97 protein-coding genes and 3 pseudogenes are annotated in these 115004 nt (G+C 62.2%); 51 read left to right on the forward strand and 49 right to left on the reverse strand.

All coding sequences use genetic code 11. From position 1 onward, the window contains the following. Window positions 1-124 precede the first annotated feature (124 nt). The 4 genes and pseudogenes from ureC to ACRESH_RS04145 all read right to left on the reverse strand — a co-directional run. Window positions 125-1396, reverse strand: a pseudogene (gene ureC / locus ACRESH_RS04130) (urease subunit alpha); the annotation flags it as partial. Beyond that, complete coding sequence (locus ACRESH_RS04135; protein ID WP_431740756.1) at window positions 1393-1710, reverse strand: urease subunit beta; 318 nt, start codon at window positions 1708-1710, stop codon at window positions 1393-1395. The pseudogene ureC and the gene ACRESH_RS04135, both read right to left, overlap by 4 nt. Window positions 1711-1719: 9 nt before the next feature. Then, window positions 1720-2022, reverse strand: a complete 303-nt coding sequence (locus ACRESH_RS04140) for an urease subunit gamma (protein WP_431740757.1) — start codon at window positions 2020-2022, stop codon at window positions 1720-1722. A 9-nt stretch (window positions 2023-2031) separates the two neighbouring features. Continuing rightward, window positions 2032-2865, reverse strand: a complete 834-nt coding sequence (locus tag ACRESH_RS04145) for an urease accessory protein UreD (RefSeq protein ID WP_431740758.1) — start codon at window positions 2863-2865, stop codon at window positions 2032-2034. A 210-nt stretch (window positions 2866-3075) separates the two neighbouring features. Here ACRESH_RS04145 and ACRESH_RS04150 point away from each other — a divergent pair, with 210 nt between their 5' ends. Both ACRESH_RS04150 and ACRESH_RS04155 read left to right on the forward strand, forming a co-directional pair. Next, window positions 3076-4005: a quinone oxidoreductase family protein gene (locus tag ACRESH_RS04150; RefSeq protein WP_431740759.1), complete on the forward strand. Its 930-nt coding sequence runs from the start codon at window positions 3076-3078 to the stop codon at window positions 4003-4005. Window positions 4006-4033: 28 nt separating this feature from the next. Then, window positions 4034-5032, forward strand: a complete 999-nt coding sequence (locus tag ACRESH_RS04155; protein WP_431740760.1) for a LysR family transcriptional regulator — start codon at window positions 4034-4036, stop codon at window positions 5030-5032. Here the strand turns inward: ACRESH_RS04155 and nfuA are convergent. Together nfuA and ACRESH_RS04165 are read right to left on the reverse strand one after the other, a co-directional pair. Then, window positions 5029-5613: a Fe-S biogenesis protein NfuA gene (nfuA, locus tag ACRESH_RS04160; RefSeq protein ID WP_431740761.1), complete on the reverse strand. Its 585-nt coding sequence runs from the start codon at window positions 5611-5613 to the stop codon at window positions 5029-5031. The two genes, ACRESH_RS04155 and nfuA, sit on opposite strands and share 4 nt — an antisense overlap. A gap of 105 nt (window positions 5614-5718) precedes the next feature. Further along, window positions 5719-8019: a fatty acid cis/trans isomerase gene (locus ACRESH_RS04165; RefSeq protein ID WP_431740762.1), complete on the reverse strand. Its 2301-nt coding sequence runs from the start codon at window positions 8017-8019 to the stop codon at window positions 5719-5721. Between the two features lie 156 nt (window positions 8020-8175). Between ACRESH_RS04165 and metH the strand changes: the two genes are divergently transcribed. Continuing rightward, a complete protein-coding gene (gene metH / locus ACRESH_RS04170; protein WP_431740763.1) occupies window positions 8176-11883 on the forward strand; it encodes a methionine synthase in 3708 nt (1235 codons plus the stop codon). Between the two features lie 110 nt (window positions 11884-11993). After that, window positions 11994-12212 carry a DUF2970 domain-containing protein gene (locus ACRESH_RS04175; RefSeq protein ID WP_431740764.1) on the forward strand — a complete coding sequence of 73 codons (219 nt, stop codon included), beginning with the start codon at window positions 11994-11996 and terminating at the stop codon, window positions 12210-12212. Window positions 12213-12474: 262 nt separating this feature from the next. On the opposite strand, the gene ACRESH_RS04180 is transcribed toward ACRESH_RS04175, so the two are convergent. After that, the gene (locus tag ACRESH_RS04180; protein ID WP_431740765.1) at window positions 12475-13557 is read right to left on the reverse strand and encodes an ABC transporter substrate-binding protein; all 1083 of its coding nucleotides are present in this window, start codon (window positions 13555-13557) and stop codon (window positions 12475-12477) included. A 217-nt stretch (window positions 13558-13774) separates the two neighbouring features. Here ACRESH_RS04180 and ACRESH_RS04185 point away from each other — a divergent pair, with 217 nt between their 5' ends. Together ACRESH_RS04185 and ACRESH_RS04190 are read left to right on the forward strand one after the other, a co-directional pair. Beyond that, window positions 13775-15427, forward strand: coding sequence for a nitrite/sulfite reductase (locus ACRESH_RS04185; protein WP_431740766.1), 1653 nt, complete (start codon window positions 13775-13777; stop codon window positions 15425-15427). Beyond that, window positions 15411-15905: a DUF934 domain-containing protein gene (locus ACRESH_RS04190; RefSeq protein WP_431740767.1), complete on the forward strand. Its 495-nt coding sequence runs from the start codon at window positions 15411-15413 to the stop codon at window positions 15903-15905. Before ACRESH_RS04185 ends, ACRESH_RS04190 begins: the two co-directional genes overlap by 17 nt. 64 nt (window positions 15906-15969) lie before the next feature. Here the strand turns inward: ACRESH_RS04190 and sohB are convergent, their stop codons facing one another. Then, window positions 15970-16989, reverse strand: a complete 1020-nt coding sequence (sohB, locus tag ACRESH_RS04195; RefSeq protein WP_431740768.1) for a protease SohB — start codon at window positions 16987-16989, stop codon at window positions 15970-15972. A gap of 197 nt (window positions 16990-17186) precedes the next feature. Between sohB and ACRESH_RS04200 the strand changes: the two genes are divergently transcribed. The 4 genes from ACRESH_RS04200 (at window position 17187) to ACRESH_RS04215 (ending at window position 20326) form a co-directional block, all read left to right on the forward strand. Beyond that, window positions 17187-17897 carry a histidine phosphatase family protein gene (locus ACRESH_RS04200; RefSeq protein WP_431740769.1) on the forward strand — a complete coding sequence of 237 codons (711 nt, stop codon included), beginning with the start codon at window positions 17187-17189 and terminating at the stop codon, window positions 17895-17897. A 57-nt stretch (window positions 17898-17954) separates the two neighbouring features. Continuing rightward, window positions 17955-18272, forward strand: coding sequence for an SCP2 sterol-binding domain-containing protein (locus tag ACRESH_RS04205; protein WP_400172988.1), 318 nt, complete (start codon window positions 17955-17957; stop codon window positions 18270-18272). A gap of 196 nt (window positions 18273-18468) precedes the next feature. Continuing rightward, on the forward strand, window positions 18469-19536 hold the full coding sequence (locus ACRESH_RS04210) for a phosphotransferase family protein (RefSeq protein WP_431740770.1): 1068 nt from the start codon (window positions 18469-18471) through the stop codon (window positions 19534-19536). Between the two features lie 22 nt (window positions 19537-19558). Continuing rightward, window positions 19559-20326: an SDR family oxidoreductase gene (locus ACRESH_RS04215; protein ID WP_431740771.1), complete on the forward strand. Its 768-nt coding sequence runs from the start codon at window positions 19559-19561 to the stop codon at window positions 20324-20326. Window positions 20327-20413: 87 nt separating this feature from the next. On the opposite strand, the gene ACRESH_RS04220 is transcribed toward ACRESH_RS04215, so the two are convergent. The 4 genes and pseudogenes from ACRESH_RS04220 to ACRESH_RS04235 all read right to left on the reverse strand — a co-directional run bounded on the left by ACRESH_RS04220 (window position 20414) and on the right by ACRESH_RS04235 (window position 23881). Next, window positions 20414-21169 (reverse strand): SDR family oxidoreductase, encoded by a 756-nt coding sequence (locus ACRESH_RS04220; RefSeq protein WP_431740772.1) that lies wholly within the window; start codon window positions 21167-21169, stop codon window positions 20414-20416. Window positions 21170-21360: 191 nt separating this feature from the next. After that, complete coding sequence (locus tag ACRESH_RS04225) at window positions 21361-21912, reverse strand: SDR family NAD(P)-dependent oxidoreductase (protein WP_431740773.1); 552 nt, start codon at window positions 21910-21912, stop codon at window positions 21361-21363. A 102-nt stretch (window positions 21913-22014) separates the two neighbouring features. Continuing rightward, window positions 22015-22882 (reverse strand): annotated as a pseudogene (gene yghX, locus ACRESH_RS04230) (YghX family hydrolase). Between the two features lie 48 nt (window positions 22883-22930). Further along, window positions 22931-23881 carry a LysR family transcriptional regulator gene (locus ACRESH_RS04235; protein WP_431740774.1) on the reverse strand — a complete coding sequence of 317 codons (951 nt, stop codon included), beginning with the start codon at window positions 23879-23881 and terminating at the stop codon, window positions 22931-22933. Between the two features lie 127 nt (window positions 23882-24008). Between ACRESH_RS04235 and ACRESH_RS04240 the strand changes: the two genes are divergently transcribed. Both ACRESH_RS04240 and ACRESH_RS04245 read left to right on the forward strand, forming a co-directional pair. Further along, a complete protein-coding gene (locus ACRESH_RS04240) occupies window positions 24009-24749 on the forward strand; it encodes an SDR family NAD(P)-dependent oxidoreductase (RefSeq protein WP_431740775.1) in 741 nt (246 codons plus the stop codon). Between the two features lie 20 nt (window positions 24750-24769). After that, the gene (locus ACRESH_RS04245; RefSeq protein ID WP_431740776.1) at window positions 24770-24985 is read left to right on the forward strand and encodes a tautomerase family protein; all 216 of its coding nucleotides are present in this window, start codon (window positions 24770-24772) and stop codon (window positions 24983-24985) included. Between the two features lie 129 nt (window positions 24986-25114). Here the strand turns inward: ACRESH_RS04245 and ACRESH_RS04250 are convergent, their stop codons facing one another. The 9 genes from ACRESH_RS04250 to ACRESH_RS04290 all read right to left on the reverse strand — a co-directional run bounded on the left by ACRESH_RS04250 (window position 25115) and on the right by ACRESH_RS04290 (window position 41789). Beyond that, a complete protein-coding gene (locus ACRESH_RS04250; RefSeq protein ID WP_431740777.1) occupies window positions 25115-26590 on the reverse strand; it encodes a TolC family protein in 1476 nt (491 codons plus the stop codon). 50 nt (window positions 26591-26640) lie between these two features. Then, window positions 26641-34752, reverse strand: a complete 8112-nt coding sequence (locus ACRESH_RS04255) for a DUF4347 domain-containing protein (protein ID WP_431740778.1) — start codon at window positions 34750-34752, stop codon at window positions 26641-26643. A 96-nt stretch (window positions 34753-34848) separates the two neighbouring features. Further along, window positions 34849-35403 (reverse strand): phage tail protein, encoded by a 555-nt coding sequence (locus ACRESH_RS04260; protein ID WP_431740779.1) that lies wholly within the window; start codon window positions 35401-35403, stop codon window positions 34849-34851. Between the two features lie 56 nt (window positions 35404-35459). Continuing rightward, the gene (locus ACRESH_RS04265; protein ID WP_431740780.1) at window positions 35460-35783 is read right to left on the reverse strand and encodes a DUF6916 family protein; all 324 of its coding nucleotides are present in this window, start codon (window positions 35781-35783) and stop codon (window positions 35460-35462) included. Further along, a complete protein-coding gene (locus ACRESH_RS04270) occupies window positions 35780-36286 on the reverse strand; it encodes a GNAT family N-acetyltransferase (RefSeq protein ID WP_431740781.1) in 507 nt (168 codons plus the stop codon). Before ACRESH_RS04270 ends, ACRESH_RS04265 begins: the two co-directional genes overlap by 4 nt. A gap of 119 nt (window positions 36287-36405) precedes the next feature. Further along, window positions 36406-38505, reverse strand: a complete 2100-nt coding sequence (locus ACRESH_RS04275) for an HlyD family efflux transporter periplasmic adaptor subunit (RefSeq protein WP_431740782.1) — start codon at window positions 38503-38505, stop codon at window positions 36406-36408. Next, window positions 38502-39821, reverse strand: a complete 1320-nt coding sequence (locus ACRESH_RS04280; RefSeq protein WP_431740783.1) for an efflux RND transporter periplasmic adaptor subunit — start codon at window positions 39819-39821, stop codon at window positions 38502-38504. Before ACRESH_RS04280 ends, ACRESH_RS04275 begins: the two co-directional genes overlap by 4 nt. After that, complete coding sequence (locus tag ACRESH_RS04285) at window positions 39818-40579, reverse strand: efflux RND transporter periplasmic adaptor subunit (RefSeq protein ID WP_431740784.1); 762 nt, start codon at window positions 40577-40579, stop codon at window positions 39818-39820. The genes ACRESH_RS04280 and ACRESH_RS04285 overlap by 4 nt, the downstream gene beginning before the upstream one ends. A 226-nt stretch (window positions 40580-40805) precedes the next feature. Further along, window positions 40806-41789 carry a LysR family transcriptional regulator gene (locus ACRESH_RS04290; RefSeq protein ID WP_431740785.1) on the reverse strand — a complete coding sequence of 328 codons (984 nt, stop codon included), beginning with the start codon at window positions 41787-41789 and terminating at the stop codon, window positions 40806-40808. Between the two features lie 111 nt (window positions 41790-41900). Here ACRESH_RS04290 and ACRESH_RS04295 point away from each other — a divergent pair, with 111 nt between their 5' ends. From ACRESH_RS04295 to ACRESH_RS04305, 3 genes are all read left to right on the forward strand, one after another. Then, the gene (locus ACRESH_RS04295) at window positions 41901-43283 is read left to right on the forward strand and encodes an MFS transporter (RefSeq protein ID WP_431740786.1); all 1383 of its coding nucleotides are present in this window, start codon (window positions 41901-41903) and stop codon (window positions 43281-43283) included. A 202-nt stretch (window positions 43284-43485) separates the two neighbouring features. Further along, on the forward strand, window positions 43486-43773 hold the full coding sequence (locus tag ACRESH_RS04300) for a hypothetical protein (protein WP_431740787.1): 288 nt from the start codon (window positions 43486-43488) through the stop codon (window positions 43771-43773). Between the two features lie 183 nt (window positions 43774-43956). Next, window positions 43957-44571, forward strand: a complete 615-nt coding sequence (locus ACRESH_RS04305) for a Yip1 family protein (protein ID WP_431740788.1) — start codon at window positions 43957-43959, stop codon at window positions 44569-44571. A gap of 18 nt (window positions 44572-44589) precedes the next feature. Here ACRESH_RS04305 and ACRESH_RS04310 read toward each other — a convergent pair whose 3' ends face one another. The 5 genes from ACRESH_RS04310 to ACRESH_RS04330 form a co-directional block, all read right to left on the reverse strand. Further along, complete coding sequence (locus ACRESH_RS04310) at window positions 44590-44862, reverse strand: DUF1652 domain-containing protein (RefSeq protein WP_431740789.1); 273 nt, start codon at window positions 44860-44862, stop codon at window positions 44590-44592. A gap of 159 nt (window positions 44863-45021) precedes the next feature. Continuing rightward, window positions 45022-45939 carry a DNA-3-methyladenine glycosylase family protein gene (locus ACRESH_RS04315; RefSeq protein ID WP_431740790.1) on the reverse strand — a complete coding sequence of 306 codons (918 nt, stop codon included), beginning with the start codon at window positions 45937-45939 and terminating at the stop codon, window positions 45022-45024. A 118-nt stretch (window positions 45940-46057) separates the two neighbouring features. Then, on the reverse strand, window positions 46058-46684 hold the full coding sequence (gene ycaC, locus ACRESH_RS04320) for an isochorismate family cysteine hydrolase YcaC (protein ID WP_431740791.1): 627 nt from the start codon (window positions 46682-46684) through the stop codon (window positions 46058-46060). Window positions 46685-46738: 54 nt separating this feature from the next. Beyond that, complete coding sequence (locus ACRESH_RS04325) at window positions 46739-47425, reverse strand: hydrolase (RefSeq protein WP_431740792.1); 687 nt, start codon at window positions 47423-47425, stop codon at window positions 46739-46741. A gap of 86 nt (window positions 47426-47511) precedes the next feature. Then, window positions 47512-48402: a pirin family protein gene (locus ACRESH_RS04330; RefSeq protein ID WP_431740793.1), complete on the reverse strand. Its 891-nt coding sequence runs from the start codon at window positions 48400-48402 to the stop codon at window positions 47512-47514. 96 nt (window positions 48403-48498) lie between these two features. On the opposite strand from ACRESH_RS04330, the gene ACRESH_RS04335 reads away from it, so the two are divergent. After that, the gene (locus ACRESH_RS04335) at window positions 48499-49407 is read left to right on the forward strand and encodes a LysR family transcriptional regulator (RefSeq protein ID WP_431740877.1); all 909 of its coding nucleotides are present in this window, start codon (window positions 48499-48501) and stop codon (window positions 49405-49407) included. Between the two features lie 16 nt (window positions 49408-49423). Here the strand turns inward: ACRESH_RS04335 and ACRESH_RS04340 are convergent, their stop codons facing one another. The 4 genes from ACRESH_RS04340 to ACRESH_RS04355 all read right to left on the reverse strand — a co-directional run bounded on the left by ACRESH_RS04340 (window position 49424) and on the right by ACRESH_RS04355 (window position 52385). Beyond that, window positions 49424-50293, reverse strand: coding sequence for an alpha/beta fold hydrolase (locus tag ACRESH_RS04340; protein WP_431740794.1), 870 nt, complete (start codon window positions 50291-50293; stop codon window positions 49424-49426). A gap of 11 nt (window positions 50294-50304) precedes the next feature. Next, window positions 50305-50934, reverse strand: a complete 630-nt coding sequence (locus tag ACRESH_RS04345; protein ID WP_431740795.1) for a LysE family translocator — start codon at window positions 50932-50934, stop codon at window positions 50305-50307. 99 nt (window positions 50935-51033) lie between these two features. Then, window positions 51034-51624, reverse strand: a complete 591-nt coding sequence (locus ACRESH_RS04350) for a 2-hydroxychromene-2-carboxylate isomerase (protein ID WP_431740796.1) — start codon at window positions 51622-51624, stop codon at window positions 51034-51036. A gap of 29 nt (window positions 51625-51653) precedes the next feature. Continuing rightward, the gene (locus tag ACRESH_RS04355; protein WP_431740797.1) at window positions 51654-52385 is read right to left on the reverse strand and encodes an SDR family oxidoreductase; all 732 of its coding nucleotides are present in this window, start codon (window positions 52383-52385) and stop codon (window positions 51654-51656) included. A 91-nt stretch (window positions 52386-52476) separates the two neighbouring features. Here ACRESH_RS04355 and ACRESH_RS04360 point away from each other — a divergent pair, with 91 nt between their 5' ends. The 18 genes from ACRESH_RS04360 to ACRESH_RS04445 all read left to right on the forward strand — a co-directional run bounded on the left by ACRESH_RS04360 (window position 52477) and on the right by ACRESH_RS04445 (window position 70095). After that, window positions 52477-53031, forward strand: coding sequence for a TetR/AcrR family transcriptional regulator (locus ACRESH_RS04360; RefSeq protein WP_431740798.1), 555 nt, complete (start codon window positions 52477-52479; stop codon window positions 53029-53031). Next, window positions 53018-53614, forward strand: a complete 597-nt coding sequence (locus ACRESH_RS04365; RefSeq protein WP_431740799.1) for a DUF4157 domain-containing protein — start codon at window positions 53018-53020, stop codon at window positions 53612-53614. Before ACRESH_RS04360 ends, ACRESH_RS04365 begins: the two co-directional genes overlap by 14 nt. A 95-nt stretch (window positions 53615-53709) precedes the next feature. Beyond that, window positions 53710-54756 carry a class I SAM-dependent methyltransferase gene (locus ACRESH_RS04370; RefSeq protein ID WP_431740800.1) on the forward strand — a complete coding sequence of 349 codons (1047 nt, stop codon included), beginning with the start codon at window positions 53710-53712 and terminating at the stop codon, window positions 54754-54756. A gap of 131 nt (window positions 54757-54887) precedes the next feature. Continuing rightward, window positions 54888-55559: a GntR family transcriptional regulator gene (locus tag ACRESH_RS04375; RefSeq protein ID WP_431740801.1), complete on the forward strand. Its 672-nt coding sequence runs from the start codon at window positions 54888-54890 to the stop codon at window positions 55557-55559. Between the two features lie 115 nt (window positions 55560-55674). Then, window positions 55675-56607 (forward strand): 4-hydroxyproline epimerase, encoded by a 933-nt coding sequence (locus ACRESH_RS04380; RefSeq protein ID WP_431740802.1) that lies wholly within the window; start codon window positions 55675-55677, stop codon window positions 56605-56607. After that, complete coding sequence (locus ACRESH_RS04385) at window positions 56604-57719, forward strand: NAD(P)/FAD-dependent oxidoreductase (RefSeq protein ID WP_431740803.1); 1116 nt, start codon at window positions 56604-56606, stop codon at window positions 57717-57719. Before ACRESH_RS04380 ends, ACRESH_RS04385 begins: the two co-directional genes overlap by 4 nt. Further along, on the forward strand, window positions 57712-57948 hold the full coding sequence (locus tag ACRESH_RS04390; RefSeq protein WP_431740804.1) for a (2Fe-2S)-binding protein: 237 nt from the start codon (window positions 57712-57714) through the stop codon (window positions 57946-57948). The genes ACRESH_RS04385 and ACRESH_RS04390 overlap by 8 nt, the downstream gene beginning before the upstream one ends. Continuing rightward, window positions 57945-59201: an FAD-dependent oxidoreductase gene (locus ACRESH_RS04395; RefSeq protein WP_431740805.1), complete on the forward strand. Its 1257-nt coding sequence runs from the start codon at window positions 57945-57947 to the stop codon at window positions 59199-59201. The genes ACRESH_RS04390 and ACRESH_RS04395 overlap by 4 nt, the downstream gene beginning before the upstream one ends. Window positions 59202-59257: 56 nt before the next feature. Then, window positions 59258-60007, forward strand: a complete 750-nt coding sequence (locus ACRESH_RS04400; protein ID WP_431740806.1) for a helix-turn-helix domain-containing protein — start codon at window positions 59258-59260, stop codon at window positions 60005-60007. A 242-nt stretch (window positions 60008-60249) separates the two neighbouring features. Then, window positions 60250-61068, forward strand: a complete 819-nt coding sequence (locus ACRESH_RS04405; RefSeq protein WP_431740807.1) for a transporter substrate-binding domain-containing protein — start codon at window positions 60250-60252, stop codon at window positions 61066-61068. Window positions 61069-61078: 10 nt separating this feature from the next. Then, entirely contained in the window at window positions 61079-62860 is a 1782-nt protein-coding gene (locus tag ACRESH_RS04410; RefSeq protein ID WP_431740808.1) for an aconitase X, read from the forward strand. Next, entirely contained in the window at window positions 62853-63518 is a 666-nt protein-coding gene (locus ACRESH_RS04415) for an amino acid ABC transporter permease (protein ID WP_431740809.1), read from the forward strand. Before ACRESH_RS04410 ends, ACRESH_RS04415 begins: the two co-directional genes overlap by 8 nt. Before the next feature lie 10 nt (window positions 63519-63528). After that, on the forward strand, window positions 63529-64179 hold the full coding sequence (locus ACRESH_RS04420) for an amino acid ABC transporter permease (RefSeq protein WP_431740810.1): 651 nt from the start codon (window positions 63529-63531) through the stop codon (window positions 64177-64179). After that, window positions 64172-64894: an amino acid ABC transporter ATP-binding protein gene (locus tag ACRESH_RS04425; RefSeq protein ID WP_431740811.1), complete on the forward strand. Its 723-nt coding sequence runs from the start codon at window positions 64172-64174 to the stop codon at window positions 64892-64894. Before ACRESH_RS04420 ends, ACRESH_RS04425 begins: the two co-directional genes overlap by 8 nt. A 73-nt stretch (window positions 64895-64967) precedes the next feature. Next, window positions 64968-65996: a trans-3-hydroxy-L-proline dehydratase gene (locus ACRESH_RS04430; protein ID WP_431740812.1), complete on the forward strand. Its 1029-nt coding sequence runs from the start codon at window positions 64968-64970 to the stop codon at window positions 65994-65996. Window positions 65997-66119: 123 nt separating this feature from the next. Next, a complete protein-coding gene (locus ACRESH_RS04435) occupies window positions 66120-67037 on the forward strand; it encodes a dihydrodipicolinate synthase family protein (RefSeq protein ID WP_431740813.1) in 918 nt (305 codons plus the stop codon). A 69-nt stretch (window positions 67038-67106) separates the two neighbouring features. Continuing rightward, the gene (gene abaF, locus ACRESH_RS04440) at window positions 67107-68489 is read left to right on the forward strand and encodes a fosfomycin efflux MFS transporter AbaF (protein WP_431740814.1); all 1383 of its coding nucleotides are present in this window, start codon (window positions 67107-67109) and stop codon (window positions 68487-68489) included. Window positions 68490-68514: 25 nt separating this feature from the next. Further along, a complete protein-coding gene (locus ACRESH_RS04445) occupies window positions 68515-70095 on the forward strand; it encodes an aldehyde dehydrogenase (NADP(+)) (RefSeq protein WP_431740815.1) in 1581 nt (526 codons plus the stop codon). Between the two features lie 38 nt (window positions 70096-70133). On the opposite strand, the gene ACRESH_RS04450 is transcribed toward ACRESH_RS04445, so the two are convergent. Beyond that, window positions 70134-71141: an Ldh family oxidoreductase gene (locus ACRESH_RS04450; RefSeq protein WP_431740816.1), complete on the reverse strand. Its 1008-nt coding sequence runs from the start codon at window positions 71139-71141 to the stop codon at window positions 70134-70136. A 200-nt stretch (window positions 71142-71341) separates the two neighbouring features. Between ACRESH_RS04450 and ACRESH_RS04455 the strand changes: the two genes are divergently transcribed. Together ACRESH_RS04455 and ACRESH_RS04460 are read left to right on the forward strand one after the other, a co-directional pair. Then, window positions 71342-72316 (forward strand): threonine/serine dehydratase, encoded by a 975-nt coding sequence (locus tag ACRESH_RS04455; protein WP_431740817.1) that lies wholly within the window; start codon window positions 71342-71344, stop codon window positions 72314-72316. Further along, a complete protein-coding gene (locus tag ACRESH_RS04460; protein WP_431740818.1) occupies window positions 72313-73263 on the forward strand; it encodes an ornithine cyclodeaminase family protein in 951 nt (316 codons plus the stop codon). The genes ACRESH_RS04455 and ACRESH_RS04460 overlap by 4 nt, the downstream gene beginning before the upstream one ends. On the opposite strand, the gene ACRESH_RS04465 is transcribed toward ACRESH_RS04460, so the two are convergent. After that, window positions 73251-73895, reverse strand: coding sequence for a helix-turn-helix transcriptional regulator (locus tag ACRESH_RS04465; protein ID WP_431740819.1), 645 nt, complete (start codon window positions 73893-73895; stop codon window positions 73251-73253). The genes ACRESH_RS04460 and ACRESH_RS04465 overlap by 13 nt on opposite strands. A gap of 71 nt (window positions 73896-73966) precedes the next feature. Further along, the gene (locus ACRESH_RS04470; protein WP_431740820.1) at window positions 73967-74155 is read right to left on the reverse strand and encodes a hypothetical protein; all 189 of its coding nucleotides are present in this window, start codon (window positions 74153-74155) and stop codon (window positions 73967-73969) included. Window positions 74156-74283: 128 nt separating this feature from the next. On the opposite strand from ACRESH_RS04470, the gene ACRESH_RS04475 reads away from it, so the two are divergent. Then, entirely contained in the window at window positions 74284-75150 is an 867-nt protein-coding gene (locus tag ACRESH_RS04475) for a LysR family transcriptional regulator (RefSeq protein ID WP_431740878.1), read from the forward strand. Here ACRESH_RS04475 and ACRESH_RS04480 read toward each other — a convergent pair. Next, a complete protein-coding gene (locus ACRESH_RS04480) occupies window positions 75124-76281 on the reverse strand; it encodes an HPP family protein (protein WP_431740821.1) in 1158 nt (385 codons plus the stop codon). The two genes, ACRESH_RS04475 and ACRESH_RS04480, sit on opposite strands and share 27 nt — an antisense overlap. Window positions 76282-76578: 297 nt before the next feature. Between ACRESH_RS04480 and ACRESH_RS04485 the strand changes: the two genes are divergently transcribed. Beyond that, window positions 76579-77523, forward strand: a complete 945-nt coding sequence (locus ACRESH_RS04485) for a chromate resistance protein ChrB domain-containing protein (RefSeq protein WP_431740822.1) — start codon at window positions 76579-76581, stop codon at window positions 77521-77523. Then, window positions 77516-78883, forward strand: a complete 1368-nt coding sequence (gene chrA, locus ACRESH_RS04490; RefSeq protein WP_431740823.1) for a chromate efflux transporter — start codon at window positions 77516-77518, stop codon at window positions 78881-78883. Before ACRESH_RS04485 ends, chrA begins: the two co-directional genes overlap by 8 nt. 15 nt (window positions 78884-78898) lie before the next feature. On the opposite strand, the gene ACRESH_RS04495 is transcribed toward chrA, so the two are convergent. Next, on the reverse strand, window positions 78899-79348 hold the full coding sequence (locus tag ACRESH_RS04495; RefSeq protein ID WP_431740824.1) for a winged helix-turn-helix transcriptional regulator: 450 nt from the start codon (window positions 79346-79348) through the stop codon (window positions 78899-78901). Window positions 79349-79500: 152 nt separating this feature from the next. Between ACRESH_RS04495 and ACRESH_RS04500 the strand changes: the two genes are divergently transcribed. Next, window positions 79501-80775 carry an MFS transporter gene (locus ACRESH_RS04500; protein ID WP_431740825.1) on the forward strand — a complete coding sequence of 425 codons (1275 nt, stop codon included), beginning with the start codon at window positions 79501-79503 and terminating at the stop codon, window positions 80773-80775. A gap of 77 nt (window positions 80776-80852) precedes the next feature. Next, window positions 80853-81398 carry an AAA family ATPase gene (locus ACRESH_RS04505; RefSeq protein ID WP_431740826.1) on the forward strand — a complete coding sequence of 182 codons (546 nt, stop codon included), beginning with the start codon at window positions 80853-80855 and terminating at the stop codon, window positions 81396-81398. Here the strand turns inward: ACRESH_RS04505 and bcsC are convergent. The 11 genes from bcsC to ACRESH_RS04560 all read right to left on the reverse strand — a co-directional run bounded on the left by bcsC (window position 81390) and on the right by ACRESH_RS04560 (window position 100017). Next, window positions 81390-84947, reverse strand: coding sequence for a cellulose synthase complex outer membrane protein BcsC (gene bcsC, locus ACRESH_RS04510; RefSeq protein ID WP_431740827.1), 3558 nt, complete (start codon window positions 84945-84947; stop codon window positions 81390-81392). The two genes, ACRESH_RS04505 and bcsC, sit on opposite strands and share 9 nt — an antisense overlap. Then, window positions 84935-86035 (reverse strand): cellulose synthase complex periplasmic endoglucanase BcsZ, encoded by a 1101-nt coding sequence (gene bcsZ / locus ACRESH_RS04515; protein ID WP_431740828.1) that lies wholly within the window; start codon window positions 86033-86035, stop codon window positions 84935-84937. The genes bcsC and bcsZ overlap by 13 nt, the downstream gene beginning before the upstream one ends. Further along, a complete protein-coding gene (bcsB, locus tag ACRESH_RS04520; protein WP_431740829.1) occupies window positions 86032-88338 on the reverse strand; it encodes a cellulose biosynthesis cyclic di-GMP-binding regulatory protein BcsB in 2307 nt (768 codons plus the stop codon). Before bcsB ends, bcsZ begins: the two co-directional genes overlap by 4 nt. Beyond that, window positions 88335-90932, reverse strand: coding sequence for a UDP-forming cellulose synthase catalytic subunit (gene bcsA / locus ACRESH_RS04525; protein ID WP_431740830.1), 2598 nt, complete (start codon window positions 90930-90932; stop codon window positions 88335-88337). Before bcsA ends, bcsB begins: the two co-directional genes overlap by 4 nt. Further along, the gene (gene bcsQ / locus ACRESH_RS04530) at window positions 90929-91663 is read right to left on the reverse strand and encodes a cellulose biosynthesis protein BcsQ (protein WP_431740831.1); all 735 of its coding nucleotides are present in this window, start codon (window positions 91661-91663) and stop codon (window positions 90929-90931) included. The genes bcsA and bcsQ overlap by 4 nt, the downstream gene beginning before the upstream one ends. Further along, entirely contained in the window at window positions 91660-91872 is a 213-nt protein-coding gene (gene bcsR / locus ACRESH_RS04535; protein ID WP_431740832.1) for a cellulose biosynthesis protein BcsR, read from the reverse strand. The genes bcsQ and bcsR overlap by 4 nt, the downstream gene beginning before the upstream one ends. A 17-nt stretch (window positions 91873-91889) precedes the next feature. Continuing rightward, window positions 91890-93488 carry a cellulose biosynthesis protein BcsG gene (bcsG, locus tag ACRESH_RS04540; protein ID WP_431740833.1) on the reverse strand — a complete coding sequence of 533 codons (1599 nt, stop codon included), beginning with the start codon at window positions 93486-93488 and terminating at the stop codon, window positions 91890-91892. Next, a complete protein-coding gene (locus tag ACRESH_RS04545) occupies window positions 93481-93669 on the reverse strand; it encodes a cellulose biosynthesis protein BcsF (RefSeq protein ID WP_431740834.1) in 189 nt (62 codons plus the stop codon). The genes bcsG and ACRESH_RS04545 overlap by 8 nt, the downstream gene beginning before the upstream one ends. Continuing rightward, window positions 93666-95240 (reverse strand): cellulose biosynthesis protein BcsE, encoded by a 1575-nt coding sequence (gene bcsE, locus ACRESH_RS04550; protein WP_431740835.1) that lies wholly within the window; start codon window positions 95238-95240, stop codon window positions 93666-93668. The genes ACRESH_RS04545 and bcsE overlap by 4 nt, the downstream gene beginning before the upstream one ends. Before the next feature lie 197 nt (window positions 95241-95437). Beyond that, on the reverse strand, window positions 95438-98161 hold the full coding sequence (locus ACRESH_RS04555) for a cation-transporting P-type ATPase (protein WP_431740836.1): 2724 nt from the start codon (window positions 98159-98161) through the stop codon (window positions 95438-95440). A 329-nt stretch (window positions 98162-98490) separates the two neighbouring features. Continuing rightward, window positions 98491-100017, reverse strand: a complete 1527-nt coding sequence (locus ACRESH_RS04560) for an MFS transporter (protein ID WP_431740879.1) — start codon at window positions 100015-100017, stop codon at window positions 98491-98493. A 191-nt stretch (window positions 100018-100208) separates the two neighbouring features. On the opposite strand from ACRESH_RS04560, the gene ACRESH_RS04565 reads away from it, so the two are divergent. Both ACRESH_RS04565 and ACRESH_RS04570 read left to right on the forward strand, forming a co-directional pair. Further along, the gene (locus ACRESH_RS04565) at window positions 100209-101069 is read left to right on the forward strand and encodes a LysR family transcriptional regulator (protein WP_431740837.1); all 861 of its coding nucleotides are present in this window, start codon (window positions 100209-100211) and stop codon (window positions 101067-101069) included. Between the two features lie 75 nt (window positions 101070-101144). Then, window positions 101145-101483: pseudogene (locus ACRESH_RS04570) on the forward strand (helix-turn-helix domain-containing protein); the annotation flags it as partial. Window positions 101484-101707: 224 nt separating this feature from the next. On the opposite strand, the gene ACRESH_RS04575 reads toward ACRESH_RS04570, so the two are convergent. Beyond that, window positions 101708-102637 (reverse strand): malate dehydrogenase, encoded by a 930-nt coding sequence (locus tag ACRESH_RS04575; protein WP_431740838.1) that lies wholly within the window; start codon window positions 102635-102637, stop codon window positions 101708-101710. Between the two features lie 419 nt (window positions 102638-103056). Between ACRESH_RS04575 and ACRESH_RS04580 the strand changes: the two genes are divergently transcribed. The 6 genes from ACRESH_RS04580 to ACRESH_RS04605 all read left to right on the forward strand — a co-directional run bounded on the left by ACRESH_RS04580 (window position 103057) and on the right by ACRESH_RS04605 (window position 111421). Then, window positions 103057-103728, forward strand: coding sequence for a class I SAM-dependent methyltransferase (locus ACRESH_RS04580; RefSeq protein ID WP_431740839.1), 672 nt, complete (start codon window positions 103057-103059; stop codon window positions 103726-103728). A gap of 194 nt (window positions 103729-103922) precedes the next feature. Continuing rightward, window positions 103923-104222, forward strand: coding sequence for a hypothetical protein (locus tag ACRESH_RS04585; RefSeq protein ID WP_431740840.1), 300 nt, complete (start codon window positions 103923-103925; stop codon window positions 104220-104222). A gap of 134 nt (window positions 104223-104356) precedes the next feature. Then, entirely contained in the window at window positions 104357-105598 is a 1242-nt protein-coding gene (mexE, locus tag ACRESH_RS04590; protein WP_431740841.1) for a multidrug efflux RND transporter periplasmic adaptor subunit MexE, read from the forward strand. 12 nt (window positions 105599-105610) lie between these two features. Further along, window positions 105611-108790: an efflux RND transporter permease subunit gene (locus ACRESH_RS04595; protein WP_431740842.1), complete on the forward strand. Its 3180-nt coding sequence runs from the start codon at window positions 105611-105613 to the stop codon at window positions 108788-108790. Then, window positions 108787-110211 (forward strand): efflux transporter outer membrane subunit, encoded by a 1425-nt coding sequence (locus tag ACRESH_RS04600; RefSeq protein WP_431740843.1) that lies wholly within the window; start codon window positions 108787-108789, stop codon window positions 110209-110211. The genes ACRESH_RS04595 and ACRESH_RS04600 overlap by 4 nt, the downstream gene beginning before the upstream one ends. Before the next feature lie 160 nt (window positions 110212-110371). Further along, window positions 110372-111421, forward strand: coding sequence for a tetratricopeptide repeat protein (locus tag ACRESH_RS04605; RefSeq protein ID WP_431740844.1), 1050 nt, complete (start codon window positions 110372-110374; stop codon window positions 111419-111421). Window positions 111422-111480: 59 nt separating this feature from the next. Here the strand turns inward: ACRESH_RS04605 and ACRESH_RS04610 are convergent, their stop codons facing one another. After that, window positions 111481-111918, reverse strand: coding sequence for a nucleoside deaminase (locus ACRESH_RS04610; RefSeq protein ID WP_431740880.1), 438 nt, complete (start codon window positions 111916-111918; stop codon window positions 111481-111483). A 174-nt stretch (window positions 111919-112092) separates the two neighbouring features. On the opposite strand from ACRESH_RS04610, the gene ACRESH_RS04615 reads away from it, so the two are divergent. Continuing rightward, window positions 112093-112788, forward strand: a complete 696-nt coding sequence (locus tag ACRESH_RS04615) for a type 1 glutamine amidotransferase domain-containing protein (protein ID WP_431740845.1) — start codon at window positions 112093-112095, stop codon at window positions 112786-112788. 291 nt (window positions 112789-113079) lie between these two features. After that, window positions 113080-113715 carry a CSS-motif domain-containing protein gene (locus ACRESH_RS04620; protein ID WP_431740881.1) on the forward strand — a complete coding sequence of 212 codons (636 nt, stop codon included), beginning with the start codon at window positions 113080-113082 and terminating at the stop codon, window positions 113713-113715. 63 nt (window positions 113716-113778) lie between these two features. Here the strand turns inward: ACRESH_RS04620 and hppD are convergent, their stop codons facing one another. Beyond that, the gene (hppD, locus tag ACRESH_RS04625; RefSeq protein WP_431740846.1) at window positions 113779-114855 is read right to left on the reverse strand and encodes a 4-hydroxyphenylpyruvate dioxygenase; all 1077 of its coding nucleotides are present in this window, start codon (window positions 114853-114855) and stop codon (window positions 113779-113781) included. Window positions 114856-115004 lie beyond the last annotated feature (149 nt).

The raw sequence follows: 115004 nt of genomic DNA on the forward strand, positions 1-115004 counted from the left end.
ACGCCTCGCAGCCGCCAGGCAGCCTGAAAAGCGTGGAGAACCAATCGGATTTTCGATGAGCATCGTTTTTTGAAGTGCTGACCGCTCGATAGCCGGAGAGTATTCGGCTATTTCAGACCATCCCTAGCGAACCCACTTCATGGGCGATGCCATGGGTCAGCGCGGGGTTAATGGTGTATTTGGCGATGTAGCGTTTGACCCGGAAGTTGTCGCTATAGCTGCTGTCCGGTGCCAGCGGTCCGCGACGGCGCTTCATCTGGTCGGCGACCTGCCAGGTGCGCAACACCACTTCACCAACCCGGCCCATGGCCTGGGAGTCGGAAGAGGTCATGGAGAATGCGCCGATGTCATGCAGGATATCTTCGGCGGCAATGGTCTCACGACGAATGCGCGATTCGGCAAAGGCCACGTCCTCGGCAATACTCGGGTCCAGGTGATGGCAGACCATGAGCATGTCCAGGTGTTCGTCAACGGTGTTGATCGTGTAGGGCAAGGTTGGGTTGGTCGACGACGGCAGTACATTGGCAAAAGCTGCCGCGCGGATGATATCCGGGGCATGGCCACCGCCCGCCCCTTCGGTATGAAAGGTATGGATGGTGCGGTCACCGATAGCGGCCAGGGTGTCTTCGACACAGCCGGACTCGTTGAGGGTGTCGGTGTGAATGGCCACCTGCACATCCAGTTCGTCGGCCACGGTCAGGCAGCAGTCAATCGCCGCAGGGGTCGAGCCCCAGTCCTCATGCAGCTTCAAGCCCACCGCGCCGGCGTGGATCTGCTCGCGCAGGGCTTCAGGTTGCGAGGCGTTACCCTTGCCCAGCAGGCCGATATTGATCGGCAGCTCGTCGGCAGCCTGGAGCATCCGCGCCAGGTACCAGGGCCCGGAGGTGCAGGTGGTAGCGTTGGTGCCGGTGGCCGGTCCCGTGCCACCACCGATAAAGGTGGTGATGCCCGAGGTCAGCGCCTCCTCCACCTGCTGGGGGCAGATGAAGTGGATGTGCGAGTCGATGCCACCAGCGGTAACGATCTTGCCTTCGGCGGCAATGACTTCGGTGCCTGCGCCGATAGGCAGGGTTACGCCAGGCTGCACATCAGGATTGCCGGCCTTGCCAACGCCAAAGATGCGCCCGTTCTTGACGCCGATGTCAGCCTTGACGATGCCCCAGTGATCGATGATCAGGGCATTGGTCAGCACCAGGTCCATGGCCTCGGCGGCGAGCATCTGGCCCTGGCCCATGCCGTCGCGGATCACCTTGCCGCCACCGAACTTGACCTCTTCGCCGTAGATCGTGAAGTCCTTCTCCACCTCGACCCACAGTTCGGTATCGGCCAGGCGCACGCGATCGCCGACGGTGGGGCCGAACATATCGGCGTAGGCCCGACGGGAAATCCGGCTCATCCGCGTGCCTCCAGCTTGCCCATCACCCGTCCTTGAAAACCGTAGACTTCGCGCTTGCCGGCGTACGGCACCAAGGTCACCGTGCGCGCCTGCCCCGGTTCGAAGCGCACGGCAGTGCCAGCGGCGATGTCCAGGCGCAAGCCACGGGTGGCTTCACGTTCGAACACCAGGGCGTTGTTGACCTCGTAAAAGTGATAATGCGAGCCGACCTGCACGGGCCGGTCGCCATGGTTGGCCACGGTGACAGCAAGGCGCTCGCAGCCGACATTGAGTTCGATGTCGCCCAGGGCGACTTGTACTTCTCCGGGAATCATCCTGCGCTCCTAGACAATCGGGTCATGCACGGTCACCAGTTTGGTGCCGTCGGGGAACGTCGCTTCCACCTGCACGTCGGGAATCATTTCGCTCACGCCTTCCATCACCTGATCGCGGTTGAGCACGTCACGGCCCAGGTTCATCAACTCGGCGACGGTGCGTCCGTCACGGGCACCCTCCATCACCGTGGCACTGATCAAGGCCACCGCTTCCGGATAGTTCAGTTTCAGGCCACGGGCCAGCCGGCGTTCGGCAAGCAGCGCAGCGGTGAACAGCAGTAGTTTGTCTTTCTCTCGCGGGGTCAGCTCCATAGCGTTCTCTCAAGTGGCCCAGATACGCGGCGGGCATGGCGCCAGGCCGACCACGGCCGGTCGCAGGGCATGCCATAGCCGCTGCAGGGTGGATTGCAGGCGTTGGTTGTCGTGATCCAGCAGGCGCACCACCAGCAGTTGGCCGAGCAGGGTCGCTGCGGCGGGTACGCTCAAGTCTTCGATCAGTGCACGGGTCTGGTCGAGCAAGGCGTCGTTGGCCGGATAGGCGCAGAAGGTTGCCTGCAACGGGTAGCCGCCGAGCTTCTGCAACTGGCCGCCATCGATGCGCAGGCGTTCGTGCAGGCCGGGATCGTCAGGCACATTGATCTGCAGGCGACTGTCCAGGGCACCATGGCTGAACGTCTCGTCCATCACCGGTCGGCCCAGGCACAGGGTTTCCCAGGCCAGCAGGCGTGCGCCCGGCGCCAGGCTAAAGCGGTTTTCCAGACATACACGGGCACCGGGGAAACAGATGCTGCCTTGGGGCAGCCACTCCAGCACGCTGTCGGGCGACAAGTGAAAGTGCTGGGTAAGAGTCGAGGTGGCGCCACCGCTACGGTAAAACTTGGTGGCGCCGGGCATGGTCAGCAGCGCATGGCTACCCACGTCCAGGTGCACATCGAGCACCAGTTTGTCGCCACCGACCACACCACCGGGCGGGTGCAGCACATAGACATGGCACGGAGCACCTTCCGGGTAGAACGGCCGCTGCACCAAAAGAGGACCGAAATGCCGCCGCGCACCAATACAGGTCTTCGTCCCGCGGCGGACAAAGCGCAGCATCAGCTCGGCACTCCAGCCGGTATCGCGGGCAGCGCGGTCGAGTGGTTGAGCAAGCGTCATGCCGTTGATCCCTGTAAACATGCAGTTCAAGGGGGTAAAGCACATAGCGGGCCAACCAGTACTGCTGCACTGCATGCAGCACTTATCTGCTTTTTCAGGTAATTGTTGATCACGCAATCAGTAAATATCCTCGCAGCCACCTACAACTGATCCAAGGTACTGAACATGGTCATGCACGTGCGCCTAGAGCAAACAGGCAATTCGCAAGTAATGCAGCTCGCCAACGCCAATCCGCAAGCCCCCGGTCCCGGCGAAGTCTGGCTGGAACAAGCGGCCATCGGCGTCAATCCATTGGACGTCAATCAACGCAAGGGCGATGTGCCGATTACACTGCCTTCAGGATTGGGACTGGAGGGCGCCGGTACCGTGATGGCAATCGGCCCAGGGGTGACCACCGTGCAAGTCGGTGACCGCGTGGGCTATGCCACAGGCCCTCTGGGTAGCTACGCCAGCGCCCGCCTGTTTCCAGCCGAACGCCTGGTCAAGCTGCCTGACAGGGTCTCGTTCGAGGACGCTGCCGCCGTGCTGTTCAAAGGCATTACCGCCCAGTACCTGCTCAAGAGCACCTATCCGGTCGGCCCTGGCTCACGGCTGTTGATCTACGGTGCAGGCGGCGCGCTCGGCCAGTTGCTGGTGCCTTGGGCCAAGCACTTGGGCGCGTTTGTGATCGGCGTGGTATCAAAGCCGCAAAGCGTGGCCAGGGCCAGGGACGCAGGCTGTGACGAGGTGCTGGTGTTTGACGCCGAAACACTGGCCGCACAGGTGCTGGACATTACCCAGGGGCACAAGGTCGATGTGGTCTACGATTCGGTCGGGCGCGTGTCGCTGCAGGCCTCGCTCGACAGCCTGCGACCACGCGGCTTGCTGGTGTCTTATGGCATGACCTCAGGCGCACCCGAGCCGCTGGCCATGAGCACCCTCAATGTCAAGGGCTCGCTGTTTGTCACCCGCCCTTCGCTGGCCGCGCACACAGCCACCGCGCAGGAGTACCAGCAACGCGCGCAGGACGTGCTGGCAGCGCTGACGGCAGGTATCATCCAGCCGCGGATCTGGCAACGCTATGCCCTGGCCGACGTGGCCACTGCCCACGACGACTTGCAGCAAGGGCGTTCCCAGGGCGCGATCATCCTCACCCCCTGAGCGAACCTGAGCGAGGCGCAGCACCGACATGGACCCGTTCGACAGTCGCCAGGCCGATGAGCTGGCCACCCTCCTGGCCCTCTTCGCCCATGGCTCTTTTGCCGCAGCCGGGCGGCAGTTGCAACGCCACCCTTCGGTGCTGTCCAAACGCCTGGGCGCCATGGAGCAACGCCTGGGCATCCGCCTGGTCGAACGCACCACCCGTCAGTTGCGCTTCACCGACGAAGGTCTGCGCCTGGTAGAGCGCTTGCAGCATGCCGCCAGCTTGATCAGCGATGCCGAACGTGAAGCGGCCCAGGGCGCTATCGAGGTCCGCGGCCGCTTGCGCCTGGCATTACCTTCGTCGATGGGCAGGCTCTGGCTCAGCCCGATGCTGGCCGAGTTTGCCCTGGCCTTCCCTCAGGTAACGGTGGAGACCGAATATTCAGAGCGTTTTGTCGACCTGGTAGCAGAAGGCTTCGACGCGGCAATCCGCATTGGCGAACTGAGTGACAGCCGTCTGGTGGCGCGCAAGCTCTGCGATCATCAGCGTATTCTCTGCGCTTCACCCGCTTACCTGGAACGGCACGGACAGCCGCAATCACCGGCCGAACTGGGTACGCACAATTGCCTGGGGTTTACCGGGTTGCGTTCCTATCCGCAATGGCATCTGTATCGCGAGGGTGAGCTACAGACGGTAAAGGTGCAGGGTTCGATGCAGAGCAACGATAACGAAGCGCTGCTTGGCGTTGCCCGGGCGGGCGTAGGCATCATCGCTGGCGGCGACTGGATGATGAAGAAGGACCTGGACTGCGGCAATCTGCAGCGGGTATTGCCAGAGTGGCAACTGGACAGTGATGCGGGCGTGTACCTTGTTCGCCCTGGTGCTCGCTTCAATACGGCGGCAACTACTGCGTTCAAGCAATGGATCGAGCGACAGTTCGCCAACGGTGCACCCTGGCGCTCAAACGAATCGCGGGGAAAGCCCGCTCCTGTAGGAGCGGGCTTGCCCCGCGATGAGGCCAGACCAAACGACAAAAGCCCTTAGTAGTAGGCGTTCTCTTTCTGGCTATGGTCGGTCACATCCCGCACGCCCTTGAGCTCGGGAATACGCTCGAGCAAGGTCCGCTCGATGCCTTCCTTCAAGGTCACATCAGCCTGGCCGCAGCCCTGGCAACCACCCCCGAACTGCAGCACGGCAATACCGTCTTCGACCACTTCGATTAGGCTGACCTGACCACCGTGGCTGGCCAGCCCCGGGTTGATCTCGGTTTGCAGGTAGTAGTTGATGCGCTCGTTGATCGGGCTGTCTTCGTTGACCATCGGCACCTTGGCGTTCGGCGCCTTGATGGTCAGCTGCCCCCCCATGCGGTCAGTGGCGTAGTCGACCACCGCATCCTCGAGAAACGGTACGCTGACCGCGTCAAGGTAGGCGGTGAAGGTTTTCAGACCCACAGCCTCGTCTTCCGGCTTTTCTTCGCCCGGCTTGCAGTAGGCAATGCACGTTTCAGCGTAAGTAGTGCCCGGCTGGGTGATAAAGATGCGAATGCCAATACCCGGGGTGTTCTGCTTTGACAGCAGATCGGCCAGGTAATCATGCGCGGCGTCGGTAATAGTTATGGCGCTCATGGAAGTTCCTCACAGACTTGCCGGCAGTTTACGCCAACCTGGCCGCCGAACAAAGTCCTAGTAATTCTGTCGGGAAAGGTCAGACGACCTTCCCGGCGGTCTGGTTCAGAGGTTTTCGTAGCGGTTCATGTCCAGCACACCCGCTTCCACTGCATCGTTTTCCTTGATGTAGCTGTTGAGGTCGTGGAAGTACTGCCAGAACTGCGGGTGGCTGCGACGCACACCCCAACGCATGACCACGCGCTCGAACCTGGCCGTGTCGTCGCGGGCCGCTTCCAGGTCCTCGACGAACTCCGGCACGTCGCTGGCCGGGATGTTGAAGATGAAGTTCGGATAACTGCTCAGCACGCCAGGGACCAGGGTCAAGGTGTCCAGGCCCGGCTGGTAGCGATAGGCCTCGCCGAGCATGAATGCCACGTTACTGTGGGCGCGGTTGCGCAGCAGGCTGTAGACCTGACGCTGACCGCCCTGCCCCTCGATACGCAACATGGTCGCCTCGGACAGCTGGCTGATGACCTTCAGCCCTGCAGCGGGACGCGACACCAGACGGCTCAGGGCCTGCTCGACGTCACGGAACTCCTCGTTCATATCCGGGCGCGAGCAATAAGCGCCCAGGCAACGGTTGATCGGATCAGGCGCGGCATTGAGGCTGCCGGTGCGCTGGATCAGCTTGAGGCCGAAGTCGCGCTTGGGATCCAGCGCATCGAGCTTGAGCGCGCTCGGGGTATCGGTGTCGATTTCCTCATAGTCCATCCACATCTTCACCTTGCCACTGTTCTGATACCAGTCGCTGAGGATCGCCCCCCGCGCATCAGCCGGCATCAGGCGCAGGAAATTGACCTCGGCGCCGTTACGGATCAGGTCGAAGTACAGGCGCGTCTGCGCCTGGTGCGAGACGTTGCCGTAGACATCGAAGTTGACCGCCAACTGGTAGTAGGTGCGCTCGAACAACGGGTAATCGAACAACCACAGGGTCTTCGGTACGTCGCCGATCAGGCCTTTGGTCACCGAGGCGCTGTCGAAGTGGCGGAAGATGGTCAATAGTGCATTGTCGTTGCCGGCCCAGAGGGTCGACCAACTCGGCGGCGGGGCATCTGCATAGGCATCACGGCGCAGTTTTTCATACTCGTTGCGCTTGTCACGGTAGGCATGCCATAGGCTCAGGATGCTGCCCACGTCGTCGATCTGCCCAGGCATGGCCAGCAATGGCGTGGCCTGGCCGCGGTACTCGGCATCGGTCAAGTAACGGTCGTGGGCCGGTTCCTGGAACAGCGTCCAGAAGTCGTCGCGGATCACGTCAGTGGCGATCTGGCCACGGCACACCGGGCCGCGAATGAAGGTGCGGACAAAGTACTCGGCGTTGTCCAGCATGAACTGGTAACGGGCCACGGCCGGGATCGCTTCGAAGGTTTCGAAGGGATTGGCGCGGTGGCGTGGGCCGTAGCCTGGCAGCGCCTTGGCATGCCAGTCGCCGCTGTAGAACAGCTGCTTGACGCGCTTGAGCTTTTGCGGGCCCATCGGGTAGGTGATGTGGGTTTTATGCACGATCACGCCCTGCACCGGCATCAGCCGGTAATAGAAGTCGGTGCCCGGTGGGTCGTTGGGCCGACGCGTCGCGATCAGGTTGATGGGCTGGCCACTGGGCGTACGCGAGCGCACCCATTGGAAGAAGTGACCCTGCTCGCCGCCGACAAAATAGATGTGGGCCAGGAACAGGTGCTCGTACAGCCAACGCGCCACCAGCGCTTCGGTCGAGCCCGGGCGGTTGAACAGCGCTTCCCAGTCAGCAATCTGCGTGGCCTCCGTGGCACTTGGCTGGATCGGATGGTGTTCCACCGGCGCACCGGCGGCGAGCCAGCGTTGCAGGGTCTGGTACTCGGCATCGCTGAGGCCGGTGACCGCCAGCGGCATGCCCTCCCTGGGGTGCGCGCCAGCGTAAGCGTCGAACTCGCCAGGCAACGGGCACAGGTTATTGCGGTTCAGGCCCAGAACAATCTCTTCGGGCAACTTGGCATTGGGCGTCAGTCGGTTCTTGTGGCCCAGTTCGAGCATCCGCGCCATCAACGCGGCCTGACTGCCCTGGTTGTCGAGTACGGAATAAAAACCCTTGCTCTGCCAGGCGGCGGTGCCATTGGCGTCATAGAACAACCGCGTCGGCGCCACCGCCGTGCTGCGTTCGCCCTGGTACACCGGCACCTTGGAGGCCCCCCGCGAAGCGCCCTCGGCACTGCCCAGGTTGAGCTGGCAGGCCGCGTCGTTGCAGGCGTGACAAGCCACGCACTTCTCGGTGAAGATCGGTTGGATGTCCCGGGTATACGAAATAGCCGGGCTCGATTGAGGGGCTTGCCCCAACGCCATGCTGCTGATGAACAGAGCGAAAGCGCCGGCAAGTAAACGATGCACCATGTGCCGAATGTCCTGGGTATTGAAAGCTTCACGATTCTACCGGTGCTGGCGGTGCGCCAACATGAATGAAATTCATGTAAATGCTCGACACGTCTAAAAACCGCGCAGCTTTGTTATTATTCCGCAACTTTTGTTTTCGCCCGACCAGGTAGTCCTATGTCTGACCGCAGCGCTCGTTTCCAAGCACTTCAGCAAGCACTCAAAGAGCGCATCCTGATTCTCGATGGCGGCATGGGTACTATGATCCAAAGCTACCGCCTCGAGGAACACGACTATCGTGGAACGCGCTTCGCCGATTGGCCAAGCGATGTCAAAGGCAACAACGACCTGCTGCTGCTCTCGCGCCCGGATGTCATCGCGGCCATCGAGAAGGCTTACCTGGACGCGGGTGCCGATATTCTTGAAACCAACACCTTCAACGCCACGCAGATTTCCCAGGCCGACTACGGCATGGAGTCGCTGGCCTACGAGCTGAACCTTGAAGGCGCACGCATCGCTCGCCAGGTGGCCGATGCCAAAACCCTGGAAACCCCGGAAAAGCCGCGTTTCGTCGCTGGCGTGCTCGGCCCGACCAGCCGCACCTGCTCCATTTCTCCGGACGTCAACGACCCCGGCTACCGCAACGTCACTTTTGATTTGTTGGTAGAAAACTACATCGAGGCTACCCGCGGCCTGATCGCAGGCGGCGCCGACCTGATCCTGATCGAGACCATCTTCGACACCCTCAACGCCAAGGCCGCGATCTTTGCCGTGCAACAGGTGTTCGACGAAGACGGCCTGGAATTGCCGATCATGATCTCCGGGACCATCACCGACGCCTCCGGCCGTACCCTGTCGGGACAGACCACCGAAGCCTTCTGGAACTCGGTGCGCCACGCCAATCCGATTTCGGTGGGCCTGAACTGCGCACTCGGTGCCAAGGACCTGCGCCCGTACCTGGAAGAACTCTCGACCAAAGCCGGCACCCACGTTTCCGCGCACCCCAACGCCGGTCTGCCGAACGCCTTCGGTGAATACGACGAAACCCCGGCGGAAATGGCCGAAGTGGTCGAAGAGTTCGCCGCCAGTGGTTTCCTCAACATCATTGGTGGGTGCTGCGGCACCACCCCGGGGCACATCCAGGCGATTGCCGAAGCGGTCGCCAAGTACCCGCCGCGGGTCATTCCGGACATCCCCAAGGCCTGTCGCCTGTCGGGCCTGGAGCCGTTCACCATCGATCGCAACTCGCTGTTCGTCAACGTCGGCGAGCGCACCAACATCACCGGCTCCGCCAAGTTCGCCCGGCTGATCCGCGAAGAGAACTACACCGAAGCCCTGGAAGTTGCCCTGCAGCAGGTCGAGGCCGGCGCCCAGGTGATCGACATCAACATGGACGAAGGGATGCTCGATTCCCAGGCGGCCATGGTCAAGTTCCTCAACCTGATCGCCGGTGAGCCAGACATTTCCCGCGTACCAATCATGATCGACTCCTCCAAGTGGGAAGTGATCGAAGCGGGCCTCAAGTGCATCCAGGGCAAGGGCATCGTCAACTCGATCTCGATGAAAGAAGGCGTCGAGGCCTTCAAGCATCACGCCAAGCTGTGCAAGCGCTACGGCGCCGCCGTGGTGGTGATGGCTTTCGACGAGGTCGGCCAGGCCGATACCGCCGCGCGCAAGCGCGAGATCTGCCAGCGCAGCTACGACATCCTGGTCAATGAAGTAGGCTTCCCGGCGGAAGACATCATCTTCGACCCGAACATCTTCGCCGTGGCCACCGGTATCGAAGAGCACAACAACTACGCCGTCGACTTCATCGAAGCCTGCGCCTACATTCGCGATCACCTGCCCTACGCGCTGAGCTCGGGCGGGGTATCCAACGTGTCGTTCTCGTTCCGCGGCAACAACCCGGTGCGCGAGGCGATTCACTCGGTGTTCCTCTACCACGCGATCCAGAATGGCCTGACCATGGGTATCGTCAACGCCGGCCAGTTGGAGATCTACGACGAGATTCCACCCGCCCTGCGCGAGAAGGTCGAGGACGTAGTGCTCAACCGCACCCCGGAAGGCACCGATGCCCTGCTGGCGATTGCTGACGACTACAAGGGCGGCGGCGCGGTCAAGGAAGTCGAGAACGAAGAGTGGCGTTCACTGCCGGTCGGCAAGCGCCTGGAACACGCGCTGGTCAAGGGCATCACCGCCTTTATCGTTGAAGACACCGAGGAGTGCCGCCAGCAATGCGCGCGCCCCATCGAGGTCATCGAAGGCCCGCTGATGAGCGGCATGAACGTGGTCGGTGACCTGTTCGGCGCCGGCAAGATGTTCCTGCCCCAGGTGGTCAAATCCGCGCGGGTGATGAAGCAGGCGGTGGCGCACCTGATTCCCTTCATCGAACTGGAAAAAGGCGACAAGCCCCAAGCCAAGGGCAAGATCCTCATGGCCACGGTCAAAGGCGACGTGCACGACATCGGCAAGAACATCGTCGGTGTGGTGCTCGGTTGCAACGGTTACGACATCGTCGACCTGGGCGTGATGGTCCCGGCCGAGAAGATCCTGCAGACCGCCCGCGAGCAAAAGTGCGACATCATTGGCCTGTCCGGCCTGATCACCCCGTCCCTGGACGAGATGGTCCATGTCGCCCGCGAGATGCAGCGCCAGGACTTCCACCTGCCGCTGATGATCGGTGGCGCGACCACCTCCAAGGCGCACACGGCGGTGAAGATCGAGCCCAAGTACAGCAATGACGCGGTGGTCTACGTCACCGACGCCTCGCGCGCAGTGGGTGTTGCCACGCAGTTGCTGTCCAAGGAACTCAAGCCAGGGTTTGTCGAGAAGACCCGCCTGGATTACATCGAAGTACGCGAGCGCACCGCTAACCGCAGTGCCCGCACCGAGCGTCTGAGCTACGCGCAGTCGATTGCGGCCAAGCCGAAATATGACTGGGCCGGTTACCAGCCTGCAGTACCGACCTTCACCGGGATCAAGGTACTGGAAAACATCGACCTCAAGGTGCTGGCCGAGTACATCGACTGGACGCCGTTCTTCATCTCCTGGGACCTGGCCGGCAAGTACCCGCGCATCCTCACCGACGAAGTGGTCGGCGAAGCCGCCACCGCGCTGTTCAAGGATGCCCAGGAAATGCTCGCCAAGCTGATCGACGAGAAACTGATCAGCGCCCGTGCGGTGTTCGGCTTCTGGCCGGCCAACCAGGTCAACCATGACGACATCGAAGTCTATGGCACCGACGGCCAGCCACTGGCCAAGCTTCACCACCTGCGCCAGCAGACCATCAAGCCGGACAACAAGCCGAACTTCTCCCTGGCCGACTTCGTCGCGCCAAAGGAAACCGGCATCACCGACTATGTGGGCGGCTTCATCACCACCGCTGGCATTGGCGCCGAGGAAGTGGCCAAGGCTTACCAGGACAAGGGCGACGACTACAACTCGATCATGGTCAAGGCCCTGGCCGACCGTCTGGCCGAAGCCTGCGCCGAATGGCTGCACGAGCAGGTGCGTAAAGACTATTGGGGTTACGCCAAGGACGAGCACCTGGACAACGAGGCATTGATCAAGGAGCAGTACTCCGGTATCCGCCCTGCCCCGGGTTACCCGGCCTGCCCGGACCACACCGAGAAGGAAACCCTGTTCCGCCTGCTCGACGGTACTGCCATCGGCGAAACCGGCCCCAGCGGCGTGTTCCTCACCGAACATTTCGCCATGTTCCCGGCAGCGGCGGTCAGCGGCTGGTACTTCGCGCATCCGCAGGCGCAGTACTTTGCCGTGGGCAAGGTCGACAAGGATCAGGTGCAGAGCTACACCGAGCGCAAGGGCCAGGAATTGAGCGTGAGTGAGCGTTGGTTGGCGCCTAACCTTGGCTATGACAGCTAAAGCTACAAGCGGCAAGCTACAAGACGGCGCATGTCTCTCTTGTAGCTTGAAGCTTATAGCTTACAGCTACCGTCTATACTGAGGGCGATGCCTATTCCAAGGAGCCCCTCATGGATGACCCAGCCCAAGGCAAACCCCCGACCTTCTGGCAGATGCTGCAAAGCATTCTGGCGGCGGCGTTCGGCGTGCAAAGCGGCAAGAACCGCACCCGCGACTTCACCTACGGCAAGGCCAGCCATTTCATCGCGCTGGGCAGCGTCTTCACCTTGATTTTCATTCTGCTACTGGTAGGGCTGGTGCAACTGGCCATGCACCTCACCGCCCGCTGAAATGCAGTCCGCCCGCAGATGTCCATTCTGCGGGCGGTTCATGATTACCCATCGCGTGATATTACTGGTGGCTGACCCAATACACCGCGGTCACAACAACCAGGACAATCAGACAGAGTATCGCCCAAGCATCGACACTGCTGTCAGGCTTACCCGCTTTGGTTGAATTTCCCATTGCATCGCCTCTTATTAGTGGTTATGGGAATGCATGTCACCCGTAGCAGTTAAGTCCAGCAATGCCCTTTGCTCAAGCAGGGGTTTTCTAATAATCGACCGGCGCCCCCAGGAACGGATAGCGGTACGCAGCCGAATGCCCCTGGGCACTGAAGCGATTGAAATCCAGACCGTAGTCGGCCTGCTCCTGCAGGTTCAGCCAACGCTGCGCCCGCAGAGGGTCGATCAACTGCAACACCGGTACTTGATGCTCGCGGCGGCCATCGCGGTAAATTGGCAGATTCAGCACATCATCATGCAGTAATACCATGGCCCAGCCACCGAGGGAAAAGTGCCCGCCCATCAATACGCTCAGGCGCCCGTCGAGCCGTGCCTGCAAAGCCGTCGGCGAACTGTTGACGGCACTGAAAAGCACATCCTTGCCCGGCGTGCGCCCGACTTCGACAAAGGCCTGCATGGCGCCAAAGGCCATCTCGTCATTGGCCGACCACACCAGCTCGATGTTCGGGTAGCGCTGTAACAGCTGCTGCGCCTGCTCGTAGGCCCGCTCCTTGCCCCAACCGCCATACACCACCTGGCGCAGGCGCACCTCAGGGTGCTCGGCCAGGGCCCGGCGCATACCCTGTTCGCGTAACTGCGAGGCGGGGGTGGTCTTAGTGCCGGAAAACGCCAGCAACTCCAGCGGTCGGGTCAGGCCTGGCTGGGCGCGCAGGGCAATGAGTTCCTTGAGCATCTGGTAACCGGCCTGCTCGTCGTTACTCACCAGAGTGCCGAGCAAGGGTGGATACTTGTCGGGGTGGTTGTCGATCAGCTCGGCCTGGTTGGGCGTCAGGCCGTTGTTGACCAGGAACAGCTTGACCCCGCTGTCGCGGGACAGGCGGATGATCTCCGGGGCGATGTACTGTTCGTTGACCAGCACCAGGTAATCCGGCCGCTGCGTGCCTTCGAGCACCTCGCGCGCCTGGGTCAGCGCTAGCTCCGGCCGACGCTCGCTGTACTCGATGCGCAACTGCATGCCCAGGTCGCTGGCGGCGGCTTGCATGAAGCGTGAATAACTGACCCAGAAAGTCTCGTTGGAATAGCCCGGATTGAGAAACACCACTGAAGCCGCCTGCGCGCCGGCCACCAGTAGCAGGCTCAGGCAAAGGCTTTGGCACAAGGCCTTGAGCATGCGGATTCGCTCCTGCTATTCAAACCGTCAATTATAAACACCGCAGAGGGACAAACGGCCAAATGCCATTCAGTCTCACTTAGTCCAAATGGTTCTTTTCATATGCAAAAACATCACTTTTGCGCATAAACGCAAACTGCTATCTTTCCTCTGCTCCGCTTGGGAGTGCGCGGCCGTGCGCGCGATTAGCTGCAAGCAGCTTGAGAACAGGACCCCTATGTACGTATACGACGAGTACGATCAGCGGATCATCGAGGACCGCGTCAAGCAGTTCCGTGATCAGACCCGCCGCTACCTGGCCGGTGAGCTGAGCGAAGAAGAGTTCCGCCCCCTGCGCCTGCAAAATGGCCTCTATATTCAACGTTTTGCCCCGATGTTGCGCGTCGCTGTGCCTTATGGCCAGCTGACTTCGCGCCAGACACGGATGCTGGCGAAGATCGCGCGCGACTACGACAAGGGCTATGCCCACATCAGCACCCGGCAGAACGTGCAATACAACTGGCCAGCCCTGGAAGATATCCCGGATATCCTGGCGGAATTGGCCACCGTGCAAATGCACGCGATTCAGACCAGCGGCAACTGCCTGCGCAACGTCACCACCGACCAGTTTGCCGGTGTCGCCGCTGATGAAGTGATTGACCCGCGCCCATGGTGTGAGATCGTTCGCCAATGGACCACCTTCCACCCTGAGTTCGCTTACCTGCCGCGCAAGTTCAAAATTGCCATCAACGGTTCGAGCAGCGACCGTGCCGCCATTGAAGTACACGATATCGGCCTGGAGCCGGTGTACAACGCCGCCGGCGAGCTGGGTTTCCGCGTCCTGGTCGGTGGCGGCCTGGGCCGTACCCCGGTGGTCGGCGCCTTTATCAACGAGTTCCTGCCCTGGCAGGATCTGCTCAGTTACCTGGACGCGATCCTGCGGGTGTACAACCGCTACGGCCGTCGCGACAACAAGTACAAGGCGCGGATCAAGATCCTGGTCAAAGCGCTCACCCCCGAAGTCTTCGCCGAGAAAGTCGAGGCCGAAATGCTCCACCTGCGTGGTGGCAGCAGCACGCTGACCGACGCCGAAGTGCACCGCGTAGCCAAGCACTTCGTCGACCCGGACTACAAGGCGCTGGAGAACCTCGACTTTAGCGAACTCGAGCAACAGCACCCAGGCTTCGCCCGCTGGCGCACCCGCAACGTACTGGCGCACAAGAAGCCCGGTTACGTTGCCGTGACCCTGTCGCTCAAGCCTACCGGTGTCGCCCCTGGCGACCTGACCGACAAACAGCTCGATGCCGTCGCCGATCTCGCTGAGCGCTACAGCTTCGGCCAGTTGCGTACCTCCCACGAACAGAACATCATCCTCGCCGATGTCGAGCAGGGCCAACTGCACGCCCTGTGGCTGGAGCTGCGTGAAAACGGTTTCGCCACCCCGAACATCGGCCTGCTGACTGACATCATCTGCTGCCCCGGCGGCGATTTCTGCTCCCTGGCCAATGCCAAGTCGATCCCGATTGCCGAATCCATCCAGCGCCGTTTCGACGACCTGGACTACCTGTTCGATATCGGCGAACTGGACCTGAACATCTCCGGCTGCATGAACGCCTGTGGTCACCACCACGTCGGCCACATCGGCATTCTCGGGGTGGACAAGAAAGGCGAAGAGTTCTATCAGGTCTCCCTCGGTGGCAGCGCCAGCCGCGACGCCAGCCTGGGCAAGATCCTTGGCCCGTCCTTCGCCCAGGACGACATGCCGGATGTGATTGAGAAGCTGATCGACGTCTACGTTGAACAACGTACCGACGACGAGCGTTTCATCGACACCTACCAGCGTATTGGCATCGACCCTTTCAAGGAACGCGTCTATGCAGCGAATCATTAAGTACAACGAAATCGTCGACGAAACCTGGCACCTGCTGCCCAAGGACGTCACCTGGGATGAGCTGACCAACTGCGACGACTACATCGTGCCGCTGCAGCTGTGGCGCGATCACGCCCACGCCCTCAAAGCCCGCGATGGCGGCCTGGGTGTGTGGCTGGATGCCGACGAAGAAGCCGAAGAAATCGGTGACGACGTCGCCAGCTTCCAGGTCATCGCCCTGAACTTCCCGGCCTTCACTGACGGGCGCAACTACTCCAATGCGCGCCTGCTGCGTGATCGCTACAAGTTCACTGGCGAGCTGCGGGCCATTGGCGACGTGCTGCGCGACCAGCTGTTCTACATGAAGCGCTGTGGTTTCGACGCCTTCGCCCTGCGTGCCGACAAGGACCCGGTTGCAGCACTGGAAAGCCTCAAGGACTTCTCGGTCACCTACCAGGCTGCAACCGACGAACCGCAACCGTTGTTCCGTCGCCGCTGATTACAGCCTTATCGCGGGGCAAGCCAGCTTCCCTTGTGGGAGCGGATTTGCCCCGCGATCTATGTCAATGCCTCCACTGCCCCAGCTTGCTCCATAGCCCCAGCAAGGTCTTTTCGATCGTAGTACTGGCGGCCAGCCCTACCCGCTCCTGCAAGCTCTTACGTTCTGCATAGTGCAAGTGATACAGGTTCGATTCACGCGCCCGGTCACACAGGTACTCGTCACTGGTCTTGAGTTCGTCGACCAGATGCTTGTTCAACGCGGCGACACCCAACCACACCTCACCGGTGGCGACATCGTCGATATGCAGCTGCGGGCGATACCGCGAGACGAAGTCCTTGAACAACTGGTGGGTGACGTCGAGGTCTTCCTGGAACTTCTCCCGGCCCTTCTCGGTGTTTTCGCCGAATATGGTCACGGTTCGTTTGTACTCACCCGCGGTGAACACTTCGAAATCGACGTCATGCTTTTTCAGCAGGCGGTTGACGTTCGGCAACTGCGCCACCACGCCTATCGAGCCGAGGATGGCAAAAGGGGCACTGACGATCTTGTTGCCGATGCAGGCCATCATGTAGCCGCCGCTGGCAGCGACCTTGTCAATGCACACGGTCAGCGGAATGCCGGCCTGACGGATACGTGCCAGCTGCGATGACGCCAGCCCGTAGCTGTGGACCATGCCACCGCCGCTTTCCAGGCGCAGCACCACTTCGTCACGCGGCGTGGCCAGGCTCAGCACCGCGGTGATCTCGTGACGCAGGCTCTCGGTAGCCGAAGCCCTGATGTCGCCGTCAAAATCGAGTACGAAGACCCGAGGCTTGTCGTCAGGCGTTTTCTTTTGCTGCTTTTGTGCCTTGGCCTGCTGCTTGCGCAGGGCCTTGAGCTGGGCTTTGTCCAGCAGGCTGCTTTCCAGACGCTCGCGCAAGTCCTTGTAGAACTCGTTGAGCTTGTCGACCTGCAACTGCCCGCCAGCTTTACGCCGACCTTTGCCACGCAACCCCGCAATCGCCGAGAGGACAACCAGAATCGCGATCACCAGGGTCGCGGTCTTGGCGAGAAAGCTTGCGTACTCTGCAAGAAACTCCACAGTAACTCCTTAACATGCCGGCGCCCGAACGGCGCGAACCGATAGTCAAGCATACCGACGCGGCCTTGCCCCTGCCAGCGTAGGAAATGTCCAGCAATGCAGTTCAAACGCTCTTTTCAAACGCTTGTATGTTTTTTCGTTGACAGCCTGCCGGAGGCGACCTAACCTCGGCTTCATTCTTACCGCAGGCGCACGACGTGGGCAGCATCTACCTGATTCGACATGGCCAGGCCTCATTTGGTGCAGACGACTACGACGTCCTCTCGCCTGTGGGCATCCGCCAGAGCGAAGCGCTCGGCGAACACCTGGCCCAGCTGGGCATACGCCTGGATCGCTGCCTGGCCGGTGACCTGCGCCGCCAGCAAGACACCGCGCGCCTGGCCCTGATGGCCATGTACAACGCCGGTGGCCAGGTGCCGTCGCTGGAAACCGATGTTGCCTTCAACGAATTCGATGCCGATGCGGTTATCCGTGGCCTGTTGCCCGGTTTGTTGCCAGACGAGCCTGAAGCCCTGCACATCCTGCGCAACGGTGCGCAGAATCGCAGCGAGTTCCAGCGCCTGTTCGCCCTGCTGGTTCAACGCTGGCACGGCGGCGAACATGTCTGCGAAGGCTGTGAGTCCTGGCAAGGTTTTGTCCAGCGCGTCGAGGATGGCCTGCAGCGCGTCCTGCAACAGGCAGCCAGCGGCGACAACATTGCGATTTTTACCTCAGGTGGCACCATCTCCGCCCTGCTCCACCTGGTTACCCGTATCACTGCCAGCCAGGCTTTCGAGCTGAACTGGCAGATCATCAACACCTCGCTCAGCCAACTGAAGTTTCGTGGCCGCGAGGTGACCCTGGCTTCCTTCAACAGCCAAGCCCATGTGCAGCTGCTGAAGGTGCCGGAGCTCATCACTTATCGTTGAGTCCCGGCCCGTGGCGGCCTTCACCGGTCGCCGTAATCACTTAATAAGGAACACACCATGAGCGAAGTAGCAAAAGCCGTCGAAGCGATGAAAGCCAAGTTCAACCCTGCCGCTGCTGCCGGTCTGGACCTGGTCTTCGGTTTCAACATCACTGACGAAGACAAGCACTACGCCCTGATCGTCAAGGATGGCACCTGCGAAATCCAGGAAGGCGAAAACGCTGACGCCAACTGCACCCTGGTGCTGGACAGCGAAACCCTCAAAGGTATCGTCAGCGGCGAAACCGATGGCATGCAGGCCTTCATGGGCGGCAAGCTGCGCGTCGAGGGCGACATGATGCTGTCGATGAAGTTGAGCGAGCTGTTCCCGGCCTGAGCCCTGCGCTGATGCCACGCAAAACCGAAGCCTTGAACGGCTTCGGTTTTTTTTCGCCTGGAGTTTTTGCTCCCGCTATCAGGGGCGTTGATCGACCAGCAACACGCTGGCCTATAAGGCTGCGCCAGACTTGTCCGGGTGTGGCGCGAGAATTAGATTAGCCAATAATCTCTGGCTTCAATCATAAGGGAAAAGTATGACGCTCACCGACCAGTCCACCCAGGTCCGCCCCGGCGAAGAACTCGATGCCGCTGTCATCGACCCTTACCTGAAGGCACACATTGCCGGCCTTACTGGCATACCTCAGATCAGCCAGTTCCCCGGCGGCGCCTCCAACCTGACCTACCTGGTGCAGTACCCGGAGCGCGAGTTCGTCCTGCGCCGCCCGCCATTCGGGCACAAAGCCAAATCGGCGCACGACATGGGCCGTGAGTTCCGCATTCTCAATCAGCTCAACAGCGGCTTCCCCTACTGCCCCAAGGCCTACGTGCATTGCACCGACGAGGCGCTGATTGGCGGGGAGTTCTATGTCATGGACCGGGTCAAGGGCATCATCCTGCGCTCGGAGCTGCCACCGGCGCTGGGCCTGGATGCCGAACGCACCGAGGCGCTGTGCAAGAGCTTCATTGAGCGCATGGTCGAACTGCACCAGGTCGACTACAACGCCTGTGGCCTGGGCGACCTGGGCAAGCCTGAAGGTTACGTACAACGCCAGATCGAAGGCTGGAGCAGCCGCTATGAAAAGGCCTTGACCGCGGATGCCCCGCGATGGGAAAAGGTCATCGCCTGGCTGCGCGAGAAGATGCCGGCCGATCACCCCAAGCCTGCCATCGTGCACAACGACTACCGCTTCGACAACGTCATCCTCGATGCTGAAAACCCCATGCGCATCATTGGTGTGCTTGACTGGGAGATGACCACTATCGGCGATCCGCTGATGGACCTGGGCAACACCCTGGCCTACTGGATCGAAGCCAGTGACCCGGCGCCGGTGCAACTGATGCGGCGTCAGCCGAGCAATGCCCCGGGCATGCTCAGCCGCCAGCAGTTTGTCGACTACTATGCCCAGCGCGCCGGGATCAAGATCGACAACTACGACTTCTACTACACCTATGGTCTGTTCCGTCTGGCCGGGATCGTCCAGCAGATCTACTACCGCTTCTTCCACGGCCAGACCCAGGACAAGCGCTTCGCCCAGTTCATCCACATGAACACGCTGCTGGAGCACATGAGCCTGCAGGTCATCGCCAAGTCCAGCCTCTGACGCCTACAACAAGGAAAAGACCATGTCCAAAACCCAACTGTTCGACCTCGACGGCAAGATCGCATTTGTTTCCGGTGCCAGCCGCGGCATCGGCGAAGCCATTGCCCACCTGCTGGCCCAGCAAGGCGCCCATGTGATCGTCTCGAGCCGCAAACTCGACGGTTGCCAGCAAGTCGCCGACGCCATCGTCGCCGCTGGCGGCAAAGCCACGGCGATTGCCTGCCATATCGGCGAAATGGAGCAGATCGGTGCAGTGTTCGCCGCCATCCGCGAACAGTTCGGCCGCCTGGATATCCTGGTCAACAACGCCGCGACCAACCCGCAATTCTGCAATGTGCTGGACACCGACCTTGGGGCCTTCCAGAAAACCGTCGATGTGAACATCCGCGGCTACTTCTTCATGTCGGTCGAGGCCGGCAAGCTGATGCGTGAGAACGGCGGCGGCAGCATCATCAACGTGGCCTCAATCAACGGTGTATCACCAGGGATCTTCCAGGGCATCTACTCGGTGACCAAGGCGGCGGTGATCAACATGACCAAGGTCTTCGCCAAGGAATGCGCGCCCTTCGGCATTCGCTGCAATGCCCTGCTGCCGGGCCTGACCGACACCAAATTTGCCTCGGCGCTGGTCAAGAACGACGCCATTCTCAACACTGCGCTGCAGCAGATCCCACTCAAGCGCGTCGCCGATCCGAAAGAGATGGCCGGTGCAGTGCTGTACCTGGCCAGTGACGCATCGAGCTACACCACCGGCGTGGCGCTGAATGTGGATGGCGGTTTCCTGTCCTGATCGCTGGACGGCATCAAGGATGCAAGCTTGCGCCGGCGTGTTGGCATCCTTGAGCAGAAACACGACAACCTTCGCCGATTTGCTGTGTCAGCGTTGCACAGGTGTGTTTTCCAACCACGTCTGGTAGCGGATGGTACCAACCCGGGCATCGGCATCGGGGGTCAGCGAGCAGTCATTGATCAGTGCGCCAAAGTAGGTGGCTTGAGGGTCGGCGATTACTTCACGGGAGTCCTGGTGGTGCTGCAGATAGCTGCGCACGAACTCCACCAACGGCTTGCGTTCGGGACCGGCGACTTCGATGGTGCGGTTGGCCGGGGCCTGCTCGACAAGATCGGCCAGCGCCTGGGCGACATCGGCCGAGGCCACCGGTTGCAACGCGGCGGTGCTCAGGCACACACGGTTGCCGTCGGCGCCGGAGTAAGCAATGGCACCGATGAACTCGAAAAACTGCGTGGCCCGCAAGATGGTATAGGGCACACCCGATTGTTTGATCAGGCCCTCCTGGGCCATCTTGGCGCGAAAGTACCCGCTTTCCTGCATGCGCTCGGTGCCCACCACCGAGAGCGCGATGTGATGCCTCACGCCGCTGGCTTTTTCGGCGGCAAACAGGTTGCGTCCGCAGGTTTCGAAGAACGACAACACAGCAGCGTCTTCAAATGACGGCGAGCTGGCCACATCAACGACCACACCAGCACCCTCCAGCGCCTGCTCCAGGCCTTCACCGGTCAAGGCATTGACGCCGGTTTGCCGCGACGCGGCCAGCACCTTGTGCCCCTTCGCTCGTAAGGTCGCGCACAGCTGCGTACCAATCAGGCCAGTACCACCGATCACGACGATTTTCATGGTGGAGTCTCCCGGAAATGGGGGGCGGCGAGCGGGCCCAACGCCACGGGATGACTGCTTTAGGTGGTTAGGGCCTGCTCGATGGTTGTATTGCAACCATTCATGATAGCCCTTCGTGCACTGGGGAGCGCCGGTGCAGATCAGTGGTTACCGGGGTTGCGACCGCGATGAAGCCAATGCAGATGTCCCGGTCAGAAACGCCCATCCAGTATCGCAGGCAACGTCAGCTCTCTGACAAAACTGGCCGACGACAGGGCATCGGCAATACCGCGCAAGGCGAACTTGGAAGCGCCGAAGGTGACCTCCGGACGCCCGCTCTGGGTAAGGCCCGAAGTCGACCCGGTGAGGATGATGCGCGGTCGGGCACTTTGCAGCAGGGTCGGCAGCAGGCGCTTGATCAGCAGAAGGGTCGCGGTGATGTTACAGCTGACAATGGCTTCGATCTGCCCATCGCCATCCTCGAGAAAGTCGTACGAAGGGGCGAAGGCACGTTCTTCCCAGATTCCCAGGTTATAGATCAACGTGTCCAGCCCCTGCTTGGCCACAGCCTGCTCCAGTTGCTGGGCGGCTTGCCGGGGATGCATCAGATCGGCGGCAACCCATTCAACCTGCACACCGGGTTGAGCGGCGAGTCCTTCAGGCCTGCTGCGCGACACCCCGACCAGGGTATCGCCAGCCTCCCCCAATCCCTCGATCAAGGCCTTGCCCAACCCTTTGCTGGCACCTACCACCATGGTTCTCATCGCCTGTCTCCTGACGTGGCTTACTGTTTGAAGCGCACATGCCAGCAGATCGATGAGGGCTTGGCAAAAGATCGACTGTATCCGGATGTGTACCCGTCCGCGCTATGTCAGGTAACGTCGGAACCAGGCCAGGGTCCGCTCCCAGGCAAGGTTCGCCGCCGCTTCGTCGTACCGCGGGGTGGAGTCGTTGTGGAAGCCGTGATTGGCCCCGGGGTAGAAATAGGCCTCAAAGTTCTTGCCTGCCGCCTTCAACGCCTGCTCATAGGCTGGCCAACCCTCGTTGATGCGGGTGTCCAGCTCGCCGTAATGCAACAGCAAGGGCGCCTTGATCTTCGGTACATCCTTGGCATCGGTCTGACGCCCATAAAAAGGCACCGCAGCGCCCAATTCCGGATACGCCACCGCCGCCGTAGCAAAAGCCGGTGATACCGACCTTGCCGGTGCTGGCGTCGTTGCCCATCAACCACTCGATAGCGGCGAAGAAATCGTTCATGAGCTTTTCCGGGTCTACCGTGGCCTGCAGCTCGCGCCCCTTGTCGTCGTTGCCGGGGTAGCCGCCCACCGAGCTCAGGCCGTCGGGCGCCAGGGCAATGAATCCGGCCTTGGCCAGGCGCCGTGCGACGTCTTCGATGTAGGGATTCAAGCCGCGGTTCTCATGTACCACCACAACCCCAGGCACCTTGCCCTGGCGCTTGGCCGGGCGCACCAGGTAGCCGCGGACCTGGCCATGACCTTTGGGCGAAGGGTAATTGACATACTCGGCGAGAATATCCGGATCGGTAAACGCCACTTGCTCGGCCAGCGCGTAATTTGGACTCAAGCAGGCCAACAAGGCACTGGCCGTCATCCCGGCCAGGGTGAAGGCCGCCGCCCGGTCAAGGAACTCGCGACGGTTGATCCGGCCATGGGCGTAGTAGTCGTAGAGTTCGAGCAGTTCAGGGGCGAAGTCTTTGGCGGTGAGACGTTCCATAGGCGCATGCTCTTGAGAATGAGTCAGGGGCAAGGAGGGTCTGGTTCATTAAAGCAGGCTTGCCGGTCCATGGCTGGGGCCTGTGATGAGCATGTCGTCGGTATGCAGTAGAAAATCAATCATTGCCCTGACCCTCGACGGTACATACCGGGCATAGGGGTAGATGAGCATGAACGGCCGGGAAGTGCCGCCAAAGTCACCAAGCACCTCCACCAATTGCCCACTGTCGAGCTCCTGCTGCACGGTGAAGCGATAGGCTTGCATCAGCCCGGCACCGCTTTTCACCAGGGTGACCGTTGCCAGGAAGTCCTCCAGGCAGGTGTAGCTGCCTGAGGTCTGCACTTCTATCGGGTTGCCTTCGAGGCGAAAAGACCAGGTACTGGCGCGTCCGCTGCTAGGTAGCTCGAACTGGATGCACTCGTGGTCGCGCAGCTCCCGTGGTGATCCAGGCGTCCCTGCACGCCGCAAATAGTCAGGTGTTGCCACCACCACCAGCTCGGCATCCTCCAGGCGGCGGGCGATCAGGTTCGAGTCGGCAGGTTCGCGCCCGCGGATCGCCAGGTCATAGCCTTCTTCGGCAAAGTCGATGTTGCGGTTGCTGACATGTACGTCGAGACGCACCTGCGGATAGCGCTGGCGAAACAGCGGCAGTCGCGGCAACAAGCGGTAGTGGGCGTAAGGCGTGGGCATACTGATGCGCAGTAAACCGGACGGCACCACCTGCGAGCCGGTGGCCTCGCGCTCGGCATCGACCAGTTGCGTCAGCGCCTGGCGGCATTGCTCGTAGTAACGACGCCCACCTTCGGTAAGGCGCATCTGGCGGGTGGTGCGCACGAACAAACGCACGCCCAGCCGTTCTTCCAGACGCGCTACCGAGCGGCTCACCGCCGCCGGAGTGATCCCGGCCTGGGTTGCAGCGCCGGTGAAACTGCTGGTTTCAGCCGCCAGGCAGAACAGCTCGATACTGCCCAGTTGAAGATCATCGAAAATCCGGGTCATGACACGCCAATTGATTACATGGAGTATCTATTCAAGTTCCATACACACCATTTTTCAAGAGCTGATTGCCAATTAAAGTCTGCTGCACCTGTCGGATCCTTCGTCCGGCCCACTGGAGACGTTAATCATGCCTACCACCAAGACCATCATCGTAACCGGCGCTTCGAGCGGCCTGGGTTTTGCCATCGCCAAAGCCTACCTTGAACGCGGCGACAACGTAGTGGGCAATGCCCGGACCCTGGCACGCCTGCAGGAAGCTGCGGCCAAGCTGGGCAATCCGGCAAACTTCCTCCTGGTGGAAGGCGACATCGCCCAGCCAGAAACCGCCCACAAGCTGTTCGCCCAGGCCATTGAAGCCTTTGGCAAGGTCGACGTCCTGGTCAACAATGCCGGTATTTTTATCGCCAAGCCTGTGACCGACTACACGCCTGCCGACATCGAGGCCATCGTCGACACCAACCTCAAGGGTTTCGTCTATCCGGCCCAGGCCGCCGCGCAGCATATGGCACACAATGGCGCCGGGCATATCATCGCCATCACCGCCTCCATCGCCCTGCAACCGAACAGCAAGGTGCCAGCGCTGCTGCCGGTGCTGATCAAGGGTGGTTTGAACCAGGCGGTACGTGCCCTGGCGCTGGAACTGGCGCCTGCACAGGTACAGGTCAATGCCGTGGCCCCGGGGATCATCGACACCCCACTGCATGGCGATGACCCGCAGGTCCGCGCTGCGCTCAAGGCCCTGGCCCCGACCGGACAGACCGGTACACCCCAGGATGTGGTCGACGCCGTGCTTTACCTGAGCGACTCAGGTTTCGTCACCGGGACCGTCATTGCCGTGGATGGTGGTGCGGCCACCGGCGTCTGGTAATCAATTGGAGGAAAGCAGTCATGCCTTATGTTCATATCCAGGTGACCCAGGAAGGCGTCAGCGCCGAGCAAAAGCGCGAGCTGATCGAGGGGGCTACCGAGCTGTTGTTTCGAGTACTGAACAAACCACCGGCCTCGACCTTCGTGGTGATCGAGGAAGTGCCTACCGACAATTGGGGCGTGGGTGGCGAGACGGTGACGGCACTACGCAAGCGTGAGCGGCAGACATCGGGGTGACGAGGCAACCCGTTGCACCGCTCAAGCGTTAGCCGCCGGCGATTTCACTTCGCATCCCCCCTCACCTGAAAGCACCGCAGGAGCAGCCGGTTCCAGAGAACCGGCCTTGCGATGAGGCTCGCTCGGACTTCAGCGGTTCCAGCTTGATTCACTGTTTTGTAGCGCTAGCGCAATGGTCTCGAGTTTGTCGTCCGCCAGGGTATCTGGCAGCAGATCGGTCCCTGAGCTGACAAACAGCTGCGCGTAGGCGTTGCGCAACTCGGCATAGGACAGATCACGCTTGAGCTGGGTCTGCAGGTTGTTCAGCTCCCCCTGGATCAACTCCAGCTCACCGATGTTCTGCGTCTGGTAACGGTTGCGCAACTGCTCGGCGATCTGCCCGTCCAACGTCGCCAGCTCTTCGCTGGTACGGAACTGCCGGGTCGCCTCGTTGAAGTTGGCATTGGCCACGTACAACTGCGCCAGCACCGCCATGGACATCGCCTGGCGCCGCGCCGCCGCCACGTCCTCACCGGCCTTGGCGACCTTGATCGCCGTCGGTGCCGACAGCACGTTGAACAGGTTCCAGGTCACCTTGACGCCGTAGTCCGCCCAGCTCTGGTTGACCAGGAAGGAGTTGCTATCGTAATGCCCGCCTGCGGAGAATTCCAGGCCCGGCAGCAGGCGCAGCATCGCCTTGCGGGTTTCCGCTGCGCTGATCCGTGCCTGATAGTCCTGCTCGCGCAGTTCCGGCCGGCTGGCCAGGGCTTGCTGTTCAAGCTGGGTGAAATCGGCCTTGAACTGCGGCACCGCATAGCCCTCGTCCGGCGCCAGGCTGAAGTCGGTGTTCAAAGGCAGGTTGATCAGCGCCGCCAGTTCGGTCTTGGCCAGGGACAAGGCCCGACGCTGCTCTTCCAGCTGGCGGGTAGCCTCGATCAGCGCACGCTGGTAGCTGAGCACCTGCACCGGATCGCCCAGGCGCTGCGCGCTCATATGCTGGCTGTTGTCCCGCGCCTCGGCAATGCGCCCCATGAGGCTGTCGATCTGGGCCAGCAGGCGCTGCGCCGCCACCGCGCGCCAGTAGGCCGAACGCACATCCTGGGTGATGGTATGAATGACCTTGCGCCGACGTTCCTGAAGGATCAGGCGCTGGTCGGCCTGCTGTTTGGCGCTGACATAGCTGACACCAAAATCGAGGACGTTCCAGACCATGGTCAGATCGGCCACTTCACGGTCGCGGTCCTGGGAAGTCGATGGTTCCAGGGACTGGGTGCCGGTCTCGACGCTCTGGCTGCTGGAGGCGCTGACGTTGTTACGCCCGGCATAGCCCGCTTCCAGCGCCATGCGCGGCAGCATGTCGAAACTCGCCAGGTCGACCTGGCGCTTGGCCAGGGCTTCCTCCCTGACTTTCAGACGCGCTTCAAGGTTGTACTTCACCGCCCGGGCCATGGCCTGGTGCAGGGTCAGCGGAGCGCTGAGTGGTTCCTGATCCTTGAACATGCTGACAAGATCGCTGCGCGCGCGCTCTTCGCTGACACCCCGGTCGATGGGTTGGCTGGTCACCGCACAACCGCTGATGGCCAATGCCAGCAAGCTGGCAGCGAACAGTTTCTGGCTTTGCTTCATCCTTGGGCCGCCCCCTGGTACGGCTCGATCTAAAAGTGATTGCTGGCGTTTCAGGTCCGGTTGCCGATCTCTATCGGCTGCGCCAGGGCCATGGCCAATTCGCGTACTGGACGCTGTTCGGCGTCCTTGATGTCCTGTAGTTGCTGCCCAAGTGATGCGGCACCGAATGTCGCACGTATCCCCTGGGCCGGGTCTGTGCTATGCCATTGTTTGCCGTCGAAGACATCCAACGCCAACAGATCCTGTGGTTGTGCCCTGGAGAACAGGCTGGCAAAGGTGCTGCTGCCAAATACCGCGTTCTCTCCCCCGGCAAACCCGGAAGCGCCTTGCCCCTGCCCAAGGTTGCCGCGATCACTGCTGGTAAAGACCTGGGCAATGAAACTCGGTGCACTGACACCGTTTTCGATGAAGACTTCGCCCAGTGGTCGCAGACCGCCGCCCGGCGTGCGCACCTCGAACAACGAGCCAGGCAGCAACGGCGATATAGATGTGTCCACGGGTGTGGTCGGCGCCTGGGGCTGCGGGAGCTGCGGCGACAAGCTAGCGGCGGCGACAGGCGGACTGGTGCGATATTCCAGATCACCGACATCCTGCGAACGCAGGCTATAGGCCAGACTCTCCAGTGAACTCGCCAACGCGTTGCCGGCCATGTCCTGGACGCCACTGCCCTGGGCATTGAGCCTTACGCCCAACGCGCCCTGGCCACTGACATTGGTGACACTGATGCGGTAGGTCCGTGCATCGAGTTGTTCCACCGACAGCAGAGTACCGCTAGCGGTACCGCTGGCCAGGATGCTGAAATCGTTCAGGCCCACCCCCCTGACCGCTTCGTCGAACGTCAACGTGAAGCTCAGGTTTTTTTCCGACGTCGGCGAAGCACCGTCAAGGACGAAGGTGCTGCCCCGGGGTGCCTGGGCATCGATCAGCACGGATGCCGTGCTGACGACGTTGTTGAGCGTGGTAACAACATCGTTGCCGGTGGTGTCACGCAGCGTACCGCCATTGAGCGCGAGGGCACCACCCAGGGTGATGCCGTTGCTGTCCAGTTGCCCAGTGACAACGGTCAGGCGGAACACCAGCGCCGTCGTACCAGAGCCGGAAACATAGTCGGCATACACGATACCGCCAGTATCCAGGGCAACCTCCAGACGTGGCACACCATTGCCGGTATCCACCAGCACGGCTTCATCCAGGTGCACCGTGAAGTCCAGCACCTGCCCCGCCACATAGGTACCGTTGGCCGGTACATCCACTGCGGTCACCTGTGGAGCGACCCGGTCTATGGAGTAGGCGCTGCCGACCAGACCACCATCGATGGCGTTGCCGGCGGCATCGGCAATCCCGGTACCGCTGTTATTGAGGTCCAGACGCAGGCTGCCGATGCCGCTCAGCCCCGTGACCAGCACGGTGTAGGTGTGAGCGTCGACAGCGATGACACTGGCAATGCTGCCCGAGACCGTGCCGGTGAACAGCAGGCTGAAGTCCGACACATCCACACCGCTCACCTTCTCGTCGAAGGTCACGGTATAACGCACGCTGTCGCTCGTGGCCGGGTTGGCATCGACACGAACGATGCCGCTGGCCAGCGGCGCACGGGTATCGACCAGCACCGAGGCAGTGCCGGCCTGGCCGTTGAGCGCCAGGTTCAGGGCGTTGCCGGCGGCATCGCGCACGGCAACGCCATTGAGGTCCAGGGCGCCAGTGAGCGCAATGCCGTCGCCATCGTTGTCACCCGCCTGCACCGTGTACTGGAATACCAGCACGCCGCTACCGGAACCGGAAACGTAGGTGGCGTAGCGGCTCACCCCGCCGATATCCAGGACCAGTCGGGGCGTACCGGCACCGGTATCGACCAGCACCGTTTCACTGGCATTGAGCGTGAAGTTCATCACGTCACCGGCGTTGTAGAGACCGTTGGCCGGCACATCGACCGTCACTACGGTCGGGGCGATGGCATCCACCCGTACAGAAGCGGTACTGGCGACGTTGTTGAGCGTGGTAACAGCATCGTTGCCGACAGCATCGCGCAGCGCGCCACCGTTTGGATCGATGCTGCCGGCAATGCTGATGCCGTTGCTGTCCATCTGCCCGCTGGCGACGGTCAGGCGGAATACCAGGGCGCCGGTACCGGAACCCGACAGGTAGTTGGCATAGACCGTGCCGCCGGTATCCAGGGTGATCGCCAGGCGTGGCGTGCCGCCGCTGGTGTCGACCAGCATGTTCTCGCTGAAATTGACGGTGAAATCCAGGTTCTGCCCGGCAACATAGCTGCCATTGGCCGGCACGCCGACACTGGTGACCGTCGGCACTACGCCATCGATGACGATATTGTCCTGGCCGGCGATGGAGTTGACCCCACCCACGGTTGGCAGGGTCAGCACTGCATCGTCGCTGTGCACGCTCTTGATCGTCGCGCCGTTGAGTGTCAGCGCGCCGCTGGAGGTGTAATCCAGGTCGGCGCTCAGGTCGCCGGCCTGGACCACATAACTGAACGTCAGGGTATTGGTGCCAGACCCCGAAGCATAGGACGCCAGGCGATCGGTCAGACCGGTTTCCAGCAACAGGCTCGGCGCACCGCCGCTGGTATCAACGAAAACCGTTTGGTCGAAGGTGACGGTCACGCTGATGACGTCACCGATCTTGTAGCCGCCATTCGGGTTGCTGACCTGGACGTTGCTCACCAGTGGGCTGAGCGGGTTCACGGTCAGGTTGATGGTGTCCGTGTCGATCTGCGCGCCGCCGCTGCCGCCCAAGCCCTGGTCGTTGGTGATGATCTGCAATGACGCCAGGCCGTTGAAGCCCGGTGTCGGGGTAAAGCTCAGGCCATTGAGCGCCGCGTTGATGCTGGCCAGACTACCGCTGAAGACCATCGTCGCATCGGCCGATCCGTCACCGCTGGTGAAGATCAGGCCGGCAATCCCGGAGAGCGTAATCAGGCCGTTGCTGGCCGTCAGCGTTACCTGCAGCGCACTGCCGCCGGCATCCACGTCACTGATGCTGATCAGGTTGCCGTTGCCGGCATTGAACACCAGCACGGAGTCCTGGGCGAAGGACTGGGTACCGGGTACCGAGTTGAGCGGCGCATCGTTGATCGCCGTCACGGCCAAGGTCAGCGTGGTACTGCTCGCCTCGGAGCTACCGGTACCGGAGTTGCCGGGGTCGACGCCGGTGTTGCCACCGTCGTCAATGGACACCGTCAGGGTGACGTTGCCGACCGCGTTGGCGGCGGTCACGAAGTTCACCTGGCTGGCGGCGATGAAGGTATTGATATTGGCCAGGCTGCCCACCAGGGTCAGGCTGCCGGTACCGGATCCGCTCACCGTGACACCGCTGCCGCTGGTCGCGCTCAGGCTGCCACTGGGCACCGAAAGGACGACCGTGACCGCGCTGCCGCCAGCGTCCACGTCGGTAAAGCTGATGCCGGTCAGGGTGCCAGGCTGGTCCTCGTTCACGGCGATGCTGCCTGGCGCGGTAATACTCGGCGCGTCGTTGACCGCCGTGACCTGCAAGGTCGTGGTGGTCGAGGCATTGGCGCTGCTGGCGGTGTCGATACTCACCGTCAGGGTCACATTGACGGTGGCGTTGCTGGCGGTGGTGAAGCTCAGGTTACTGCCGGCAATGAAGGCGTTGATATTGGCGATAGTGCCGGTCAGCGTGCGTGCCGAGCCCGTACCGCCGACCACTACCCCGCCGCCACTGGTGGCCGACAAGGTGCCGGAACCGACCGTAAGGGTTACCGTGGCCATGCTTGAATCGACATCGCTGAAGCTGATGCCGGTGACAGCGGTAGCCGTGTCTTCGCTGACCGCAAGGGTCGCCGGTGCCGTGACCTGCGGCGTGTCATTGATCGCCGTGACGCTGACGGCCTTGGTCGCCACGGTACTGTCCAGGTTGCCGTCGTTGATCTGGAAGCTGACCGTACGGGTAGCGGTGCTTGGCGCGTCGGACAGGTTGGTGTAGGTCACCGAGCGCAGGGCCGCCTGCCATTGCGTCAGCGTGGCCGTGCCACCTGCCGAGGTCAGGGTCAGCTCGCCGGTGGCGGCGTTATAGCTGCCGCTGATATTGCCCATGGTCGCCGGGTTGTTGGTGAAGGCCAGACGGTCTTCAGCGGTCTGCAGGTTGCCGGTGATGCTCACCGTGGCGCTGGCCAGGGTGACGTTGTCGGAATCCGCCAGGGTCAGCCCGCTATCGATGACCACCGGGGTGGAGGCGACATTGTTGCCTTCGCTGAACGCCGTGGTGCCGCCACTGGTGGTGACCTCCGGGGCATCGTTGACTGCGGTGACCGTCACGCTGGCCGTGTCGCTGGCTGTCGAGAAGGCGCCGGTGCCGCCGGACAAGGCGGTGTCCACCTTGCTCCCCTGCTGCCCGGCCGTCAGGCCCGACTGGTCCCAGGCCTTGTAGGTCAGGGTGGCCGTGGTGCCATTGGCGCCGTCCGGGACGAAACGTACTTTGTCGGTAGCCCGCAACAGCAGCGCGCTGTTGGCCGCCACGCTACCGATGGCGTTCCAGGTGGTGCCGTCGAGGCTGTACTGCCAGGTGCCGTTGCCGCTGGTGAGCCCGCTGATGGCAATGCCCTGCAGCGCGCCGCTGTCCACATCGCCGATGCTGGCGCCGACCACACTGGCAACCGTCTGCCCGCTGTTGTTGATCGCACCGTCGGTCAACGGCGTGAGCGACGGCGCGGCCGGTGTCAGCACCGGTGCATCGTTGAGTGCGGTGACGCTCAGCGTGGCCTGGGCGATGTTGGTGGAGAACGTGAGGCTGCCACCGTTGCTGCTGGTGTCGGCGGTATTGCGGGTACCGTTGGTCGAAGCCGTGCCACTGGTCCGGTCCCAGGCACGGAACGACAGGCTGACGTTCTCGCCATTGCCCTGGTCGGGTACATAGCGCAGGTAGCTGCTGCTCGACAGCAGCAAGGAGGCATTGCCCGCGACCGCGCCGACACCGTTCCAGGTAGTGCCGTCAGTGGAGTATTGCCAAGTGCCGTTGCCGGTAATGGCGGTCAGGGCGATTCCGGACAACGCACCGGTATCCGCATCCGCGTGGGTCAGCCCGGCCAGGATGGTCGATACCAGCACGCCGGAGCGCGTCGTGTTCTCGTCGGTGCCCGGCAATACGTACGGCCCGCCAGACAGCGTCGGCGCATCGTTGACCGCCACCACTGTCACCGTGCTGGCGATCGACAGCACCTGGGTGTCGACACCGCCATTGCTGGTGCCGCCGGTGTCGCGGATGCTGGTCAAGGTCACCACCCGGCTGGTGGTGTCCGGGGCCTGGCTGCTGTTGCGGTAGCCCATGCCGTCGACCAGGTTCTGGGTAGCCGACGCGGTGATACCGCCCAACTTGCTCAGAGTAACGGTGGCGGTGGTGCCGGTAATGTCCACCAGGTAGGTCATGCCATTGCTGGCGGTGGTGCCGGTCGTGCCGTGGAACAGGGTAATGAAGGTACCGTCGACAAACAGCTGTTCGTCGCTGCCATTGCCCAGGTTGCTGACCGTGAAGATCAACTGGTCGATATTCTGCCCGGCCTCTAGCGTACCGACGGTGACGCCACTGAACAGGTCTACCGACGCACCGTTCTCGGTGAAGGTCAGGTTGACCGGCGTCGCCACCAGCGTCGGCGCGTCGTTGATCGCGGTGATGGCGACGCTGATGTCGGCATTGCTGCTGGTACCGCCGTCGCCATCGTTGACGGTGACGCGCACGGTACGGCTGGCGCTGGCAATGTCGCCGGTATTGCTGTTGCTGTAGGTCAGGTTGCGCAGCAGCGCTTCAACGATGGCAGGCGTCGCGAGGGCGTTGAGGCTGATGACCAGGTTGCTGCCCCCGCTACCGCCGGCAAAGGTGCCGATGGTCACGCCGGCATAGGTGATGTTGCCGCCCGATACGCCGATCTGGCCAGCGCCCGTGCCCTGGTTGCGCACGCTGAGCACATCCTCGCCTGCGACGCCGTTGGTGATGATCGAAACCGTGACATTGCCACCGTTGAAGTCGCTCGAATCGCTGTCCGTCACGCTGGCATTGCTACCCGCATCGATCAGCACGGGGCTGCCGCCTTCGACGTACGTGACCGAGTCACCACCCAGACCGCCAACGACCGGTGTAACATTGCTGACGGTCGTGAAGTTCAGCGTCGTGTTGTCGCCGATACCGGCGAAGCCCGTCCCGTTCACGTTGGCGAAGGTGTTGCTGTCGATGCGGATGGCATAGCCGGTGCCTGCGGCAAGGATGATCGACGGGTCGATCGTCCAGGTGGTTCCGGAACCGGTAATCTGCGCACTGCCCACCGCGATGGTCTCGACAACGGTGTTGTCCGAGGTGCGCACGATGTAAATGTTGCCACTGCCCTTGGTAACACTTTCGCTGAAGGTCAGCACGATGTTTGCAGTGGTGGAGACGCTTGTACTGTCGTCGCCGGGTGTCGTACTGACCAGGTCCGGCACCGACCGTTGCAGGTAGAGCTTGCCACCCGTACCGTTCTGACCGGCATAGAGGTCGACGGCGCCATCGCCGTCGAAATCAGCGGCGCGGTAGGACGTCCCGGTATGATCGAGCAGCGTCACCCCGGCAAATGGCGACTGGGCCTGATCGAACAAGGTGAAAGTGCCATCACCGTTGCTACGCGCATACTTGAAAGCGCTGCCGTTACCACCGGTCTGGTAGAGGATGTCAGCGTCGCCATCCCTGTCGAAGTCGCCGGTTACCATCCGCCCTGGTCCCAGCGCCTGCGGGAATGTCGTGGAGGGCTGGAGGCTGAAGGTTGCGCCGTCGTTACGATAGAAGTTGCCCGGGATACTGACCAGGTTGCCCAGCAGGTCGAGATCGCCGTCGCCGTCGAAGTCACCGACCTGATAGTTGGTCCCGGCGTGATCGACAAGCGACACGCCGGCAAAGGGCGACAGCGCCTGCGCAAGCAACGTGAACGTTCCATCAGCGTTGCTTCGGGCGTACTGCCACGCCGAGCCGTTGCCTCCCGTCTGATAGAGAATATCGGAATCGCCGTCGCCATCGAAGTCGCCGACCGTCATCCGGTTGGCCGCTGTCGGTGCAGGGAAGGCAGCGCTCGACTGGCTGGTAAAGACCCCGCTGTCATTACGCAGAAACGTGCCGGTGGTGCCGTTGACGCCCACCAGGACGTCCCGGTCGCCATCGCCATCGAAATCGCCGACATAGTAGTTGTCGCTGCTGTGGTTTGCCAGGCCCAACCCGGCAAACGGCGATTGTGCCTGGGTCTGCAAGGTGAACGTACCGTCGCCATTGCTGCGCGCGAACTTCCAGGGCGAACCAGGGGCACCGGTCTGATAGAGAATGTCGGCGTCACCATCATTGTCGAAATCGCCGGCTACCACCCGCGAACCCACCGTGATGGGATCCAGCGGCGTGGCGCCGGTGGTCCAGGAACTCGCCAATAAGCCATCGTAGCGACTCAGGCGATCGCCCAGGGATGCCGTTTCAAGGCTTCCCGTCGCCCGCTCGAGCACCCAGTCACCGCCCAGTACGGCGGCGCCGGTGTCGTCGACAGAAGCCCCCACGTCGGCACCGGTCAGGCTCGCCAGCTGGTCGACAAACGCCTGGTCGGTGGAGTCCTTGCCCACCTGGCAGCCATAGAGCATCAGGTCGCCATCCGCCTTCAGGGCCTCGCCGATGGACTGCAGTGCCTGGCTGTATTGGCCCAGGTTGGCGCTGTTGAGCCAGACATCACCCAGTTGCACAGACCCCGAAGCGCCGTGTGAGAGCACATGGATCGCATCCAGGTCGTCGCGCCCGCGCAGGTAGTCGGCCATCTGTTGCAGGCCATCCTTGCTCGGGTCCAGCACCACGACTTCGCTGCCCGCCGGCAAGCCGTCCAGCAATTGCTGGCGATTGCCGACCTGGCCATCGATGAACACCACCTCGCGGCGTCCACCGGCGGCGCTCGCCGTTGCGTCAGCGGTCGCCGGCGCGGCCGTCTGGGCCGATTCGCGCGCGGCAGCGTCGCTCGTGCTGTCTTTTGCCGCCTCGGCTCCGGTTTCTTGCGTCGCTTCCTGAGCGACTACACCAACCGAAGCATCGAACATGATCCGGGGTTCCAATGCGAACAACAGCGGTGCCTGGCCGCCATTGACCGAGGTGATCGGCAACGATGGGGCCTTGCGCTTGGACCGTTTGCTGAACTTCATGCTGCACCTCCCGCTGTGCTGGGTCTTGCCTGTTCGCAATGGACACTGGTGGCAGCGAAGACCCGTCCCGCGGGAGAGGCCTTCGCGCCGGGTTTATCAACTACGCGATGGGAATTCGCCTACCAGGGCGATGATCATGTTTATCCCCAACGATGGATTGAGCAGCGATACGGACGTTTGTTGTGTTGTGGGGGACAACCCAATGCTGCGAGCATCAAGCGGCGTGAGCGGGGCGCTCGTTGTAATGACACCTCCATAGAGGTTGATGGGGTTGACGTCTTTGTCCGTGCCACCGGCCAGAAACGCTGTCGGACTACCAACGTGAGCCTCAGCGTCGCTGGTCGCCACATTGAGCGGGTGGCTGTGCGCAGGTAGGTTACTGCTAATCAGCATCGTTGCCGCAGCACCTCTTTTCTGACCCAGCGTGGTCGATAGCATCGCTCCGTCACTATCGACACCCACCGGCGTACGACCGCGAAAGTCCGGCAACCCTACGGTATCTACACCGTTACCGCCGAAGGTAGTGCCCAAAATCGCGTACAACGCGGGGTTCTGCAGAAGTGGCAATGTCTGCCCGTTACACATGGCGTAGCCACGGGGAACGAAGTTGCCGACAAACATCTTGATTTCACCAACAAAGGGATCACTCATCGGGCACATCCTCGGGTTGCGTTGTTGTAAAAATGATTCGACCGAGGCCAGCCCCATCAAGCCTGGATTTTGCGGTGGATCACGGCCTCAAGCACATGACGCCCGTCCGCTTCCGACAGCACTGGGCTCATGAGCAGCAGCCAGCGTTGCCCGTCTGGCCCACCCAACGGGTAGACCCCTTGAGCGGGGTGGATACCCTGAGGGAGGGCAAACATCACACTGAAGCACTCATACTGCGCGGTCATCGCCTTCGTCACGGCCAGGTCGATACGCTCGACCGGCACAGACTCATCAGGCCCGTTCCAGATCAGGAACGCCTTCGGGTCGGCCTCAGCCAGTTCAGCCCAGGTGGGGATGGAATACGCTTGGTGTTCGCTCATAGCGCCTCGGCAATCGGGGTTGACTGCGCACCGGCAGCACGTCGCAAACGCAGGTATACACCTGAGTCGCCAATGTGCTCGAAGCCCAAACGGGCGTAGAGCCGTTGCGCCGGGTTGTAGGATTCGACAGACAGTTCACACGCCAGGCCGCGTGCGTCGGCGCGCCGCAGCAAGTCCTCGACCAGTGCGGTACCGAGCCCCTGGCCACAGAAGGCCGGCAGCAAGGCGATATCGACGATGTGCAGGGTGGCAGGCCCCCAGAACAGATAGAGACGTCCGATGGGCTGACCACCCTTTTCGATGACCCAGAATTCAGCGTCGGCGTAATGCGCCTGGTAGTACTGGTGCTGGGCATTGAACTGCATGGCCAGAAACGCGGCGATTTCATCGGCGGGCCAGCCGCTGTGGCTCATTTCATCGGCACGGGTGCTGCTATACAAATGCAGCAGGAACGGCAAGTCGGCTTGCTCAAGCGCGCGAAAACTCAAACCGGCTACGGTCATTTTCCAGCATCCCTGCTAACAGCATTATTATTAAGTTGAGGGGCAAAAATGCAGCACTAGGCCATCATTATGAGGTCATAGTGATATCAAATTAGCGCATTCGTAAGACATTTACACTATCAAAATCCACTTTCCCTTACAGCTAATGCGGCTATCCGTCGCCAGGCAGATCCTAAAAGCGACTCTCCAGCGCCGTCGAGCACCACCAGCCCTCGTTCCGGGTGCATTAACGCACCTCGCGCGCCGCTTTCGAGAACGAACCGCACACCGTACTGCGCCTGCAACGGCTGGGCTCGCTGATCCTGATCCCGGCGCACCGCAATCGGACCCTGGTATTCCGAGATCAAGGCCTCCTGATCGATGTATGCCACGCCGGTGGTGTCGATGTCGTCAAGGCGCACACCTCGCGAGCGCTGCAACGGATCGTCCGAGACAAAATGCCCACGACCACCCGCTGCCACCCGCCATAACTCGGCCTCGGGCAGGTAGCCGCGCAGGCGTATACCCTGTTCCACCACACTGGCCAGCGGCAACTGCGCCGCGACCCAACGCCCCGGCTGCAAATCGCGTGTCAGGTCACGGACCACACCTGCGTGAGGGGCACGCAGGTTCAATCGCTCGCGCCGTGCTACCAGCCCGCGGTACTCGGCAACAGCCTCGGCCAGCCGCTGCTCCAGGATGCCGCTATCACCGGCGGTCTCGCTGCGCCCGGCTTGGCGCCGCAGTTGCAGTTGGAGAATCTCGATCTCGCGGCGCATGATGCGCGATCGTGACTCCAGGTCCGGTGACTCCAGGGTGATCAGCAACTGGTCCTTCGCCACTGCCTGCCCATCCCGTACCAGCACCTGGCTGATCCGTGCGGCTGTCGGGGCATGCAAGGCCGTGACCTGAGACGACTCGAGCATCGCCGGCACCTCCACGTCACTGCGCCAGGGTACCAGCAACACGACCAGCAGCCCCACCAGGCCCAGTCCCAGCCACAACACCCGTCGCGGTTGGGCCTGCTCGCGTTGTTGCCACCAATGCGCCCATTCGCGCCAGATCGGCAAACCGATGAACCAGGCCAGCTCCACCAGCATCAGGAAGATGCCCAAAACCTTGAAGAACAGCTGATAAACCGCCAGGGCGATGCCGAAGAACAGCACTGCCCGCCACAACCAGGAGGCATAGCCCCACACCAGCAGGCGCCGACGCATCCCGGCCGACCAGGGTTCGGGGGCTGGCTCGCCGTAGCCGAACAGGGCTTCACGCAAATGCCAGCGACACAGGGAATAGGCACGGCCCTGGAGGTTGTCGACCGCCCACAGGTCGCTGAGCAGGAAATAGCCGTCGAAGCGCATCAACGGGTTGAGGTTGATCGCCAGGGTGGTGATCCAGGTGGCGCTGGCGAGCATGAACGCCGCCGTGCGCCCTGCTCCGTCCGGCAACAATGACCAGGCCAGCAGGGCGATACAGGCCAACAGCAGTTCGGCAAGCACGCCACCGGCACCGATCAGCAGTCGGCTGCGGCGGTCCTGCACGCGCCAGGCATCGCTGACGTCGGTGTAGAGCATCGGTAACAGCACCATGAACGCCAGGCCCATGCTCGGCACCCGGCACCCGGCGCGCTTGGCCATGTAGGCGTGGCCGAACTCGTGACACAGCTTGGCGAAACCCAGGGCGATGCCAAAGGCCACCGCCCCGCCCAGGCTGAGCAGGTGCGGAAAGGTCGCGAGAAAGCGCTCCCAGTCGCGCATCACCAGGAACACCCCCAGCATCAGCAGCAGCGGCAGGCCGTAACGCAACAGCCTGGGCCCGAAGCGCGCCAGCCACGGCCAGGTGCGATTGAGGAAGGCGTCCGGGCGCCATAGCGGGATGCGGAAAAACAGGTACTTGTGCAACAACTGGGCCCACAACCCCTGGCGCTGGCTGACCGCCTTGGCCGCGTAGCCGGCGCGTTGTTCATCGTCGTCGGGCGCAACCAGGTCGTGCCCACGCAGGAAGCGCAGCAACTCTTCCACGGCAGCCGCCGACAGCGGCACCCCGGGCTCGGCATTGGCGGCTGCCAACACCCGCAGGGGATCGCCCAGGGCCCAGTGCCGCAACAGGCGCATGGCCGGTGCGCCCAGCTTGAAATAGCGCCCGCGCAGCGGGTCGGCCAGGGTCCACTGTGGCGCCCCGTCCAGCCCCGGCGCACTGGTCGAGAGCTGCAGGTCCGGGCGCAGGGCTGGCAAGCTCACACGCCCACCGCCTGGCGCAGCGCCGCCAACGGCCGGCGCAACAGGTACAAGGCCAACGGGGCGCGCTGGCCGAAGAGTTTGGCCGTGCCGCGCAGGCCGATACGCGGGGGCGCGGCGCTGAAGCTTGCGTCCAGCCGATAGGCCAACTGCCCGGCCGGCGTGCTCTGGGCCTGATAGGCGGCCCGCTCCAGCTGCGCGCTATGGCGGTGCAACGGGTCGCTGTCGAGAAACAGGCCTACCTCGGCGCCCGGCTCCAGGCTGATGGCATCGGCCACGGGCAGCTCGATACGCAACTCGGCCTGGGCCGGGTCGGCGATTTCCAGCAGGCGCTCGCCGGTTTGCACCGGTTTGCCGGTCCAGCGCTGGGCGTCGGCGAATACCGCGATGCCCGCCCGCTCGGCACGCACCTCGGTGCGCGCCAGCAGGTCGTGGGCATAGTCGCGTTCGGCGCGCTTCTGCTCGACCCGGGCCGCCAGCAGGTCAAGCCGGGCACTAGACTCGGCATCGGAGAAAGCCCGCTGAGTATTGGCCTTGAGCTCGGCCTCGGCCACCCCGAGGGTACGCTCGGCCACGTCGGCCTGGGCCTTGAGGCTGGTGGCGTCGAACCGCAGCAACACCTGGCCGACGGTGACGCTCTGGTTGGGCTTGACCAGGAACTCGGCGATCACCCCGTCCAGCGGCGCCGCAACCACTTGCCCATTGCGTGGCACGACTTCAGCCGGCGCCAGCACCGACTGGCGCACCGGCACCAGCAGCAACAGTAGCACGGCGCCAGCCAGGGCCCAGCGGGTACGTGCCGGCCAGCGCAGACGCCACGGTTTGCCAGGCTGCAAGGCGCGCCAGGCATGGCTATAGCAATCGCCCAGCTGCGCCAGCAGCGCCTGTTCGGCCTCGCTCCAGGGCGTGTCGCGGGCCAGCCAGAGGCCGCCGAACACTTCGCCCTGACGATCCTTGAGCGGCAGCCAGAACGCCTCGGCGGCCGACAGTGCCTGCCAGTCCTCGCGGCTGGCGGCATCCAGCTCTTCGGGCGCCACCGTCCCGGCGCTGGCCAGGCGCTTGCTGGCCGCCAGGCGCCCGGCCGCACGCTCGATGAACGCCACGAACGGCGCATTCGGCTCAACCACACTGATGCCGGTAAGCGCCCGAACCTTGCCGGCGATCAGCAAGGCGGCATGACGGTAGCCGAACAGCGGCTGGCCATCGTTGACCATGCCGAAGGCCAGCGCCTCGACAGTGGCAGCGGCCCGAGCCTGACGCTCCAGCCCAAGGTAGTGGGCCAACAGTTGCTCGAGCACACCGGGGACGGGGGCGTTCATTGCTGTTCTGCGAAGTGCGCGGTACCGCTCATCCCGGCCAGCAGGCCTGGGCTGCTGACCGGCAGACTGCCGATCAGCAACAGGGTCTGGCTGCCTTCATCAATACGTGCGCCCAGGCGCTTGACCACCGCATCGAGGGGTTTGCCGGTTTCATCGGGGACGAAGCTGAACGTCTGCTCCGGCTTGAGCCGCCCCAACCAGCGCGAGGGCACCAGCAGGTGGATTTCCAGGGAACGGTTGTCGACGATCTCCAGCAACGGCGCACCGCTGGCGACACTTTCATGGGCCTGGACCTTGCGTGCTACCACCTGCCCGTCGAAAGGCGCCTTGACCTGGCAACGCTGGACCTGCACCTGGTACACCTGGGCTTCGGCCTGGGACTGGGCCTGGCGGGCCTCGGCCAGGGCCACTTCGAAACGCCCGACCGAATTGAGCGCGGCCAGTTGCTGCTTGTTACGCAACTCTTCACGGGCAGCACGCACCGAGGCATTGGCCGCATTCTGCTGGGCCTGATACGCACTACAGTCGAAACGCACCAATACGTCGCCCTTGGCGAACGACTGGCCTTCGGCATACGGCATCTCCACGACCCGGCCGGCCAACTCGCTGGCTAACACGGCCTGAGAGCGGGCCCGCAATACCCCACGTATTTCAGTGGCCGTCGAGGTTGCCCCGTCAAGCAGCGGATCGCTCTGCGCCGCAGCCTGGCACAGGCTACTCGCCATCAGCAACGCCACCCACAACACGCCCTGTTTCATCTCGCACATCCTTGTTGAGTAACTGGACTCAGGTTAACCCTGTATTGGTTATGGCACCGAGGTTCTGACTACCGTTGATCAGTTACGACTGATAGCTTCACCGGCCGCTGGATGACAGGCGAAACACCCCGCCTTGCAGGGTTCGAACCTCTAGAAAGTGGCCGGATGCTATCAATGTTTCCGGTGCCACGGAAGTGTTCCTCTCGTCGATGTGTGCGCCAATCGATCAGCAAGGATCGGCGTCGGCGCCTGGAGCTCGAATAGTCGCCGATCTGACGCTGGCCAAGCGGTTTGCAGGACGACCCGGCCCAGGCGTAGCCAGCCAGGCCTTGATGAAGTCGATCCAAGCGCGCACCTTGCGCGGCACGTGGCGGCTGGGCGGGTACAGCGCGTAGACACTCTGGCGGGGGAAACGGTACGCAGGCAAGCCATCAATCAACTGCCCACTGGCCAGGTCATCGGCCACCAGCCAGTCCGGCAACAAAGCAACACCGGCGCCCTGCACGGCGAAGGCACGCAGGATCGAGGCATTGTCGGCGACCAGCAAAGGCGTACCTTGCGGCTCGAACACCGCACTGCGGCCCTCGTTGCCGACCAGCTCCCAGCGATTGTGCTGTTCGAAGCGACTGTGAGCCAGTTGCGCCAGACCGGCAAGCTGCTGCGGGGCATTGATGATCGACTCGCCGTGTGCAGCCAGCAAACTCGGCGCCAATACTAGGCGCACATCATAGGTCGCCAGGCACACACCGCGATAGTTGGAGTCCTGGGCCTGGCCCAAGCGGATCGCGACATCAAAGCGCTCGCGCACCAGGTCGACCTGGGCAGTGTGGGTTCCCAGGCGCACGCACAGATCCGGGTGTTCCAGACAGAAAGCCTGTAGCGCCGGGGCCAGCACTTGCATGCCGTACTCTACCGTGGAGGTGATGCGCAGACTGCCCTGCAGGCTGCCATGTTCACCGCGGGCTTCGTCGATGGCGATGCGTGCTTGCTCGACCACGCGCAAGCAGCGTTGGTAGAAGCGCTCGCCAGCATCGGTGAGGGCTATACGGCGAGTGGTCCGGGTCAGCAGGGTCACGCCCAATTCGGCTTCCAGCTGCTTGATATTGAAGCTGACTGCCGCACGGGTTTGCTGCAAGCGCTCGGCCGCGCCGGTAAAGGAGCCGGCCTGGACCACGGCGCAGAAGAGTTCGAAACGGTCGAGACCAACCATGTAGCGGGCACTATTGTCAAAATATTTACGACAATCTGACCACTTCCAGGGTCTTATTCAAGCACAATCAAGCTTCTAGACTTGGCCTTCCTTCGCTCTGTCGATTTAGCCATGCCCTATCGCTCGAAAGTCACGCTGGTCTACCTGCTCGGTTTCACCCTCGATCTGCTCAACATCTTTGCGCTCAATGCCGCCTACCCAGTGTTGGGCCATGAACTGCAGGCTTCCGTCACACAACTGAGCTGGTCCAGCAACCTGTACGTGCTCGGCCTCACCGTGGTGATCCCTTTGGGTTCGTGGCTGGCCAGCCGCTGGGGTGAACGGACGACGCTGCTGTTGTCGCTAACCCTGTTTGGCCTCGGCTCGACCCTGGCCGGTGGCGCAGGCTCGATTGAAAGCCTGCTGGCTTGGCGGCTGTTGCAGGGGCTCGGGGGTGGCTTGTTGATTCCGGTCGGCCAGGCCATGGCTTATCGGCTGTACCCGCCCGAACAGCGCCATCACTTGACCTCGCTGGTGATGATGGTGGCGTTGCTGGTACCGGCCTTGTCACCTGCCCTGGGTGGGATGGTGGTCGATCATGGCGCATGGCGTTGGATCTTTTACGCCATGCTGCCGCTGACTTTGCTCTGCACCGGTCTGGTACTGGCCTGGCTACCTGCTCGTGAGGCACTGCCTGCTGCCCAGCCGCTGCTGGATTTGCGCCTGCTCGGCGAACCTTTGCTGCGCACAGCGATGCTGATTTACCTGTGTGTGCCCGGGGTGTTCATCGGCGCCAACCTGGTGGCAGCGTTGTACCTGCAACAACGGTTTGGAAAGAGTGCAACGGCGACCGGCGCGCTGATGCTGCCCTGGTCGATCGGAGCCCTGGGTGCCATCGCTTTTGTCCGCTGGTGTTTCACCCGCCTGGGTCCACGGCTGTTGCTCAGCATCGGCATCCTCATCCAGTGCACCGCCCCGCTGTGGCTGGCACTGCCCTGGATAGCCACTGCGCCATCGGCGCTGGCGCTCATCTTCGCCCTGCTCGGCCTTGGCAGCAGCCTGTGCAGCAGCAGTGCGCAAAGCCTGGCGTTTCTGGCCATAACACCGATGCAGATGGGCCACGCCAGCGCCTTATGGAACCTCAATCGACAGCTGAGTTTCTGTCTGGGTGTTGCGCTGCTTGGTGCCGTACTGAACCGGTTGCTGCCTGCGCCCGAAGCATTCCAGCAGACCTTTGTCCTGGCCGCGCTGCTCACCCTGCCCGGTCAGGTCCTTGATTACCCTGGCCTGTGCAGGCTCTTCCAGCAGGCCTACGGCAAGCGTCCAGGGTTGCAGATCAGGATTGATGAATTGCAGGAAATCTCGGCTGGTCCATGCCTGACCGTAGTCAGCTATCGCGAGTGGCAAGCGGATGCCATGGGCAATCAATCGCTACGCCGCTCGACTGCAGTGTTCGAGCACGACCACGGCACCCTGCGCTGGCTGCACCTGCATGAGACGCCGGTAGCCAGCTGATCAGGCTTTTTTGCGCGGTTTGCTGGCGGTCGTGGGCATTCCACGGGCAATTGAACAGCTGGCCCTGGAAAAACCGAGTCGACCGAGGTAAAGGCGTTTGCCGAGCAGATGATCAAGGATCACACTAAACCAATCAGCAGTTGCTCGACCTGGCCAAGCAACTGCAGAACGCACACCGCAAGAACTGAAGGAGGTGTCTGGCATGAGAAAGGTAAGTCCGGCGTGTCCGACCTGCCTGCAGCTCGATTTTGTCCAGGACACGTTGTTCGGCCCTGTCGCCCATAGCGCTGAATGTCAGGTGCAACTGGCGCCGTTGAATCTCAATGGCCTGCCCGGCCTGCAGATGCAGGTCCGGGCGCCAGTGCCGGACAAGCTCGAGCGCGCACATAGCGTGGCGTTTGTCTGGGACGGTCGTACTTATCGCGGGATCGTTCACTACCACCGGCGTTGTGATGATGGCGGGTTGCAGTTGCAGCTTGAACTGCAATAACCATTGCTCTTGTGGGAGCGGTGGTGCAACGAGCCGGCTTGCCCCGCGATACGATGAGCCTGGCAGAGCGTAATTGCGGGGGCAAGCCCGCTTATACAGTTGAAAAAATGAAACTCCGACGCTGCACAGGCCTTCATAGAACAGGGAGAGGTGTTTTCAACCCTGCTCACCCCGGAGGTCATTATGAGTTCCCATCTGGTCCAACTCTTTACCCACCCCGATGATGCCTGGATGGAAATCCGCCAGGAAGAAGAACAGCACCCCCGGCACTACCTGCAACACCTAGTGTTGATGGCCTTGATCCCCGCCCTATGCCTGTTCATCGGTACCACCAGTGTCGGCTGGAGCCTGGCTGACACCCAGCGGGTACGTCTGAGCGTGGCCAGTGCCGCCGAACTGGGCGTGTTGCTCTATGCCACCAGCGTGCTGGGAGTGATGCTCATGGGTGGGTTCATTCGCTGGATATCGCGCACTTTCGATGCCCGGCCAAACCTCAACCAGTGCATCGGTTTTGCCGCTTACACCGCCACGCCGTACGTTGTCGCCGGTGTCGCCGGGCTGTATCCGGGCCGTTGGCTGGCCTTGATCGTGCTGCTGACAGCCTCGGCCTATACGACTTTTCTGCTGTATGTCGGCCTGCCGACTTTCCTGCGCCTGCGCAAGGAGGACGGTCTGTTGTATTCGACCAGTGTCTGGGCGATTGGGCTGCTGGTGCTGGTGACCACCCTGGTATCGATGATTCTGTTCTGGTTCAACGTGCTTAACCCTGAATACCTGCGCCCGGCCAGCCTCGGCTGAACCGGGAACAGGAACAGTTCAGGCAACCGCCTGGGGCTTGAACAAAATGTGGTTGCGCCCCAGGCGTTGCTCTTCGCGCACCTGGGCAACCATTGCAGCCAATTCGTGACAGCTGGTCAGGCTGTGCACTCGAATACCGGTGACCGTCAGACAATCGCTCAAGCTGTCGCCGTGCCCCAACTGGATAGTCAGGTGTTCACCGTCGGTGCAGGACACCACACTACGATCAGGCAAAAATGCCTGCTCTATGAGCTGGCGCAATTCAAGGTTGGAAACGCCAATCAGTGACATATTGCGATCCTCGTATCGGAGGGCCCGACTATTCAGTTACTACTAAGCGGGCCTTCGCTGCCAATTGAAAATACTGATGCGCCGTCGTTTCCTCCATGCAGCGCAACAATCAGCGTGGGCAGTATCCAAGATGAGTCATTTGCCCGCGACCAAGTTGATTCAGCTCAATGAAGCCCATAAGTGCTGGGCAGCGTAAGCGCGCCATGGGCTCCAGGCCCGGGCTCGATCCGCCAGTTGCACTTGGGGGCCTTCCAACAAGCGCAATGCCTTGACCAAGGCTACGTCCCCCAATGGCAACGCATCAGCGGCGCCCAACTGACGCAACGCCAGGTACTGGGCACTCCAGGGGCCGATGCCGCGCAATTGGCACAGGCGCGCCACCCCGCTGTCCAGGTCGACACCAGGGCGCAACAAATGTGGTTCATCCAGCAGTGCCCGGGCCATGATCGACAGCGTCGCAGCACGCGAACGGGGCATGCCCAGGTCGCTCAGGTCCTCTTCGACCAAGGCTGCAGGCGTCGGGAACACATGGGTCAGCCCCGTCCCCTCAGCGACTTGCGACGATAGCAACTGACCGTATCGAAGCACCATGCGTCCAGCCAGGGTCATCGCCCCGGCAACGCTGATCTGCTGGCCAAGCACGGTACGCATGGCCTGCTCGAACCCATCCCAACCCTGAGGCACACGCAACCCCGGCCGAACAGCTATCAGCCTGGCCATCAGGGGGTCACGACCCAGTTGCGCCTCGATCTGGCCGGGTCGCGCATTCAGGTCGAAAACCCGTCGAACCCTGGCGATCAAGCCGGGGATCGCAGCCCCGTGCACACCGGTAACCGTCAACATCAGCCGATGTCCACGCATCGCCCGCACCTGAACGACGCCGTGACGACCACCCAGAACGACACTGCGCGAATACACACCCGCCTGCACCGTTTCGATGCCGGCAATGCAACGGGCAGTCAGAAACTCCAGCAGTGAAGGCCAGTGCAAAGGTGGCTGATAGTTCAGCCAGAAGGTCAACGGACAGTTGCGGCGCACACTGCGCCGGTAACCGTGCATGGCAGGAACATGATTCATTGCAGAATAATCGCCTGATTACCTGATGCAATACCAGCGACACTACAGCGATCCGGGCCAAGAAATAGAAACGACGGCCGGGCAACGTGAGCGCCCGGCCGCCGATCAGTGAACGACGTTACTTGCCGTTGGTGAGGGTGTTGTAGCTGGTGATCAGGTTGCGGTAGTCCGGGATGTGGTTGGAGAACAGGGTTCCCAGGCCCTCGATGTCGTTGCGCCAGTCGCGGTGCAACTCGCAGGCCAGGCCGAACCAGGTCATCAGTTGGGCGCCGGCTTGCGACATGCGGTTCCAGGCCGAGTCGCGGGTCAGCTCATTGAAGGTGCCCGAAGCGTCAGTGACCACGAACACCTCAAAACCGTCTTCCAGCGCCGACAGTGCCGGGAAAGCCACGCACACTTCAGTCACCACGCCGGCGATGATCAGCTGCTTTTTACCCGTGGCTTTTACCGCTTTGACGAAGTCTTCGTTGTCCCAGGCATTGATCTGGCCAGGACGGGCGATATACGGCGCTTCCGGGAACTGCGCTTTGAGCTCGGGTACCAGCGGGCCATTAGGACCGGTCTCGAAGCTGGTGGTGAGGATGGTGGGCAGCTTGAAATACTTGGCCAGGTCACCTACAGCCAGCACGTTGTTCTTGAACTTGTCCGGTTCGATGTCACGCACCAGCGACAGCAGACCGGTCTGGTGATCCACCAGCAGGACAGCAGCGTTGTTCTTGTCCAGACGAACGTAGGGCTTGCTCATGCTCTAACTCCTTGCGTTGGTAGGCCGGTACCCTGTGGCACCGGACATGAGGGATCAGCGTGCCGAATCCAGTTGTTCGTGTTCATCCACTACCTGTTGCGCCTTGAGGTAGCTTTCGATCAGCAGTTGGTAGTGCGGGAATACTGCACTATAGGCCTCAGCCCACTGTTGTGCGTCCGGACGGTTCCAGGTGCGCTGAACTTCCGAGCACACCGCAGCGGTGTCCATCGGTACCACACCGGCCTGCATGATGCGCGACAGGGTGATTTCCTGAGCCATCTTCGAATAGGTGCCGCTGGCATCGATCACCGCAAACACCTGGTAACCGGCATTGACCGCGCTGATGCTCGGGAAGGCCATGCACACGCTGGTGATGGTGCCGGCGATGATCAGCTGCTTCTTGCCAGTAGCCTCGACCGCCTTGACGAACTCCGGATTGTCCCAGGCGTTGATTTCACCTTTGCGGGCAACATACTTGGCATGCGGCGCGGCTTCATGGATTTCCGGAATCAACGGGCCGTTGGGGCCTTGCGGCACGGATGCCGTGGTAATCACCGGGATCTTGGCCAGGCTGGCGACCTTGGCCAGGGTAATGGCATTGGCCCGCAACTCGGTCATGGGCATGTCCTTGACCGTCTGGAACAGACCACTCTGGTGGTCGATCAGCAGCATCGCGGCGTTATCAGGATCGATACGCGGGACCTGGCCATTGAAATTGGCAACGTTGGCAAATGTACTCATGACACATTCTCCTTGAGGTCTGACTGCAAGTTGTGCTCGCAGCCGAGTCGAAGGCCACCCGTCGGGCGACCTTCGGGTTATTGATACTAGTTGTCGTGACGAGAACCGCCCGCCCCATTTATCTGGCCGAAACGACCGGCACGGAAGTCGTCGAAAGCCTCGGCAATTTCCGCCTCGCTGTTCATCACGAACGGGCCGTAACCGACGATGGGCTCGTCCAGCGGCTCGCCACTGAGCAGCAGTACCGACACATCGGTCTGTGCTTCGAGCAACAGCTCGTCACCGGCACGGTCGAACAGCACCAACTGCGCCGGGCCGACCGCACGCTCGCCGTTGACCAGTAGCTTGCCGCGCAGTACCACCAGCGCGGTGCTGCGCCCTGCTGCGCTGGGCAGGCGTACCGGTGCGCCTGGCTTGAGCTGCAGGTCCCAGACATCCATCGGCGTGAAGGTCTGCGCCGGGCCCTTGTGGCCGCGATACTCACCAGCAATCACGCGCAGACTGCCGCTGCCGGCACCCAGGGGCACGACCGGAATATCGCTGCTGAGCAGCGTCTGGTAACCGGCGGCTGCCGATTTGTCCTTGGCCGGCAGGTTGACCCACAGCTGGACCATCTCCAGGGTGCCGCCCTTGGCGGCGAACGCCGGGGCGTGGAACTCTTCATGGAGGATGCCGTTCGCAGCGGTCATCCACTGCACATCGCCAGGGCCGATCAAACCACCGGCACCGGTGGAGTCCCGGTGCTCCAGTTCGCCCTGGTAGACGATGGTCACGGTTTCAAAACCACGATGTGGATGCTGGCCAACACCACGACGTGCCGTGGTCGGGGTGAAATCGTGGGGGCCGGCATAGTCCAGCAACAGAAACGGGCTGATGTGCTGGGCCAGGTTGTCGTAAGTGAACAGGCTGCGAACGGGGAAGCCATCGCCGACCCAATGCGGGTTGGGGCTGCTGTAGACGCCTTGGATCTTTTTCATGAGATGTCTCCTCTCGTGGATGGCTATAACCATACGAGCGCAACGACATCGGCGGTAGATCCGTTAAACTGCCTTCAGCGTTCCATATGGAGAACACTGATGGAAGATCTCAACGACCTTTACTACTTCGCCCAGGTAGTCGATCACGGCGGTTTTGCCCCCGCTGGCCGCGCCCTGGACATGCCCAAGTCAAAACTCAGCCGGCGTATCGCCGGGCTCGAAGAGCGCCTCGGCGTGCGCCTGATCCAGCGCTCGACCCGACACTTTTCGGTGACCGAAATCGGCCAGGCCTATTACCGTCACTGTGTGGCCATGCTAGTGGAAGCCGAGGGCGCCGCCGAGCTGATCGAACGCAACCGCGCAGAACCCCAGGGCATCGTGCGCCTGAGTTGCCCGACCGCCCTGCTGGATTTCTGGGTGGGCGCCATGCTGACCCGCTTTATGGTCCAGTGCCCCTTGGTGCAACTGCACATCGAAAGCACCAACCGCCAGGTCGACCTGATTCAGGAAGGCATCGACATTGCCCTGCGGGTGCGGGTGCCACCGCTGGAAAGCAGTGATCTGGTAATGAAAACCCTGGCCCATAGCACCCAGTATCTGGTGGCCTCGCCTGAACTGCGTGAACGTCTGCCGACACGCCCGGTGCCAGCGGACTTGAGTGCACTGCCGAGTTTGCACTGGGGCAAGCCACAACGGGACTACCACTGGGAGCTGGTGGGTCCTGACGCGGCGCGCGCCAGCCTGCGCTATCAGCCACGACTGGTCACCGACGATCTGCTGGTGTTGCGCCAGGCTGCAGTGGCCGGCGTTGGCGTGGTCCATGTGCCGATGGTGGTAGTAAGCGAAGCACTGGCCAGCGGGCGACTGGTCCAGGTCACACCCGACTGGGCACCGGAGTGCGGTGTGGTGCATGCGGTGTTCGCCTCGCGCCGCGGGTTGTTGCCGGGCGTGCGCAGCTTGCTGGATTTTCTTGCGGTGGAGTTTGCGGCCAGTGGCATCGACTGACCGCACGAGGCAGCAGCTACTGCAAATAGGTGCAGATCCGTTCTGCACTGGCCGCAGGATCTTCCTGCATGAAGCAGTGCCCGCCCGGCACCTGGGCCGCAGTGACATGCTGATTGTCTTGCGCCCAGCGCTGCACAGACTGAGGCACGAAAGGATAGGTATGCTCGCCGTAGAGTACCAGTGTCGGCGTTTGCACCTGGGTCAGCGTGGCCCACATGCGCCTCGGGAAGGAGCTGAAAATCTCCACTTCCCGGCTGGGCCGGCACTTGAGCACTACGCCTTCGCCACAATCACCAATGGCATGCTCGATATAAGACTGCAACGCCGGCTCGCTCCAGCCCTTGAAGATCCCCCGGCCTTCCAGCGAAGCACGCGCGGCGAGGCGATCCGGCCAGTGACTACGGCGAGTGGCGGCCTTGCGCGCCAGGGCGTGACGGCGGTGCAGGCCGACCAGCGCGGCGGCGCCCATGATGCCCATCATCGAGCGACTGAACAGCACCGGATCGAGCAATACCGCGCGCTGGAACAACTGCGGCTGACACGCCAGCATCAGCCCGGTAAGTACCCCGCCAAAGCTGTGGCCGACGGCGAAGCGCGGCACCTCAGCGTACTCCCCACGGCCCGCTTCGAACGCCTCGACGGCCAACTCTGCGGTGCGGTTCCAGCCCTGGAACGGGCCGCCATGATCACTGTCGCCATGGCCCTGAACATCACAAAGCCAGAGGTCGAAGTGTTCGGCCAGACGCGCCAGCAATGGCTGGTAGACCAGGCTGCAAAAGCCATTACCGTGGAGGAAGTGCAGCAAGGGTTTGCCGCTGGCGGGTGAGCGCCAGCCGCGCAAGGTGAAGCCGGCACTTGTGTCATGGGACCAGGGAATCAACTGCATGGCGTACTCATTCAGGAAAAGCTCGATTCTACAAAGAGCAACGGGTAAAGGGATATCACCAGCAGCGCCGCCATGAGCAAATTGAACACCATCAACCACCGCGGGTTCTGCAGCACCGTACGCAAAGCGCTACCGAACATCACCCAGACGCAGACACTGGGCAAGTTGACGAGGGCGAACACCGTGGCAATCACGATCACGTTGGTGACGTAGCCCTGGGCGGGTGTATAGGTGGTGATTGCCCCCACGGCCATGACCCAGGCCTTGGGGTTGACCCACTGGAACGCCGCCGCGCCCCAGAAGCCCAAGGGCTTGCGGCTCTCGGGGCTGCTGACCGACAGGGGGCCGGAGGTGGCGATTTTCCACGCCAGGTACAGCAAGTACGTCGCCCCCACATAGCGCAACACTGTGTAGATCGGTGGGTAGGCCTTGAACACCTCACCCAGGCCAAAGCCCACCGCCAGCACCATGACCATGAAACCCACGCTGATACCCAGCGCGTGGGGAATCGAACGGCGTACGCCGAAGTTCACCCCGGAGGCCAGCAACATGGTGTTGTTGGGCCCCGGGGTGATCGAGGAAACGAAGGCGAACAGCACGAAGGCGGTTATCAGGTCGAGTGAGCTGAGCATGGCAGGCATCCAGGTTTTTTTCAGGGCTGCAATGACACTAACGGAGTCCTGATCCGGTCCGGCCATACAGTTGCTGAAAATAATGCCACTACACTTGGCTGTACCTGTTCAAGCCAATGCCTCGGCGACGAACTCCAGGCGGTCCTGACCGAAGAACATCTGCTCGCCGACAAAGCAGGTCGGCGCGCCGAAGGCACCACGGCGCACGGCTTCTTCGGTGGCATCCTTGAGTGCCGCCTTGACCTGGGGATCAGCAGTCCAGGCTTGATACTGCTCAGGATCGAAACCCGCCTCTTGCAAAACCGTTGCCAGTACCTGCGGGTCGCCAAGGTTGCGTTGCTGCGCCCACATGGCCGGGAACACAGCGTTGAGGTAAGCCTCGAAGCGCTCAGGTTGAAACAACTGCACAGCAATGGTCCCGCGCATCAGGCCCAGGGTGTTGATCGGAAAGCCCGGCGGGAACGCCAAGGTCACGCCATAGCGTTTGGCGTAGCGTTGAAAGTCGACAAACACATACCGCGCCTTGGCCGGGACCATCACCGGCGAAGCATTGCCGGTAGCCTGGAACACCCCGCCCAGCAGCATCGGCCGGTACACCAGTAGCGCAGCGTGCCGGGCGCACAGCGCCGGCAGTTGGGTCCAGGCCAGGTAACTGGCCGGGCTGCCCAGGTCAAAGAAGAATTCGACGGTCTTGCTCATTGTTCAATGTCCTTGTTGTTATCAGAGGCTTACCAGCGTTCCAGCCACGGTCGCAGATCGAGCTCGAAGGTCCAGGCGTCGCGCGGCTGTGCATGCAGGAACCAGTAGCTGTCGGCAATGTGCGCGGGATCGAGGATGCCGTCCTGATCCTTGAGTGCATAGCGTTCGGGGAAACTGTCGCGGATAAACGCGGTGTCGATGGCACCGTCCACCACCACATGGGCGACATGAATGTTACGCGGCCCAAGCTCCCGGGCCATGCTCTGGGCCAAGGCGCGGATGCCATGCTTGGCCCCGGCGAATGCGGCAAAACCGGCAGCACCACGCAGGCCGGCCGTGGCGCCGGTGAACAGGATAGTCCCGCGCTCACGGCTGACCATGCGCCGCGCCACCGCTTGAGCGGTCAAAAAGCCGGCGAAACAGGCCATTTCCCAGATTTTGAAGTACTTGCGCGCGGTCTCGTCGAGAATGCTGCAGGGCACATTGGCGCCAATGTTGAACACGAAGGCCTCAATCGGTCCGAGACTGCTTTCGATCTGTTCGATCAGCGCCGCCACCTCATCTTCCTTGCGCGCATCGGAGGCAAAGCCGTGCGCCTCGCCGCCCGCGGCACGGATCTCATCCACCAGCGGCTGCAGCTTGTCGGCGCTGCGCCGGGTCACGCAGGCGATATAGCCTTCGCGGGCAAAACGCTTGGCAATCGCACCACCGGTAGCATCGCCGGCCCCTACTACCAACACCACTTTCTTGCCCTGAGTCATCTATCGCCTCCATTGGTAAACGATCATTTAGTTAACAAACGCTATGCTATGATCCAGACTTCGTCAAGCCAGAGATACGGAGAAGGTCGGCGTGCGCTACTCCACCACCCACAAGGAACAAACCCGGCAGAAGCTGCTGGAAAGCAGCGGCGCCCTGGCCAAGCGCGGCGGCTTCAATGCCACTGGCGTCGCCGGTTTGATGAAGGCCATCGGCTTGACGGGCGGTGCCTTCTACAACCATTTTCCATCCAAGGACGACCTGTTCACCGAAGTGGTGCGCCGCGAACTGTCCCAGAGCCCCATGGCTCAACAACCGATGAACCGCCAGCGGCTTGAGCGCTGCCTGGACCATTACTTGAGCCTGGCCCACGTGCACAATCCTGAAGGTGGTTGCGCCATCCCGGCCCTGGGCGCCGAGATCGCCCAGGCGCCGCTGCCGGTGCGTGAAGAAGCCGAGCACTGGCTGCGCACCCTGCACCAAGCCTGGGCCGACACCCTCGAAGATCCGGACCTGGCCTGGGCCCTGCTCAGCCAGTGCGTAGGCGCACTGGTGATCGCGCGCATGCTGGCCAACGAACCAAGCCAGCAGGAAGTGCTCAACGCCTCCCGTGAGTTTCTCGCCGGGGCACTGCATGAAAGTCGTTGAACCGCTGCTGCTCGGTCTTGCCCTGATCGCCCCACTCTCCGCCCTCGCCGCCTGCCCGGCCGGTCAGTACGAGATCTGCCTGGGCAGCTGCATCTGCTCGCCGATCGATCCGGGCCAGGCCGGCACCGTGCTCGACGACCTCGGGCGCATCGCCAGCAACTCCCTGGCCCTGGCCCTGCAACAGGCGCGCAACACCGCGGCAGCCGGCACGGTGCTGCCAATTCCACTGCACATTCGCGCCCAACTTGAGCCGTATTACGACTTCCAGGTGCTGGACGCGGCACGCTACAAGGTCGGCGACCAGCAGGCCCTGGACAGCGCCAACGCCCTGCTGCAGAACCCGGATGTCAACGCCGTGACCCTGATCGATATCATCGTCTTTCGCCACGAGGCCGATGCCCAGGACAACGTCGCCCTCTGGGCCCATGAACTGCATCATGTGCAGCAGTACCAGCAATGGGGCGTGGAAGAATTCGCCCGGCGCTACTCGCGCGACTTCGATACTGTCGAAGCACCGGCCTACGAGATCCAGGCGAACGTCAGCAAAGCCCTGCGCGAACGGACGTCCGGCCAGGCGCGCTGAACTATACTTAACGGTTGCCCCACGAGAAATGGCCCGAGGTCGTCGCCTACAGTGACGGCCCCGTTGACGTTGGACTTCATGCAGGAGAACACGCAATGGACGAAGCCAAGCTAAATGACTTCATGGGAAAGCTGGTCAACGACATGGGTGGCGCCGCCCTGTTGGCCAACCTGCTTCTCGGCGATGAGCTGGGCTTGTACCGGGCCATGGCCGACAGTCAGTTCATAACCCCCGACGAACTGGCGCAAAAAACCGGCTGCAATGCCCGGCTGCTGCGCGAATGGCTCAGCGCCCAAGCGGCGTCGGGCTATATGGAACACCAGGACGGCCGCTTTCGCCTGCCCGAGGAGCAGGCCATGGCCCTGGCCATCGAGGACTCACCGGTGTACGCGGCCGGCGGGGCTTCGGTGATAGCCTCTCTCTACCACGACAAGGACAAGCTGGTGGCCGCCATGCGCGGCGACGGCGCCCTGCCCTGGGGCGACCATCACCCGTGCATGTTCAGCGGCACCGAACGCTTCTTCCGTCCCGGCTACCGCGCCCACCTGGTGGCAGAATGGCTGCCGACCCTGACAGGGGTGATCGACAAACTGCAGACCGGTGCCAAGGTCGCCGACGTCGGCTGCGGTCATGGCGCCTCGACGGTGATCCTGGCCCAGGCCTTTCCCACTTCGCAGTTCTACGGCTTCGACTATCACGGGCCGTCGATCACGGTGTCCCGCCAACGCGCTGGCGAAGGCGGGGTAGCCGACCGCACGCAGTTCATCCAGGCCAGCGCCAAGGACTTTCCCGGCACCGGCTATGACCTGATCTGCTATTTCGACTGCCTGCACGACATGGGTGACCCGGTGGGCGCCGCGCGCCATGCCTATGACGCGCTCAAGTCCGACGGCACGGTGCTGCTGGTTGAGCCGTATGCCAATGACAGCCTGGATGAGAACAGCACGCCAGTAGGCCGCCTGTTCTACGCCGCCTCGACCTTTATCTGCACGCCCAACTCGCTGTCCCAGGAAGTCGGCCTCGGCCTGGGGGCGCAAGCCGGGGAAGCGCGTTTGCGCGCTGTGTTCGAGGAAGCCGGCTTCAAGCACTTTCGCCGGGCCACGGAAACGCCCTTCAACCTGATTCTCGAAGCTCGCAAGTAATCCCTTTTCGCGGAGCAAGCCCGCTCCCACAAGGTGTGCAGTTCAACCTGTGAGAGCGGGCTTGCCCCGCGAGGCCCTGGCGCGGATAAATTCGTATACTATATCCACAAAGAACTTCGGACGACGCCACCGTGACCGTACCCCGCCTTAACGCCCCGGATCTGGGCAATACGCCTTCGACCTCGGAAATCATCACCCATCACCTGCGCGATGCGATCATTGCCGGGCACTTCGCCGAAGACGAACCGATCCGCCAGGACGACATCGCCCGCCAGTTCAACGTCAGCAAGATCCCCGTGCGCGAGGCGCTCAAGCGCCTGGAGGCCGAGGGGCTGGTGATGTTCCAACGCAATCGCGGGGCTATGGTCACGCGCATGTCCGAATCGGAGCTGGCGCAGATGTTCGAAGTGCGCATGCTGCTCGAAGACAAGGCGCTGCGCCTGGCGATCCCGAACATGAGCGAAGAGACCTTCGCTCGCGCCGAACGGATCTGCCAGGAGTTCGTCGGCGAGAACGACGTCGGGCGCTGGGCCGAGCTGAACTGGGAGCTGCACGCCTGCCTGTACGAACCTGCGCAGCGGCCCTTTCTGGTGAACATGATCCGCTCGGTGAACGACAAGCTGGAGCGCTACCTGCGCATGCAGATGAGCCTGTCGGCGGGCAAGGAGCGCGCCGATCATGAACACCGCGAGATCCTCGAGGCCTGCCGGGCCAAGGATGTCGAACGTGCCGTCACACTCCTCGACGAGCACATCGCCGGCGTCTGCAAGACCCTCTTCGAGCACCTGCCGCAGACCAAGTGAAGATTGCTGGTCACTGTGCTGATTTCGTCGTCGACATGGCTTAAAGGCATCAAGCCTGCATGCCAGGGGACAAGCCACTCTGTCGTTCACTTCCCGGAACGGACGCGGCCTCCCCATGAAACGCATCAGCGTGATCGACTCCCACACCGGCGGCGAACCCACCCGCCTGGTCACCGACGGATTCCCTGCGCTTGGCAACGGCAGCATGGCCGAGCGCCGCCAGCGCCTGGCCCAGCAGTACGATCAATGGCGCAGCGCCTGCATGCTGGAGCCGCGTGGCAGTGACGTGCTGGTCGGCGCGCTGCTGTGCCAGCCAGTGGACCCGAGCGCCTGCGCCGGGGTGATCTTTTTCAACAATACCGGCTACCTCGGCATGTGCGGCCACGGCACCATCGGCCTGGTGGTGTCGCTGGCGCACCTGGGCCGCATCGGGCCGGGCGTGCACCGTATTGAAACCCCGGTCGGCACCGTGCAGGCGACCCTGCACGAGGACCACTCAGTCAGCGTGCGCAACGTACCGGCCTACCGTTACCGCAAGGACCTGGTGCTGGAGGTGCCGGGCATCGGCCGGGTGGTTGGCGATGTGGCCTGGGGTGGCAACTGGTTCTTCCTGATTGCCGATCACGGCCTGAACGTCGCGGGCGACAACATCGAGGCGCTGACGACCTACACCTACGCCGTGCAACAGGCCCTGGACGACCAGGGCATACGCGGCGAAGACGGCGGCCTGATCGACCATATCGAGCTATTCGCCGACGACCCGAACGCCGACAGCCGCAACTTCGTGCTCTGCCCCGGCAAGGCCTACGACCGTTCGCCCTGCGGCACCGGCACCAGCGCCAAGCTCGCCTGCCTTGCCGCCGACGGTAAGCTCCAGCCAGGTCAGACCTGGCGTCAGGCCAGCGTGATCGGCAGCCTGTTCGAAGGCTCGTTCGAGGCCGACGGCGGGGGTATCGTACCGACCATTCGCGGCCGCGCGCACATCAGCGCCGAAGCCACGCTCATCCTGCAGGAAGACGACCCGTTCGCCTGGGGCATTCGCCCGTGAGCAGTGGTGCCGTGGCCGATGTGATCGTGATCGGCGCCGGGATCATCGGTGCAGCCTGCGCGCAGTCGCTGGCCGCACGGGGCCTGCAGGTGCTGGTGCTGGATGCCGGTCTGCACGGCGCCACAGCCGCCGGCATGGGCCACCTGTTGGTGCTCGACGACAATGCAGCAGAGTTGGCGCTCAGCCAGCATTCGCTACAACGCTGGCGCGAACTGGCAGCGCACCTGCCCCAGGACTGCGCCTACCGCAGCAATGGCACCCTGTGGCTGGCGGCCAACGCCGAAGAGATGGCCGTGGCCGAACACAAATTCAGCGTACTGCAAGCACGCGGCGTGGCCTGCGAACTGGTCGCCGGCCGCGCCCTGCGCAAGCGCGAACCGGCCTTGCGCGAGGGACTGGAAGGCGGCTTGCTGATCAATGGCGACGGCATCCTCTACGCCCCGGCCACCGCCCGCTGGATGCTGCAATCGCCACGGATCGAGCAACGCCGGGCGCGGGTCAGCACGGTGCAGGGCAACCGTGTGCGTCTGGACGACGGCCAGTGGCTTAGCGCCGATGCCGTGGTGCTGGCCAACGGTACCCAGGCCACCGAGCTATGCCCGGAGCTACCCATCGAAGCGAAGAAAGGCCACCTGCTGATCACCGATCGCTACCCCGGTACCGTCACCCATACGCTGGTGGAGCTGGGCTATGTGACCAGCGCCCATAACACCAGCGGCCCGTCCACCGCCTGCAATATCCAGCCGCGCCCGACCGGCCAGCTGTTCATCGGCGCTTCGCGCCAATTCGGCACCACCGACCCGGCCGTGGAAGGCTGGATGCTTGCGCGCATGCTCAAGCGCGCGACTGAGTACATGCCGGACCTGGCGCATTTGAACGGCATCCGCGCCTGGACCGGCTTTCGCGCTGCCAGCCCCGACGGCCTGCCGCTGGTGGGCCGGCACCCGCATCAGGCTGGCCTGTGGCTCGCGGTCGGCCACGAGGGGCTCGGCGTCACCACCGCCCCGGCGACGGCCGATCTGCTAACCGCACAACTGTTCGATGAAACGCCACCGCTGGCGGCCCAACCCTATCTGCCTGAACGCTTCCTGGGAGCACTCGCCCATGCCTGATCTGACGCTCGATGGACGCCCGCTGCATGTGACCGACGGCACCAGCGTGGCCGCTGCACTGGCGCTGGGCGGCGATGGTTGCTCGCGCACTTCGGCCAGCGGCCAGCGCCGCGCACCGCTGTGCGGCATGGGCATTTGCCAGGAATGCCGAGTGAGCATCAATGGCCGCCGACGCCTGGCCTGCCAGACCTTGTGCTGCGACGGCATGCAGGTGGAGACCCGAGCATGAGCGAATACACCAACCTGCTGATCATCGGCGCCGGCCCCGCCGGGCTGGCTGCGGCACTGGCCGCCGCACCACGTGCCACGCGCATCGTGCTGCTTGACGACAACTCGCTGCCAGGCGGGCAGATCTGGCGCGACGGGCCCCAGGCCAAGGTGCCCGCCCAGGCCCGTCAGCTGCGCGATCAGGTACTCGCCTGCAGCAATGTGCACTACTACAGCGGCACACGCGTGATCGCCCAGCCCGGCCCGGACACCCTGCTGGTGGAAGACGCCGAGCGTGGCTGGCAGATCCACTACGACCGGCTGATTCTCTGCACCGGCGCCCGTGAACTGTTGCTGCCCTTCCCCGGCTGGACCCTGCCCGGAGTAACCGGTGCCGGTGGTTTGCAGGCACTGATCAAGGCCGGACTGCCGGTGCGCGACCAACGTATCGTGATTGCCGGCAGCGGGCCATTGCTGCTGGCCAGCGCCGCCACCGCCAAAGACAACGGCGCCCGGGTGCTGCGCATCGCCGAACAGGCTTCGCCCGCCGCCGTCGCCGGCTTCGCCGCACAATTGCCGCGCTGGCCGCAAAAGCTGTTGCAATCCTTGAGCCTGTTCGACCGCCGGTACCGCAGCGCCAGTCATGTGCTCGCCGCGCTGGGTAGCGATCGGCTGGAAGGTGTGCGCTTGATGCAAAACGGCAAGATCGTGGAAATCGCCTGTGATCGACTGGCCTGCGGCTTCGGCCTGATCCCCAATATCCAGCTGGCCCAGGCCCTGGGCTGCGCCGTGGCGCATGACGCCATTGCCGTGGACAGCTGGCAGGAGACGACGCTGCCCGGCGTCTACGCAGCAGGCGAATGCACCGGCTTCGGCGGCAGCGAGCGGGCCTTGGTGGAGGGTGCTATCGCCGGCCATGCAGCGGTCGGCAATCACCAGGCGGCGCAACGGCTGCTCCGCCGCCGCAGCCGCTGGCATGGATTCGCCGATGCCCTGAACAAAGCCTTCGCCCTCGACCCGGCGCTCAAGTCGCTGGCGGCTGCCGACACCCTGGTGTGCCGCTGTGAAGACGTTTCCTACGCGGCCCTCGCCGAACACAACAACTGGCGCGAAGCCAAGCTTGCCAGCCGTTGCGGCATGGGCGCCTGTCAGGGCCGGGTCTGCGGCGCGGCCACCCAGCACCTGTTCGGCTGGCAATCCCCGGTACCGCGCCCGCCGTTCAGCCCGGCGCGCATCGACACCCTGCTGTGCCTGGACGAAACGCCCGGCGCTTGAGATAGGCGCCGGGAACGCTCTATGATCCCGACGGTCGCCCCAGGACCGTCAGCGTCATGCATGCCACGCTCAACCACTTCGCCCCCTGCGATCTGCCGACCTTGCTGAGCAGCTTACGACCCATCGCGCCGCTGCTCGACACCCTCAACGACGTGGTGTTCTTCATCAAGGACCGCGAGGCGCGTTACGCCTTCGTCAACCAGACCCTGGCCCGGCGCTGCGGTCGCAAGCACAGCGACGACCTGCTCGGACTCACCGCCGAACACGTGTTCCCCGCCCGTTTCGGCCCGCTCTACACCGAGCAGGACCGCCGCGTACTGAGCAGTGGCCGGGAGCTGGCCGACCAGCTTGAGCTGCACCTTTATTACGGCAACCAGCCGATCTGGTGCCTGACCCACAAACGCCCACTCAAGGACAGCGAAGGCACCATCGTCGGCCTGGCCGGCATCTCCCGCGACCTGCAATTGCCACAGTCGAACCACCCGGAATTCCAGAAACTCGCCGCCGTCGACGCGCATATCCGTGCGCACTTCACCCGGCCCATCAGCCTCGCCGAACTGACTGCCATCGCCGGGCTCTCGGTCGCGCAATTGGAGCGTCATTGCAAGCGCATCTTCCAGCTCACGCCGCGGCAGATGATCCACAAAGCGCGGCTGGAAGAAGCTTCCCGCTTGCTGCAAGACCTCGACCTGCCGATCACCGACATCGCCCTGCGCTGCGGTTACACCGACCACAGCGCCTTCAGCCGCCAGTTCCGCGCCCTCACCGGGCTTTCGCCCAGCCAATACCGCGACAGCCAGCGCTGAGTGTTCCTTTACCGGGCGCTGCGCACAGGCAGTGCTCCGATATGTAACACCCGCCACACACCCTGCCGGGCGCGGTGAAACCTCCCACACCGACCTTCTTTTCCAGCAGCCGCACTAGCTCAAGGCCTGAAGGGCAATTCCGACTTCAACTGAAAAACAGGCACGGCCATTGCACTAGAAAATATCGTATACGAAATTACCAATACGATATCTAACAGCACTTAACCGACCACGAGGCATCTATGAAAAACCGCACATTTGCCGTAGCCCTCAGCGCTGTTCTCAGTACCACCTTTATTGCCAATGCCCAGGCCGACAAACTTGACGACATCATCGGCTCCGGCAAGCTGCGCTGCGCCGTGACCCTGGACTTCCCGCCCATGGGCTTTCGCGACGAAGCCAACAAACCCGCCGGCTTCGACGTGGACTACTGCAACGACCTGGCGAAGATTCTCGGGGTCGAGCCCGAAGTGGTCGAAACCCCATTCCCTGACCGTATCCCGGCCCTGGTTTCCGGGCGCGCCGACGTGATCGTGGCGTCCACCTCCGACACCCTGGAACGGGCCAAGACAGTCGGCCTGACCGTGCCCTACTTCGCCTTCCAGATGGTCGTGCTGACCCGCGACAACACCGGCATCAACAGCTTCGAGGACCTCAAGGGCAAGGCGTTGGGCAACACCAGCGGCACCTATGAAGCCATCGCCCTGGAGAAGGACGTGAAGAGCTGGGGCAGCGGCAGCTTCCGCGCCTACCAATCGCAGAACGACACCCTGCTCGCCGTCGCCCAGGGTCATATCGATGCAACCGTGGTCACCAACACCGTCGCAGCCGCCACCCTCAAGTCCGGTAAGTACAAGAACCTCAAGGTCGCCGGCAACGCCCCCTACGTGATCGATTACGTGTCGCTGGGCGCCAAGCGCAACGAGTACGGTCTGCTGCGTTACCTGGACCTGTTCGTCAACCAGCAGGTGCGCACCGGGCGCTACAAGGAGCTGTTCACCAAGTGGGTGGGGAGCGAAATCGCCCCGACCGACCTGACCGTACCACAGGTCTACTACTGAGGTGGGCAGCATGACCAGCACACCCAAACCCCTGGCCGGGCGTAGCCTGGTCGAGGGCGCGGCCCAGGGCGAACTGCTGTTCGCCGACACCGGGCTGAGCTTCTGGGGCGGGGTCGACCCGTTCAGCGGCGAAGTGATCGACCGCCATCATCCGCTCAGCGGCCAGTGCATCGCCGGGCGCGTGCTGGCCATCCCCAGCGGACGCGGTTCGTGCACCGGCAGCAGCGTGATGATGGAACTGATCAGCAACGGCCACGCACCGGCGGCACTGGTACTGGCCGAAGCCGACGAGATCCTGACCCTCGGCGTGCTGGTCGCGCAAACCTTGTTCGGGCGCTCCTTGCCGGTGCTGTGCATCGGCAAGGAGGCTTTCGCCGATTTACGCGGCGCAGGCTTTGCGCGGGTGGAAGGGGAACACCTGAGCCTGTTTGCCCAGGCCCCCGCCGTCCACTGGCAGGCCCCGTCGTTTACCCCGGCTGACCGGCCATTTACCAGCGCCCTGAACCTGAGCCCACAGGACCAGGCGCTGCTCAGCGGCGAGCACGGCAAAGCGGCGCAGATGGCGATGCAGATTGTCCTGCGCATGGCCGAACTACAAGGCGCTGAGCAGTTGCTGGACGTGACCCAGGCGCATATCGACGGCTGCATCTACACCGGCCCCGCCAGCCTGCGCTTTGCCGGGCAGCTGGTGCAATGGGGCGCAAAAGTGCGGGTGCCGACCACGCTCAATTCCATTTCGGTCGACCAGCGCCGCTGGCGCGAACTGGGCATCGACCCGGCGCTCGGCGAGCCGGCCAGTGCCCTGGGCGATGCCTACATGGCCATGGGCGCGCAATTGAGCTTCACCTGCGCGCCTTACCTGCTCGACAGCGCGCCAACCCTGGGCGAACAGGTGGTCTGGGCCGAATCCAACGCGGTGGTCTACGCCAACAGCGTCCTGGGTGCGCGCACGCTCAAGTACCCGGATTACCTCGACATCTGCATCGCCCTGACCGGTCGCGCGCCCAGCATCGGCTGCCATCTGGACAGTCGGCGCAAGGCGCAACTGATTATTGAAGTGCCGGTGGTGGCTGGGCTGGACGACAGCTTCTACCCCCTGCTCGGCTACCACATCGGCGCCCTGGCCGGCTCGCGGATTCCACTGGTGCGCGGGCTGGAACAGGCGCAACCCAGCCTGGACGACCTCAAGGCCTTCGGTGCGGCCTTTGCTACCACCTCGGCGGCGCCGCTGTTTCATATCGCCGGGGTCACGCCGGAAGCGCTGGAGCCGGCGCAGGTGCTTGAACCCGGCGTGCCCCTGCCCAGCGAACGCCTGCAACTGAAAGACCTGCTGCACAGCTGGCGCGCGCTCAACAGCGCCCGCGAGCTGCGGGTCGATGTGGTTTCGCTGGGCAACCCGCATTTCTCGCTCAGCGAGTTCGCGGCGCTCGAGCGCCTGTGCCAGGGTCGGCACAAACACCCGGATGTGGTGGTGGCGATCACCTGCGGCCGCGCGGTGCTCGAACAGGCCAGCGCTGCCGGGCATATCGCCGGGCTCGAACGTTTCGGCGTGACGCTGGTGACGGACACCTGCTGGTGCATGCTCGGTGAACCGGTGATCCCGCCAACTGCGCGCACGCTAATGACCAACTCCGGCAAATACGCCCACTACGGGCCTGGCCTGGCGGGTCGACCGGTGCACTTCGCCAGTCTCGCCGAATGCGTCGAATCGGCCTGCAGCGGCCAGGCCAGCGCTCGCCTGCCGGCCTGGCTGCAACCTGCCGCCACCAAGGAGAGTCCCGCGCATGTTTGACTACACCTTCCAATGGCGCTCAGCCCTGCGCGCCCTGCCGGACATGCTTAGCGGCGCCTGGGTCACCTTCGAGACCGCCGCGTTGTCGATGATCTTCGGGGTGCTGATTGCCCTGGCCCTGACTGTGATGCGCGAAGGCAAGCAGCCGGTGTTGCGCGGCTTTGCCGACGGCTGGGTATCAATCGCGCGCAACACGCCCTCGCTGTTCCAGATCTACATCCTGTACTTCGGTCTCGGCTCGCTGGGCATGCATGTCAGCTCGTGGATCGCCCTGCTCGCAGGGATCACCTTCAACAACGCCGGCTACCTGGCCGAGAACTTTCGCGGCGGCCTCAAAGCCGTGCCGACCACGCAGATGCGTGCGGCGCGTTCGCTGGGCATGAGCGCCTTCCAGGCCTACCGGATGATCATCATCCCGCAGTTGCTGCGGGTGGTGTTCTACCCGCTGACCAACCAGATGGTCTGGGCGGTGCTGATGACCTCGCTGGGGGTGATCGTAGGCCTGAACAACGACCTCACCGGCGTGACCCAGGACTACAACGTCAAGACCTTCCGCACCTTCGAATACTTCGCCCTGGCGGCGGCGCTCTACTACGTGATCGCCAAGGCGATCGTCGCGGTAGCGCGGCTGATGGCCTGGCGGTTGTTCCGCTACTGAGGAGCTCGGCATGTTTTCCACCAGCTTTACCTGGAACGACTTCATGTTCCTGCTCGACGGCGCTCGGGTCACCGTGCAGCTGACCTTCTGGGCCATCCTCCTGGGCACCTTCGCCGGGTTGCTGTTCGGCCTCGCCCGCGCCCTCTGGCCACGGGTGAGCCTGCCGCTGGCGTGGGTGCTCGATGTGTTTCGCAGCGTGCCGCTGCTGATTCAGTTCGTTCTGTTCAACTCGTTCAAGAGCATTGTCGGGCTGAACATCAGCGCGTTCAGCGTCGGCTGCATCGTGCTGGGCGTGTATACCGCCGCGTACTTCACCGAGATCGTCCGTGGCGGTGTGCTGGCGGTGTCGCTGAGCGTGCGCCGGGCCAGCCGATCACTGGGCATGAGCTACCTGCAGGACCTGCGCTGGATCGTCCTGCCGATGGCCAGCCGGGTGGCGTTTCCCGGCTGGCTGAACCTGGTGCTGGGGGTGATGAAAGACACCGCGCTGGTGATGTGGATCGGCATTGTCGAGCTGCTGCGCGCCTCGCAGACCATTGTTACGCGGATTCAGGAACCCCTGCTGGTGCTGTGCATCGCAGGCCTCATCTACTACGTCATGAGCCTGGTGGTTGCCCGCCTGGGCGCCCGTCTGGAAAGAAGGTGGCAAGAAAATGATTGAGATCCAGAACGTACACAAATCCTTCGGCAACCTGGAAGTGGTCAAGGGCGTTAGCCTGACCGTGGACAAGGGCGAAGTGGTGTCGATCATCGGCGGCTCGGGTTCGGGTAAGTCGACCTTGCTGATGTGCATCAACGGCCTGGAGCCGATCCAGAAAGGCAGCATCCGCGTCGACGGCGTCGAGGTACACGAGCGGGCCACCGACCTGAACCGTTTGCGGCAGAAAATCGGCATCGTGTTCCAGCAGTGGAATGCCTTTCCGCACCTGACAGTCCTCGAGAACGTGATGCTCGCGCCACGCAAAGTGCTGGGCAAGAGCAAGGAGCAAGCCGAGGAGCTGGCGGTGCAACAACTGACCCACGTGGGCCTGGGCGACAAGCTCAAGACCTTCCCCGGCAAGTTGTCGGGCGGGCAGCAACAGCGCATGGCGATTGCCCGAGCGCTGGCGATGTCGCCGGACTACATGCTGTTCGACGAAGCCACCTCGGCGCTTGACCCGCAGCTGGTGGGCGAGGTGCTGGACACCATGCGCATGCTCGCCGAAGACGGCATGACCATGGTGCTGGTGACCCACGAGATCCGTTTTGCCCGCGATGTATCGGACCGCGTGGCGTTCTTCCGTAACGGCCTGGTGCACGAAATCGGCGCGCCGGAGCAGGTGATCGGCAACCCGTTGCAACCGGAGACGGCGGCATTCTTGAAGTCGGTGAAATAACCCAGCCATCCCTCTGTAGGAGCCGGCCTTGCCGGCGATGAGGCCCCGCCCTTCAACACAAGGAGTCCCGTGAATGCGTTCATCAAAGATCATCCACATCGTCAATTGCCATGCCGAAGGCGAGGTCGGCGACGTCATCGTCGGTGGTGTCGCCCCGCCGCCCGGCGTCACCGTCTGGGAGCAATCGCGCTGGATTGCCCACGACGAGACCCTGCGCAACTTCGTCCTCAACGAGCCGCGCGGCGGCGTGTTCCGCCACGTCAACCTGCTGGTCCCGGCCAAGGATCCGCGCGCGCAGATGGCCTGGATCATCATGGAGCCTGCCGACACCCCGCCGATGTCCGGCTCCAACTCGTTGTGCGTGTCCACCGTACTGCTCGACAGCGGCATCCTGCCGATGACCGAGCCCGAAACCCGTCTGGTGCTCGAAGCCCCTGGCGGCCTGATCGAAGCGGTCGCCGAATGCCGTGACGGCAAAGTGCAGCGGGTGGAAGTGAAGAACGTGCCGTCCTTTGCCGACCGCCTCGACGCCTGGATCGAAGTCGAAGGCTACGGCTCGCTGCAGGTCGACACAGCCTACGGCGGCGACAGCTTCGTCATCGCCGATGCCCGGCAACTGGGCTTCGCCATTCGCCCGGACGAAGCCAGGGAGATTGTCGAGATCGGCCTGAAGATCACTCGCGCCGCCAACGAGCAGTTGGGTTTTCGTCACCCGCTGAACCCGGATTGGTCGCACATCTCCTTTTGCCAGATCGCCGCGCCCATCGAGTACGAAAATGATGTCGCCACTGGCGCCAACGCCGTGGTCATCCGTCCCGGCAAGATCGACCGCTCACCCTGTGGCACCGGCTGCTCAGCACGAATGGCGGTGATGCAGGCCAAAGGCTTGCTGAAGGTCGGCGAGCGCTTCATCGGCCGCTCGATCATCGGCTCGGAGTTCCACTGCCGCATCGATTCACAGACTGAAATTGCCGGTCGCGCGGCCATCTACCCGTGCATTTCCGGCCGCGCCTGGATCACCGGCACCCAGCAATTGCTCCTCGATCCAAGCGATCCGTGGCCGCAAGGCTACCGGCTGTCGGACACCTGGCCGGGCGCCTGAGCGCTAAGCCCTTGATTTACAAACATTCTTAAAACCCGATCAGCCACGCACGAAAAAAACACTGGTCGACTTCACACACTTTTAATATCGTATACGAAATACAATAAACAACCGGAGAACACCATGAGCAAGTACGTAAACTGGAGCGGCGTCTTCCCTGCGGTCACCACTCAATTCAACGACGACTTCTCTATCAACCTGGAAAAGACCCACGAGGTGATTTCCAATGTGATCCGCGATGGCGTCTCGGGGCTGGTGGTTTGTGGTTCGGTCGGTGAGAACACCTCGCTGACCGCCGAAGAAAAAATTGCCGTGACCGAAGTCGCCGTCGATGCCTCCCGCGGCCGCGTCCCGGTGATCTGCGGCGTGGCCGAGTTCACCAGCGTGCAGGCCGCCAAAGTGGCCAACGCGGTACGCCAGGTCGGCGTAGACGGGGTGATGCTGATGCCGGCGCTGGTCTACGGCTCCAAGCCGTTCGAGACCGCCGAGCACTACCGTTATGTGGCCAAACACACCGACGTGCCGCTGATGGTCTACAACAACCCGCCGATCTACAAAAACGACGTCACCCCGGACATCCTGATTTCCCTGGCCGACTGCGACAACGTGGTGTGTTTCAAGGACTCCTCCGGCGACACCCGGCGCTTTATCGACGTGCGCAATGAAGTCGGCGACCGCTTCGTGCTCTTCGCAGGCCTGGACGACGTGGTTCTGGAAAGCATCGCAGTCGGCGCCCAGGGCTGGGTCTCGGGCATGTCCAACGTGTTCCCGCAAGAGGGCGAGACAATCTTTCGCCTGGCCAAGGCCGGGCGCTTCGCCGAGGCCATGCCGATCTACGAATGGCTGATGCCGATCCTGCACCTGGATGCCCGCGCCGACCTGGTGCAGTGCATCAAGCTGTGCGAAGCCATCGCCGGTCGCGGCAGCGCGCTGACCCGTCCGCCGCGCCTGGCCCTGCCGGAAGCGGATCGGGTCTACGTCGAGCAGATCATGGCCAAGGCCCTGGCCAACCGCCCGCACCTGCCGGACGTCGGCCTCTGAGTGATTGCCCGGCCGGCTCCATCGTGGCAGCCGGCCGGCCTGTTTTGCGCCCATACAGGAACCGCCAGCATGTCCAGTCACCCTTCCAGCGCAACCACCCCCTCGGGATTGAAACGTGTCGTGGCCGCGGCCATGGCCGGTACCGTCGCCGAATGGTATGAGTTCTTCCTCTACGGTACGGCCTCGGCACTGGTCTTCGGCCAGTTGTTCTTCCGCCAGACCGACAGCCCCATCGACGGCATCATCGCCGCCTTCGCCCTCTATGCCGTAGGCTTCCTCGCCCGCCCGTTGGGTGGACTGGTGTTCGGTCACTACGGTGATAAATTCGGCCGCAAGCGCCTACTGCAATTGAGCCTGGTGGTGGTCGGTATCACCACCTTCCTGATGGGCTGCCTGCCCGGGTTCGACAGCATCGGCTATGCCGCGCCGGCGTTGCTGGTGCTGCTGCGGCTGATCCAGGGTTTCGCCTTTGGCGGCGAATGGGGCGGCGCCATCCTGCTAGTGTCGGAACACTGTCCGGACAACCGCCGCGGCTTCTGGGCCAGCTGGCCGCAAGCCGGGGTGCCGGCCGGCAACCTGCTCGCGACCGTGGCCTTACTTGCACTGTCGAGTAGTCTCTCGGAAGAACAGTTCCTCGCCTGGGGCTGGCGTGTCGCCTTCTGGTTGTCGGCGGTGGTGGTGCTGATCGGCTACTGGATCCGCACCAGCGTCGACGACGCGCCGATTTTCAAAGAGGCCCAGGCCCGCCAGGCGCAGAAGGCCGAGCAGCAACTGGGCGTGGTCGAGGTCTTGCGCCATCACTGGCGTGCGGTGCTGGTGGGGATCGGCGCACGTTTCGCCGAGAACATCCTCTACTACACCGTGGTGACCTTCTCGATCACCTACCTCAAGCTGGTGGTGCACAAGGATACCTCGCTGATCCTCCTGCTGATGTTCGGCGCACACCTGCTGCACTTCTTCCTGATCCCGCTGATGGGTTACCTGTCCGACCTGGTCGGGCGCAAGCCGGTCTACCTCACCGGCGCGGTGCTCACGGCGTTCTGGGGTTTTGCCGGCTTCCCGATGATGGACACCGGCAACAACTGGCTGATCATGGCGGCGATCACCCTGGGCCTGGCCATCGAATCGATGACCTACGCGCCCTACTCGGCGCTGATGGCTGAGCTGTTCCCGACCCACGTGCGCTACACCGCCCTGTCGCTGTGCTACCAGGTCGCGCCGATTTTCGCCGGCTCCCTGGCGCCGTTGATCGCCATCAGCCTGCTCAACGAGTACCAAAGCTCGACCCCGATCGCCTGGTATCTGGTCGGCGCGTCGCTGATCTCGATCGTCGCCGTCGGCCTGACCCGCGAGACCCGTGGCAAGTCGCTGCATGCGGTCGACGCCGAGGCCGCCGCGCGCATAGCCGCCGGACAAACCGCGCCTGTTCGCCAGGGCAGCTCGCTGGCCTGACCCAACCCTTCATCAGGAGTGCTCCATGCCGGACATCATCGGCCACAACTACATCGGCGGCGCGCGCCGCGCCGCTGGCACTGTCACCTTGCTCAGCCACAAAGCGAGCAACGGTGAAGCCCTGCCCTATCGTTTCCATCAGGCCACAGCCGAAGAGGTAGACGCTGCCGCCCGCGCTGCACAACAGGCCTACCCGGCATTGCGCAGCCTCGCACCTGTGCGGCGGGCAGAATTTCTCGAAGCCATCGCCGCACAACTGGACGCTTTGGGGGATGATTTCATCCAGCTGGTGAGCGACGAAACGGCGCTGCCCAATGCCCGCATCCTTGGTGAGCGCGGGCGTACCAGCGGACAGATGCGCCTGTTTGCCCAGGTGCTGCGCAGGGGCGACTTCCTCGGCGCACGGATCGACCGCGCGCAGCCGGATCGGCAACCGTTGCCGCGCGCCGACCTGCGCCAGTACCGCCTCGGCGTGGGCCCGGTCGCGGTGTTCGGTGCCAGCAATTTTCCCCTGGCCTTCTCCACCGCTGGCGGTGACACAGCCGCCGCGCTAGCCGCGGGCTGCCCGGTGGTATTCAAGGCGCACAGCGGCCATATGGCCAGCGCCGAAGTGGTCGCCGACGCGATCATCCGCGCCGCCGAGCAGACCGCGATGCCCAAAGGCGTGTTCAACATGATCTACGGCGCCGGCGTCGGCGCAGCGCTGGTCAAACACCCGGCAATCCAGGCAGTCGGTTTCACCGGCTCGCTCAAGGGGGGACGCGCACTGTGCGACATGGCGGCCGCGCGGCCACAGCCGATTCCGGTATTTGCCGAGATGAGCAGCATCAACCCGGTACTGGTGTTACCCCAAGCGCTGGCCAGCCGTGGCGAGCAAATCGCCCGCGAACTGGCCGCCTCGGTGGTACTCGGCTGCGGGCAATTCTGTACCAATCCGGGGCTGGTCATCGGCCTTCGCTGCCCCGCGTTCAGTGCCTTCACCGCGCACTTGGCAGTGCAACTGGCCGAACAGCCAGGGCAAACCATGCTCAATGCCGGCACCCTCGCCAGCTACCGCAAGGGCGTGCAGGCGTTGCTCGCTCACCCGGGTATCACACACCTGACGGGGCACCCGCAACAGGGCAGCCAAGCCCAGCCGCAGTTGTTCAAGGCGGATGTAAAACTGCTGATCGAGGGTGATCCGCTGTTGCAGGAAGAAGTCTTCGGCCCGGCAACCGTGCTGGTCGAAGTGGCTGACACAAGCGAATTGCATCAAGCCTTGAACGGCCTGCATGGCCAGCTCAGCGCGACGCTGATCGGCGAAACAGCGGACCTGCAAGCCCACGCCGGGCTGCTGCCGCTGCTGGAGCAGAAAGTCGGCCGCGTGCTGTTCAACGGCTACCCGACCGGCGTCGAAGTCTGCGATGCGATGGTGCATGGCGGGCCGTATCCGGCTACATCGGATGCACGTGGAACCTCGGTTGGCAGCCTGGCCATCGACCGTTTCCTGCGCCCGGTGTGCTACCAGAACTGCCCGGATGCACTGTTGCCTGAAGCGTTGCAGAACGCCAACCCATTGGCTATTGCCCGCCTGGTCGACGGCCAGAGCAGCCGCGACGCGCTGTAGGCGTACGAAGAACGCCCCTGCATGCAGGGGCGTTTTCTTTATGCTTGCAGCGCCTTGAGGTCGTTGTACAGGGCTTCTGGAATCTCTACCCCCTCCACCAGACTGCGCGCCCTCGCTGCATATCGACGCTGAGACGGCAACCGCGCGCCCTGCCCTTCGATGCTTTCAAACACACTTTCGGCTCGGGCCAGGTGCTGATCGGCGGCGTCACCCAGGAATCGCTTCGGGTCCAGGGCAATCAGCAATTCGCCATGGTAGGGCGAGGATTTACTACCGCCGGCATGGGCAAGCGATTCGGCGCTGGTCAGGTCGCCAATCAACGGGCCGGCAATCAGCTCGACCATCGCCGCCAATGCCGAACCCTTGTGTCCACCGAAGGTCAGCATCGCACCACGGTCCAGCACCACGTTGGGATCGGTGCTGGGCTGACCGTGTTCGTCCACGCCCCAGCCTTCGGGGATCGCCTTGCCCGCACGCCGGTGCAGTTCGATGTCACCACGGGCGATGGCGCTGGTGGCAAAATCGAAAACATAAGCAGGCTTGCCCGCCCGCGGCCAGCCAAAAGCGATGGGGTTGGTGCCGAATACCGGCTGGTGCCCGCCGGCTGGCGCGACCCAGGCATGGCTCGGGGTAAACGCCATGGCGACAAAGCCGACCTCGGCCAGTTGCTCAATCTCAACCCACAAGGCAGAAAAGTGTACACAGCGGTTGATTGCCAACGCCGCAATGCCATTGCTCCGGGCCTTGGCTTGCAGCAACGGCAGGCCGGCCTGGAACGCCAGCGGTGAAAACCCGCCGGCGGCGTCCACACGCACTATCGAGGGCGCTTGGTCGATCACTTCGGGGCGCGCGTCGGGCACCACCTTATCGGCCTTGAGCGAACTGACGCAGCCCAGCACCCGGTACAGGCCATGGGACGCGCAACCGTCGCGCTCGCCGGCAACGATGGTATCGCTCACCGCCTGGGCGTGATCAGCCGTGAAGCCGTTGTGCAAAAGGATCGAATGCGCAAGCGTTCGGGCTTCGGACAGGGTCAATCGGATCATGGTCATCTCCTTGAGCAGACTGTCCAGACTGCCCGAACCCTGCCGTTTCGGCTTGATCGCTTTAGCCCGGCGCGATGACGAACTCGGCACAGGTTGATACGTTTGAACCTGCATTTGGCCGTGGTGCGATAAAAAACCGATTGCCTTATGTGGAATTATAATCTACGGTGGATTGATATTCCACATCAGGGCTATTCAAGATGACCTTCCGCACCAACGCCCCAGATCTGTTTGCCGACATCCAGCAAGCCCATGCGGCCTTGCGGCCCGCGGTGGCAGTCACGCCGCTGAGCCATAGTGCCAAACTGTCCGCACTCAGCGGCTGCGAGGTGTTTCTCAAGTGCGAGCATCTGCAACACACCGGCTCGTTCAAGTTCCGGGGCGCCAGCAACAAAGTGCGCCTGCTCAACGCACAGCAACGCAGCAAAGGCTTGATTACCGCCTCTTCCGGCAACCATGGCCAGGGCGTGGCCCTGGCCGGTCGCAACGCCGGCGTAGCGGTCACGGTATACGCCAGCGCAAGTGCCTCGGCATTGAAGCTCGACGCCATTCGCGCCCTCGGTGCCCAGGTGATCACCCTGGACTGCGATCCATTGAGCGTCGAACAGGAAGCTGCGCGCCAGGCACAGCTGCAAGACAAGCTCTTCGTTTCACCCTACAACGATCGGCAGGTCATTGCCGGCCAGGGCACCATCGCCATGGAACTGATGGAGCAACAACCGCAGCTTGATGCGGTGTTCGTCGCCGTCGGCGGTGGCGGGATGATTTCCGGGATCGGTACCGTGCTGCATCAGCTCAATCCCGGGTGCCAGGTGATCGGCTGCTGGCCGCAGAACGCGCCGACCTTGCAGCGCTCGTTGCAGGAGGGACGCATCATCGAGATGGACGAACAGGAGACCATTTCCGACGGCACCGCCGGTGGTGTCGAGCCCGACAGCATCACCTTCCCGATCTGCCAGCAAGTCATCGACGCCACAGTACTGGTCAGCGAAGCAGAGATCCACGCAGCGATGAAAGCCGTGGCCGCTCACGAGCGCTGGATCATCGAAGGCGCTGCCGGTGTCGCTCTGGCCGGCGCGTTGAAAATGGCGGCTGACTTCCAGGGTAAACGAATCGCCGTAATCCTCTGCGGTCGCAACATCATGCTGGAAAAATTCCTCGGAGCCGTGCAATGAAGCTCTACAGCCGCCAGCATCTCGAAAACAGCATGGACTACGCCAAAGCGGTACAGATGCTCGAAACCGGCTTCATCGCCTTTTCCCAGGGCCAGGTTCAGGTACCCGGCGTGCAGAACTTCAACTTTGCCCAGGCGAATGGCGACTGCTGCGTGAAGTCTGCCTACATCAGTGGTGAAGACTGTTTTACCGTAAAAGTCTCCACTGGCTTTTACGACAACCCCGGCAAGGGCCTGGACAGCAACAACGGGCTGATGCTGGTGCTCTCGGCACTGACCGGGCAGCCGCTGGCGCTGCTTCAGGATGAAGGTTGGCTGACCTGCCTGCGCACCGCGTTGGCCGGCCAGATCGTTGCCAGCCGGCTGGCACCGAGCGAGGTGCAATGCATCGGTATCCTCGGCACCGGCATGCAGGCCAGGATGCAGTTGCAGCATCTGCTCGCGGTAACCGACTGTCGTCAGGTGCTGGTCTGGGGTCGCCGCCCGGCTGAACTGGAGCGCTACCGCGCATTTGCCGAACAACTCGGTTGCCAGGTTGAAACCACCCTTGATGCCAAGGACGTTCCAGGCAAAGCCAACCTGATCGTCACCACCACGCCTTCGCGCACCGCGCTGCTACGCAGTGAATGGATACGCCCCGGCACGCACATCACTGCCGTGGGTGCAGATGCCCCCGGCAAACAGGAACTTGAACCCGCGCTGCTGGCCAGGGCAGACCGGCTGTTCGTCGATGCCATCGAACAGTGCAGCCGCTATGGTGAAAGCGCCCACGCCCTGAGCGCCGGGCTGATCGACAGAGGCAAACTGTTGGAACTGGGGCAACTGCTGAGTGGCAAGGTCGAAGGCCGCAGCAATGATCGACAGATCACCGTGGCCGACCTCACCGGTGTGGCAGTGCAGGACGCACAGATTGCCCGCTGCGCCCTGGCCTGCTGTCAGGCTGTCTGACCTTGCTTGATGGCTTTGACGTATTTGTACACCGTGGCCCGCCCCATCGACAGGACATTGGCCACATAATCGAAGGCGCTGCGCCCCTCGAACGCGCCTTCGTGGTACAGCGCCTCGACCAGCGCCCGTTTGTGTTCACGGTCCAGGGCATTCAGGCCCAGGTTATGGCGCTGCAGCCAGGTGTGCAGAAAGGTATTGATGCGCTCCTGCCAGTCATCCCGAAACAGCGCCTGCGGCTGAGGGATCAAGCGGCTGGCCTGGAAAAACAGCAACAAGGCGTCCTTGGCCTGCTCAAGCACCGACACATTCAGGTTGATGCATAGCAGCATGTCTGCCACACCCTGCTCATCGAGCAGCACACTGCTGATGGAGCGGATTTTCTGGCCGTCCCAATTGAGCTTCTCGTATGGCCCCAGGCTCAGCGCCGTATCGAGATCCGCAGGTAAATCTTCCAGCGCGGAATCATCGCCGATCTTGCGCTTGGAAATATTGTTGGCGATGTGGATAACCGCCTGACTACGCAGATCGTGCAGGACGACTTCCGCGTGTGGAAACAGCAAAGCCGCAATGCAATCGGCAATGGTCGTGTAGTTCTTGATGCGCAGTGTGTCGGGCCCAGCCTGTGAACTCATTGTCTACTCTCGGAAACGAATGCAGGGTCTTTCGTACACCGATGCTGAGGGTTGTCATGCGCAAAGGCAATTTATTCCTCAGCCTCGGGGAAGTTGCGGCAACTCTTGCGTTCAGCCAGTTCCTTGTCGCTCGGGCGCTGCTCGACGAACACCGCATGGCCGTCTTTGTAGATCTCCAGATACCCCCACTCCAGGTCTTCTTCCCGTTGACCCGGTTGTGGCGGCGTGCGCCACCAGGGTTCTCGACTGATCAGCTCCATAGGTAAGGCTCCCGCTGAAACCATTCTTTCACTATAGACAGCCACCCGCCAAACCCTGGTGGCAGCTGCTCGCCCCAATTCAGTGCAAACGCACTAGAATGGGCAACCTTCCCCACCCGGCAACCTCCATGGATATCGAGCTGGCCCGCACCTTTCTTGAAATCGTCCGCAGTGGCAGCCTGGTCTCCGCCGCTGAACGCTTGCACGTGACCCAGACAGCCATCACCGCCCGGGTGCAGAAGCTGGAGCAACAGCTTTCCTGTCAATTGTTTATCCGTAGCCGCAGCGGCGCCAGCCTCACGGCCGACGGCGAAGCGTTCGTGGTCTATGCCAACCAGCTGGTGCAAACCTGGGAAGCCGCCCGCCGCGACCTGCCGCTGCCCGAAGGCTGTCATCAGGTGCTGCACATCGGTGGCGAAGTGAGCCTGGGCAATCCGATGGTCCTCGACTGGGTCAGTGCCCTGCACCGGAGCATGCCCAGCCATGCCGTCCGCAACGAAGTCAGCGACGGCGAGTCGCTGCTGCGCAAGCTGGAAATGGGTGTGCTCGACGCCGTACTGGTGTACCAACCTACCTACGGGCCGGGCCTGCAGGTCGAACAGCTGATGGAAGAAAAGCTCATCCGCATCCGCCGCAAAGACAAACCCGAGCCCTACATCTACATCGACTGGGGCCAGGCCTTCCGCCGCCAACACGACGCCGCCCTGCCCGAATGCGCGCGCCCGGCCCTGAGTTTCAACCTCGGCCCGCTGGCCTTGCAGTTCATCCTCGAAAACGGTGGCAGCGGCTACTTTCGCACCCGCGTGGTCCAGAGCTACCTGGACAGCGGCATCTTCGAGCGCGTGCCGCAGGCGCCGGAGTTCACTTACCCCACCTACCTGGTGCACGCCCGCGAGCGCGACACCGAAGCCCTGCAGCAGGCCTTCAGAATACTGCGCCAGTTGGTGGCCGACGGTGACAGCGACTGGTCACAACGCTGGGACCCGGTGATCTGACCCTGCAGCGGCACTGAGCAAGTGCCGCTTGAGCCCGGCGATCAGGTCGGTCTGGGTGATCACCCCGACCAGTTGCTGCCCATCCAGCACTGGCAAACAATGCAGCCCTTGCTCGCTGAGCAACGGAATCAACGCCACCGCTGGCTCATCACTGCGCACCGTGATCACCGGCCGGCTCATGATCTGCTCCACCCGCAGCTGGCGGCGGCGCAATAACCCACGCCAACTGAAACGCCCCTGTGCCATGGCCGCCCCGGCCAGATCGCTGAGGGTAACAATGCCCACCAATTGCCGCGCCTCATCCAGCACCGGCAACGCCTTCAAGTGGTGACTCGACAACTGCTGCCAGACCTGCTGCAAGCTCGTGCCAGGCGTTGCCTGCTGCACATCCCGCGACATCACCGAAGCCGCGGTAATCCCGCCGAGGCTACGCTGCAACGCATGCTGCTCGGTGGCCAGAATGATTCGCTCCAGCTCATCGCGAGTGATATCGACAAACTCGCCCAACTCCTCCAACGCCTGATCCAGGTCCGCACCACTGACCCCTACCCGCTCACTGGGAAGCGCATCGGCGGTGTGGTGCAAATCCTTGCGTGGCGCCGCGGTCTTTGGATAACGCACCCCGGTCAGACGGTTGTAGATCACCGCCACAGCCACCAGCACCAGGGCGTTGAGCATGATCGGCTCAAACAGCTTGTCGCCCAGCGCCGTAAGCGACGAATCCGCCAGCACCACACTCACCGCCACCCCGCCGCCCGGTGGATGCAGGCAACGCAGCAAACACATCACCACCAGCGCCAGCCCCAGCGCCAAGGCCGCCACCCACAGCGCCGAACCGAACCAGTGATGCAACATCAGCCCGACCGCCGTTGCGCAGGCATAACTGCCGACAAAGGGCCAAGGCTGCGCCAGTGCCCCGGAATGCACGGCAAACAGCAACACCGCCGACGCCGCCAGGGGCCCGAGCAGGTGCAGGGCTACCGTACTGTTAAAGGCATAACTACAGGCGACGCCAGCCAGAAACAGGCCGAGCAATGCACCAAAGCCTGCGCGTAACCATTCTTTAGGGGGGATGTTCAGCGGAGCCGGCAATAGCCGGGTAAACCCGTTGTTCAGACGGCGGGAAAACATGGGGAAATGGGTACCTGGCAGTAAAAAAACCGCGCAAAAAGGCTGGGCTGAGTATCGCGAGGGGCAATACCTAATGGGCTCCGTCCGTGGAGCTGGAATTTTTTCGGTGACCGTTGCTGCATGCGGGGAATTTTGCCGAGGAAGTGTGCGGGGGTGGTAATTCAAAAAAGTGAGGGGTGGATGCAAAAATTTTGAGGGATGCGGGGAAGATATCAGCCGCGTCTGTTGAAACACCTTTGCAATTTCTTTTCGTAGGGTTAATGTAGCGATATCTACATTTTTTATATCAATAACTACATGAATAATTGGCTGGCGTTGATCCTCGGGTTACCGACCGCAAATGCGACAGAGCGCATGCGCGCCTGGCGTGCTCTAAAAGCCTCTGGGGCGGCGGTTCTGCGCGATGGTGCCTACCTGTTGCCCGATACGCTTGCCTGTCGTGAAGCGCTGGCCGCGGTTGAGCGCGATATCCTCGCCATCAACGGCACCGCCTTTGTCCTGCCTGTGGTGGACCCAGACGGGGAGCGCTTTATCGGGTTGTTCGAGCGCAATGAGGACTACAGCAAACTACGCATCGAGATCGAGGAGTGCCGGAGCCAGCTCACGGCTGAGAATGCGCTGGCCAGTACCAGGCAGATCCGCAAGCTGCGCAAAGCCTACGAGCAACTGACCAGCATCGATTACTTTCCAGGCCAGCCGAAGCAGCAGATCGACGCCGCCTTGCAAGCGCTGGAGACGGCGGTCAGCAGGGTATTGTCGATGGACGAACCGCATAGTCGCGAACAACCGATAACCGTGCTCAGCCTGGGCGACTATCAGGGTCGTGTCTGGGCAACCCGCAAGCGCCCATGGGTTGACCGCCTGGCGTGTGCCTGGCTGATCCGCCGGTTCATTGATCCGCAGGCTCGGATCCTCTGGCTGGACCACCCTCGGGACTGTCCGGCCGATGCGCTGGGTTTTGATTTCGACGAGGCGACCTTCAGCCATGTCGGCAACCGCGTGACCTTCGAAACGCTGCAAGCCAGTTTTGAACTTCAAGGGCCTGGCCTGAACCGCATCGCTGCGTTAGTGCACTACCTCGACATCGGCGGAATTCAGCCTGTGGAGGCTGCCGGTATCGAACGCGTGCTGGCAGGACTGCGCGAAACCATTATCCATGACGACCCGCTGTTGGCCGCTGCAAGTGCCATCTTCGACGGTCTGCTTGCCGAGTTTGTGAAAGAGGAAAAAGCCAATGAGTAAGGTCTCCGAATCTGCGCCTGCAATCGATCTGTCGAGGCCCGAACCTGTCAGTTTGCGTGAAGCCTTCTGGTTCTGGCTGAAGCTGGGTTTTATCAGCTTCGGCGGACCGGCGGGACAGATCTCGATCATGCACCAGGAACTGGTGGAACGCCGACGCTGGATTTCCGAGCGGCGATTCCTCCACGCCCTCAACTACTGCATGCTGCTGCCCGGCCCCGAGGCCCAGCAATTGGCGACCTACATCGGCTGGCTGATGCATCGCACCTGGGGCGGTGTAATCGCCGGAGCGCTGTTTGTATTGCCCTCGCTGTTCATCCTGATCGCCCTGTCGTGGATGTACATCGCCTTCGGCGACGTACCGGTGGTGGCCGGGCTCTTCTATGGCATCAAGCCCGCGGTGACAGCGATCGTGGTACAGGCGGCCTACCGGATCGGCTCGCGGGCGCTGAAGAACAACTGGCTGTGGGCAATCGCCGCGGCATCGTTTACCGCAATCTTCGCCTTCAATGTCCCGTTTCCACTGATCGTGCTGGGTGCCGCCCTGATCGGTTATGTGGGAGGCCAGTTAGCCCCGGAAAAGTTCAGGGTCGGGGGCCATGGCGCGGCGAAAAAGTCCTTCGGCCCTGCCGTGATCGATGACGACACCCCTCCTCCTGAGCATGCCCGCTTCAGTTGGCTGAAACTTGCGCTGCTGGTGTTCGCCGGCGCGCTGTTGTGGAGCGTGCCGATGGGGGTTCTGACCGCCCTGTTTGGCTGGCAAGGCACCTTGACCCAGATGGGCTGGTTCTTTACCAAGGCCGCATTGCTGACCTTTGGCGGTGCTTATGCAGTGCTTCCGTATGTGTATCAGGGCGCAGTCGGACACTATGGCTGGCTGACCCCCGCACAGATGATCGACGGCCTGGCGCTGGGGGAAACCACCCCTGGACCGCTGATCATGGTGGTGGCTTTCGTCGGCTTTGTCGGGGCTTATGTCTCGCAAGTGTTCGGCGCCGATCAACTGTTTCTGGCAGGTGCCGTCGCCGCGGCCTTGGTGACCTGGTTCACCTTCCTGCCTTCGTTCCTGTTCATCCTTGCGGGCGGCCCGCTGGTCGAGTCGACCCACAACGAGCTCAAGTTCACCGCGCCGCTCACCGGGATTACCGCCGCGGTGGTTGGGGTAATCCTCAACCTGGCGTGTTTCTTCGGTTACCACGTGCTTTGGCCGAATGGCTTCAACGGCACGTTCGACTGGCCCGCTGCGCTGATCACCGTTGCCGCGGCGATTGCCTTGTTGCGCTTCAAACGCGGCGTCATTCAGGTGCTCATGGCCTGCGCGCTCGTCGGTCTGGCAGTGCATCTGCTTCAGGCGGGAAACTGATCTTCAGCGCCATGGCTAACGCCTGACCAGGCGCCGATGGCAATCCTCCGGGTTCAACGTCTTGCCAGACGTTGAACGGACCATGAGCGTCTCGACCGGTTGCGCCAGGTCATTGTCCACTAGCACCGAATGACGCTCGCCCTTGCTGAAGAGAAAACGTTCGCCCCATTGGCGCATGCTCACCACGATAGGAAAAACGCAGCGTCCCATCTCCGTCAGCACATACTCCTTGTACGCGCTGCCGTCGGACGCCGGTTGCACTTCAAATATGCCCAACTCGACCAACAGCTTGAGCCTTGCAGCGAGGATGTTCCTGGCCAGCCCCAAGCGCTTCTGGAAGTCGCTGAAGCGGCGAACGTCGTCAAAGGCGTCACGGATGATCAACAGCACCCAACGATCCCCGATGGCTTCGAGCGCCCTCGCCACCGGGCACTCGCTCTGCGCCAGTAATTTCTGTCTGGTCATATCTCTCCAGCGCTGCATGACAGCTGGTCCGCTAACGACGTTCTCTCGATAGCAGAAAGAACCTCAACAAAGTGGTTGCAGATTAAAACCTCTTTTGTTAGAAGGCAACGATCTGGTTTCATTTTGAAACCGAAAGATTCAAGGATGGAATGATGCCGCTGGACAGTCGAGAGCGTTTGAAAATGGACGTCGAAGCCGAAAATGGCGGGGGCGGAGGCGTCACTTTGCCGCCGCCGGGACGTGCGGCGATCACCCTCAGCCGTTCCCTGATATTGCTCTTTTCCATCACCTGCGCGATGGCCGTTGCCAATGTCTACTTTGCGCAGCCGCTGCTGGAGTCCATGTCAGTGAGCTTATCGGTACCTGCTGGCAGCATTGGCGTAGTGGTCACCGCGACCCAGGTCGGTTACACCCTGGGGCTGGTGTTGGTGGTGCCGCTGGGGGACCTGCTCAACCGCAAGAAACTCATCCTGACGCAAATGTTGCTGTCGGCAGTTGCCCTGGGGGCAGTGGGCTTGGCTCAGACCTGGAGCGTGCTGCTCGCTGCAATGATGCTGGTCGGCCTTATGGCCGTCGTGGTCCAGGTAGTGGTCGCCTACGCCGCCACCCTGGCGAGCCCCGAGCAACGCGGCCAAGCGGTAGGCACAGTGACCAGTGGCGTGGTACTGGGCATCCTGCTAGCTCGCTTCGTTTCTGGCGCAGTGGCCGACCTGGCCGGCTGGCGCAGCGTCTATTTCGTCTCGGCGGCACTGATGGTCGGCATGGCGCTGGTGCTGCAGCGAACCATGCCAGCGTCGGCAACCCCGCCGGCCAAAGGCGGGTACTGGCAGTTACTGGGCTCGGTTTTCAAATTGTTCCGAAGCGAGCGCATGCTGCGCATCAGGGGCACCTTCGCGTTGCTCATATTCGCCGCATTCAGCGTGTTTTGGACTTCGATGGTGCTACCACTGAGCGCCCCTCCCCTGTCGCTGTCACACACTCAGATCGGCTTGTTCGGCCTGGCCGGTGTAGCCGGCGCGCTGGCCGCAGCGCGAGCCGGACGCCTGGCCGACCAGGGGCGCGGCCATCGCAGCAGCGCAATCGCCCTGGTGCTACTCACCTTGTCTTGGTTGCCAATCGCGTTCGTCGAACATTCGTTGCTGGCCATGGTGGTGGGCGTGGTGCTGCTGGATTTCGCCGTGCAAGCCGTGCATGTAACCAACCAGAGCCTGATCTTCGCCGCCCGGCCCGATGCCCAGAGCCGCCTGGTGGGCGCTTACATGTGCTTCTACTCCGTGGGCAGCGGTTTCGGCGCAATTGCTGCTACCTATACCTATGCCCATTGGGGATGGGCGGCGGTTTGCCTGCTCGGAGCGGCCATCAGTGGCGTCGCCCTGTTGTACTGGGTGTATCTGGAATTGACTTCCCGGCAACGTGCTGAGCAGTGACCACTCGTGGCACAGAGACCTTTTTTCGCTCACGCAAAACCTGCACAATTACCGGTTTGCCGGAAAGGAACTCCTCCATGCAACGCATCGTAATTTTGGGCAACGCCGGCAGCGGCAAATCGACCCTGGCACGCGCGTTGGGCAAGCACCTGGATGTGTCTGTAGTGCACCTGGACAGACTGTTCTGGGAACCCGGCTGGACTGAACCCAACGCGGATGAATTCCGCGCACGCGTCACCAATGCGATTTCATCAGACGCCTGGATTTGTGAAGGTAACTACTCACGGCGAACCTTTGATATAAGGCTCCCCCGTGCGCAGCTGATCATCTGGCTGGATACACCGCGCATTACCTGCTTTACCCGGGTGATTATGCGCAGTGTGTTGAACCGGCCTCGCGCCGATATGCCGGCCGGCTGCACAGAGAAACTGGACAGGGCGTTCCTGTCCTTTCTCAACTATGTATGGACCTTTGATCGAACCTATCGTCCCTCTATCGAGGCCGCGCGATTGCTCGTAGGGCCGCTTGTTCCGGTCATCCATTTGTGCGGGGCTCGGCAGATCGCCGAATTTATGCAGGGGTTGCCGAGCAGCACCAGGCTGCACTGTCCGGACTCAGCGTGATTCGGCATACGGCTTCAGCGGATTGACCGGCAACGGCAGATTGCCCTGCCAAGGGTCGAAGCTATAACGCAGATACAGCAACGCACGATTGGGTGAATAGTCTTCGCTGCGCTGCAGGGTAAACCCACCACCCAGCACCCAATGATCATCCAGACGCCGCTCGACCAAGGCCTGGGCCAGGTAGCCCAGGCCTTTGTTGTCATCGCCGCCACGCAGTTCGTCGATGTTGCTGCTCTGCAGCGGGCCATACTGGTTGAGGATGTCGTCGTTGACCGATGACACCGGGAAGGCACGTTCGGCATCGCTGCGCGCCCAGGAATACCCCACCGAGCCTTCCAGGTATACGGACCAGTTGGCATTGCGCCAGGCGTAGCTGACCGGCACGCCGAACGACAGGTAGCGCTGCGGGCTGTAGTAACCACCCTGCCCCAAGGTGTAACCGCTGAGGTTGCGGTCGTAGTGCCAGGCCATGGCTGTGGCACCGATACGCAGCTCTTCGTCGACACGGTTGATCAGCCGGTAGTAGTAGCCGCCCATGACGCGCCAGCGTTTGTTGTCTTCGACGTTCTTGCCTTGCAGCCAGTGATAACCCAGGCTGGCCCAAACCCCATCATCCAGCCCGCGGTCGTGGCTCAGGCCCAGCGTAAACCCAGTAGCGGTCACGCCACCCCAACTGATACCGGTGCGCGGGTCCTTGGCGCCAGCGTAGGACAGCAACGAGTTGTTCATCGGCCGCCGCGAACCGGTCAGCGACCAGCCGATGCCGTGGGTCTTGCCATCGAAGGTGACGCCGCCCAACAGGTTCTGCACCTCGAAACCCATGGGTGAAGTGCCGATGTCGGCGCTCACGCCATCGCCCTGCCAGCCCGCGGCCAGGGTGATGCCATCGGCCGTTTCCTTGCCACCGGGGCAACCGCTGGGAATGGCACCGGCCGCGTTGCGCCCACGCAACGAACAACTGCCGAAGGCTTCGCGGTGCAGGCCGTCGGCGTCGGTATCGAAGCTGGCCGCACGCAGTGCGACCTGCTCGACGCGGGCAAAGCCAAGGCCACCTCCCACCGGCATTTGGGCATGGACCATGGTGGTCGAGGTGGTAAGGTCGGAAATGCCTTCGGCGCCGTCGTTGTCGCGCCAGCCGTAATCCTGCTGGACGGTCACGGTCGGGCTCTGCCACTGATAGAGCTTGTCGACATCGCGGCGCAAGCTTTGGCGCAGCCAGTCATCTTCGTCCTTGGCACGGCTGGCACGGGTCAGGGCGATGTCGTCACGCGGGTTGGCCTGTTCGGCGCTCAGCAACTGGGCATCGCGCATGGCCAGTGCATAATAATCCAGTGCCTGTTCGGCCTGTTCGCGCGGCACCATGCGTGCCAGATCGCGGTAGAGCAACGCGTCCGGCGTGGTCTTGTTACGGGCCACCTCGGCCAGCAATACCCGCGCTTTGTCGCGCTCACCCACGGCAGCCCAGGCATTGCCCAGGCGCCGGCGATCGTCGACGCGCTCTGCGGGGATCTGCAGTTCATCCTGCTGCAGCGCCTGACGCGCGGCCGTCAGCTCGCCGCGTTCGATCAACACCTCGATGTGCCCCAAGCGTGCCTGGGTATCGCCTGGCTGCAAGGCCAGCATACGGGTGTAGTAGCCATCGGCGGCACTCAGATTGCCCGACTGTCGTGCCCAGCCGGCCAGTTGCTGCAAATCGCCCATCTGTTGCGTGACGGGCTGATTGGCAGCCAGTTGCCCTTCGAGCACGATCATAGCCCCGGCAATCTCGCCGCTGTCAGCCAGTGCACGGGAGCGATCCAGAACCACCTGACGCTGCAAGCGCTTGTGCAAGGCCTGCATGCCATCGTTCCAGCGGTTGGCAGGTACCTGTTCAAGGGTACCCAGCCCGGCCTGGCTGCGTCCATCCGCCTCCAGGTACAAACCATGGGCGAAACGCGCCGTCGGCTCCTGGCCCTGACGCGACAGCAGGTCGGCGAAGACGGCATCGGCCTGCGGGCCCTTGCCCTGCATGCGCAAGGCGCGGGCCAGGTCGGCAGCCAGCCAGGGATCATTGACCGCGAGCTGGCGAGCTTCGGTCAATTGACGCTCGGCCGTGACCCAGTCTTCACGCTCCAGCGACTGCCGAGCCTGCCCGCGCAACAGTTCCAGTTGCGAACCAGCGCCCGACCGCCCACTGCCAGACGGGGCAGCCCACTGCCGCTGCTTGATCGGCAGGCTGGCGACGTAGCGTGAATGGCGAGCCGGCGATTGCGCCTGGTAAAGCCGTGACAAAGCGCGCACGGTATTTTCATTACCCGGCTGCAGGCGCGACGCCTGCAGGAAGTACTGCTCGGCACGCGGCAACTGGTTGCGCGCCATCGCCACGTTACCCAGCCCGAGCAGCGCCAGGGGTTCCTTGGGATCACGTAGGGCCGCCTCTTCATAGGCCTGTTGGGCAGCGCTGTAGTTGCGTGCGTTCAGCGCCTGTCGCCCGCGCTGCATCAGCAGCCAGTATTCGGTGGAGGCCAGCAGTTCGTGCCATTTACTGAGAATATAGGTGTCTTGCTCTTCAGCCACCGCCTGTTTGAGCCAATCGACGGCTTCCTGACGACGCCCCTGGCGCGCCAGGGCCAGGCCCAGGTACCCCTTGAGAGTGGCATCCTTTGGATAAGCGGCCAGCGCCTTGCGCAGATTGCCCTCGGCTAGCGCCGGTGTGCGCTTCTCCACCAGCATGCGGATGCCCAGCTGGCCGGCACGCCAGGCCGGATCGCCGGTGAGTTTTTGTTGCCCGGTGAGCAGCTCTTGCACTTGCGCTTGGTGAGAGTCCCCTGGGTAGCGTTCAAGAAACGCCTGCCAGGCACGCACGCTGGCATCGCTGATCGGCTGCTTGCTCAGGTACGCGAACTCCAGGCCAGCGGCGAGGTTGCGTGACTGGCTTTCGCTGGCCATACGCTTGACCACGACCAGTGCCTCGTCGTTGCGTTTGGCGCGGAACAACTGCTCAGCAAGAAACTGCTGCAGCTCGGGGCTACCTTGGTACTGCTTGTCCAGAGCGTAGAGGTGTTCGATGGTGGTCGGCAGTTGATTGGGCAAGCGACTGCGAATGCGCCAGTACTCCAGTGCCAGCTCCAGGCTCGGTGGTTCACCCTTGCCAAAGGCCGCTTCATAACGCGACAACGCCTCGTCGAAGCGCCCGGCAGTCGCCAGCAGGCGGATCTGCTGCAGCGTTTGCTCGCCTTCCCCCGTGCTCATTTCCAGCAATTTGACCATCTGCCGGTCTTGCGGGCTGTCCGGCGCCAGGCGATGAAGATCGCCATACAGCTGCCGGGCACGGTCAAGCTCGCGTGTGCGCACGGCCTGGCGGATCGACGCTGTGAGCGCGTCAAGGTTGTTCGGTTCCAGCAGCCGCAGACGCGCCAGGGAATCTTCCACCAGGCTTTCGCGGTGAGTCGCTTCACCCAGGCGAATCTGCTGCATCAGCCATTCGCGCTGCTCGCTGCGGTCAGCGGGCTGGGCCAGCAGCGTCAGGGGTACAGCGCTCAGGCACAGCAAGGTGATCAATCTTCGCATTGCGCATCTTCCCAGCCAGGTACCAGTCTTCCTTTGGCGTCGAATCGATAACGACGCTCATCCCATCCTTGGCCGAACAGACTCAGCACCCGGTTGTAGTAGCCACTGGCGGGCGACTGCAGCAAGCGTTGGCGCTGCTGGTGCAGGCCGTCCTGTTCCTTCAATGCCGCCAGCAGCGGCAGCAAGGCGGCGGAAAAGCCCACTGGTCCCTGGCCACTGCCTTCCCCGCTGTCGACATTGACGCTTTCTGGTGGAGTGCCTTGTTTGAGGGTCAAGGCAACCATTGGCCGATAGCGTTCGAGCAGCGCCTGACGGCCGCTGGCGGACGGGTCCAGCATGCCCAGCCACAGATAGACGCGGATGGCATCGTAACTGCCCTTCGCGCCATTGACCGGATCGCTGACCAATGTGCCGTTGTCACGCACCGCTACCCAGTCGGGTGCCAGGCCCTTGGGGGCACTGTCGAGCAGCAATTTGCGGCTGTTACGCGCCAACTCCTCCCAGAGTGGCGCCAGTTCGGCAAAGCGCTCCAGCACCTGGGGCGGCAAGTAACTGGTGTTCAGGCGAGTACCCTGCGCGGTGACAAAGCCGCGGTCTCCCGGCAGCAGCATCACCCCGACACCCGGCAGTGGTCGCAAGGTTTGTGCGGCAACGCGCCAGAGCACCTGGATGGCCAGCTCGCGGTACTCGGCCACGGCCCACAAACGTCCTGCCTCAAGCAGGCTATAGGCCAACCACAGGTCGGCATCGCTAGCGTTGTTGGTATCCAGCACACGCCATGTGCCCTGCTGATCCTGGCCCCACTTCCAGGCCGGTAACTGCTTGCTCAGGTTGCCACCGGCGAGGTTGTTCTCAGTCCAGTTGAGCAGTTGTTGAAAGCGCTCGTGGTCGTTCGCCACCAGGGCGAAAAAAAGACCGTAAGTCTGCCCTTCGGAAGTAGTGATACGCCCTTGTGCCGGATCGATCACCCGGCCGTCAGCGCTGACCAGATCGGTCTTGAACTGCTCCCATGCGGGCCAGCAACTGGCCGCTGCGACCGACGCGAACAACCACAGTGCGCCGCCCAGCAGCCACTTCGAGCCAATCATTGCTTGCCCTCGGCCAAGCGCCGACGCGCCACCCAGGCCAGCAGACGCCAGGCCACAACACCCAGCAGGACAATACTCAGCACTGCACCCAGGGCCAATAGCACCGGATGATAGGAGAGTTGCACCCAGAGCATCATCCACCACGGCAGACGACCGACGAAGTAGGTGTCGCCAACATAGTGGCTACTTACGCCGCTACTGCGGATCAGGCTGACCGAACCACCGATATGGTCGTTGAGCTTGCCAGGATCGGTCAGGGCCTGACGCAACAGCGCGTAGTCGCCATTGTCGCTGGCCAGCAACGCAACGATGCTGCGTTGCGAGTGAAACGGCGACTGCATGCCGGTGATCGCCGCAATCGGTGCCCGCGCCACCACGTCCACCTGGCTCGCTGGCTTGTTACGTACGTCTTCGCGCAGGCGTTGCACGCTGCTGGCATCCAGCGGCCAAGGTGAGCGGGCCTGACGCAGCCAGTCACGCGAACGGTCCAGCAAAAGATTCAGGTCACGACCGTTACCGCTGCGCAGGTCATCCTGCAGCGGGCCCAGCACCAGCAGGTCGGCGTCGGTCTTGGCTGCCGCCGCCCAGTCATCAGCCAGTTGCAGCCCAAGCGCCGGGTAACCGATACGCGAGGCCATACCGGCGACCAGGTCAAGCATGGTGCCCAGTTGCAGCTCGTTGGGCTTGCCTGGCATCAGCAGCAAGGTCTGCGACAGGTCAGCCATGCGGCTGAACGGAAACGCGCTGCGGGAGAACGCGCGCAGGTCCGGCATGGCAATGTAGTGGTGGTAGCCCGACAGATCGATGGTCGAGTTCTCGTCGATGGCCGCCTGCACGTCCGCCGGCAGGAAGGTCTGGCACTGGCCATTCTGGGCATTACCCACCTTGCTGGCGAAACTGAAGTCGTAGCGCAGCTTGTTGCGGTCTTCGATCTTCGCCGCTGGCACCAGGGTCTTGTCGGTAAGCGTCGAGCTATCGGCAGAGAACACCCGCGTGTGCAGTTCCTGCAAAGCGGCACCCATGCCATCGGAACCTGGCAGTGGAATGCTGCCGACGAAGTGGTCGTTGAGACGGATGGTCAAGCGTGATTCGTCGGTCACCACCGGTGGCGTGTAGCGATACAGGGTCTGCACGGCAACCCCCTGATTGCGCCAGACGAACAGGTCAGGCGGCAGGTTCAGGGACAGTTCGATCGGTTGCGGTCTGAGGCCATTGACCTGCAACTGCCCTGGGTAATCGAGCAGTTCGGCAAAACGCACAGGGCGGTCGGTGCGCACCCAGTTCGGCGCATCGTAGGGTTCCCGTGGCTTGAGTTCTTGAACCCCTTGCACCACCACCCGCGAACCACGGAACAGGTCGGTGCCCACAGCCAGTGCCGAGGCCGCCTTGACCAGGTCGTCCTCGTTGCGCCCCAGTACCAGCAGCACCTTGCTGTAGCGATTGTCTGGGTGGGTGATCTGCTGGATCACCGGTCCCTCTACCGGAGGAAAGCGCTCGGGGTTGGCAAGAAACGCCGGACGCCGGTCGTTGGTGGCGAAGACGATGCTCGGCAGCGGCTGCTGGGCGCTCTGTGCCGGCAGTTGGTTGTAGAGCACCGGGAAGGTCGCCATGCGCCATTTCGCCTTGCTGCCGAAATAGGAGGCGAGAATCGCCGCGGCCTTCTGCTCGCCCAGCCCAGGGCTACCGGCAAAGACCATGGGAATGCTCAGTTGGTCGGTGTCGCGCGCGTCAAAATATGGCAGCGGGAAGTACGCCAGGTCGTTGTCGGTGACCAGTGCCTGTTCATCGACACGGATCACGCTTTTGCGGCTGACGTTCAGCCACAGCGAACTGTGCGCAGGGTCTTCGCAAATGTCGGTGTAGTGGCCGACGAACTCCACGCGCACGCGGTTGAAGTCCTGCACCAGCTTCGGATCGAGGGCCATGCGTTGCTGGCGCTGTTGGCCGATATCGTCGGCGCTGATCGGCACGACGCCCATGAGTTCGTCATTGAGGTACACCCGCAGGTGCGACAAGCGCGGCACCAGGGCCGGTGACGGGGTGAAGTTCAGCTCCAGTTCGACGCTGCTGGCGAGACGGTCGCGGCGCAGGCTGAATTCGATCTGGTCGCTATTGCGTACCCCCATCAGCAGGCTGTCACTGCCGCGCCCCAGGCTCTCGAAGGTTTGCGTACGCAACCAGTGGGGTACCTGTGGTGCGGCGGAAGTGGTCGCTGGCTGCTCTTCGGCAGCCAGGGTAAAAGGCAAGCCCATGGCAGCCAACAGCAAAGCCAGGGTCCATGGAGACAGGAACGAACGCTTCATGTCGTACTCTTCATTGAGTCGGAGGGAATGGGACGCGGCATCCGCGGGAAGAAGCTAAGCAACCAACGTGTTGCGCCAATGATCGGCAGTGCCGGCAGGCGGACCCAGGCCGGGGCATACTCGATGACCCGGTAGTAGCCCATGGCGCCAAGCGCCAGCACATCGAAGAAACTGCGCAGGGGACGGTCCGGCACATGGCTGTCGCTCCAGCCGAGCCAGTTGTCGGCGCGGGCAAAGGTGCACTGCACGTACTCGATGCGTTGTTGCAGGCTCAGGTCCGCCAGGCTGATACCGACCTGGCGGTCGACGCTGCGCATGACCCGGCCAGGAAAGACGAACTCACGCCCGGCCCGCTCCAGCAGTAACTGCACCTGGGTGTCGGGCGCCAGTGCGCGGGCGGCGTCCAACTCGATCCCGGCACCGCCGTCGGAGTAGTCGTAAAGCAGCCCCGGATAGAGGTGCCCGTCGGGCAGGCGCAAGGCGGCCGGCAACTTCACCGGCACGCGCTGGAAACGGCGCACCTGGCGAACCTCGGCCGCCACCGCCAGGGCCGCGCCGATCAACAGTAGGTTGTAAATCACCCACAGCGAACTGACGATCACCGTGCCGTACTCGTTGCTCGGTCCGTAGGAAAAGCGCCACACCGCAAATGCCAGGCCCACCACGTTGAGCGCTGCCAGTACCAGATAAGGCCGGGCGATGCGCCAGTCGAGCCGGTCACTCTCGTTCATGCCGCCTTTGACGGTCACGTCGAAGTTGCCACGCTTGGGCGAGAACAGCGCCACCAGGGTCGGACGCATGATGTACCAGGCCAGCACCGACTCGTAGACCTCACCCCAGAATGTCTGCCGGTATGGCCCCTGGACCCGTGAGTTGACCAGGCTGGCATGCAGCATATGCGGCAACACATAGAGCAACAGCAGTACCGCCGGGGCATAGATCACGTAGGCGTGCAGCAGCAGGAACGCTAGGGGTGCGGTGAGGAAGATCAGCCGCGGCAGGCCGGACAGAAAGTGCAACATGGCGTTGGCGTAGCACAGCCGCTGGAACAGGCTCAGGCCCTTGCCCAACAACGGGTTGTCCAGACGGAAGATCTGCACCATGCCCCGCGCCCAGCGAATACGCTGACGCACGTGGGCAGCCAGGCTGTCGGTGGCCAGGCCTGCCGCCAGTGGGATACGCATGTAAGCCGAGTTCCAGCCAGAACGGTGCAGGCGCAAGGCGGTGTGGGCGTCCTCAGTGACCGTCTGGGTGGCGAAGCCGCCGATCTCGTCCAGGGCCGCACGGCGCAACACCGCGCATGAGCCGCAGAAGAAGGTGGCGTTCCACAGGTCATTGCCGTCCTGGATCAGGCCGTAGAACAACTCGCCTTCGTTGGGCTTGCGGCGGAACGAGCCCAGGTTGTGCTCGAACGGGTCGGCGGAAAAGAAGTGGTGCGGCGTTTGCACCAAGGCCATTTTCGGGTCCTGAAGGAACCAGCCGACGGTCAACTGCAGGAACGCCCGCACCGGTATATGGTCACAGTCGAACACCGCGACCAGATCGCCGCTCAAACGCTCCAGCGCGTGGTTGAGGTTACCCGCCTTGGCGCCGCGGTTGTCGTGGCGGTCGATGTAGCCTACCCCCACCTCTTTGGCGAACGCGCGAAACGACTCGCGGGCGCCGTCATCGAGGATATACACCTTGAGTTTGTCGCGCGGCCAGTCCAGGCCCAGGGCAGCCATGACCGTGGTGCGCACCACCGACAGGTCTTCGTTGTAGGTCGGGATCACCAGGTCGACACTCGGCCACAAGCGCCGGTCTTCTGGCAGCGCCAGCACCGGACGGCGCAATGGCCAGACGCTTTGCACGAAGCTCAGGATCAGTACCAGCCAGGAATAGGTCTCGGCCAACAACAGGATCATGCCCAGCACCAGGTCGAAGTCGTTGGCCCAGTGCAACGTCGAGGTGTAGCGCCACCACAGGTAACGGCAGGAGATGGTGATCGACAGAATGATCATCATCAGTGTCGGAAAACGGCCGGGCATGTAGCGCATTAACATCGCCATGGCGCCCAGGGTGAGGACGAACACCAACTGTGCATAGAGGTTGAAGGGCGAGGTGATACACAGCAGCGCGATAACCATTCCGACCACCGCCAGCACCCAGTAAAACAGGCGCTCGCCGGTTGACCCGCTGGCCTTGATCCGGCGCTGTGTCTGCGCCAGTGCATCACTACGGCCGATAAGCCGCGGCAGCTTGCGCATCAGTCCAACCAGCGGCAAGCGTACCCGTTGCACCCCGGCATATAGTCCTCTGCCAAAGTGTTGCGCCCAGGTAACACCACGGCCACGTTTCAAGTCGGCACCCCGTGCCGGACGTGCGGGCCGCAGCAGCAATAGCCAGAGGGTCTGCACCAGGCCACGCAGCGGGTCGCCCAGACTCGGCCTCTTGTCCGCGAGCTGTGGGTAATACTGGCGCCAGTTACGCAGCAGCCGTTGCCACTGTGGCGAGTCCAGGCGCAGAAACACCCAGGCCAGGCTGGTGCCGAGACTGAGCACGACGGCCGTGAGCGGGCGAGCGCCGCGCTGGCGATAGGCGCGATAACGGTTCATGCGCGGCGCGCCTCCTGTGCCAGCAACCAGGTAGCCAGGCTGCGCACGTCTTGGCTGGCAAGGGAGTCTGGCGCGTAGTAGCCCACCGGGCTCTTCCAGGCCAACGCGCCGGCCATGGCCTCGTCGCGGTGAATCACCTGGGGAATCAGTTGCGCATGGCGCTCGCTCCAGAGCAGTAGCAAGTCGCGCTGCAACTGGCTGATCGGGTCGAAACGGTTGACCAGCAGCGGGGCATCGCCCGCCCCTTCGGTGCTCAGCAACGCATGGCAGGCGGCGTCGGTCTCCAGTACCCGAATGTGCATCACCGTATCCGGCAACAGCGGCAAGGTCGGCTGCCCGCCCGGTAATGTGGCGGGCGTATCCAGCACAATCCAGTCAAAGTGCGCCTGCAAGGTTTGCAAGCGTTGCCACCATTCTTGCGGCTGCTCACGTTGACGCTGCTCCAGCGCGCTGAGCGCGTCCGCCGGCAACTGCCCGAACGGCAGCAGGTACAAGCCCTCCACCACCTGCAGCAAAGCCTCGTTCCAGTGCCCCGCGGCGTCCTGGTCGACGCTGGCCCAGCCGTGCGGCGAATCCAGGCCCAGGTTGTAATGCAGGCGCAGCAGGTTGCGCGGGTGCAAATCCACCATCAGCACCCGCTGCTGCAGTGCGTGCAAGGCAAAGCCCAGTGCCGCGACCATCGACGTGGTCCCGACACCGCCACGAATACCGCTCAGTGCCACCACCGTCATACTTGCGGCGCCTTGTGATTGCCCTGCGCGCGGGTCGCATCGCTGTCGCTCGGCCAGCCCTCGCTTTCGGCCAGCAACGGCCAGCGCCGGCACGCGGCCAGCAGCTCGCCTTCGCGGCTGATGTCCTGATACGGCATGTCCTCATCGCCAAGGCGCTGTTTGAGCCGGGCGATATCATCGCTACGCTGCTTGCGGTCGTCCTGAGTCATATCGCCTCCTCTCATACTTACTCGGGATAGAGCATCCATTGCGTTTGCCCCTTGATGCGCACATAGGGCCTGCCCTGCAACTCGACCACCGCAGAATCGGAGTTCTCGGATACGGCCGGCGTGCTCGGCAGGTCGTGAATCAGTGCTGCCAGGTCGAGCGGACCGCCCTGCTGGGCATACAGTCGGGCAATCAGCTCGGAGACCGCCAGGTAACTGGACGGCGTGGTGACGTGCTGAGGGCCCTGCTGGTCTGACTCGCCCATGTTGATCAGCTTGATGCCTACGGGTACGTGGGTGATCGAACGTGAGGGGATCTCGCGCATGCCGGATATCTGCATGCGGTCACCGTGCACTGCTGCGCCATGCTCAGGCACCAGCACCAACACTACCCGCCGGCCGCTTTGCTGCATCATGTCGATGAACTGGTCGATGTCATCGAGGAAGTTCTTTGCTCGCTCCTGAAAGGAGGCACGCCGCGTGCTGCCATCGGCATTGGTGATGCGGTTGCCGTCATGCAGGGTGATGGTGTTGTAGAACAGCGACACCGCAGGTTTGTCTTCCTTGAGCCGGTGAGCCCACCAGGCCTGCAGCACGTCGTGGTCGCGGGCAATGTTGGCGCCGTCGTAAGACTTCAGTGCAGTGGGGAACTCGTCGCTGCTCATTAGCCGTGCAGGCAGGTGCTGCCCGGCCAGGAAGGTCATGTATTTATGGGTGATCGGGCCGTTGTGATTGAGCATCAGCTCGGGGCTGTAACCGAGTTTGGCAAGGTTGTCGAACAGCATGCACTGCTCTTTCGCCGGTTCGTACAGCTGAATGTGATGCGGCTGGCCACAACTGGCGCGGAGCATGCGGATGGCGGCCGGGCCGCTATAGGAGGTGGCCGAGTTGAAACGGTCGAACACCACACTCATGCGCCGGAACAATGCATTGTCGCGCATCCCGGCATCTTCCAGATCGTCCCAGGCCAGCGAGCACACGTTGAGCACCAACAGGTCGAAGGGCTCGGCGCTGGGGTTAGGTTCGGGGAAGCGCGTCATCTTGCCCGCCTGCTCGCGGTAGAACTGCTCCAGCCAGGCATCGACTGCTTTGCTTTCGGCCACCTGGCTACTGGCACCCTGGGTAGTGCTCGTTTCGCCGGCAACTGACTGCACCGGTACATTGAAAGCTGGCAAGGCGCCGGCAAGGTACACCCACAGCAGCAACGCGACAGTTACCAGGGTCAAGCGCACCCAGGGGGCGATGAACAGGTAGGCAAGGCCCACGGCGAAGAGCACACCGAGCACGTCCCAGTTGACGAAACGCCCGAGCAGGTCGATGACGTAGTCGACGGAGAACGCCAGCACCTCGGACTGTTCGAACAACCGGCGGATCGGTGGGTACCAGGTGTCCTTGTAGAGCAACGCGGCACCCAGCGGAACCGCAACGACGTTGCGCAAGCGCGGCAGCCATTGCCCCGGCAAGGGCAGCAGCAACCCGGCTGCAAGCAGCAGATTAAGCAGGGTGTGGAAGTCCAGCAGGCCCATCCATAGCAAGACAAACTTGGCGAGAAAATACAGGTTCCAAAGCCCCAGCTCCGGCCATTTCAGTACCGGCGCTGTGGCGACCGCGTCACTCATGGACGCCCTCCTTTTCGGCATCATGATTTATCCGTACGCCCCGCGCGATGAGATGGCGCGGTGGCAAGCGGCGATTGATCCAGGTAAAAAAACGTTGCCCCATCAGGAACAAGGCAATGGCCAGCGGCGCCGTCAGCAAAGCAGTCAGGCCGATGACCCACAGCAGTTCGTTATAGGTCATTGGCGCGCCTCCAGCGCTTGCAGGGAAACCTTCTGCGGCTGCAGTGGCCGGAATGCCTCGGTGGCCGGCTGCGCGTCCGCCGGGTCCAGCGCCATGGCATCAACATCGGCAACGGCATCGGACTGGAACTGCGGCATCGCCAGCACTTGCGACGGCAGCACACTTTCGTAACCGGCGATCACATCCTGCCAGGGCAGACGGAACACGTTGCGCAATGCAGCTTCGACCAGCGAAGGGCTACAGGCGAACAGGAACAGATAGGGCACGTCACCGGCAATGCAGGCAATATCGCCATAGCGGCGCAGTTGCAGCTGCTGCAACACCACGGTTGGACTCAGCGTTGGCAAGGGCTGCAAGCGCAGCAACTGATGGCGCACCTCAGTGCCGACGGTGTTGTCAGCCATCTTCTTCGCCGCGGCGGCAAACGCCCTTGGTGACAGGCTGCCACGCACCGCCAGAGGATGCAGACGTGCCAGCAAGGTCGAAGGTTCGGCGGCCAGCGGGCGCTGCCAGCGGTGTCCCTGGATAGAGCGCACCAGGGTCAGGAAACGCAGAAATGGCGTGCCCTGCGGCACGATCAGGTTAGCGCCGCTGGCCAGCAGCAACTGTTCTTCGTGTTGACGCAGACCTTGCAACATCTCGCGCACCACCAGTTTGACCGAGCGCCCACAATGACTGCGCAGTTGGTACAGGCGGGTGGCAAGCGCGTTGACATCGTCAGTGCCGCTCAAGGCAAAGATCACGGTTGCCGCCTGGGCATCCATCCCCTGCTCCAGCAGCGCGTCCGCGTCGTCGAACAGCTGCCATTGCGCAGTGGGTGGCGTCTCGCCGCCGAGCACCGCCGTCTGTGCCAGGACCTGGCGTTGATCGTTGGTGGTCGGTGCGGCGCTGTCATCTTCGGGGCGAGGCGACACGCGAAAACCGCTGCCTTCGTCGAGCAGGAGAAAATCATGCGGGCCATTCACACCCGCGTCGTTACTCCAGAAGTGCACCAGCAGATGCCGCGCGCCCTGGGCGATGTACACCTGGGCCAAGCCGGAAATGTTGTCATTGTGGCGCAACAGAATATCGAGCAAGGCTGGCGGCGGTGTGTCACCGACGACCAGCAGCGTGCTGCCCACCGAACGCAGCCAGTCCTGAGCCCGGGAACACCACAGCGCCAAGGATTGCGCCAGCAGCTCGTCCCAGCCCTTGTGCGGCACGCGGATCAGCCATAGTGCCCCTTCCCCGCCGCGTACCCGCGGTACGTCCTGGCGCAGTGCCTGAATCAGGCGCCTGGGGGACATTGTGGGCAGGTCGAACAGGGTCAGATGCCCCGGCCCGTACTCATCGGGAATCGCCTTGAGCAGATCGCGCGAGGCGCCAGCCGCATTGACCAGCAACGCCCGCGCCGACGCTGGCAAGCTCATCAGCAATTGCGTGCACAGTCTGTCTGCGGTATCCGGCGACTCGCAGGCCAGCCAGTACAGGCCACCTGTGCGCATTTCGGCTTGTCTGTCGGGGAGACCGGGCAGTACCGGTGTCGACGCATGCAATGGCCACCTCCATGAGGGCATAGGACTACAGTCCATCCAGTCAGGCGCGTTTGCTTAAACAATGCACGCCATACACGCCTCGATCCTGTCGAGGGTGCTGGGGGTTAAAAATAGAACGGGCCTGCAGCAAAGACTTTAGACCGATTTTTTCCGGTCGTATGACGTTTGCCCGGCAGCAGGAAAAATCCTGAAGCGGATTGCACACCCTGCTACACAGGGTGTGCAATCCGTAGCTAAGCGCTCTTGCTTGCCTTGCAACGACGCATCACCAGTTTCTCCAGCTCTACTGCGAAGAAAACCAGTACGCCAATGCCTAATGCCACCATCCAGTCACTGAAGGACAATGGCACGGTATGGAACGCCGTTTGCATAAAGGGCGCGTAGGATATCAGGCACTGCAGCAAGATCAAGCCAAGTGTGACCGTGAGCAATGCACCGTTGCGCAACAAGGCCATGTTCAGCGAGAACTGATCCTGCAGACGGCAGTTGAACAGATAGGCCCACTGCGCCGTCACCAGGGTGTGCAGCACCATCGTGCGGATGGTGTCCGTGTCCTGGCCATCGGCGACCATCCACGACTCCAGCAGGAAGGCCGCCGCCGTCAGCAGCCCACCGACAAACAGCACCCGCCATACCGCGTAGGCGTTGAGAATCGACTCGCCAGCTTTCCTCGGTGAGCGGCGCATCATCCCCGGCTCGCCCGGCTCGAAAGCCAAAGCAAAGGACAACGTGGTGGACGTGGCCATGTTCATCCACAGGATCTGCAACGGTGACAGCGGCACCACCGCACCGACCAGCAGGGCCATGACGATCAACAGCCCTTGGGCCATGTTGGTCGGCAGGATAAACAGCACGGTCTTCTTCAGGTTGTCGTAAACCCGACGTCCTTCGCGCACAGCATTGGCGATAGTGGAGAAGTTGTCGTCGGTGAGCACCATGTCGGCGGCCTCCTTGGTCACCTCGGTGCCCTTGATACCCATGGCGATGCCGACATCAGCCTGTTTCAACGCCGGGGCGTCGTTGACGCCATCACCAGTCATGCCCACGACCTGCCCGTTGGCCTGCAACGCACGCACCAGGCGCAACTTGTGCTCCGGGCTGGTACGGGCAAAAACCGAGTACTGCATGGCCAGCGACTTCAGCGCCGCATCGTCAGTCTGTTCCAGCTCCTTGCCGGTCATGGCCCGCAGGTCGTTGCCCATACCCAGCATGCGCGCGATGGCGACCGCAGTGTCCGGGTGATCACCGGTGATCATCTTGACCTGGATACCCGCCTGCTTGCACATGGCGATTGCCTCGATCGCCTCGGGCCGCGGCGGATCCATCAGCCCGGCAACACCGAGAAACACCATGCCCTGGCGCAGGTCCGCATGCTCGATTTCGCCACCCGCGCCGTTTACCGGCCGGTAAGCCGCCGCCAGCATGCGCAGGCCCTGCTCGGCGATGTGGCTCATCTCGCGCTCCCAGTAAGCACAATCCAGCAGCTCGGGACCGTCCGCGCCCAGTTGCTGCTCGCACATACTCAGCAGCACGTCAGGGGCGCCCTTGAGGTAGATCAGACGTTCGCCATCCACATCGCAACGTCGGGCCATGTATTTATAGGCCGAGTCGAAGGGGATCTTGCCCATGCGCCGCACGTCGGCTAGTGCGAGGTCAGCCTTGCGCGCCAGCACCTTGAGCGCGCCTTCGGTAGGGCCGCCGACCACCGTCCAGCGCCCTTGTTCATCGCGTTGCAGGCTGCTGTCGTTGCAGATGTCCACGGCGCGGATGAAGGCCGCAAGGTTCGGGTGCGCGGCCCAATCCAGCGCCTCGCCAGCCCCGGCCAAAGTGATACGACCGCGGGGTTCGTAGCTCTGCCCGCCTACGCCGTAGAACCTGTTGGCGGTCAGCACGTGCTTCACCGTCATTTCGTTCATGGTCAGCGTGCCGGTCTTGTCCGAGCAGATCACATTCATCGCACCGAGGGTTTCCACGCTGGGCAGCTTGCGAATGATCGCCTGGTTGCGCGCCATGCGCTGCACGCCGAGCGAGAGAATGATTGACACAATCGCCGGCAACCCCTCGGGCACCGCCGCCACGGCCAGACTGATCAGCGACAGCGACAACTCGCCCAGCGGATAGTCGTGCCAGAAGAAGCCGATGATGAACAGCAGCACCATCATGCCGATAATCAGCTGGAAGATACGCTTGCCGAGCTGGGCGATCTGCCGCAGCAAAGGCGTCTCGGTCTCGTCCACCGTGGCGATCATGCGGTTGATCTTGCCCAGTTCAGTGGCGGTACCGGTCTCGATCACCACGCCCTTGGCGTTGCCAGCGCTGACACTGGTGCCGGAGAAGGCGAGATTGGTACGGTCAGCCAGCTGCGCCTCGTGGTCCAGAGCGTCAGTCTGTTTGGTCACCGTGAGCGACTCACCGGTGAGCATCGACTCTTCCACCTGCAACTGGTGGACCTCGAACAGGCGCACATCGGCGGGAATCTTGTCGCCAGGACGTAACACAACAATGTCGCCCGGCACCAATTCGCTGGCATCAATCTCCAGTTTCTGACCATTGCGCACGACACGGGCGGTGCTGCTGAGCATGCCACGCAAAGCGGCCAGGGACTTCTCGGCCTTGTTCTCCTGAAAGAAGCCAATGGCCGCATTGATCACCGCCACCGTGATGATTACCAGGGTATCGGTCCAATGCCCCATCAACGCCGTAGCCAGGGCGGCGGCCAGCAGAATGTAGATGAGCACATCGTTGAAGTGCCGGGCAAAACGCAACCAGATAGGGTCAACGGTTTTGGCCAGCAGGACATTGGACCCCAGGCGCAGCAATCGTGCCTTGGCCTCTTCAGGCGCGAGGCCGGCAATGCTGGTCTGCAAGTCGGCCATGGTTTGTTGCGCGCTTTTGCGGTACCAAGGCTGTACGTTGCTGCTCGTTGTGCTGCGCGTGTGCGCTTGCAATGATCCCATAGCGTCCTCCCGGCATTCGTCCTGAGGTGAATGGGTCAAGCGGCGATTTACGCGGGGCGGGTGAGTGGACACCAGCTTTGTGCTCCGAATTTCGCTCTCCAACCCGGTCCACTAGAATTGGTAGGCTATTTTTGCGCTCTGCGAGCTATCGGTGCTTGATGCAGATCAGCAATGCGGGCCCTTGTGAGCTGGCATTGCCAGCGATGCAGGCGCCGCAGTATTTGCCGGAAGATCTCGGTTCAGGGAACCCGCACATTTATTTCCAAGGAGTAGCCTGCAGTTCGAACTTTTTCAACACAATCGGCCAACAGCAGTCCTTCGGATGACAGTCACTGCTGAGAATGAACGGCTTTGCTCGAACGAAAGACCAGGCAGCTCGCTGCCACCAGCACCCATGCTGCAATACCGCCATACAGCATCACCCAGCCAAACCCATGCGCCAACGCTGCGTTGGCGACATCGACAGGAATCGTAGTCCCCTGGCCAGCCTGCACCAACACGGCAGAGTTGCCGGCTGAAATATTCTCCGCCAGCAACCTCAGCTGCACATCATCGGGCGAGCCGGACAACTGGTTGCGCAGGGAAAACAGGATACCTTCCACCAAGATGAACCCCATCAGCGCGATATTGATTGCAAGACTGATCATACGAGCGCTGATATCGATGCCCGATGCCATGCCAGCACGCTCACTGGGCACCGATCCGGTGGTGGTATTGGTAACAGGCGTGTTGGTCAGCCCCAGTCCGATCCCGGCGATCAGGCAGCCTGGAAGCATCGTCAGCCAGCTGGCATGCGTGACACTGCTGCCCCATTTCATCAGCAGGAACCCCAGACCTATGGTGAACAAGCCTGCGGGAATCACCACGTCAGGTCGATAGCGCAGCGCCAGCCGCTCACCCAACGGGGGTATAACCAGCGTCGGCAGCGTATAGGCCAGCAATGCCAGACCGGTGCCGACACTGGCGTAGCCCAGGCTATTTTGAAAGTACAACGGCAGGTAGATCATGAATGGCCAGAAGCTGAAGTTCATGCCTGCCGACCCTAGCAAGGCACCCGAGAAGCGGCGGATGCGAAATACCGAGAAGTCGAACATGGGATCGACATAGCGCCGCTGCGCGACGACAAAGACGATGAAGCTGACCATTGCCACAACCAGGCTGGCGATGGCCGAACCGCTGGAGAAACCCACCCCTGCGCCCTGAGTGATGAACCAGGAAAGGCCTAACACGGCCAGCGACAGCGAAACAATGCCCAACACATCCAGCCTGCGACGCTGCGGATCGCGTGATTCATCGACACCGGCGATCACCAGCACCAGCGCGAGCACGGCAATTGGCGCATGCACCAGGAACACCCATTCCCAACTCGACAACGCCACAATAGCTGCACCGATAATCGGACCGAACCCCAAACCGATGCCGAACACGATCCCCCAGGCACTGAAAGCTTTACCGCGTGCAGCTCCCGACTGGAATCGGTGAGACAGCACCGCCACCTGACAGATCAGCATGGCACCACCGGACATACCTTGCAGGAATCGGCTTGCGATCAACACGCTGGGGCTTTGCGCCCATCCGCAGCCCAGGGAGGTAATGCCGAAAAGCACCAGGCTAATGACAAACACTCGCTTGCGCCCATACCGATCCGCCAGTATGCCGGTGGCCATCAGCACCGTGGTGCAGGCGATGGTGTAGGCATTCATGATCCACTGCATATCTTTGAAATCGCTGCGCAGAACCGCTTCAAGAGTGGGCAGGATTGCCGGCACGCTCGAGATTTCCAGGCCGAACATCAGCGAGGCCAAGCAAACGGCAGCTATTGTGAAAACATCTTTTTGCGAAGAAGAGAACTGCATCGTGATCTTCCAGATCAAGTTGATGGGCACTGGCAAGACCGCTCTGAACACCATCAGGAGGAGACGCGATAGCCTAGCCAGCGTCACCAGGCACAAGTCCAAGTGACCGGGCGCATTCTGGAAGTAATTAAAAAATGACAAAAATGATTTAATTTCGTAAGTTTTATTAATATTCATCATGAGTTGACTTAATGGACTTCGACCCAACTCTGTTGCGTGCTTTTGTCGCGATCAAGGAGACCGGTAGTTTCACGCGTGCCGCAGAGCGGCTGCACGTAAGCCAGTCAGCGATCAGTCATCAGATCCGGCGTTTGGAAGAACAGGCCGGTACCGCGCTACTGGTGCGCACCACCCGACGTTTGACGCTGACAGAAGATGGCGAAGATTTTCTGCGCCATGCCGAACACATCCTCAGAGCGCAAGACGCCCTCTCCCGGCGTTTCGCAACGTCATCGGTATCCGGGGTCGTGCGCTTCGGTGTACCAGAAAACTTTATCGGCGACGGCCTGCCGCCGTTACTGACTCGGTTCGCCAGACAATTTCCCGCCGTACGTCTGGATGTTACCGTCGGCACCTACCTCGATCTGCGCGCGCTGGTCGAGGCCGATGGGCTCGATCTGGCCGTGGTCATGGCGTTGCCGGGCAGTCCGGCCGGTGGTACCGTGCTGCGCGAAACCCGGTTTGTCTGGGCCGCGGCGCAGAGTTTCGACTTTCCCGGCGATGCCCCTTTGCCGCTGGCGTTTGCACCAGCGCCCTGCGTGCACCGCCAGGTGGCCGTAGATGCATTGAAGAGTTCCACCGTGGATTGGCGGGTCGCCTTTACCTCTCCGAGTCAACAAGGACTGCGGGCGGCGGTATTGGCGGGGCTTGCCGTCACCGCTCTACCGCTGGGCGATCTAGAGCCCGGTATGCTGGTGATTGATGGTCAACATGGCCTGCCGCCGCTGTTGGAGGCTGATTTCAGACTGATATGGAGTGTCACAGGGAAGACCCCAGCGGCCAATGCATTTGGGCAACTGCTGGTGGAGATGTCTGAGTCGTCATCGATCTAGTGTGCTGTTTCCGAAATAATTTTTCTGTGGTTTTGGCTACACTTTCCCTGTCATTCAGCGCTCGGGGGAACGCAAGTGAACGCCCAAGAAATTATCCTCAGCCCAGAAGAACAGGCCGAACTGAGTCGCCGAGTACGCTCGGCCACCATCAGTCAGCGCGACGGCCGTCGCGCCCGGCTAATCCTGCTGGCAGCCCAAGGTTGTTCGCGGATAGAGATTGCTCGTTTGACGGGTTTCTCACTCCCCACGATCACTTGTTGGTGCCAGCGTTTTCAAACGCTGAGATTGGATGGTTTGCTCGACAAACCGGGTCGTGGGCGCAAAGCGTCCTTGCCGGCTGAGACCGTGTGTCGTGTCCTGGAACAGGTCACTCAACCGCGAATCGGTGAGCCTCGATGGAGCTGTCGAAGCATGCGAGGACGATCAAACAGGATTGGCCTGATAGGGTATGGGGACAGTCGAAACACGCATCGGTCGTCCGCGCCAGCTATATACCGGTTTGAAGAAACGCGACTATCCGGCCTGTTCAGACCCATAAAAGATCATAGTGCCCCTGCCTGACACCAGGTAACACCATGACCCCGAGCGCCAGGGAGCGGCGCTCCACTCCCCGTTGCGCCCCCCTCATATAGTCCCGCTCACAAAGCATTCATTTCAGCAATATCACGCACCACCTGATCTGCAGAGCGGTCGAACATCGCCTGCTCCTGCGCATCCAGAGACAACTCGATCACCCGCGCAACCCCCTCCTCTGCCAGCACACAGGGGACACCCATGGCAATACCCGTTCGCCCGTACTCGCCCTCGAGAATCGCGACCGTCGGCAAAATGCGGTTTCGCCCATTGGCGATAGCATCCACCATCTGTGCAATTGCCACGCCCGGCGCATCGCAAGCGCTCCCCACCTTCTTCAAACCCAGAATCTCGCCGCCACCCTGACGTGTGCGCTGCACAATCCGCTCTATCTGCTGATTGGACAGGAAGTGAGACAGCGGCACCGAACCGACCGCACAGTAGCGCATCAGCGGCACCATGCTATCGCCATGCCCTCCCAGCACCAGCGCGGTGATATCCCGAGCAGAAAACCCTGTCTCCTCGGCAATGAAACACTTCATGCGCGCTGTATCCAGTACCCCCGCCTGCCCAAACACCCTGTTGCGTCCCAGTCCACTGAGACTGCAAGCCCGATAGGTCAGCACGTCGACCGGGTTCGACACCACCAACACCGTCGCCGCCGGAGCATGACGATTGATATCCCGCATGATGCTATCGAGAATTGGCAGATTGATACTCAATACATCCTGACGCGACTGACCAGGCTTGCGGGGCACACCCGCGGTAATCACCACCAGGTCAGAATCCTGTAGCAATTCGGCCTTGGAGCCGCCGTAAACCCTGGTATCAGAACCTGACTCAACAGCCGCCTGCCAGACGTCCAGGGCCTTGCCCTGTGCCAACTCACCCTGCACATCAATCAACATCAACTCACGACAGAACTCTTCCCGGGCGATGATCTGCGCCGCCGCCTCACCCACTATTCCGGCACCCACAATTGATAGCTTGTTCACCTCACACCTCCCGCAGCTCGCGCCACCAGCAACACGCCCGCCTGTACAGAGAAGTATTACCCGCAAATGCTAAAAGACCACCCGAAGGTGGCCTGTAGTTGTTTTACCTGCTTTTCGCCATTTCCATGGCGGCATTACTTTAGCCTCTGATAACCCCCATAGGCCGAGCCGTGCGGCCTTAGCGGACTGTTCCAGGTCTATCGCAGCCCTTTGCCATCGTCCGCAATGGGTCGGTTAGCGACCGTGTACCGTAGCAGGTCCACCCTTGTTCTCCCTCACGCGGAGGACAAGCCATGAAAACCACAGCTACCTACACCCATTGCCCTTGAAACAAAGGAAAGCTAGCCGGACAGAAAGCCCGGCTCCGGCTCACCAGCACGTGTCCTATCCTTGTATTTCCCCCAACCCCGGATATGGAAATGGCCGCCCCCGAAACCGACCTCCTGCAAAGCTGGCACCACAACGCACACGCCTGGATAGAGGCGATCCGAACCGGCACCATTGCAAGCCGCCTCAAGGTCACCGACCAGGCAATCCTGCTGGCGGTGCTAAGCCGCCAGCCCGAGCGCGTACTCGACTTGGGCTGCGGCGAGGGTTGGTTGCTACGTGCGTTGGCTGAACGGGGCATCGAGGCCGTCGGTGTGGATGGCGATCCGACACTGGTCAAGGCGGCGCGGGCGGCGGGCTCTTCACGGGTGCATTTGGTGAGTTATGAAACGTTGGTAGAGGCAAAGGTGGATATCGGCAGCGACTACGCGCTGATCTGCGCCAACTTCGCCCTGCTGCACCAGGACATCATCCCTCTGCTCGCGGCCATGAACGCCCTGCTCGCCCCTGGCGGTGCGCTGGTGATCCAGACGCTACATCCGTGGACTGCGGCGGCGGGTGACTATCAGGATGGTTGGCGGGAAGAGAACTTCGCTGGGCTGCCGGGGCAGTGGCAACCCATGCCATGGTACTTGCGCACCTTGTCGAGCTGGCTCAATGCACTGGACATGGCCGGTTTTCGGCTGGTCGGCCTGCAGGAACCGCAGCATCCGCAAAGTCCGATACCGCAGTCGTTGCTGTTAATGACCGAGCGGCGGGAGTAGCGCATTAGAATGAGCGGTTCACGAAGCCGCAGCATCAATAAACGTGTCAATTCATCCACGGGCCTACAGCAACCTGAATATTCCGGGCTGACGTCAGACGTCAGCCTTGGTGGATTCCGACTTTTCAGAAAAAAGCCGGAGTTATCTTTAAGTCTTAGACTTAGAATGGCTGTGGCCTTGTAGGGGGAAATGGGATGACCGGCAAATCAACATTCAGATGCGCATCACTGATAACCACGTCCCTCCTGGCCATCAGCCTGGCACTGTCGGCTGGCTGTACAAGTCAATCTGCGAAGGCTCGCCACTCGGCTGCAACTTCAGGCTCCAGCTGTTACGCCAAAGCGCTGCCCACTACCGGCGAGGGCGGTCTGGCCTGGGGGGCTACCCTGCAAATGGCTCGGCAGAAGTCCTTGCACAATTGCATGCGCTACGCCGGCCGGTCCGGTGGCACGCCCCATACCTGCAAAGTGGTGTTGGCCGAGTGTAAAAAATAAAACATCTCTGGCGCCATCGCACCGCCGCTCCCACATATCATTCCCAGTGATAGTTACCTTCGCCCCATTCGATTCGTCGTTAATAGGTACAAATCGCAGAATCCGCCCATTCTCAATAAATTGGCGGATATCCCATGGAACAGTCACTCAAACCTTTGCGTTACCCCCTGGCTCTATTGGCAGTACTGGTGATGAGTGCCTGCGGTCGCACCCCGGAGGCCGTACAGGCACCCGCGGCGGCCAAGGTCAGCGTCGCCAAAGTGCTGGAGCAACCGATCAATGAATGGGACGAATTCACCGGTCGTCTCGAAGCACCCGAGACGGTAGAAGTTCGACCACGCGTCTCCGGCCAGATCGATCAGGTGGCCTTCACCGAAGGCGCTCAGGTCAAGAAAGGCGACTTGCTGTTCCAGATCGATCCGCGTCCGTTCCAGGCTGAAGTCCGCCGCCTCGAAGCGCAGTTGCAGCAAGCCCGCGCTACCGCCATTCGCAGTGAAAACGAATCCCGTCGTGGCGAGCGCCTGCGCAGCAGCAACGCAATCTCCGCGGAACTCGCCGAGTCGCGCACCAGTGCCGCCGCCGAAGCACGCGCCGGCGTCGCAGCCATCCAGGCCCAGCTGGACCTGGCCCGCCTGAACCTGAGCTTTACCCGCGTCAGCGCTCCGATCAGCGGCCAGGTCAGCCGCGCCCAGTTCACCGCCGGCAACATCGTCAGCGCCGATGTCACCCCACTGACCAGCGTGGTCTCAACCGACAAGGTCTATGCCTACTTCGATGCCGACGAACGCGTTTACCTCAAGTACACCCAACTGGCCCGCAACGGCCAGCGCGGCCAGAGCACCCCAGTGTATCTGGGCCTCTCCAACGAACAAGGCAACCCGCACCTGGGCCAGATGAACTTCGTCGACAACCAGGTCAACCCCAAGACCGGCACCATCCGCGGCCGGGCGGTGTTCGACAACAGCGACGGGCAGTTCACCCCGGGCCTGTATGCGCGCCTGAAACTGGTCGGCAGCGCTACCTACTCGGCGGTACTGATCAATGACGAAGCCGTCGGCACCGACCTTGGCAAGAAGTTCGTGCTGGTCATGGACAAGGACAACAAGGCCGCTTATCGCGCCGTCGAACTTGGGCCCAAGCTCGAAGGCCTGCGCATCGTGCGCAGCGGCCTGAGCAAGGATGACCGCATTGTGGTCAAGGGCCTGCAACGGGTGCGTCCCGGCTCGCCGGTCGATCCCCAGGACACGCCGATGGCCAGTGAAGCGACCATCGCCGCCCTCGCCCAACAACGCCAAGCGCTGGAAGCCAGCACCCAGGGCAAGCCTGCCGCCACTGCCACGGTAAAACTCGCCAGTGCCTCGGCACCACGCGGTTAAGGAATCGCTCCGATGAATTTTTCCAAGTTCTTTATTACCCGGCCGATTTTCGCCGCGGTGCTATCGCTGCTGATCCTGATTGCCGGCAGCATCTCGCTGTTCCAGCTGCCGATCAGCGAATACCCTGAAGTTGTGCCGCCCACCGTAGTGGTGCGCGCCAACTTCCCCGGGGCCAACCCGAAAGTGATCGGCGAGACCGTTGCCGCACCTCTTGAGCAGGCCATCACCGGTGTCGAGAACATGCTCTACATGTCCTCGCAGTCCACCGCCGACGGCAAGTTGACCCTGACCATCACCTTCGCATTGGGCACTGACCTGGATAATGCCCAGGTGCAGGTGCAGAACCGGGTCACCCGGACCCAGCCCAAGCTGCCCGAAGAAGTGACCCGTATCGGCATCACCGTCGACAAAGCTTCGCCCGACCTGACCATGGTCGTGCACCTAACTTCGCCGGACAATCGCTACGACATGCTCTACCTGTCCAACTACGCCATTCTCAACATCAAGGATGAGCTGGCGCGCCTGGGCGGTGTTGGCGATGTGCAGCTGTTCGGCATGGGCGATTACTCCCTGCGGGTGTGGCTGGATCCGAACAAGACCGCCTCGCGCAACCTCACCGCCAGCGACGTGGTTGCCGCCATTCGCGAGCAGAACCGTCAGGTCGCGGCTGGCCAGCTCGGTGCGCCGCCCGCGCCGGGCAGCACCAGCTTCCAGTTGTCGGTCAACACCCAGGGCCGCCTGGTCAGCGAGGAAGAGTTCGAGAACATCATCATTCGCTCAGGCGCCGAGGGTGAAATCACCCGCCTCAAAGACATCGCTAGGGTCGAGTTGGGTTCTAGCCAGTACGCCCTGCGCTCGCTGCTTAACAATCAGCCGGCGGTGGCCATCCCGATCTTCCAGCGCCCGGGCTCCAACGCCATCGAGATCTCCGATGAAGTGCGCGCGAAAATGGCCGAGCTCAAGCAAGACTTCCCCGAAGGCATGGACTACAGCATCGTCTACGACCCTACCGTGTTCGTGCGTGGCTCCATCGAAGCGGTGGTTCACACCCTGTTCGAAGCCCTGGTGCTGGTGGTCCTGGTAGTGATCCTGTTCCTGCAGACCTGGCGCGCCTCGATCATTCCGCTGGTGGCGGTGCCGGTGTCCTTGATCGGTACCTTCGCGGTGATGCATCTGTTTGGCTTCTCGCTCAACGCGTTGTCACTGTTCGGCCTGGTGCTGGCTATCGGTATCGTGGTGGACGACGCCATTGTCGTGGTGGAAAACGTAGAGCGTAATATCGGCCTGGGCTTGAAACCCCTGGAGGCCACGCAGAAAGCCATGGGCGAAGTAACCGGACCAATCATTGCGACCGCCCTGGTGCTGTGCGCCGTATTCGTACCCGCTGCGTTTATCTCCGGCCTTACCGGACAGTTCTACAAACAGTTCGCCCTGACCATCGCCATCTCGACGGTCATCTCGGCGTTCAACTCCCTGACCCTGTCACCAGCGCTGGCGGCGGTGCTGCTCAAAGAACACCATGCGCCCAAGGACCGGTTTTCCCGCGTGCTTGAACGTCTGCTCGGTGGCTGGCTGTTCGGCCCGTTCAACCGTTTCTTCGACCGTGCCAGCCATAGCTATGTCGGGGCTGTCGGGCGGGTTATCCGCAGCAGCGGCATTGCCCTGTTCGTCTATGGTGGCCTGATTGTCATGACCTGGCTGGGCTTCTCCTCGACCCCGACCGGTTTCGTCCCGGCACAGGACAAGCAGTATTTGGTGGCGTTCGCCCAACTGCCGGACGCGGCCAGCCTTGACCGCACAGAGGCGGTGATCAAGAAGATGAGCGAGATCGCCCTCAAGCAACCGGGCGTAGCTGACTCGGTGGCGTTCCCGGGCCTGTCGATCAACGGCTTCACCAACAGCCCGAACAGCGGCATCGTCTTCACCCCACTCAAGCCGTTTGATGAGCGCAAGGACCCGAGTCAGTCAGCTGCAGCCATTGCCGCGGCACTGAATGCGCAGTTCGCCGATATCGAAGACGCCTACATCGCGATCTTCCCGCCACCGCCAGTGCAGGGGCTAGGCACCATCGGCGGCTTCCGCCTGCAGATCGAGGACCGTGGCAACCTGGGTTATGAGGCGCTGTACAAGGAAACCCAGAACATCATCGCCAAGAGTCATAACGTGCCGGAGCTGGCCGGGTTGTTCACCAGCTACCAGGTCAACGTGCCTCAGGTCGATGCCGCCATCGACCGGGAGAAGGCCAAGACTCACGGCGTGGCCATCAGCGACATCTTCGATACCCTGCAGATCTACCTGGGCTCGCTGTATGCCAACGACTTCAACCGTTTTGGCCGTACCTACCAGGTCAACGTCCAGGCTGAACAGCAGTTCCGCCTTGAGGCCGAGCAGATCGGTCAGCTCAAGGTGCGCAACAACCAGGGCGAGATGATCCCGTTGGCGACCTTCATCAAGGTCAGCGATACCTCGGGGCCGGACCGCGTCATGCACTACAACGGCTTCATCACCGCCGAGATCAACGGTGCCGCGGCCCCTGGCTACAGCTCCGGCCAAGCGGAAAAGGCCATCGAGAAACTGCTCAAGGAAGAACTGCCCAACGGCATGACCTTCGAATGGACCGAGCTGACTTACCAGCAGATTCTGTCCGGTAACACTGCGCTGTTCGTCTTCCCGCTCTGCGTACTGCTGGCCTTCCTGGTGCTGGCTGCCCAATACGAAAGCTGGAGCCTGCCACTGGCGGTGATCCTGATCGTGCCGATGACCCTGCTTTCGGCGATCACCGGGGTGATCCTGTCGGGGGGTGACAACAACATCTTCACCCAGATCGGCTTGATCGTACTGGTGGGGCTGGCGTGCAAGAACGCGATCCTGATCGTCGAGTTCGCCAAGGACAAACAGGCTGAAGGTCTCGACCCATTGGCCGCGGTACTGGAAGCCTGCCGCCTGCGTCTGCGGCCAATCCTGATGACCTCGATCGCCTTCATCATGGGTGTGGTGCCGTTGGTGTTCTCCTCCGGTGCCGGTGCGGAAATGCGTCATGCCATGGGTGTGGCCGTGTTCTCCGGGATGATCGGGGTGACCTTCTTCGGGTTGCTGCTGACGCCAGTGTTCTTTGTCCTGATCCGCCGTTACGTTGAACGCAGCCAGGCCCGCAAAGCGGCCCGCGCGCTGAAGCTGGAGAGCCATGCATGAATACCTTGAAACTCTGGATGCCCAGCGTGCTGGTCCTGGCCCTGGCGGCCTGTGCGGTCGGCCCGGACTACAAGGCGCCGGACACTGCGGCGGCGCAACTGAGCGCCGCCAATGACCCGGCAGCCAACACCGCGTTTGACCGTAACCGTTTCGAAAGCATCTGGTGGAAACAGTTCGATGACCCGGTGCTCAACCAGCTGGTGAGCCAGTCGCTGCAAGGCAACCGTGAGCTGCGCGTAGCCTTCGCACGGCTCAAGGCGGCCCGGGCGATTCGCGACGATGTCAGCAACGACGTCCTGCCGACTGTGACCAGCCGCGCCAGTAGCGAGCTGGGCAAGGGGCAGGTTCCGGGGCAAACCGAGGACCGGGTCAACAGTGAACGCTATGACCTGGGCCTGGACATGGCCTGGGAGCTGGACCTGTTCGGACGCATCCAGCGTCAGCTGGAAGCCAGCGAAGCCCAGCAGGACGCGGCCCAAGCCGACCTGCAACAGCTGCAAGTCAGTCTGATCGCCGAGCTGGTCGATGCCTATGGCCAGCTAAGGGGTGCGCAACTGCGTGAGAAGATCGCCCTGGCCAACCTCAAGACTCAGCAGGATTCGCGCGGCATCACCGAAACCCTGCGCGATGCCGGGGTCGGCAACGACCTCGATGTGGTGCGTGCCGATGCGCGCCTGGCGGCGGTGGAAGCCAGCGTGCCGCAGCTGCAGGCTGAACAGGTACGGGCGCGTAATCGCATCGCCACTTTACTGGGCCAACGGCCGGATGCATTGAGCATCGATCTCTCGCCGGCACAACTGCCGGCCATTGCCAAAGCCTTGCCGGTAGGTGACCCGGGCGAACTGCTCCAGCGCCGTCCGGACATCCGTAGCGCCGAACGGCAACTGGCAGCGGCGACGGCCAACATTGGTGTAGCGACCGCGGACCTGTTCCCACGGGTCAGCCTCAGCGGTTTTCTCGGCTTTACCGCCGCCCGTGGCTCGCAGTTGGGCTCATCGGCCGCCCAAGCCTGGGCCCTGGGCCCAAGCATCACCTGGGCCGCGTTCGACCTGGGTAGCGTGCGGGCGCGCCTGCGCGGTGCCAATGCCGATGCCGAAGGGGCCTTGGCCAACTACGAACAGCAGGTATTGCTGGCACTGGAAGAGTCGGAAAACGCCTTCAGTGACTACAGCAAGCGTCAGCAACGCTTGCTCGCCCTGCTGCGCCAGAGCGAAGCCAGTCGCAAGGCCGCTGACCTCGCCTCGATCCGCTATCGCGAAGGTACGGTGGACTATCTGATTCTGCTCGATGCCGAACGCGAACGCCTGAGCGCCGAAGACGCCCAGGCACAGGGTGAGGTTGACCTGTACCGTGGCATCGTTGCCATTTACAAAGCCCTGGGGGGTGGCTGGCAAACCGAGAGCGTCGCCGCGGTGAACTGATTCAACGACTCCTTTGGTTGGTTTCTGGCCGACCTTTTGCCCCGCCTGCTCGCGCGCGCGGGGCTTTTTTGTCATCGCGGGGCAAGCCCGCTGCATTTGACGCCACCACCCCACTGCCCCAAGCTGATACCCTTGCCTGCCGCATGTCCCGGATCCATCCATGTCGAAACAGCGCCAATTCACCTTCATCAGCCTGACGCTGCTCATCATTCTGGGTCTTGGCGGATATTTCTGGCGCGACGACAGCCCGGCGCCGGCGCTCAAACACACCTATGCCAAGGCCCTGGCCATGGCTCACAACGGCCAGCCAGGTGCGGCCAGGGTGCTGTATCAGCAACTGGGGCGCACTGATCTTTCCGCCATTCGCCGCACCGGCCTGTACGCCGAGTTACCCAACTATCCCTCGCCGCTGGCGCTGAAGCTGGCCAACCGCGACCTGCAGCATGACGATCCATTGGTACGCCGCGCCGCCATCGCCAGCATTCAGGCGATGTTGCCGGGCGCCCAGCGCAGCCTGGTGCTCGGACCGCTGCTCGACGATGAAGAGCAGAGTGTGCGTTTTGCCGTTGTCGATGCCCTGCTAGGGCTGGGGCCGGACGATATCGGTTTGTATTTTGGCCCCTTGCAGCACACGCTGGAGCAGTATCAGCAGGTCCTCGCGCAACAGATCGACGAGCCCGCCGCGCAACTGCACCTGGCCCAGCTTTATCTGCACGAAAACAGCCTCAAGGAAGCCGCCGTGGCCCTGGACAGGACCCTGCAGCTGGAACCAGACAACCTTCAGGCCCTGGCCGTGCAGGTACAGCTGTTGGAGCGCCAGGGCCAGACCGATGCCTCGCGTCAGGTACTGGCCAATGCCTTGCAGCAGCGACCGGACTCAGCTTTCCTGCAGCACGAGCTGGGACGCTGGCTGCTGCGCCACGGCCAGGACGAATATGCCCTGCTGGCCTTCGCCCGTGCCCTGGAACTTGAACCGGACAACAATGAGTACCGCTATACCCTGGCCACCAGCTTGCACCAGCTTGAGCAAGTGGAGCCGGCGCAGAAGCAGCTCGAAGCGCTCCTGTCCCGTGACCCGGCCAATCGCAAGGCCAGGGTGTTGTTGATCGATTACTGGAAAGAGACCGGGCAGATGCAGAATGTGCAGGTCCTGCTGGCGCAGCTTGAGCAGTTGAACCCTGACGACCCGTTGGTACAGCAAGGCCTCTAGGCGAGTACCTGAGCATTGGGCAATGCGTCTGATTGTCTTGCCGCTGCTGGTGGCCGGCCTTAGCGGCCGATGTCTTCATTCCAAAGCTCTGGCCGAGCGGCAATGAACGTTTCCATCATGGTGATACACGCCGCATTGTGTTGAACCTCCAGCACCACACCGCGGGCCTTGAGCAACGCCTCTTCCCCCATGAATGTCTGGTTTTCGCCGACGATCACCCGCTTGATCCCGTACAACAGGATCGCACCACTGCACATCGCACAGGGTGACAAGGTGGTGTACAGCGTCGACTCAGCATAAACCTTCGCAGGCTGTCGGCCGGCATTCTCCAGAGCGTCCATTTCGCCATGCAAAATTGCACTGCCAGACTGGACTCGCCGATTGTGCCCGCGACCGATGATCTGACCTTTGTGCACCAGTACCGAACCGATCGGAATCCCTCCTTCACCCTGCCCCTCACGAGCCTCGTCGATGGCGGCCTGCATGAATTCATCCATTTGCGTTGTGGTGCTGCTCATGAGGCTGTGGACTCCAGTGTCAAATTCATGGTCCCAACAAGGCTAGCATACGGCCCCCAAGGAATGGCAACCTGCTCAAGCACTACTATGCTGTAGAGGTTTTCCTCGGTGATCCGGGTGGACCGGGTCCGATCCAGTGAAGGGAGCCTGGTGATGAGCAAAAAGATTCTGGTGGTCCTGACCAATACGGCCAAATACCCGACACTCAAGCGTGCCACCGGGCTCTGGTTGGGTGAGGCGGTGCATTTCGTCGACAAAGTCGAGAAAGCGGGCTACAAGGTCGACTACCTCAGCCCCGCAGGTGGCTATGTGCCTATCGACCCCCATAGCCTGAACATGGCCAAGGACATTGACTGGGAGTGGTACAACAACAAGGCCTTCATGAATCGCCTGGGTACCACCTTGAATCCTGGGCAGGTCAAGGCTCAGGACTATGCAGCGATCTACTATACCGGTGGACACGGTGTTATCTGGGACTTCCCGGACAATACCGGACTGCAGGACTTGGCCCGCCGTATTTTCGAGGCCGGTGGGATTGTCGCTTCGGTCTGCCATGGTGCGGTCGGACTGCTCAATATCAAGCTCAGCGACAACACGCTGCTGCTCAAGGACCGAGAGGTGACAGGTTTCTCCAACATCGAAGAACAACTGGCCGAACTGGACAAAGTGGTGCCCTATCTGACCGAGAACGAATTGAGTGCCCGGGGCGGGATCTACTGCAAGGCAGATGACCCCTGGAAAGCGTTTGCCATCGCTGACCAGAAGGAAGGTCGATTGATCACCGGCCAGAATCCGGCATCTGCGGCAGCGGTAGCTGACTTGGTCCTGAAGGCACTGACCAGCCTCTAGGGCGCTTGAACCTGACGTTAGGCTGAAGAGTACTACAACTGCCAACAATGGGGACTACAGGCGCGTCAGGCTCACTTCTCTATGCTGACCCTTCGTTCAGCATAGAGGTACACCACAATGGTTCTGTACTCCCACACCGGGCGTAGCCTGATCGAATTTCTTGTGACCCTTCTGATCGGATTGGCGCCGATCAGTTGCGGCTTGCTCGTACTTGTATTGCACGTCGACCGCAAGCAAAAAGAAACGATTGAGGTCACGGCACGTGAAGCCGTGTAAGCCATCGACAGGGTTATCGAGTCCCTGCGCGAGACTGCCATTCAAGCCACTTTGCTGACGGCTAAGCCCTGTGACGAAGTTTTGCCCGAATTGCGCAGGGCGGCGATCAGACAGCCAAACGTACGCTCATTGTCACTGATAAAAGAGGACCGGATCTATTGCGGCACCCTTGATGGCTCGACCGATATTACGATTGAGCCAGGTAGCTATGTCAACGGACACCTGCGCGTTTACACCAGCGGCGGAGCGACCCCGGGCTCAGCTATCCTGCTGTATCGTCTGCAAGCGAACGCCAACGCTAACGCTGTCGTCACTGCCAGCAATCTCCGGGTCCTGCAGGCAGAGTTGCTCGGGTTCCAGAATTCAGTGGTGCTGAGCCTGCAGTTTGCTGAGCAGCATGTCTGGGCAACAGGCAACGGTGAGTATTACATGATACCCAACCATGCAGAGAACACCCTGAAGCTTGCCTCAGAGGACTTTGGATACATCGTGCATGCAGGCTATCCTGACGGCCAATCCTGGCGAATGATTCGACAAGCGATACAATCGGCTTTACCGTCACTGCTGCTGGTTGGCATCATGACCTCCGCCGCCGGATACTGGGGGTTGTTCAGAAGAGCAAGAACCCGCTCAACACATGACCAGCACTGACAAACGCGATAAAAAAGGCCATTGAGGATACCCACAATGGCCTTTTGCTGTTGCTGAGTTCGACTATTCGGCGCTCAGTACGCCACGGCGCACCTGATCGCGCTCGATAGACTCGAACAGCGCCTTGAAGTTGCCTTCTCCGAAGCCATCATCACCCTTGCGTTGAATGAATTCGAAGAACACCGGCCCCATCAGGGTTTCCGAGAAAATCTGCAACAGCAGGCGCTTGTCGTCTGGCTGCGAAGATCCGTCCAGCAAAATTCCCCGCGACTGCAGTTCGTCCACGGGTTCGCCGTGACCTGGCAGCCGGCCTTCGAGCATCTCATAGTAGGTCTGCGGCGGTGCAGTCATGAAGCGCATGCCCAGCTTCTTCAGGGCATCCCAGCTCTGCAGCAGGTCGTCGGTGAGGAAGGCCACATGTTGAATGCCTTCACCGTTGAATTGCATGAGGAACTCTTCGATCTGCCCGGCGCCCTTGGACGACTCTTCGTTCAACGGGATACGGATCATGCCGTCGGGCGCGGTCATGGCCTTGGAGGTCAGGCCGGTGTACTCGCCTTTGATGTCGAAGTAGCGGATTTCGCGGAAGTTGAACAACTTCTCGTAAAACGCCGCCCAATAGGCCATGCGGCCACGATAGACGTTGTGGGTCAGGTGATCGATGATCTTGAGGCCGGCACCGACCGGGTGGCGATCAACACCTTCGATAAAGTTGAAGTCGATGTCATAGATCGAACTGCCTTCTTCGAAACGGTCGATCAAGTACAGTGGTGCGCCACCAATACCCTTGATCGCCGGCAGGCGCAGCTCCATCGGGCCGGTTTCGATTTCCACCGGTTGGGCACCCAGCTCCAGGGCGCGGGCGTAGGCCTCATGGGCATTGCGCACACGGAAGGCCATGCCACAGACCGACGGACCGTGCTCGGCCGCGAAGTACGAGGCAATGCTTTTCGGTTCGTTGTTCAGAATCAGGTTGATGTCGCCCTGGCGGTACAGGTGCACATCCTTGGAACGGTGAGTCGCCACCTTGGTAAAGCCCATGATCTGGAAGATCGGCTCCAGGATGCCCGGGGTCGGCGACGCGAACTCAATGAATTCGAAGCCCATCAGGCCCATCGGGTTTTCAAAAATGTCGGCCATGCTCATTACCTCATCATCAAAGCGCTAAAAACGGTGATTACTTGCTATCGATGTCGAGCGAAGATGGCGGCGCGCAGGAGATGCCCCTCACACTGCGTGCGAGGTAGTCACCATAGATCAGCTTGAACCCATGACACTTCATTGGACCC

This window comes from Pseudomonas sp. (genome assembly GCF_050739775.1).
GTDB lineage: Bacteria > Pseudomonadota > Gammaproteobacteria > Pseudomonadales > Pseudomonadaceae > Aquipseudomonas.

Excerpts from the sequence above, each read along its gene's own strand:
- ACRESH_RS04135 (WP_431740756.1), bottom strand. The coding sequence starts at position 1,710 with ATGATTCCCGGAGAAGTACAAGTCGCCCTGGGCGACATCGAACTCAAT.
- ACRESH_RS04140 (WP_431740757.1), bottom strand. The coding sequence starts at position 2,022 with ATGGAGCTGACCCCGCGAGAGAAAGACAAACTACTGCTGTTCACCGCT.
- ACRESH_RS04145 (WP_431740758.1), bottom strand. The coding sequence starts at position 2,865 with ATGACGCTTGCTCAACCACTCGACCGCGCTGCCCGCGATACCGGCTGG.
- ACRESH_RS04150 (WP_431740759.1), top strand. The coding sequence starts at position 3,076 with ATGCAGCTCGCCAACGCCAATCCGCAAGCCCCCGGTCCCGGCGAAGTC.
- ACRESH_RS04155 (WP_431740760.1), top strand. The coding sequence starts at position 4,034 with ATGGACCCGTTCGACAGTCGCCAGGCCGATGAGCTGGCCACCCTCCTG.
- nfuA (WP_431740761.1), bottom strand. The coding sequence starts at position 5,613 with ATGAGCGCCATAACTATTACCGACGCCGCGCATGATTACCTGGCCGAT.
- ACRESH_RS04165 (WP_431740762.1), bottom strand. The coding sequence starts at position 8,019 with ATGGTGCATCGTTTACTTGCCGGCGCTTTCGCTCTGTTCATCAGCAGC.
- metH (WP_431740763.1), top strand. The coding sequence starts at position 8,176 with ATGTCTGACCGCAGCGCTCGTTTCCAAGCACTTCAGCAAGCACTCAAA.
- ACRESH_RS04175 (WP_431740764.1), top strand. The coding sequence starts at position 11,994 with ATGGATGACCCAGCCCAAGGCAAACCCCCGACCTTCTGGCAGATGCTG.
- ACRESH_RS04180 (WP_431740765.1), bottom strand. The coding sequence starts at position 13,557 with ATGCTCAAGGCCTTGTGCCAAAGCCTTTGCCTGAGCCTGCTACTGGTG.
- ACRESH_RS04185 (WP_431740766.1), top strand. The coding sequence starts at position 13,775 with ATGTACGTATACGACGAGTACGATCAGCGGATCATCGAGGACCGCGTC.
- ACRESH_RS04190 (WP_431740767.1), top strand. The coding sequence starts at position 15,411 with ATGCAGCGAATCATTAAGTACAACGAAATCGTCGACGAAACCTGGCAC.
- ACRESH_RS04205 (WP_400172988.1), top strand. The coding sequence starts at position 17,955 with ATGAGCGAAGTAGCAAAAGCCGTCGAAGCGATGAAAGCCAAGTTCAAC.
- ACRESH_RS04210 (WP_431740770.1), top strand. The coding sequence starts at position 18,469 with ATGACGCTCACCGACCAGTCCACCCAGGTCCGCCCCGGCGAAGAACTC.
- ACRESH_RS04215 (WP_431740771.1), top strand. The coding sequence starts at position 19,559 with ATGTCCAAAACCCAACTGTTCGACCTCGACGGCAAGATCGCATTTGTT.
- ACRESH_RS04220 (WP_431740772.1), bottom strand. The coding sequence starts at position 21,169 with ATGAAAATCGTCGTGATCGGTGGTACTGGCCTGATTGGTACGCAGCTG.
- ACRESH_RS04225 (WP_431740773.1), bottom strand. The coding sequence starts at position 21,912 with ATGAGAACCATGGTGGTAGGTGCCAGCAAAGGGTTGGGCAAGGCCTTG.
- ACRESH_RS04235 (WP_431740774.1), bottom strand. The coding sequence starts at position 23,881 with ATGACCCGGATTTTCGATGATCTTCAACTGGGCAGTATCGAGCTGTTC.
- ACRESH_RS04240 (WP_431740775.1), top strand. The coding sequence starts at position 24,009 with ATGCCTACCACCAAGACCATCATCGTAACCGGCGCTTCGAGCGGCCTG.
- ACRESH_RS04245 (WP_431740776.1), top strand. The coding sequence starts at position 24,770 with ATGCCTTATGTTCATATCCAGGTGACCCAGGAAGGCGTCAGCGCCGAG.
- ACRESH_RS04250 (WP_431740777.1), bottom strand. The coding sequence starts at position 26,590 with ATGAAGCAAAGCCAGAAACTGTTCGCTGCCAGCTTGCTGGCATTGGCC.
- ACRESH_RS04255 (WP_431740778.1), bottom strand. The coding sequence starts at position 34,752 with ATGAAGTTCAGCAAACGGTCCAAGCGCAAGGCCCCATCGTTGCCGATC.
- ACRESH_RS04260 (WP_431740779.1), bottom strand. The coding sequence starts at position 35,403 with ATGAGTGATCCCTTTGTTGGTGAAATCAAGATGTTTGTCGGCAACTTC.
- ACRESH_RS04265 (WP_431740780.1), bottom strand. The coding sequence starts at position 35,783 with ATGAGCGAACACCAAGCGTATTCCATCCCCACCTGGGCTGAACTGGCT.
- ACRESH_RS04270 (WP_431740781.1), bottom strand. The coding sequence starts at position 36,286 with ATGACCGTAGCCGGTTTGAGTTTTCGCGCGCTTGAGCAAGCCGACTTG.
- ACRESH_RS04280 (WP_431740783.1), bottom strand. The coding sequence starts at position 39,821 with ATGAACGCCCCCGTCCCCGGTGTGCTCGAGCAACTGTTGGCCCACTAC.
- ACRESH_RS04285 (WP_431740784.1), bottom strand. The coding sequence starts at position 40,579 with ATGAAACAGGGCGTGTTGTGGGTGGCGTTGCTGATGGCGAGTAGCCTG.
- ACRESH_RS04290 (WP_431740785.1), bottom strand. The coding sequence starts at position 41,789 with ATGGTTGGTCTCGACCGTTTCGAACTCTTCTGCGCCGTGGTCCAGGCC.
- ACRESH_RS04295 (WP_431740786.1), top strand. The coding sequence starts at position 41,901 with ATGCCCTATCGCTCGAAAGTCACGCTGGTCTACCTGCTCGGTTTCACC.
- ACRESH_RS04300 (WP_431740787.1), top strand. The coding sequence starts at position 43,486 with ATGAGAAAGGTAAGTCCGGCGTGTCCGACCTGCCTGCAGCTCGATTTT.
- ACRESH_RS04305 (WP_431740788.1), top strand. The coding sequence starts at position 43,957 with ATGAGTTCCCATCTGGTCCAACTCTTTACCCACCCCGATGATGCCTGG.
- ACRESH_RS04310 (WP_431740789.1), bottom strand. The coding sequence starts at position 44,862 with ATGTCACTGATTGGCGTTTCCAACCTTGAATTGCGCCAGCTCATAGAG.
- ACRESH_RS04315 (WP_431740790.1), bottom strand. The coding sequence starts at position 45,939 with ATGAATCATGTTCCTGCCATGCACGGTTACCGGCGCAGTGTGCGCCGC.
- ycaC (WP_431740791.1), bottom strand. The coding sequence starts at position 46,684 with ATGAGCAAGCCCTACGTTCGTCTGGACAAGAACAACGCTGCTGTCCTG.
- ACRESH_RS04325 (WP_431740792.1), bottom strand. The coding sequence starts at position 47,425 with ATGAGTACATTTGCCAACGTTGCCAATTTCAATGGCCAGGTCCCGCGT.
- ACRESH_RS04330 (WP_431740793.1), bottom strand. The coding sequence starts at position 48,402 with ATGAAAAAGATCCAAGGCGTCTACAGCAGCCCCAACCCGCATTGGGTC.
- ACRESH_RS04340 (WP_431740794.1), bottom strand. The coding sequence starts at position 50,293 with ATGCAGTTGATTCCCTGGTCCCATGACACAAGTGCCGGCTTCACCTTG.
- ACRESH_RS04345 (WP_431740795.1), bottom strand. The coding sequence starts at position 50,934 with ATGCCTGCCATGCTCAGCTCACTCGACCTGATAACCGCCTTCGTGCTG.
- ACRESH_RS04350 (WP_431740796.1), bottom strand. The coding sequence starts at position 51,624 with ATGAGCAAGACCGTCGAATTCTTCTTTGACCTGGGCAGCCCGGCCAGT.
- ACRESH_RS04355 (WP_431740797.1), bottom strand. The coding sequence starts at position 52,385 with ATGACTCAGGGCAAGAAAGTGGTGTTGGTAGTAGGGGCCGGCGATGCT.
- ACRESH_RS04365 (WP_431740799.1), top strand. The coding sequence starts at position 53,018 with ATGAAAGTCGTTGAACCGCTGCTGCTCGGTCTTGCCCTGATCGCCCCA.
- ACRESH_RS04370 (WP_431740800.1), top strand. The coding sequence starts at position 53,710 with ATGGACGAAGCCAAGCTAAATGACTTCATGGGAAAGCTGGTCAACGAC.
- ACRESH_RS04380 (WP_431740802.1), top strand. The coding sequence starts at position 55,675 with ATGAAACGCATCAGCGTGATCGACTCCCACACCGGCGGCGAACCCACC.
- ACRESH_RS04390 (WP_431740804.1), top strand. The coding sequence starts at position 57,712 with ATGCCTGATCTGACGCTCGATGGACGCCCGCTGCATGTGACCGACGGC.
- ACRESH_RS04395 (WP_431740805.1), top strand. The coding sequence starts at position 57,945 with ATGAGCGAATACACCAACCTGCTGATCATCGGCGCCGGCCCCGCCGGG.
- ACRESH_RS04400 (WP_431740806.1), top strand. The coding sequence starts at position 59,258 with ATGCATGCCACGCTCAACCACTTCGCCCCCTGCGATCTGCCGACCTTG.
- ACRESH_RS04405 (WP_431740807.1), top strand. The coding sequence starts at position 60,250 with ATGAAAAACCGCACATTTGCCGTAGCCCTCAGCGCTGTTCTCAGTACC.
- ACRESH_RS04410 (WP_431740808.1), top strand. The coding sequence starts at position 61,079 with ATGACCAGCACACCCAAACCCCTGGCCGGGCGTAGCCTGGTCGAGGGC.
- ACRESH_RS04415 (WP_431740809.1), top strand. The coding sequence starts at position 62,853 with ATGTTTGACTACACCTTCCAATGGCGCTCAGCCCTGCGCGCCCTGCCG.
- ACRESH_RS04420 (WP_431740810.1), top strand. The coding sequence starts at position 63,529 with ATGTTTTCCACCAGCTTTACCTGGAACGACTTCATGTTCCTGCTCGAC.
- ACRESH_RS04425 (WP_431740811.1), top strand. The coding sequence starts at position 64,172 with ATGATTGAGATCCAGAACGTACACAAATCCTTCGGCAACCTGGAAGTG.
- ACRESH_RS04430 (WP_431740812.1), top strand. The coding sequence starts at position 64,968 with ATGCGTTCATCAAAGATCATCCACATCGTCAATTGCCATGCCGAAGGC.
- ACRESH_RS04435 (WP_431740813.1), top strand. The coding sequence starts at position 66,120 with ATGAGCAAGTACGTAAACTGGAGCGGCGTCTTCCCTGCGGTCACCACT.
- abaF (WP_431740814.1), top strand. The coding sequence starts at position 67,107 with ATGTCCAGTCACCCTTCCAGCGCAACCACCCCCTCGGGATTGAAACGT.
- ACRESH_RS04445 (WP_431740815.1), top strand. The coding sequence starts at position 68,515 with ATGCCGGACATCATCGGCCACAACTACATCGGCGGCGCGCGCCGCGCC.
- ACRESH_RS04450 (WP_431740816.1), bottom strand. The coding sequence starts at position 71,141 with ATGATCCGATTGACCCTGTCCGAAGCCCGAACGCTTGCGCATTCGATC.
- ACRESH_RS04455 (WP_431740817.1), top strand. The coding sequence starts at position 71,342 with ATGACCTTCCGCACCAACGCCCCAGATCTGTTTGCCGACATCCAGCAA.
- ACRESH_RS04460 (WP_431740818.1), top strand. The coding sequence starts at position 72,313 with ATGAAGCTCTACAGCCGCCAGCATCTCGAAAACAGCATGGACTACGCC.
- ACRESH_RS04465 (WP_431740819.1), bottom strand. The coding sequence starts at position 73,895 with ATGAGTTCACAGGCTGGGCCCGACACACTGCGCATCAAGAACTACACG.
- ACRESH_RS04470 (WP_431740820.1), bottom strand. The coding sequence starts at position 74,155 with ATGGAGCTGATCAGTCGAGAACCCTGGTGGCGCACGCCGCCACAACCG.
- ACRESH_RS04475 (WP_431740878.1), top strand. The coding sequence starts at position 74,284 with ATGGATATCGAGCTGGCCCGCACCTTTCTTGAAATCGTCCGCAGTGGC.
- ACRESH_RS04480 (WP_431740821.1), bottom strand. The coding sequence starts at position 76,281 with ATGTTTTCCCGCCGTCTGAACAACGGGTTTACCCGGCTATTGCCGGCT.
- ACRESH_RS04485 (WP_431740822.1), top strand. The coding sequence starts at position 76,579 with ATGAATAATTGGCTGGCGTTGATCCTCGGGTTACCGACCGCAAATGCG.
- chrA (WP_431740823.1), top strand. The coding sequence starts at position 77,516 with ATGAGTAAGGTCTCCGAATCTGCGCCTGCAATCGATCTGTCGAGGCCC.
- ACRESH_RS04495 (WP_431740824.1), bottom strand. The coding sequence starts at position 79,348 with ATGACCAGACAGAAATTACTGGCGCAGAGCGAGTGCCCGGTGGCGAGG.
- ACRESH_RS04500 (WP_431740825.1), top strand. The coding sequence starts at position 79,501 with ATGCCGCTGGACAGTCGAGAGCGTTTGAAAATGGACGTCGAAGCCGAA.
- ACRESH_RS04505 (WP_431740826.1), top strand. The coding sequence starts at position 80,853 with ATGCAACGCATCGTAATTTTGGGCAACGCCGGCAGCGGCAAATCGACC.
- bcsC (WP_431740827.1), bottom strand. The coding sequence starts at position 84,947 with ATGCGAAGATTGATCACCTTGCTGTGCCTGAGCGCTGTACCCCTGACG.
- bcsZ (WP_431740828.1), bottom strand. The coding sequence starts at position 86,035 with ATGATTGGCTCGAAGTGGCTGCTGGGCGGCGCACTGTGGTTGTTCGCG.
- bcsB (WP_431740829.1), bottom strand. The coding sequence starts at position 88,338 with ATGAAGCGTTCGTTCCTGTCTCCATGGACCCTGGCTTTGCTGTTGGCT.
- bcsA (WP_431740830.1), bottom strand. The coding sequence starts at position 90,932 with ATGAACCGTTATCGCGCCTATCGCCAGCGCGGCGCTCGCCCGCTCACG.
- bcsQ (WP_431740831.1), bottom strand. The coding sequence starts at position 91,663 with ATGACGGTGGTGGCACTGAGCGGTATTCGTGGCGGTGTCGGGACCACG.
- bcsR (WP_431740832.1), bottom strand. The coding sequence starts at position 91,872 with ATGACTCAGGACGACCGCAAGCAGCGTAGCGATGATATCGCCCGGCTC.
- bcsG (WP_431740833.1), bottom strand. The coding sequence starts at position 93,488 with ATGAGTGACGCGGTCGCCACAGCGCCGGTACTGAAATGGCCGGAGCTG.
- ACRESH_RS04545 (WP_431740834.1), bottom strand. The coding sequence starts at position 93,669 with ATGACCTATAACGAACTGCTGTGGGTCATCGGCCTGACTGCTTTGCTG.
- bcsE (WP_431740835.1), bottom strand. The coding sequence starts at position 95,240 with ATGGACTGTAGTCCTATGCCCTCATGGAGGTGGCCATTGCATGCGTCG.
- ACRESH_RS04555 (WP_431740836.1), bottom strand. The coding sequence starts at position 98,161 with ATGGGATCATTGCAAGCGCACACGCGCAGCACAACGAGCAGCAACGTA.
- ACRESH_RS04560 (WP_431740879.1), bottom strand. The coding sequence starts at position 100,017 with ATGCAGTTCTCTTCTTCGCAAAAAGATGTTTTCACAATAGCTGCCGTT.
- ACRESH_RS04565 (WP_431740837.1), top strand. The coding sequence starts at position 100,209 with ATGGACTTCGACCCAACTCTGTTGCGTGCTTTTGTCGCGATCAAGGAG.
- ACRESH_RS04580 (WP_431740839.1), top strand. The coding sequence starts at position 103,057 with ATGGCCGCCCCCGAAACCGACCTCCTGCAAAGCTGGCACCACAACGCA.
- ACRESH_RS04585 (WP_431740840.1), top strand. The coding sequence starts at position 103,923 with ATGACCGGCAAATCAACATTCAGATGCGCATCACTGATAACCACGTCC.
- mexE (WP_431740841.1), top strand. The coding sequence starts at position 104,357 with ATGGAACAGTCACTCAAACCTTTGCGTTACCCCCTGGCTCTATTGGCA.
- ACRESH_RS04595 (WP_431740842.1), top strand. The coding sequence starts at position 105,611 with ATGAATTTTTCCAAGTTCTTTATTACCCGGCCGATTTTCGCCGCGGTG.
- ACRESH_RS04600 (WP_431740843.1), top strand. The coding sequence starts at position 108,787 with ATGAATACCTTGAAACTCTGGATGCCCAGCGTGCTGGTCCTGGCCCTG.
- ACRESH_RS04605 (WP_431740844.1), top strand. The coding sequence starts at position 110,372 with ATGTCGAAACAGCGCCAATTCACCTTCATCAGCCTGACGCTGCTCATC.
- ACRESH_RS04610 (WP_431740880.1), bottom strand. The coding sequence starts at position 111,918 with ATGGATGAATTCATGCAGGCCGCCATCGACGAGGCTCGTGAGGGGCAG.
- ACRESH_RS04615 (WP_431740845.1), top strand. The coding sequence starts at position 112,093 with ATGAGCAAAAAGATTCTGGTGGTCCTGACCAATACGGCCAAATACCCG.
- hppD (WP_431740846.1), bottom strand. The coding sequence starts at position 114,855 with ATGGCCGACATTTTTGAAAACCCGATGGGCCTGATGGGCTTCGAATTC.